General features: G+C 62.2%; 105 protein-coding genes and 1 riboswitch (2 of these 106 running past the window's edge). Of the genes, 50 read left to right on the top strand and 55 right to left on the bottom strand.

Annotation, left to right across the window (positions count from 1 at the left end):
* On the bottom strand, positions 1–225 hold the start of the coding sequence (locus tag FFM53_RS34160) for a sensor histidine kinase (RefSeq protein ID WP_138334300.1). It extends 1,659 nt beyond the left edge of the window; 225 of the gene's 1,884 nt are visible here — the first part of the coding sequence; it begins with the start codon at positions 223–225; its stop codon lies off the left edge, out of view.
* A 362-nt stretch (positions 226–587) separates the two neighbouring features.
* Between FFM53_RS34160 and FFM53_RS34155 the strand changes: the two genes are divergently transcribed.
* The 3 genes from FFM53_RS34155 (at position 588) to FFM53_RS34145 (ending at position 2,440) form a co-directional block, all read left to right on the top strand.
* Positions 588–1,055, top strand: coding sequence for a universal stress protein (locus FFM53_RS34155; protein ID WP_138389911.1), 468 nt, complete (start codon positions 588–590; stop codon positions 1,053–1,055).
* A 144-nt stretch (positions 1,056–1,199) separates the two neighbouring features.
* The gene (locus FFM53_RS34150; RefSeq protein ID WP_138389912.1) at positions 1,200–2,114 is read left to right on the top strand and encodes a DnaJ C-terminal domain-containing protein; all 915 of its coding nucleotides are present in this window, start codon (positions 1,200–1,202) and stop codon (positions 2,112–2,114) included.
* A gap of 2 nt (positions 2,115–2,116) precedes the next feature.
* Complete coding sequence (locus FFM53_RS34145; RefSeq protein ID WP_138389913.1) at positions 2,117–2,440, top strand: chaperone modulator CbpM; 324 nt, start codon at positions 2,117–2,119, stop codon at positions 2,438–2,440.
* 13 nt (positions 2,441–2,453) lie between these two features.
* Here FFM53_RS34145 and FFM53_RS34140 read toward each other — a convergent pair whose 3' ends face one another.
* Genes FFM53_RS34140 through FFM53_RS34130 form a run of 3 tightly spaced genes read right to left on the bottom strand, consistent with a single transcriptional unit; the run spans position 2,454 to position 4,626 of the window.
* On the bottom strand, positions 2,454–3,383 hold the full coding sequence (locus FFM53_RS34140) for a phosphatidate cytidylyltransferase (protein WP_011649719.1): 930 nt from the start codon (positions 3,381–3,383) through the stop codon (positions 2,454–2,456).
* A complete protein-coding gene (locus FFM53_RS34135; RefSeq protein WP_138389914.1) occupies positions 3,380–4,000 on the bottom strand; it encodes a lysophospholipid acyltransferase family protein in 621 nt (206 codons plus the stop codon). The genes FFM53_RS34140 and FFM53_RS34135 overlap by 4 nt, the downstream gene beginning before the upstream one ends.
* Entirely contained in the window at positions 3,997–4,626 is a 630-nt protein-coding gene (locus FFM53_RS34130) for a CDP-alcohol phosphatidyltransferase family protein (protein ID WP_173883710.1), read from the bottom strand. The genes FFM53_RS34135 and FFM53_RS34130 overlap by 4 nt, the downstream gene beginning before the upstream one ends.
* Before the next feature lie 216 nt (positions 4,627–4,842).
* Here FFM53_RS34130 and FFM53_RS34125 point away from each other — a divergent pair, with 216 nt between their 5' ends.
* Genes FFM53_RS34125 through FFM53_RS34100 form a run of 6 tightly spaced genes read left to right on the top strand, consistent with a single transcriptional unit; the run spans position 4,843 to position 12,074 of the window.
* Positions 4,843–5,829, top strand: a complete 987-nt coding sequence (locus tag FFM53_RS34125) for a BMP family protein (protein WP_138389915.1) — start codon at positions 4,843–4,845, stop codon at positions 5,827–5,829.
* 8 nt (positions 5,830–5,837) lie between these two features.
* Positions 5,838–7,250 carry an amidase gene (locus FFM53_RS34120; RefSeq protein WP_138389916.1) on the top strand — a complete coding sequence of 471 codons (1,413 nt, stop codon included), beginning with the start codon at positions 5,838–5,840 and terminating at the stop codon, positions 7,248–7,250.
* A complete protein-coding gene (locus tag FFM53_RS34115) occupies positions 7,247–8,779 on the top strand; it encodes an ABC transporter ATP-binding protein (RefSeq protein ID WP_138389917.1) in 1,533 nt (510 codons plus the stop codon). The genes FFM53_RS34120 and FFM53_RS34115 overlap by 4 nt, the downstream gene beginning before the upstream one ends.
* Complete coding sequence (locus FFM53_RS34110) at positions 8,769–9,818, top strand: ABC transporter permease (RefSeq protein ID WP_138389918.1); 1,050 nt, start codon at positions 8,769–8,771, stop codon at positions 9,816–9,818. Before FFM53_RS34115 ends, FFM53_RS34110 begins: the two co-directional genes overlap by 11 nt.
* A complete protein-coding gene (locus FFM53_RS34105; RefSeq protein ID WP_138389919.1) occupies positions 9,815–10,759 on the top strand; it encodes an ABC transporter permease in 945 nt (314 codons plus the stop codon). The genes FFM53_RS34110 and FFM53_RS34105 overlap by 4 nt, the downstream gene beginning before the upstream one ends.
* A gap of 25 nt (positions 10,760–10,784) precedes the next feature.
* A complete protein-coding gene (locus FFM53_RS34100; RefSeq protein ID WP_138389920.1) occupies positions 10,785–12,074 on the top strand; it encodes an amidohydrolase family protein in 1,290 nt (429 codons plus the stop codon).
* 62 nt (positions 12,075–12,136) lie between these two features.
* Here the strand turns inward: FFM53_RS34100 and FFM53_RS34095 are convergent, their stop codons facing one another.
* Both FFM53_RS34095 and FFM53_RS34090 read right to left on the bottom strand, forming a co-directional pair.
* The gene (locus FFM53_RS34095) at positions 12,137–12,835 is read right to left on the bottom strand and encodes a ribonuclease activity regulator RraA (RefSeq protein ID WP_138389921.1); all 699 of its coding nucleotides are present in this window, start codon (positions 12,833–12,835) and stop codon (positions 12,137–12,139) included.
* A gap of 27 nt (positions 12,836–12,862) precedes the next feature.
* Positions 12,863–13,648, bottom strand: a complete 786-nt coding sequence (locus tag FFM53_RS34090) for an SDR family oxidoreductase (RefSeq protein ID WP_138389922.1) — start codon at positions 13,646–13,648, stop codon at positions 12,863–12,865.
* Positions 13,649–13,745: 97 nt separating this feature from the next.
* Here FFM53_RS34090 and FFM53_RS34085 point away from each other — a divergent pair, with 97 nt between their 5' ends.
* Entirely contained in the window at positions 13,746–14,618 is an 873-nt protein-coding gene (locus FFM53_RS34085) for a LysR family transcriptional regulator (RefSeq protein WP_138389923.1), read from the top strand.
* 6 nt (positions 14,619–14,624) lie between these two features.
* Here the strand turns inward: FFM53_RS34085 and msrA are convergent, their stop codons facing one another.
* Positions 14,625–15,134: a peptide-methionine (S)-S-oxide reductase MsrA gene (msrA, locus tag FFM53_RS34080; RefSeq protein ID WP_138334093.1), complete on the bottom strand. Its 510-nt coding sequence runs from the start codon at positions 15,132–15,134 to the stop codon at positions 14,625–14,627.
* A 187-nt stretch (positions 15,135–15,321) separates the two neighbouring features.
* On the opposite strand from msrA, the gene FFM53_RS34075 reads away from it, so the two are divergent.
* Genes FFM53_RS34075 through FFM53_RS34060 form a run of 4 tightly spaced genes read left to right on the top strand, consistent with a single transcriptional unit; the run spans position 15,322 to position 19,285 of the window.
* Positions 15,322–16,467, top strand: coding sequence for an extracellular solute-binding protein (locus FFM53_RS34075; RefSeq protein WP_138389924.1), 1,146 nt, complete (start codon positions 15,322–15,324; stop codon positions 16,465–16,467).
* Positions 16,467–17,357 carry an ABC transporter permease gene (locus FFM53_RS34070; RefSeq protein WP_138334090.1) on the top strand — a complete coding sequence of 297 codons (891 nt, stop codon included), beginning with the start codon at positions 16,467–16,469 and terminating at the stop codon, positions 17,355–17,357. Before FFM53_RS34075 ends, FFM53_RS34070 begins: the two co-directional genes overlap by 1 nt.
* Positions 17,354–18,181 carry an ABC transporter permease gene (locus FFM53_RS34065; protein ID WP_138334088.1) on the top strand — a complete coding sequence of 276 codons (828 nt, stop codon included), beginning with the start codon at positions 17,354–17,356 and terminating at the stop codon, positions 18,179–18,181. Before FFM53_RS34070 ends, FFM53_RS34065 begins: the two co-directional genes overlap by 4 nt.
* A 24-nt stretch (positions 18,182–18,205) precedes the next feature.
* Positions 18,206–19,285, top strand: a complete 1,080-nt coding sequence (locus FFM53_RS34060) for an ABC transporter ATP-binding protein (protein WP_138389925.1) — start codon at positions 18,206–18,208, stop codon at positions 19,283–19,285.
* Positions 19,286–19,304: 19 nt separating this feature from the next.
* On the opposite strand, the gene FFM53_RS34055 is transcribed toward FFM53_RS34060, so the two are convergent.
* The 22 genes from FFM53_RS34055 to FFM53_RS33950 all read right to left on the bottom strand — a co-directional run bounded on the left by FFM53_RS34055 (position 19,305) and on the right by FFM53_RS33950 (position 42,466).
* Complete coding sequence (locus FFM53_RS34055; protein WP_138389926.1) at positions 19,305–20,138, bottom strand: inositol monophosphatase family protein; 834 nt, start codon at positions 20,136–20,138, stop codon at positions 19,305–19,307.
* 105 nt (positions 20,139–20,243) lie between these two features.
* On the bottom strand, positions 20,244–21,137 hold the full coding sequence (locus tag FFM53_RS34050; RefSeq protein WP_138389927.1) for a ribokinase: 894 nt from the start codon (positions 21,135–21,137) through the stop codon (positions 20,244–20,246).
* A 23-nt stretch (positions 21,138–21,160) separates the two neighbouring features.
* Positions 21,161–21,808: a TenA family protein gene (locus FFM53_RS34045; protein ID WP_138389928.1), complete on the bottom strand. Its 648-nt coding sequence runs from the start codon at positions 21,806–21,808 to the stop codon at positions 21,161–21,163.
* A gap of 2 nt (positions 21,809–21,810) precedes the next feature.
* Positions 21,811–22,653, bottom strand: coding sequence for a BtpA/SgcQ family protein (locus FFM53_RS34040; protein WP_138389929.1), 843 nt, complete (start codon positions 22,651–22,653; stop codon positions 21,811–21,813).
* A 35-nt stretch (positions 22,654–22,688) separates the two neighbouring features.
* Positions 22,689–23,462: a glutamine amidotransferase gene (locus tag FFM53_RS34035; protein WP_138389930.1), complete on the bottom strand. Its 774-nt coding sequence runs from the start codon at positions 23,460–23,462 to the stop codon at positions 22,689–22,691.
* A gap of 118 nt (positions 23,463–23,580) precedes the next feature.
* The gene (locus tag FFM53_RS34030; protein WP_138389931.1) at positions 23,581–24,660 is read right to left on the bottom strand and encodes a phosphotriesterase family protein; all 1,080 of its coding nucleotides are present in this window, start codon (positions 24,658–24,660) and stop codon (positions 23,581–23,583) included.
* Positions 24,661–24,664: 4 nt separating this feature from the next.
* Complete coding sequence (locus FFM53_RS34025) at positions 24,665–25,669, bottom strand: ABC transporter permease (protein WP_138389932.1); 1,005 nt, start codon at positions 25,667–25,669, stop codon at positions 24,665–24,667.
* A complete protein-coding gene (locus FFM53_RS34020) occupies positions 25,666–26,487 on the bottom strand; it encodes an ATP-binding cassette domain-containing protein (RefSeq protein WP_138389933.1) in 822 nt (273 codons plus the stop codon). Before FFM53_RS34020 ends, FFM53_RS34025 begins: the two co-directional genes overlap by 4 nt.
* Positions 26,484–27,437, bottom strand: coding sequence for an ABC transporter substrate-binding protein (locus tag FFM53_RS34015; RefSeq protein ID WP_138389934.1), 954 nt, complete (start codon positions 27,435–27,437; stop codon positions 26,484–26,486). The genes FFM53_RS34020 and FFM53_RS34015 overlap by 4 nt, the downstream gene beginning before the upstream one ends.
* Before the next feature lie 38 nt (positions 27,438–27,475).
* Positions 27,476–28,498, bottom strand: coding sequence for a LacI family DNA-binding transcriptional regulator (locus tag FFM53_RS34010; RefSeq protein ID WP_138334066.1), 1,023 nt, complete (start codon positions 28,496–28,498; stop codon positions 27,476–27,478).
* Between the two features lie 131 nt (positions 28,499–28,629).
* Positions 28,630–29,499, bottom strand: a complete 870-nt coding sequence (locus FFM53_RS34005; protein ID WP_138389935.1) for an ABC transporter permease — start codon at positions 29,497–29,499, stop codon at positions 28,630–28,632.
* 11 nt (positions 29,500–29,510) lie between these two features.
* Positions 29,511–30,440, bottom strand: coding sequence for an ABC transporter permease (locus FFM53_RS34000; protein WP_138334063.1), 930 nt, complete (start codon positions 30,438–30,440; stop codon positions 29,511–29,513).
* A 3-nt stretch (positions 30,441–30,443) separates the two neighbouring features.
* Positions 30,444–31,445, bottom strand: coding sequence for an ABC transporter ATP-binding protein (locus tag FFM53_RS33995; protein WP_138389936.1), 1,002 nt, complete (start codon positions 31,443–31,445; stop codon positions 30,444–30,446).
* Positions 31,436–32,443 (bottom strand): ABC transporter ATP-binding protein, encoded by a 1,008-nt coding sequence (locus FFM53_RS33990; protein WP_138389937.1) that lies wholly within the window; start codon positions 32,441–32,443, stop codon positions 31,436–31,438. Before FFM53_RS33990 ends, FFM53_RS33995 begins: the two co-directional genes overlap by 10 nt.
* A 189-nt stretch (positions 32,444–32,632) precedes the next feature.
* Positions 32,633–34,267, bottom strand: coding sequence for an ABC transporter substrate-binding protein (locus FFM53_RS33985; protein WP_138389938.1), 1,635 nt, complete (start codon positions 34,265–34,267; stop codon positions 32,633–32,635).
* Between the two features lie 34 nt (positions 34,268–34,301).
* The gene (pehA, locus tag FFM53_RS33980; protein ID WP_138389939.1) at positions 34,302–35,846 is read right to left on the bottom strand and encodes a phosphoric/sulfuric ester hydrolase PehA; all 1,545 of its coding nucleotides are present in this window, start codon (positions 35,844–35,846) and stop codon (positions 34,302–34,304) included.
* 305 nt (positions 35,847–36,151) lie between these two features.
* Positions 36,152–37,228: an ABC transporter ATP-binding protein gene (locus FFM53_RS33975; RefSeq protein WP_138389940.1), complete on the bottom strand. Its 1,077-nt coding sequence runs from the start codon at positions 37,226–37,228 to the stop codon at positions 36,152–36,154.
* Positions 37,229–37,289: 61 nt separating this feature from the next.
* Positions 37,290–38,177 (bottom strand): carbohydrate ABC transporter permease, encoded by an 888-nt coding sequence (locus tag FFM53_RS33970; RefSeq protein ID WP_018496164.1) that lies wholly within the window; start codon positions 38,175–38,177, stop codon positions 37,290–37,292.
* Positions 38,178–38,180: 3 nt separating this feature from the next.
* Positions 38,181–39,089, bottom strand: a complete 909-nt coding sequence (locus FFM53_RS33965) for a carbohydrate ABC transporter permease (protein ID WP_018484161.1) — start codon at positions 39,087–39,089, stop codon at positions 38,181–38,183.
* A gap of 66 nt (positions 39,090–39,155) precedes the next feature.
* Entirely contained in the window at positions 39,156–40,418 is a 1,263-nt protein-coding gene (locus FFM53_RS33960; protein ID WP_026238778.1) for an ABC transporter substrate-binding protein, read from the bottom strand.
* Positions 40,419–40,520: 102 nt separating this feature from the next.
* A complete protein-coding gene (locus FFM53_RS33955) occupies positions 40,521–41,420 on the bottom strand; it encodes a sugar phosphate isomerase/epimerase family protein (protein WP_138389941.1) in 900 nt (299 codons plus the stop codon).
* Positions 41,421–41,431: 11 nt separating this feature from the next.
* The gene (locus tag FFM53_RS33950; RefSeq protein WP_138389942.1) at positions 41,432–42,466 is read right to left on the bottom strand and encodes a Gfo/Idh/MocA family protein; all 1,035 of its coding nucleotides are present in this window, start codon (positions 42,464–42,466) and stop codon (positions 41,432–41,434) included.
* A 215-nt stretch (positions 42,467–42,681) separates the two neighbouring features.
* Between FFM53_RS33950 and FFM53_RS33945 the strand changes: the two genes are divergently transcribed.
* Together FFM53_RS33945 and FFM53_RS33940 are read left to right on the top strand one after the other, a co-directional pair.
* Complete coding sequence (locus FFM53_RS33945; protein ID WP_138389943.1) at positions 42,682–43,725, top strand: substrate-binding domain-containing protein; 1,044 nt, start codon at positions 42,682–42,684, stop codon at positions 43,723–43,725.
* 41 nt (positions 43,726–43,766) lie between these two features.
* Positions 43,767–44,024, top strand: coding sequence for a type II toxin-antitoxin system Phd/YefM family antitoxin (locus FFM53_RS33940; protein WP_138389944.1), 258 nt, complete (start codon positions 43,767–43,769; stop codon positions 44,022–44,024).
* Between the two features lie 45 nt (positions 44,025–44,069).
* Here the strand turns inward: FFM53_RS33940 and FFM53_RS33935 are convergent, their stop codons facing one another.
* Positions 44,070–45,404, bottom strand: coding sequence for an LLM class flavin-dependent oxidoreductase (locus FFM53_RS33935; RefSeq protein ID WP_138389945.1), 1,335 nt, complete (start codon positions 45,402–45,404; stop codon positions 44,070–44,072).
* A 321-nt stretch (positions 45,405–45,725) separates the two neighbouring features.
* On the opposite strand from FFM53_RS33935, the gene FFM53_RS33930 reads away from it, so the two are divergent.
* On the top strand, positions 45,726–46,943 hold the full coding sequence (locus tag FFM53_RS33930; protein ID WP_138389946.1) for an SfnB family sulfur acquisition oxidoreductase: 1,218 nt from the start codon (positions 45,726–45,728) through the stop codon (positions 46,941–46,943).
* Between the two features lie 79 nt (positions 46,944–47,022).
* Here FFM53_RS33930 and FFM53_RS33925 read toward each other — a convergent pair whose 3' ends face one another.
* On the bottom strand, positions 47,023–48,231 hold the full coding sequence (locus FFM53_RS33925; RefSeq protein ID WP_138389947.1) for an acyl-CoA dehydrogenase family protein: 1,209 nt from the start codon (positions 48,229–48,231) through the stop codon (positions 47,023–47,025).
* Between the two features lie 78 nt (positions 48,232–48,309).
* The gene (locus FFM53_RS33920) at positions 48,310–49,356 is read right to left on the bottom strand and encodes a substrate-binding domain-containing protein (protein WP_138389948.1); all 1,047 of its coding nucleotides are present in this window, start codon (positions 49,354–49,356) and stop codon (positions 48,310–48,312) included.
* A 236-nt stretch (positions 49,357–49,592) separates the two neighbouring features.
* Here FFM53_RS33920 and FFM53_RS33915 point away from each other — a divergent pair, with 236 nt between their 5' ends.
* From FFM53_RS33915 to FFM53_RS33865, 11 genes are all read left to right on the top strand, one after another.
* Entirely contained in the window at positions 49,593–51,077 is a 1,485-nt protein-coding gene (locus FFM53_RS33915; protein ID WP_138389949.1) for a sugar ABC transporter ATP-binding protein, read from the top strand.
* Complete coding sequence (locus tag FFM53_RS33910; protein ID WP_138389950.1) at positions 51,074–52,135, top strand: ABC transporter permease; 1,062 nt, start codon at positions 51,074–51,076, stop codon at positions 52,133–52,135. Before FFM53_RS33915 ends, FFM53_RS33910 begins: the two co-directional genes overlap by 4 nt.
* A 16-nt stretch (positions 52,136–52,151) precedes the next feature.
* On the top strand, positions 52,152–53,549 hold the full coding sequence (locus tag FFM53_RS33905; protein ID WP_138389951.1) for an LLM class flavin-dependent oxidoreductase: 1,398 nt from the start codon (positions 52,152–52,154) through the stop codon (positions 53,547–53,549).
* Between the two features lie 141 nt (positions 53,550–53,690).
* Positions 53,691–55,313: an ABC transporter substrate-binding protein gene (locus FFM53_RS33900; RefSeq protein WP_138389952.1), complete on the top strand. Its 1,623-nt coding sequence runs from the start codon at positions 53,691–53,693 to the stop codon at positions 55,311–55,313.
* A 40-nt stretch (positions 55,314–55,353) separates the two neighbouring features.
* Entirely contained in the window at positions 55,354–56,343 is a 990-nt protein-coding gene (locus FFM53_RS33895) for an ABC transporter permease (RefSeq protein ID WP_138389953.1), read from the top strand.
* On the top strand, positions 56,340–57,173 hold the full coding sequence (locus FFM53_RS33890) for an ABC transporter permease (RefSeq protein ID WP_138389954.1): 834 nt from the start codon (positions 56,340–56,342) through the stop codon (positions 57,171–57,173). Before FFM53_RS33895 ends, FFM53_RS33890 begins: the two co-directional genes overlap by 4 nt.
* Positions 57,170–57,964 (top strand): ABC transporter ATP-binding protein, encoded by a 795-nt coding sequence (locus tag FFM53_RS33885; RefSeq protein ID WP_138389955.1) that lies wholly within the window; start codon positions 57,170–57,172, stop codon positions 57,962–57,964. The genes FFM53_RS33890 and FFM53_RS33885 overlap by 4 nt, the downstream gene beginning before the upstream one ends.
* Complete coding sequence (locus tag FFM53_RS33880; RefSeq protein WP_138389956.1) at positions 57,961–58,743, top strand: ABC transporter ATP-binding protein; 783 nt, start codon at positions 57,961–57,963, stop codon at positions 58,741–58,743. Before FFM53_RS33885 ends, FFM53_RS33880 begins: the two co-directional genes overlap by 4 nt.
* Before the next feature lie 11 nt (positions 58,744–58,754).
* A complete protein-coding gene (locus FFM53_RS33875; RefSeq protein WP_138389957.1) occupies positions 58,755–59,849 on the top strand; it encodes a pyridoxal-phosphate-dependent aminotransferase family protein in 1,095 nt (364 codons plus the stop codon).
* A 168-nt stretch (positions 59,850–60,017) separates the two neighbouring features.
* Positions 60,018–60,881, top strand: a complete 864-nt coding sequence (locus FFM53_RS33870) for a glycerophosphodiester phosphodiesterase (protein WP_173883709.1) — start codon at positions 60,018–60,020, stop codon at positions 60,879–60,881.
* Positions 60,882–61,011: 130 nt separating this feature from the next.
* Positions 61,012–62,667 carry a GGDEF domain-containing protein gene (locus FFM53_RS33865; protein WP_138390068.1) on the top strand — a complete coding sequence of 552 codons (1,656 nt, stop codon included), beginning with the start codon at positions 61,012–61,014 and terminating at the stop codon, positions 62,665–62,667.
* A 49-nt stretch (positions 62,668–62,716) separates the two neighbouring features.
* On the opposite strand, the gene FFM53_RS33860 is transcribed toward FFM53_RS33865, so the two are convergent.
* From FFM53_RS33860 to FFM53_RS33830, 7 genes are all read right to left on the bottom strand, one after another.
* Positions 62,717–63,526, bottom strand: coding sequence for an inositol monophosphatase family protein (locus FFM53_RS33860; protein ID WP_138389959.1), 810 nt, complete (start codon positions 63,524–63,526; stop codon positions 62,717–62,719).
* On the bottom strand, positions 63,526–64,530 hold the full coding sequence (locus FFM53_RS33855; protein WP_138389960.1) for a LacI family DNA-binding transcriptional regulator: 1,005 nt from the start codon (positions 64,528–64,530) through the stop codon (positions 63,526–63,528). The genes FFM53_RS33860 and FFM53_RS33855 overlap by 1 nt, the downstream gene beginning before the upstream one ends.
* Entirely contained in the window at positions 64,514–65,293 is a 780-nt protein-coding gene (locus FFM53_RS33850; RefSeq protein WP_138389961.1) for a glycerophosphodiester phosphodiesterase, read from the bottom strand. The genes FFM53_RS33855 and FFM53_RS33850 overlap by 17 nt, the downstream gene beginning before the upstream one ends.
* Positions 65,293–66,348: an ABC transporter ATP-binding protein gene (locus tag FFM53_RS33845; protein WP_138334010.1), complete on the bottom strand. Its 1,056-nt coding sequence runs from the start codon at positions 66,346–66,348 to the stop codon at positions 65,293–65,295. The genes FFM53_RS33850 and FFM53_RS33845 overlap by 1 nt, the downstream gene beginning before the upstream one ends.
* A complete protein-coding gene (locus FFM53_RS33840; protein WP_138389962.1) occupies positions 66,348–67,190 on the bottom strand; it encodes a carbohydrate ABC transporter permease in 843 nt (280 codons plus the stop codon). The genes FFM53_RS33845 and FFM53_RS33840 overlap by 1 nt, the downstream gene beginning before the upstream one ends.
* A 2-nt stretch (positions 67,191–67,192) precedes the next feature.
* The gene (locus FFM53_RS33835) at positions 67,193–68,494 is read right to left on the bottom strand and encodes a carbohydrate ABC transporter permease (protein ID WP_138389963.1); all 1,302 of its coding nucleotides are present in this window, start codon (positions 68,492–68,494) and stop codon (positions 67,193–67,195) included.
* A gap of 65 nt (positions 68,495–68,559) precedes the next feature.
* The gene (locus tag FFM53_RS33830) at positions 68,560–69,906 is read right to left on the bottom strand and encodes an extracellular solute-binding protein (protein ID WP_138389964.1); all 1,347 of its coding nucleotides are present in this window, start codon (positions 69,904–69,906) and stop codon (positions 68,560–68,562) included.
* A gap of 247 nt (positions 69,907–70,153) precedes the next feature.
* Here FFM53_RS33830 and FFM53_RS33825 point away from each other — a divergent pair, with 247 nt between their 5' ends.
* Together FFM53_RS33825 and FFM53_RS33820 are read left to right on the top strand one after the other, a co-directional pair.
* Complete coding sequence (locus FFM53_RS33825) at positions 70,154–70,612, top strand: YbaK/EbsC family protein (protein ID WP_138389965.1); 459 nt, start codon at positions 70,154–70,156, stop codon at positions 70,610–70,612.
* Between the two features lie 84 nt (positions 70,613–70,696).
* Positions 70,697–71,692: a Tim44 domain-containing protein gene (locus FFM53_RS33820; protein WP_138389966.1), complete on the top strand. Its 996-nt coding sequence runs from the start codon at positions 70,697–70,699 to the stop codon at positions 71,690–71,692.
* A 27-nt stretch (positions 71,693–71,719) separates the two neighbouring features.
* Here FFM53_RS33820 and FFM53_RS33815 read toward each other — a convergent pair whose 3' ends face one another.
* A complete protein-coding gene (locus FFM53_RS33815; RefSeq protein ID WP_138389967.1) occupies positions 71,720–72,751 on the bottom strand; it encodes a hydroxyacid dehydrogenase in 1,032 nt (343 codons plus the stop codon).
* Positions 72,752–73,027: 276 nt separating this feature from the next.
* Between FFM53_RS33815 and FFM53_RS33810 the strand changes: the two genes are divergently transcribed.
* From FFM53_RS33810 to cydX, 7 genes are all read left to right on the top strand, one after another.
* A complete protein-coding gene (locus FFM53_RS33810) occupies positions 73,028–73,627 on the top strand; it encodes a HupE/UreJ family protein (protein WP_138389968.1) in 600 nt (199 codons plus the stop codon).
* Between the two features lie 295 nt (positions 73,628–73,922).
* The gene (locus tag FFM53_RS33805) at positions 73,923–74,501 is read left to right on the top strand and encodes a GbsR/MarR family transcriptional regulator (protein WP_024320112.1); all 579 of its coding nucleotides are present in this window, start codon (positions 73,923–73,925) and stop codon (positions 74,499–74,501) included.
* Positions 74,502–74,505: 4 nt separating this feature from the next.
* The gene (gene cydD, locus FFM53_RS33800) at positions 74,506–76,251 is read left to right on the top strand and encodes a thiol reductant ABC exporter subunit CydD (RefSeq protein ID WP_138389969.1); all 1,746 of its coding nucleotides are present in this window, start codon (positions 74,506–74,508) and stop codon (positions 76,249–76,251) included.
* The gene (locus FFM53_RS33795; protein WP_138389970.1) at positions 76,248–77,939 is read left to right on the top strand and encodes an amino acid ABC transporter ATP-binding/permease protein; all 1,692 of its coding nucleotides are present in this window, start codon (positions 76,248–76,250) and stop codon (positions 77,937–77,939) included. The genes cydD and FFM53_RS33795 overlap by 4 nt, the downstream gene beginning before the upstream one ends.
* Before the next feature lie 77 nt (positions 77,940–78,016).
* A complete protein-coding gene (locus tag FFM53_RS33790) occupies positions 78,017–79,597 on the top strand; it encodes a cytochrome ubiquinol oxidase subunit I (protein WP_138389971.1) in 1,581 nt (526 codons plus the stop codon).
* 6 nt (positions 79,598–79,603) lie between these two features.
* Positions 79,604–80,758 carry a cytochrome d ubiquinol oxidase subunit II gene (gene cydB / locus FFM53_RS33785; RefSeq protein ID WP_138389972.1) on the top strand — a complete coding sequence of 385 codons (1,155 nt, stop codon included), beginning with the start codon at positions 79,604–79,606 and terminating at the stop codon, positions 80,756–80,758.
* 100 nt (positions 80,759–80,858) lie between these two features.
* Entirely contained in the window at positions 80,859–80,981 is a 123-nt protein-coding gene (gene cydX / locus FFM53_RS33780) for a cytochrome bd-I oxidase subunit CydX (protein WP_017957645.1), read from the top strand.
* A 43-nt stretch (positions 80,982–81,024) separates the two neighbouring features.
* On the opposite strand, the gene FFM53_RS33775 is transcribed toward cydX, so the two are convergent.
* The 5 genes from FFM53_RS33775 to FFM53_RS33755 all read right to left on the bottom strand — a co-directional run bounded on the left by FFM53_RS33775 (position 81,025) and on the right by FFM53_RS33755 (position 87,232).
* Positions 81,025–83,028: an aldo/keto reductase gene (locus FFM53_RS33775; RefSeq protein WP_138389973.1), complete on the bottom strand. Its 2,004-nt coding sequence runs from the start codon at positions 83,026–83,028 to the stop codon at positions 81,025–81,027.
* Positions 83,029–83,067: 39 nt separating this feature from the next.
* Positions 83,068–84,150 (bottom strand): ABC transporter ATP-binding protein, encoded by a 1,083-nt coding sequence (locus FFM53_RS33770; protein WP_138333986.1) that lies wholly within the window; start codon positions 84,148–84,150, stop codon positions 83,068–83,070.
* A 24-nt stretch (positions 84,151–84,174) separates the two neighbouring features.
* Positions 84,175–85,011 (bottom strand): carbohydrate ABC transporter permease, encoded by an 837-nt coding sequence (locus FFM53_RS33765; RefSeq protein WP_138333984.1) that lies wholly within the window; start codon positions 85,009–85,011, stop codon positions 84,175–84,177.
* Positions 85,008–85,868 carry a carbohydrate ABC transporter permease gene (locus tag FFM53_RS33760; protein ID WP_138389974.1) on the bottom strand — a complete coding sequence of 287 codons (861 nt, stop codon included), beginning with the start codon at positions 85,866–85,868 and terminating at the stop codon, positions 85,008–85,010. Before FFM53_RS33760 ends, FFM53_RS33765 begins: the two co-directional genes overlap by 4 nt.
* A gap of 89 nt (positions 85,869–85,957) precedes the next feature.
* A complete protein-coding gene (locus tag FFM53_RS33755; protein WP_138333980.1) occupies positions 85,958–87,232 on the bottom strand; it encodes an extracellular solute-binding protein in 1,275 nt (424 codons plus the stop codon).
* Between the two features lie 86 nt (positions 87,233–87,318).
* On the opposite strand from FFM53_RS33755, the gene FFM53_RS33750 reads away from it, so the two are divergent.
* The 8 genes from FFM53_RS33750 (at position 87,319) to atzF (ending at position 98,244) form a co-directional block, all read left to right on the top strand.
* Entirely contained in the window at positions 87,319–88,236 is a 918-nt protein-coding gene (locus FFM53_RS33750; RefSeq protein ID WP_138389975.1) for a helix-turn-helix domain-containing protein, read from the top strand.
* A gap of 209 nt (positions 88,237–88,445) precedes the next feature.
* Positions 88,446–88,554, top strand: a riboswitch (guanidine-I (ykkC/yxkD leader).
* A gap of 74 nt (positions 88,555–88,628) precedes the next feature.
* A complete protein-coding gene (locus FFM53_RS33745) occupies positions 88,629–89,702 on the top strand; it encodes a putative urea ABC transporter substrate-binding protein (protein WP_138333976.1) in 1,074 nt (357 codons plus the stop codon).
* Positions 89,703–89,767: 65 nt separating this feature from the next.
* Complete coding sequence (locus FFM53_RS33740) at positions 89,768–90,586, top strand: ABC transporter permease (RefSeq protein ID WP_138389976.1); 819 nt, start codon at positions 89,768–89,770, stop codon at positions 90,584–90,586.
* Positions 90,583–91,413: an ABC transporter ATP-binding protein gene (locus FFM53_RS33735; protein WP_138333972.1), complete on the top strand. Its 831-nt coding sequence runs from the start codon at positions 90,583–90,585 to the stop codon at positions 91,411–91,413. The genes FFM53_RS33740 and FFM53_RS33735 overlap by 4 nt, the downstream gene beginning before the upstream one ends.
* On the top strand, positions 91,410–92,231 hold the full coding sequence (locus FFM53_RS33730) for an urea amidolyase associated protein UAAP1 (RefSeq protein ID WP_138389977.1): 822 nt from the start codon (positions 91,410–91,412) through the stop codon (positions 92,229–92,231). Before FFM53_RS33735 ends, FFM53_RS33730 begins: the two co-directional genes overlap by 4 nt.
* Before the next feature lie 12 nt (positions 92,232–92,243).
* Positions 92,244–92,894 carry an urea amidolyase associated protein UAAP2 gene (locus FFM53_RS33725; protein ID WP_138333968.1) on the top strand — a complete coding sequence of 217 codons (651 nt, stop codon included), beginning with the start codon at positions 92,244–92,246 and terminating at the stop codon, positions 92,892–92,894.
* A 3-nt stretch (positions 92,895–92,897) separates the two neighbouring features.
* Complete coding sequence (gene uca / locus FFM53_RS33720) at positions 92,898–96,437, top strand: urea carboxylase (protein ID WP_138389978.1); 3,540 nt, start codon at positions 92,898–92,900, stop codon at positions 96,435–96,437.
* Between the two features lies 1 nt (position 96,438).
* Entirely contained in the window at positions 96,439–98,244 is a 1,806-nt protein-coding gene (atzF, locus tag FFM53_RS33715) for an allophanate hydrolase (protein WP_138333964.1), read from the top strand.
* A 98-nt stretch (positions 98,245–98,342) separates the two neighbouring features.
* Here the strand turns inward: atzF and FFM53_RS33710 are convergent, their stop codons facing one another.
* The 4 genes from FFM53_RS33710 to FFM53_RS33695 form a co-directional block, all read right to left on the bottom strand.
* Positions 98,343–98,753: a VOC family protein gene (locus FFM53_RS33710; protein WP_138389979.1), complete on the bottom strand. Its 411-nt coding sequence runs from the start codon at positions 98,751–98,753 to the stop codon at positions 98,343–98,345.
* 18 nt (positions 98,754–98,771) lie between these two features.
* Complete coding sequence (locus tag FFM53_RS33705; RefSeq protein ID WP_138333960.1) at positions 98,772–99,869, bottom strand: Gfo/Idh/MocA family protein; 1,098 nt, start codon at positions 99,867–99,869, stop codon at positions 98,772–98,774.
* Between the two features lie 10 nt (positions 99,870–99,879).
* Complete coding sequence (locus FFM53_RS33700) at positions 99,880–100,890, bottom strand: Gfo/Idh/MocA family protein (RefSeq protein WP_138389980.1); 1,011 nt, start codon at positions 100,888–100,890, stop codon at positions 99,880–99,882.
* Positions 100,891–101,041: 151 nt separating this feature from the next.
* Positions 101,042–101,260 (bottom strand): hypothetical protein, encoded by a 219-nt coding sequence (locus tag FFM53_RS33695; RefSeq protein ID WP_138389981.1) that lies wholly within the window; start codon positions 101,258–101,260, stop codon positions 101,042–101,044.
* Between FFM53_RS33695 and FFM53_RS33690 the strand changes: the two genes are divergently transcribed.
* The gene (locus tag FFM53_RS33690) at positions 101,259–102,419 is read left to right on the top strand and encodes a fumarylacetoacetate hydrolase family protein (protein WP_138389982.1); all 1,161 of its coding nucleotides are present in this window, start codon (positions 101,259–101,261) and stop codon (positions 102,417–102,419) included. The two genes, FFM53_RS33695 and FFM53_RS33690, sit on opposite strands and share 2 nt — an antisense overlap.
* Before the next feature lies 1 nt (position 102,420).
* Here FFM53_RS33690 and scpA read toward each other — a convergent pair whose 3' ends face one another.
* Positions 102,421–104,559 carry a methylmalonyl-CoA mutase gene (gene scpA / locus FFM53_RS33685; RefSeq protein WP_138389983.1) on the bottom strand — a complete coding sequence of 713 codons (2,139 nt, stop codon included), beginning with the start codon at positions 104,557–104,559 and terminating at the stop codon, positions 102,421–102,423.
* Between the two features lie 233 nt (positions 104,560–104,792).
* Here scpA and FFM53_RS33680 point away from each other — a divergent pair, with 233 nt between their 5' ends.
* Positions 104,793–106,151, top strand: a complete 1,359-nt coding sequence (locus tag FFM53_RS33680; RefSeq protein ID WP_138389984.1) for an LLM class flavin-dependent oxidoreductase — start codon at positions 104,793–104,795, stop codon at positions 106,149–106,151.
* Between the two features lies 1 nt (position 106,152).
* Here FFM53_RS33680 and FFM53_RS33675 read toward each other — a convergent pair whose 3' ends face one another.
* The 5 genes from FFM53_RS33675 to FFM53_RS33655 all read right to left on the bottom strand — a co-directional run bounded on the left by FFM53_RS33675 (position 106,153) and on the right by FFM53_RS33655 (position 111,032).
* Positions 106,153–106,806: a methionine ABC transporter permease gene (locus FFM53_RS33675; RefSeq protein WP_138389985.1), complete on the bottom strand. Its 654-nt coding sequence runs from the start codon at positions 106,804–106,806 to the stop codon at positions 106,153–106,155.
* Complete coding sequence (locus FFM53_RS33670; RefSeq protein ID WP_138333948.1) at positions 106,787–107,875, bottom strand: methionine ABC transporter ATP-binding protein; 1,089 nt, start codon at positions 107,873–107,875, stop codon at positions 106,787–106,789. The genes FFM53_RS33675 and FFM53_RS33670 overlap by 20 nt, the downstream gene beginning before the upstream one ends.
* 89 nt (positions 107,876–107,964) lie before the next feature.
* A complete protein-coding gene (locus FFM53_RS33665; RefSeq protein ID WP_138333947.1) occupies positions 107,965–108,804 on the bottom strand; it encodes a MetQ/NlpA family lipoprotein in 840 nt (279 codons plus the stop codon).
* A 244-nt stretch (positions 108,805–109,048) separates the two neighbouring features.
* Complete coding sequence (msuE, locus tag FFM53_RS33660; RefSeq protein ID WP_138389986.1) at positions 109,049–109,609, bottom strand: FMN reductase; 561 nt, start codon at positions 109,607–109,609, stop codon at positions 109,049–109,051.
* Positions 109,610–109,829: 220 nt separating this feature from the next.
* Positions 109,830–111,032 (bottom strand): MFS transporter, encoded by a 1,203-nt coding sequence (locus FFM53_RS33655; RefSeq protein WP_138389987.1) that lies wholly within the window; start codon positions 111,030–111,032, stop codon positions 109,830–109,832.
* A gap of 358 nt (positions 111,033–111,390) precedes the next feature.
* Between FFM53_RS33655 and FFM53_RS33650 the strand changes: the two genes are divergently transcribed.
* The 3 genes from FFM53_RS33650 to repB form a co-directional block, all read left to right on the top strand.
* A complete protein-coding gene (locus FFM53_RS33650; protein ID WP_062941828.1) occupies positions 111,391–111,849 on the top strand; it encodes a helix-turn-helix domain-containing protein in 459 nt (152 codons plus the stop codon).
* A gap of 571 nt (positions 111,850–112,420) precedes the next feature.
* On the top strand, positions 112,421–113,635 hold the full coding sequence (gene repA / locus FFM53_RS33645) for a plasmid partitioning protein RepA (protein WP_062941826.1): 1,215 nt from the start codon (positions 112,421–112,423) through the stop codon (positions 113,633–113,635).
* A gap of 42 nt (positions 113,636–113,677) precedes the next feature.
* Positions 113,678–113,949, top strand: the start of a protein-coding gene (repB, locus tag FFM53_RS33640; RefSeq protein WP_138389988.1) for a plasmid partitioning protein RepB. The gene runs 781 nt beyond the window's last position; only the first 272 of its 1,053 coding nucleotides appear in the window; its start codon is at positions 113,678–113,680; its stop codon lies off the right edge, out of view.

The following is a 113,949-nucleotide window of genomic DNA, read 5'->3' as shown; positions in this document are numbered from 1 at the left end:
GCCAGTGGTTACCTCCAGCAGTCGATTTCTCGCCGATTCACCGACAATCACTGGTGCGGGGGTTCTTTCATCCAGCGGGTAAAGGATGAGCACGCGCGGAACCCGCTCCACAATCGCCGCCGAGGCGACATTCGCGGCCAAAACCATCGCGAGCAACAGAAGGCAAGGAAATCCGGATGGAATTCCAACGGTCTGGCCGGACCGAACTTTAGGAGCAGGAACCATACTGAACTCCTCCTCATCACCATCCAAAAAGCCGAAATACACTAACAGGTTAATCAGGCAGCGTCACCGTGGGCAACTCTGGAAGGAGTACCATCTGATGGTGGCGGCGGCTCGCTTAGCGTGCCAGGCGGGACCGGGGTTTCCTGAGCATGGCGTGCCCTCTTGGGTCGGGGTGTTGACTGCGCTGAAGCCTTGAGTTTCAGGCGCTTCTGCGACGATTTCGGCCGGAGGTTCGTTCCGAGCAGCTGGCTGTTTCGTGCGCGCTGCCGTTGCGGCACTTTTTCTTGATATTCGTCAATGCCGGGACGGTCGACACCGGTATGATCGGTGCTATCATTCGCATTCGAGGATATGGATTTCAAATGTATCGGACGATCATCTGCGGCATCGGCATGGGTCCCCGCCAGACGGCCAGCCGCCTTTTGCGCCGGGCTGCAGCGCTGATGGACGAAGGCGGAAGCATCGTCGTCATGCACGTCATCGAGAATATCCCCCGCCATCACCTGACGGAGCTTCCCGAGGAATTCGAAACGACCGCCATCATCGACGCCGAAAAGAAACTTGCATCGCTCTGCAAGGAGCTGGGAATTCCGGCGATGATCGAGGTTCGCATCGGCGTTGCCGCCTCCCTGCTCGTCTCCGTCGCAAGCGAGAAATCGGCCGATCTTATCCTGGTTTCATTCCATGTGACCGATATCACCGACTACGTCTTCTCCTCGATCGTCGACAAGGTCGTGCGCCATGCCGGGTGCTCGGTTCTTATCGATCGGCGCCCCGATCGCGCACAGGAAGGCTCGGCGTCCGCAGCGGAAGACGCGGCGTTGTTCTAAGCTCCACAGAGCTTGCGAGACAGCGGGCGCTTTGTCTGATTGACGTCGATCAGAGCGGCCGGCCTCCCCTCCCCGGCGGCGGCCCGACAACCTATATCATTGCCAAGCCAACCAGCAGTATTCGCTGCCCGACCGGAGACATGTATGAGCCAGGATCCCTACGAGCTTCTGGGCGTGAAACGCGATGCGACGCAAAAGGATATTCAAAGCGCGTTCCGCAAGCTCGCCAAGAAACTTCACCCCGACCTTAACCCCGGCGACAAAAAAGCTGAGGAACGGTTCAAGCAAATTTCATCGGCCTACGAGATCTTGAGCGATGAGGAAAAACGCGGACGCTTTGACCGCGGCGAGATCGATATAACGGGCGCCGAGCGGGCGCAACGCAACTATTACCGCGACTACGCGTCGAAGAGCGGGCCTGGCGATCCCTACCACAACAGCGCCGGCTTTGCCGATTTCAGCGATGCCGACGATATCTTCGCCAGCTTCTTTTCACGTCGTTCCGGCGGCGGCCAGACCCGTGGTCGTGGCCGTGACCGGCAATTTTCCATGGAGGTCGACTTTCTCGAGGCCGTCAACGGCACCAGGACGGAGGTCAAGATGCCGAATGGTCCGGCGCTCGACGTACAGATCCCGCCGGGGACGCGCGACGGCCAGACCTTGCGACTGCGCGGCAAGGGCGAGCCGGGCATCGGCGGTGGGCCGGTGGGCGATGCCCTGATCGAAATCCGTGTGCGCCCGCACCGCTTCTTTACGCGTGACGGCGACGATATCCGCCTGGAACTGCCGATCTCCCTTAGTGAAGCCGTGCTTGGTGGCAAGGTTCGCGTGCCGACGCCATCGGGAGCGGTCAATCTGACGCTGCCGCCTCATTCGAACACGGGCAAGGTCCTGCGTCTCAAGAGCAAAGGTGTTTCAAAACGCGGCGGCGGACACGGCGACGTCTACATCTCGCTGAAGATCGTGCTGCCCGACGCCCCGGATGAGCGGCTGACGGCCTTGATGAAGGAATGGGCGACGGCAAACTCCTGCGATCCGAGAAAGAACATGGAGGCTTGATCATGGATGATCTCGAATTCCGTCTTTACTTGAAAATCGACATCGTTCAGCTCGACCTCTGGATCGAACAGGGTTGGCTGATCCCGGAGATATCAGGCGGCCAGAGGCAATTTCGCGACGCCGACGTCGCACGCGCCCGGCTGATCCTGGACCTCATGGGAAACATGGGTGTCAACGAAGCCGGCGTCGATATCGTCATGGAGCTGGTCGACGAGTTGCACGGCCTGCGGGGAACGATGGGCAGGCTGATGACCGCCATCGGCAAGCAGGAGCGGGATGTTCAGCGCCGGCTGTTCGAGAGCCTCGAGGAGATCGACCGGTTTTAGCCAGAACCAGCTTCTACGTGGTGAACCAATAGCGGACGATGTGGAAGAATAGTGGTGCGGCGAAGGTGATGGAGTCCAGGCGGTCGAGCACGCCGCCATGGCCCTCGATCACATAGCCCCAGTCCTTGGCATTGAGATCGCGCTTGATGGCCGAGAGCACGAAGCCGCCGAAGAAGCCCGCGACGACGATGACCGTGCTGATGGCAGCGGCCTGCAGCGGTGAAAACGGTGTCAGGCGATAAAGCAGCGTTCCCACGAGGATGGCCGAGGCGCCGCCTCCGACCAGCCCTTCGATCGTCTTCGACGGACTGATATTCGGCGAGAAACGGTGCTTTCCGAGGAGCTTGCCCCAGACATACTGGAAGACGTCGCTGAGCTGTACGACCACGACCAGATAGACGAGAAGAAGTGCGGACGGTGTGCCGGTCTCCAGCATGAGGAGTGCTGGAGCGTGGCTGATCGAATAGACCGTCAGCATCAATCCCCATTGCACCCTGGCGCTGCGGGCGAGGAATTCGTTGACGTCACCCGTCAAGGTCGCCACCGCCGGCAGGATCAGGAAGGCATAGACCGGGATGAAGATCGCAAACAGGCCGTACCATTCCGTTCCGAGCAGCACGTAATGCAGCGGCAGCACAACGAAGAAGGACAGGAAAAGCGCCAGGTGATCGCCACGCCGCGATGGTGTCAGCGTCCAGAATTCGCGAAGCGCCATAAAGGACAGGAATGCGAACAGGATGACGGTGGCCGTATCGCCGAGCAGGATCGCGCCGCCGAAGACGGCGACCATGATCCACCAGGAGCGGATACGGGCGTTGAGGTTCTGAACGGTGGCGACGGAGCCGGGTTCTGTCGCGCGTCGCTGCAGGATGAAACCGATGGCGGAGGCGACGGCAAGCAGGCCGAGGATAGCGGCCAGCACGAGAGAGAACATACTGGTCATGCCGTGTGCCCCCCATCCGCGAGTTCGATGACAGCGGCACGGGCGCGCGCCAGGAATTCAGCCTTTTCCTCGCCCGGTTCGACGCGCAGCGGTTTGCCGAAGCGCGCCGTGCAGGTGATCGGCACGATCAGCATGCTTCCCTTCGGCAGGATGCGCTGCAGGTTGTCGAGATGGATCGGCACGAGATCGACGTCCGGAAAACGGCAGGCGAGGCGATAGATGCCGCTGCGAAACGGGGCGATCTCATCGGTGGCGCTTCTCGTTCCCTCAGGAAAAATCAGGATCGAACGGCCTTCCTCGAGCAGGCGCTCGAGAGGCTCCAGCGGGTTGCTGTCCGGCGGAGGCTTGCGGTCTATCAGGACGGCGCGTAGGCCTTTCTCCGCGATGAAGCGGCGAAAGGCGTTGGTTCCCCAATAATCTCGTGCGGCGACCGGATGGGTCAGCCGGCGCACCGACCACGGCAGGGCAGCCATGACGGCGACGGTATCGACATGGCTGTTGTGATTGGCGAAATAGATGCGGCGGCGGGGATCGGGCGCGCAGCCCCGCCATTCGCTTCGGGCGCCGACCAGGATACGGACGAACAGCACGAGAAGGCGACGGATGAGCGCGATCATAGTCTCTCCAGGGAACGGGCAAGCGTTATCGTGCGTGTGATGCAGGTGACAAGGCTGCCGGCGGCGATGACCGCGCATGCCAGGATCAGCGACCAGTGGCTGCCTAATAACAGCGTCTCGACGCTCTGGGCGAGGAGGCCCGCCGTCAGCACCGCCATGCGGCGCTGCTTGGCCATGATACCGCTGAAGTCCTGGGGAAGACCGACCGATCCCCCGAAGACCCTGATATAGGCGGTGAGTGCGGCGAGCAGCGCAGCGAGCCAGCCGAGCCAGCCAAAGCCGCAGGCATAGCCAGCCGCGACGAGAAACAGGCTGTCGGCGACCCGGTCGGGAAATTCATTGTAGAGCGGCCCGCTCTTGGTTTTCTTGCCGCCTTCGATCGCGACCATTCCGTCCAGCAGATTGCAGACGAGCCGCAGTTGCACCGAGATCGCGGCGCAAACCATGGCAATCGGATGTGTTGTGAAAACGATGAGGGCTGCGCCTATACCCGCGAATACGACCGACAAAAGCGAAATGCCGTTCGGTGTCGCGCCGCTCCGCGCCAGCCACGCGCTGAGGCCGATGGCCCAGGACGACGACCGGCTCGCGATCGGTCGCCGCGAGGCGCCCTCTTCTTCCCCCATTTCATGTCCCCCAACCCCGATGATCCTTGCATATCCTGCCGACGTCGTCACGCCAAGATGTAACACCTTGTAAATCCAGCCCATCGCCTCCGCGCTTCGGCGAGCCAGCGGCGAGTATGGGTCGAACAGCCTGATTTTTAAGCCTGTTTGCTGCTTGACACATTTTTGGGCGCTACTATGATTTTTGAACCAAATGGTAAAAAAGGGGAACAATCAATGACCAAAGATATCCTGATTACACGCCGGGCAGTGATCGCGTCCGGCATTGCGCTTGGGGTCAGCGGCTTTGCCCCGCTGGCAAGGGCGGCTGCGCCGCTGAAGGTTGCCGGCATTCATGCGTCGCCGGTCGAAAATGCTTGGAACTCTTGTCTGCACAAGGCCCTGCAGGACGCGGCCAAGGAAGGCGTCATCGAATATGTCTTCTCCGAAGGAGTCTCCGGCACCGATTATCCGCGCGCCATGCGCGAATATGCCGAACAGGGCAACAAGCTGATCATCGGCGAGGCCTATGCGGTGGAGAAAGAGGCCCGGCAGGTCGCGGCCGACTATCCCGACACCGCTTTCGTTCTGGGTTCGAGCGGCGAGCAGGCCGGCGACAATTTCGGCGTCTTCGGCACCTGGAACCATGACGGCGCCTATCTCGCCGGCATGCTGGCGGGCAAGATGACCAAGTCGAATGTCGTCGGCTCGGTCGGCGCCATCCCGATCCCCGAGGTCAACATGCTGATCAATGCATTCGCAGCCGGCGTCAAGGCGGTCAACCCGGATGCAAAACACCTCGTCTCGTTCATCGGCACCTTCTTCGATCCGCCGAAGGCCCGCGAAGCCGGTCTTGCTCAGATCGACGCCGGCGCCGACATCCTGTTCGGCGAGCGCATCGGCACGGCCGATGCCGCCAAGGAACGCAACATCAAGTCGGTCGGCTCGCTGATCGACTATACGCCACGTTATCCGGATACGGTGTTTGCCAACGCCATGTGGTATTTCCGCCCGATCCTGGACGCTGCGATCGCCGATGTCGCTGCCGGAAAGCCTGTTGGACGGAACTACACGTCCTACGGCCTGATGAAGGAAGGCGGCAGCGACATCGTCTTCGTAAAGGGCGTGGCGCCTGCTGAAGCCGAGGCTGCGATGGAGGCCAAGCGGGCGGAGATCAAGGCCGGCACCTTCGAAGTTCCGAAGATGATGGACGAGCCGAAGTAATTCGGCTGATGCGTGGCGATGCGACGGATCTGGCGGCAGCGATCAGGCATGACAGCCTGAGCGCTGCGGAGGCGATGGAGGCTTCTCTTGAGGCAGCCGTGCTGCAGGAGCCGCTCGGCGCGATCGCCTATCTCGATGCCGTCATGGGCCGAGCCTCGGCGGAGGCCCGCGACAGCGAGCGACGGAACGAGCCCGATTGCTTTTCCATCAGGCCTTTCGCCGGTGTGCCGACCTTGGCGAAGGATCTTGGCGGCCCTTTTGCCGGGCTGCCGGTAACGGCAGGCTCCCGTCTCTTCGAAAGAAAAGGCGGCGAAGCGGACTCCGATCTGGCTGCCCGTTTCCGCGACGCCGGCTTTTGCCTGTTCGGCCTGACGACGAGCCCGGAATTTGGTCTGTCGCTCGCCAGCGAACCGGCGATCGGACCGATCTGTCGCAACCCACTCGATCCGGCACGAACCGCGGGCGGCTCTTCCGGCGGTGCGGCGGCAGCGGTTGCCGCCGGTATCGTCGCGATTGCGCATGCGACCGACGCCGGCGGCTCGATCCGTGTGCCGGCCGCCTGCTGTGGCCTCGTCGGACTGAAGCCGACGCGCGGCGCCACTCCCGGCGGGCCATCCTTCGGCAACCACTTGGCCGGTATCGCCAGCGAACTCGCGGTCTGCCGTTCCGTCCGGGATACGGCGCTGATTTTCGACGAGCTGAGCGGCAATTCACGAGGTCCCTTTGCGGATCCCTCCCCTGCCCATATTGACAACGGCTGTCTGCGGATCGGCCTGTTGACCGATACCGGGTCGATCTATCCAACTGAAGGTGAGCGGCTCGCAGCCATCGGGGATGCGGCTCGAGCCCTCGAGAGCGACGGGCACGAGATCGTTCCGCTGAGTTGGACCGAGTTCGAATGCAGTGTCGCCGCCAGCCGCCGCGCCTTCGCGGATATCGTCTCCGTCAACCTTGCAGCACTCATAAAGGCGGCGGCGCTTGATGAAAGCAGGGCCGAGCCTCTGACGCAGGCTTTCGCGGCGCGCGGACGAGCGCTGTCGGCCACCATGCTTTGGAACACGCTGAGCGAGGCCGTCCTGGTGAGCGGTAACCTTTGGGCGCTGTTCGACAGGGTCGATTGCATCCTGATGCCGCTGCTGTCTTCCGCGCCTCTTGTGATCGGCTCCTTTCCGTCCGATCATGCCGACACGGATCTGCATCTCGAGCGGATGACGGCATTTGCGCCGCTTGCCTGCCTCGCCAATATTTCGGGTTTTCCTGCTTTGACACTGCCTTTCGGACAGGATGAGCATGCCATGCCGCTGCCGGTGCAGATCATGGCGCCGATGGGTCACGAGCCGCGTCTGCTGTCGCTTGCCGCACGCCTGGAGGCCGAGGGGCGGTGGCAGCACCGTTTTCCCGTCGTAGGACTGCCGTCATGACCGCGCCTGTGCTGGAGATAGCAGGCGTCAGCAAGCGCTTCGGCGCCAATCTTGCCAATGACGATATTTCCATGACCCTTGCCAAGGGTGAGGTCGTCGCTCTGCTCGGCGAAAACGGTGCCGGCAAGACCACGCTGATGAGCATCCTTTTCGGCCACTACATGCCGGATGCTGGCCGAATCCTGATCGAGGGCACGGAGGTGCCGCGGGGCAAGCCGCGTGCGGCAATCCGCGCCGGCGTCGGCATGGTGCATCAGCATTTCTCGCTCGCGCCCAATCTGACCGTTCTCGAAAATGTCATGACCGGCACGGAAAAACTGTGGTCCTGGCGCTCGGGAACGTCAGCGGCGCGGAAGAAGCTCTTGGCAATTTCCGAGCGCTTCGGCCTCAAGGTCGATCCGGATGCCCGCCTTGGCGACCTGTCGGTCGGCGAGCAGCAGCGCGTCGAGATCCTGAAGGCGCTCTATAACGATGCCCGCATACTGATCCTCGACGAGCCCACGGCGGTGCTGACCAATATCGAGGCCGAACGGCTGTTCACGACGCTGAGGGAAATGGCCCGCCAGGGCCTGTCGCTGATCTTCATCTCCCACAAGCTCGACGAGGTGATGGCCGCGGCCGACCGCATCGTGGTCTTACGCGGCGGTAGGATGGTCGCCGAACGCAAGGCGTCGGAAACCAGCAAGGCGGAACTCGCCGAATTGATGGTCGGGCGCCGTGTGACCCGGCCCGTGCGCGAGCCGTCGACACCCGGTGCCGTTGCCCTCGAAGCGGCCGATGTGACGGTGCGCACCGGCGGCATTGATCGGCTGAAGTCGATCAGCTTCCGGCTGCATCAAGGAGAGATCCTCGGCATCATCGGCGTTTCGGGCAATGGCCAGGCGACATTGGCGCATCTTCTCTCCGGTATGCTGGCGCGCAGCGCCGGCGACCTGCTGCTGTTCGGCGAAGCCGTCGGCAATCTCGGCGTCGCCGATGTCGTCGACGCCGGCATCGGCCGCATTCCCGAGGACCGCAACGAGGAGGGTGTGATCGGCGAAATGGCGATCTGGGAAAACGCCGTGCTGGAGCGCATCGCCTCGCCGGCCTTTTCGCGCCATGGCCTCGTCAACCGCAAGGCGGGCATGGCCTTCGCCAGGGAGATCATCGACGGGTTCGATGTCCGCGGCGGCGGGCCGGCCATCCGCACCCGCCTGCTCTCCGGCGGCAATATGCAGAAGCTCATTCTCGGCCGCAACCTGCATCGGCGGCCGCGCATCCTGATCGCGGCGCAGCCCGCGCGTGGTCTCGACGAAGGGGCCGTGGCCGCTGTCCACGCCCGCCTGCTCGAAGCTCGTCGGCAGGGTACTGCCGTGCTGCTGATCTCGGAAGACCTCGACGAGGTGATCGCACTTGCCGATCGCATACAGGCGATCGTCGGCGGCCGCCTGTCCCCGCCCGTCGCGGCCGAAAGCGCCGATGCCCGCAGGCTGGGGCTGATGATGGCCGGTGAATGGCAAGAGACCCCAGAGGCCGATCATGCGATTTGAGCGCCGCGAGCACCGCCCTCTTTACCTGCTGATCGTCACGCCCGTCATCGCGGTCATCGCCGCGCTGGCGCTGGCGGGTATCCTGATCGCTATTGCCGGCGCGCCTGTTCTCGATGCCTATTGGCGCATCTTGACCGGTGCCTTTGGCTCGCGGCTGTCGGCCACCGAAACGCTGACGCGGGCAACGCCGCTGATGCTGACCGGGCTTGCCGCCGCCGTCGCTTTCCGGGCACGGCTCTGGAATATCGGCGCCGAGGGTCAGTTCTATCTCGGCGCCATCGCCGTTGCCGCGGCAAGCTCGAAACTGCTTGGCAATCTTCCCGCACCTATCCTCATTCCGCTGCTGCTGCTGGTCGGTGCCATTGCCGGCATGGTGCTGATCCTGATCCCGCTCTGGCTCAGGCTGCGCTTCTCGGTCGATGAAGTCGTCACCAGCCTGCTCCTGAACTTCATCGCCGTGCTCTTCGTCTCGATGCTGATCGATGGCGTTCTCAAGGATCCGCTCGCCTTCGGCTGGCCGCAGTCGCAATCGGTCAGCGATCATGCCATGCTGCCGAAGCTGATTGCCCGCTCGCGCCTGCATATCGGCTTTGTGATCGCAATCGCTTTGGCCGTCATCGTCCATTTCATCCAGTCCCGCACCGTGTTCGGCATGCAGTCGCGCGCCGCAGGCCTCAATCCCGGCGGCGCGGTCTTCGCGGGCGTCCCGCTCGGCAAAACGCTGGTGAAAGTCGCCTGTCTCTCGGGCGGGCTTGCAGGGTTGGCGGGAGCGATCGAGGTGATGGGGGTCAAGGGTTATGTGACGACCGACCTGTCGCCGGGTTTCGGCTATGCCGGCATCGTTGTCGCCATGCTCGCCAACCTCAATCCGCTCGGCGTCGTCTTCGCCGCCATTTTCACGGCCACCATGTTCGTGGGTGCGGACGGCATGAGTCGCGGCCTCGGCATCCCGACCTATATCGCCGATGTCACGGTGGCGCTGTCGCTGCTAACGATGCTGATCGCATTGTTCTTCACCCAATACAGGATCCGGCGATGATGCAACTGTTCGACATCATCGCTTCCGCCGGGCTCTGGGCGGCAATCCTGCGGATCGCCACGCCGCTGATTTTCGGCACGCTCGGCGCTCTGCTCTGCGAACGGGCGGGTGTGCTCAATCTCGGCATCGAAGGCATCATGACCTTCGGCGCAATGATCGGCTGGCTTTCGGTCTATCACGGCGCCGATCTCTGGACTGGCCTGCTGATTGCAGCGGTGGCCGGCGGCGTCTTCGGCCTGTTGCATGCGTCGCTGACGGTGACGCTCGGCCTCTCCCAGCATGTCTCCGGTCTCGGCGTCACGCTGTTTGCCTCCAGCTTCAGCTATTATGTCTTCCGGCTGATCGTGCCGCTTGCCAATACTCCGCCCACCATCGTGCCGTTCCAACCGATCGCCATTCCGGGTCTTTCGACGCTGCCTTTTATCGGGCCGGCCTTCTTCACGCAGACGGCGCCGACCTATCTTGCCATCCTTATCGCCCTGCTGATGGCTTACATCATCTTCCGCACGCCCGTCGGCCTTGCGATCCGCATGACCGGCGAGAACCCGCATGCGGCCGAAGCCCAGGGCGTCAATCCGATGAAGGTGCGCTATGGCGCGGTGATTGCCGGAAGCGCGCTGATGGGAATGGGCGGCGCTTTCCTGACATTGTCGGCGTTCAACAGCTTCTTCCCGACCATGGTACAGGGACGCGGCTGGATCTGCATCGCGCTCGTCGTCTTCGCCTCCTGGCGGCCGGGACGCGCGCTTTTCGGCGCGCTGCTCTTTGCCTTCTTCGACGCCTTTCAGCTTCGGCTGCAAACCGCGCTAAGCGGGCTTGTGCCCTATCAGCTCTTTTTGATGACGCCCTATATCCTTTCCATTGCCGCCCTTGCCGTCATGGCCCGCCGCGCCCGCGTTCCACAGGCGTTGATGCAGCCCTATCGCCGCGGCGAACGCTGAACCACTTCTGTCCAATGAGGCTCCGATGTTCGATCTGATCGTCAGAAATGCAAATCTCCCCGATGGCCGAAAGGGGATCGATATCGGCATCCAGGGCGGCAAGATCATCGCTGTCGAGCCTAATCTCCAGGCGCAGGCGCAAGAAGAGATCGACGCGACCGGCCGGCTGGTCAGCCCGCCCTTCGTCGATCCGCATTTCCACATGGACGCCACCCTGTCGCTCGGCTTGCCGCGCATGAACGTATCCGGCACCCTGCTCGAGGGTATTGCGCTCTGGGGGGAGTTGCGCCCGATCGTGACGAAGGATGAACTGGTCGATCGTGCGCTGCGCTATTGCGATCTGGCGGTCACGCAGGGTCTGCTCTTCATCCGCAGCCATGTCGATACCAGCGATCCGAGGCTTGTAACCGTCGAGGCGATGATCGAGGTGCGCGAGAAGGTCGCGCCCTATATCGATCTGCAGCTGGTCGCCTTCCCCCAGGATGGTTATTACCGCTCGCCGGGCGCAATCGATGCGCTCAACCGCGCCCTCGATATGGGTGTCGACATCGTCGGCGGCATTCCGCATTTCGAACGGACGATGGGTGAAGGTACGGCGTCGGTCGAAGCGCTCTGCCGCATCGCCGCCGATCGCGGCCTGCCGGTCGATATCCATTGCGACGAAACCGACGATCCACTCTCGCGCCATATCGAAACGCTGGCTGCGGAAACCATCCGCTTCGGCTTGCAGGGGCGCGTCGCCGGCTCGCATCTGACCTCGATGCATTCGATGGACAACTATTATGTCTCCAAACTCATTCCGCTGATGGCGGAGGCCGAGATCAACGTCATCCCCAATCCGCTGATCAACATCATGCTGCAGGGCCGGCACGACACCTATCCGAAACGCCGCGGCATGACCCGCGTGCGCGAATTGATGGATGCCGGGCTCAACGTTTCCTTCGGGCACGACTGCGTCATGGACCCCTGGTATTCGATGGGATCGGGCGACATGCTGGAGGTCGGTCATATGGCAATCCATGTCGCGCAGATGGCCGGCATCGAGGACAAGAAGAGGATCTTCGACGCGTTGACCGTCAATTCGGCGAAGACGATGGGACTTGCAGGCTACGGCCTGGAAAAGGGATGCAACGCCGACCTCGTCATCCTCCAGGCGAGCGACATGCTGGAAGCGCTGCGGCTGAAGCCGAACCGACTGGCGGTGATCCGCCGCGGCAAGATCATCGCGCGCTCGGCGCCGCGCATCGGTGAGCTTTTCCTGGACGGGCGCCCGGCACGGATCGACGGCGGCCTGGATTACGTGCCTCGTTATTGAGATAGGGCGAAAGCAAAAGGGCCGCGAAGCCGCGGCCCTCCTCAATCCGCCTGGCCCGGAGCCTATTTCTTCGAGGCCTCGTAGAGCGCCTTGGTTTCGGCGTTCATCGGGTAGAGGCCGGGCAGCGACACGCCTTCATCGATCCTGGTCATGATCCAGGCTTCCATGCGCTCCTGTTCCGGCGCTTCCGCCAGCACGACGTCGAGCAGATCGGCCGGGATCAGCACGGCGCCGTCCTGGTCGACGACGATGATATCATCCGGAAAGACCGCAACGCCGCCGCAGCCGATCGGCTGCTGCCAGGCGACGAAGGTGAGGCCGGCGACCGATGGGGGTGCTGCGACGCCGCGGCACCAGACCGGCAGGTTGGTGTCGAGCACGCCGGCTAGGTCGCGTACGACGCCGTCGGTGACGAGGGCTGCAACGCCTCTCTTCTGCATGCGGGCGCAGAGGATATCGCCGAAGATGCCGGCATCGGTAACGCCCATCGCATCGACGACGGCAACACAGCCCTCCGGCATCGCCTCGATCGCGGCGCGCGTCGAGATCGGCGAGGCCCAGGATGCCGGCGTCGCCAGATCTTCGCGGGCCGGAACGAAGCGCAGGGTGAAAGCCGGGCCGACGATGCGCGGCTGGCCGGGCTTCAGCGGAACGGCGCCGCGGATCCAGACGTTCCGCAGGCCCTTCTTCAGAAGAACGGTCGTCAGGGTCGCCGTCGAGACGGTCTTGAGGGTTGCTATCGCTTCAGCGCTGAGGGCCATCGGTGTTCGGTTCCAATTCGGTTTCTGTCAGATGCTCTGGATCATGCCGCCATCGACGCGGATCACCGATCCGGTGAGATAGGAGGCCGGCTCGCTCGCCAGGAAGGTGACGACATTGCCATATTCTTCCGGCCGGCCATAGCGACCGAGCGGAATACTGCCGGTGCTCTCAATGACGACGTCATCGAGGGAGCGGTTTTCGCGTTTGGCCTTCTGCTCGTCGAGGAAGGTGATGCGGCCGGTGGCGATCCGGCCCGGCAGGACGATGTTGACGGTGATGCCGTCGCGTCCGACCTCGCGCGCCAGTGTTTTCGACCAGCCGACCAGCGACAGACGCAGCGCGTTGGAGATACCGAGATTGGGGATCGGCGCAACTACGCCCGATGAGGTCGAGGTGACGATGCGTCCCCATTTGCGCGCGCGCATCTGAGGCAGCACACGATCGGTAACGGCGATGACGGAGAGCACCATGCTTTGGAAATACTGATTCCAAACCGCCGGATCCTGGCCGGATACAGTGGTCGGCGGTGGGCCACCGGTATTGTTGACGAGGATATCGACCGGTCCGAACTGGCGCTCGATTGCAGCGACATGCGCATCGATCGAACCGAGATCGGAAAGGTCCCATTGCAGCGCCAGCGCCTTGCCGCCTTCGGATTCAACCGCAGCCGCGGTCTTCTCAGCGGCGGCGAGATCGATATCCGCCGCGGCAATTCTGGCGCCTTCGCGCGCAAGCTTGGCGGCAATCGCGCTGCCCAGTCCGCCGCCGGCGCCAAGCACCAGGGCCGTCTTGTCCTTCAGGCCGAAATCCATTTCATCCATCTCCTCATAGGGTCTGGCCATCTTTCGGAGCAATGGATCGTAAATAAAATATGGCTTCTGCTTCGTTCAAGAGATAGAAAAACTATCGATGGACACACGTTTTCTCGAAACCTTCATTGTCGTTGCCGAGCGGCACTCTCTGGCGGAGGCCGCCCAGCGGCTGAACCTCACGCCCGCAGCTGTTGCCCAGCGTATCCGCGCATTGGAGGCCGAGCTCGGGGTGCGGCTGCTGGTGCGCTCCGGCCGCGTGATGCGGCCGACGGAAGCCGGTTTTGCCATTCTCGAACGTTGCCGGGATCTGGTGCGCGATACACGCGACCTGAAGGCGATGGCCGGCACCGCGACGATTTCGGGTGAGATGCGGATCGGGGCGATCAATACGGCGCTGACCGGTCTCGTTCCCGGCATTCTCCACCGCCTTGCGCAGGACTATCCGCTGATCGAAATCTTCCTCAAGCCTGGCGCGTCGATGGACCTCTATGCCGAGGTTCTGAACGGCACGCTGGACGCCGCCTTCATCATCGAGCCGCGATTTCCGATGCAGAAGACGCTGACTTTCAACAAGCTGCGCCAGGAACCCCTGGTGCTGATCGCTCCGCGGGACTGTGAGGGAGCGGATCCGCTCGAACTGTTGACGGCCCTGCCCTTCATTCGCTACGACCGCAACCAGTGGGGTGGTCACATCGCCGATGAATATCTGCTCGAGATCGGCATCCATCCGGTCGAGCGTTATGAGCTTGACGCGCTGGAGGCGATCGCGGTGATGGTAGACCGCGGTCTCGGAATCTCGATCGTGCCGGATTGGGCGCCGCCCTGGCCGGCGGGATTAGATATCGTCAAGCTGCCCCTGCCCCGCTCGTCCGCTATGCGCACCGTCGGCATCGTGGTGACGCGATCTTCGCCGAGGACAAACCTCGTCGCCGCGCTTCTGGAAACCAGCCGCGCGGCGATGGGAGCTTGATCAATTTCAGGCGATCTTCTGGCGGACCGGCAGTTTCCAGCCGGGTCGGACGAAATGGCAGGTATAGCCGTTCGGAATCCGCTCCAGATAATCCTGGTGCTCGGGCTCGGCCTCCCAGAAATCGCTGACCGGCACGACTTCGGTGACGACCTTGCCGGGCCACAGGCCGGATGCATCGACATCGGCGATCGTGTCCCTGGCGACGCGCTCCTGCTCAGGGGTGACATAGAAGATTGCCGAGCGGTAGCTCAAGCCGACGTCGTTGCCCTGGCGGTTGCGCGTGCTCGGGTCGTGGATCTGGAAGAAGAATTCGAGGATTTCCCGATAGCTGATCCTTGCGGGGTCGAAGATGATCTCGATCGCCTCGGCATGGGTTCCGTGGTTGCGGTAGGTGGCATTCGGCACATCGCCGCCGCTATAGCCGACGCGGGTCGAAATCACGCCGTTATATCGGCGGATCAGATCCTGCATGCCCCAGAAGCAACCACCGGCGAGGACTGCACGTTCTTCGGTCATTGGATATCTCCTTTTCCGCAAGAGATAGTGTCTCCTGCCGCCGATTTCCACACGGTGCAAAGAGCACAGCTGTGCAATTTCCCTGCCGAGACCCCCGATCCTGTCATGTCGATGTTACGCGCCGGCGCTAGCAAGGCCTTGGACAATCCTGCGGAGGCTGAGCCTCGACACCTGATGGAGACGGGTTATGAATAGACGCGAATTTCTGATCACATCGTCGGCTGCAGCCGGTCTGCTGGCGCTTCCGCGTTTCGCATCGGCTGCGGCCGGCACGATCGATCTCTACAGCGGTTCGGATGCCAACATCGTCGACCTCTGGAACAACGTCATCCGCCCGGCCTTCGAAAAGGCGCATCCGGGTGTTGCCCTGAAGGTGACCGATGCCGGCGATAATAATGGCCTGCGCGCCATCGCCGACCGTGCGCTCGCGGCGCTGAAGACGAAGACCGATCCGCAGGCCGACCTTTTCGAACAATTCGATCCCCGCCTGCCATCCGGCGGCATCGATGCCGGGCTCTGGGTCAAGTTCTCCGCCGAGAACATCGAGGGCTACGATCATATCAACCCGCTTGCCTTCGATACCCCCTACTCCCTTCCCTATCGCGGTTCGCAGGTGCTTCTCGCCTATGACACGACCAAGCTTGATCCGAAGGATGCGCCGAAGAGCTGGGATCAGCTCACTGCCTGGATCAAGGCCAATCCGGGCCAGTTCATCTACAACCGTCCTGACAAGGGCGGTTCGGGCGGAAACTTCGTCCGCCGCGCGATCCATGAGGCCAATGGCCGCGATCCGAAGAAGTTCAAGGTCGACAATTTCACCACCGACTTTGCCACTGAGACGCTGACGCCGGCCTTGAAGATCCTCAACGACCTCGCGCCTGCGCTCTATGACAAGGGCGCCTATACGGCCGGCAACACCCAGTCGATCCAGTTGCTCGCCCAGGGCGTCGTCACCATGGTGCCGGTCTGGTCGGACCAGGTGCTGCAGGCGATCTCCCAGGGTGTGCTGCCTGATACGACCGGCCTCGTGCAGCTTACCGATCTTGCCCTTTGCGGCGGCTTCTCCAGCATCACCGTGTTCTCGAACGGCGCCAACAAGGATGCGGCCCTCAAGCTTGCCGCATTCATGCTGACGAAGGAAATGCAGGAAGCGATCATCACCGAGATCGGCGGCTTCCCGGCTATTTCCTGGGACCACATTTCCGACGATCTTCGCAAGAAATATGCCGACGTCATTCCCTCGACCATCCCGACTTTCCCGGGTGGCGATTGGGAAAAGGCGATCGCCGACGGCTGGTACCGCAACGTTGCTCCGGGCATCAGCCGCACCTGATGTCCACTGACACTGCGCCGGCGGTTCTGCGCCGTCACCGGTCCATCAACAGGGGGAGTTCCATCGGGCTCCTCCTCGTTGCCCTACCGGTCCTCCTGCTCGCATGGCTGATCGTCTTTCCGATCTTTTCGGCTGTCGTCGGCACGATCTTCGTTCGGGGCCCCGACGGCGCGACGGAATTCTCGCTTGCCTCCTATCGCTTCTTCTTCACCGATGGCTACAGCCTCGGCAATCTGTGGCTGACGCTCTGGACCACCGCCGTCTGCGGTATTCTGCTTCTGGCGATTGGCCTTCCGATCGCGCTATACCTCCGCTTCTCGCAAGGGCGACTTGCCGCCTATGTGCAGGCTCTTGCGATCTTCCCGATGTTCGTGCCGTCGATCATTCTCGCCTATGCGCTGATCAGGACGATCGGGCCGAACGGCACCGTCGACCTGCTGCTGAACGCCGTCAGCCTGCCCAAGCTGCGCACGCCCTATCTGACGCCGTGGGGACCGGTCATCGGCCTCGTCTGGGACAATCTTCCCCTGACGGTGCTGATGCTGACGGCGGGGCTTTCCTCCGTTTCGAACAGCGCGATCGAAGCCGCCCGCGATGTCGGCGCAAGGCCGCTTCGGGTCTTCGTCTCGATCATCCTGCCGCGCATGGGGAACTCGCTGCTGGTGACTGCTTCCTTTGCGGTGCTTGGCATCTTCTCCGCCTTCACCCTGCCCTATGTGCTCGGCTCCGCATCGCCGGAGATGATGGGGCCGTTCATGCAGCGCACCTTCGCCGACATGAACGACCCACTGAACGCCATGACCCAGGCCGTCATCACATTCGGCTTCTGCCTGGTCTTCGGTATCTTCTATATCAGGTCGATCGCCCGCAACCGCGAGGCCCAGCCATGAGTGCCGGTAGATCGGGTACGGATCTTCGCTTCGACTGGATCGGCATGCTCTTCGCGTGCCTGCTGACGTTGTTCATCGCGCTGCCGCTGATCGTCGTCGGAACGTGGGCTTTCACCGAGGTCTGGCGTTATCCATCGGTGATCCCGCAGCAGTTCGGCCTGCGTTTCTGGGGCCAGACGCTGGCGCGTCCGGATGTCTGGGAAGCGCTCTTCCTCAGCCTGCGGCTGACGACGACGGTGACCATTCTTTCCGCCGTCATCTGCCTTCCCGCGGCTTACGCCTTCGCCCGCATGCGCTTTCCCGGCAGGAACATCCTGTTCCTGTCGTTCCTCGCATCGCATGCCTTCCCGAAATTCGGCCTGCTCGTCGCCATTGCCGGCATCTTCCTACAGCTCGGCCTGATCAGCACTTTCTGGGGCGTCGTGCTGATCCAGCTTGTCGGCACGCTGATGCTGATGATCTGGATCCCGGTCGCAGCCTTCCAGAATGTCGACCGGCGCATGGAAGAGGCGGCGCGCGATGCGGGTGCCACGCCGCTGCGCGTCTTCTGGTCGATCACCCTGCCGCAGGCCGGACCCACGATCGCTGCCGCACTGCTTTTGACCTTCGTCGGCACCTTCTACGAGACGGAAGGTGCCTGGCTGATCGGCGCGCCTCAGGTCCGCACCATGCCGGTGCTGATGATCAGCTTCATCAACAATCAGATCGTCGTGCAATACGGCGCCGTGCTGTCAGTCATGTTGTGGGTGCCGTCCTTCATCGCGCTGATGTTTGCCCGCCGCGTGATCGGCACCGGCGCCTTTGCAAGAGGTTTTGGCGCGTGAGGTCAATTCAGGGAAGGGTTTGAGATGGCACATCTTTCGATCGAGGGCGTTTCGAAGCTGTTCGGGACCGCCTTTGCCGTTCGCGACTTCTCGCTCGAAGTCGGAGACGGCGAGCTCGTCTGCCTGCTCGGCCCATCCGGTTCCGGCAAGTCGACGCTTCTCAGGATGATCGGCGGCTTCGAGCGCCCAAGCGGCGGAACGATCCGCATCGACGCGAAGGATGTGACGGTGCTGCCGCCCGAGCGGCGCCCGACCGGCATGGTGTTCCAGAGCCATGCGCTCTGGACGCACATGGACGTCTTCAACAATATCGCCTTCGGCCTGAAGCTCCGCCGGCTGCCGAAAGCGGAAATCCGGCAACGCGTCGAGGATGCTTTGGCCCTGGTCGGCCTCGCCGATTACGGGCGGCGGATGACGACGCAACTCTCCGGCGGTCAGCAGCAGCGCGTCGCGCTTGCCCGCTCGCTCGTGCTTGAGCCGAAGATCCTTCTGCTCGACGAGCCCTTCGCCAGCCTCGACCAGCATCTGCGCGAAAGGCTGCGGGAGGAAGTGCGCGATATCCAGCAGCGCCTTGGCATCACCACGCTCTTCGTCACCCACGGCCAGGACGAGGCCCTAGCGCTCGCCGACCGGATCGTCGTCATGCGCGACGGAGGCACCGAACAGATCGCGCCGCCGAGCACCATCTACCGGCAGCCGCAGACGGCTTTCGTCGCCGGGTTCATCGGCTCGATGAATTTTGTCCAGAGCCGCGTTAGAAACGGCGTCTGTGAGCATCCGCTGTTCCCGCTTCCGGTTCCCGTCGAGGATGGGCCGGTGACGCTGGCCGCCCGCCCGGAAGCGCTGACCATCCGTCCCTCGGAGCGGGTCGATGCCGCGACAGTCCATCGCATCGTCGATTTCGGCACCCACAAGACGGTCGATGTCGATCTTGCCGACGGCAGCCGCCTGAAGGCGATGGTCGCGCCGGACGATCGCATCCGGGCCGGGATGAGGGTCGAGCCGCATTTCGCCGGCTTTTTCGTCTTCCGCGACAACGAGCTCGTCCATCAGTCGATGCCGGCAAAGGGCGATGTGGAGATCGAAGAGCTCCTGCGGGTTTAGACGGTAGGAATGCGCCGGTTCACGCCTTGCTCTGGAAGCCTTCCAGCAGCCAGGGATGCAGCGCCTTGCTGGCGGCCAGGATATCGCTCTTTCCGACAACCTTAGCGCCGGAAAAACGGGTGACGATGCCGCCCGCCTCTTCGACCATCAGCGCCGAGGCGCCGAAATCATGGATCGCGAGCCCGTCTTCGAAGAATCCGTCCAGCCGGCCGCAGGCGACATAGGCAATCGACAGTGCCGCCGAGCCGAGGCGGCGCACACCTGCCGTGTTCGCCATCAGGCGTTTGATGGCCTCGAAATAGGTCTCTTCCGCAACCGCCGTGACCTGGCCGGGGATCGGCAGCCCGGCACCGACAAGCACATTCTCGATGTCACCGACATCGGCGCAGCGGATACGTTCGCCGTTCAGATAGGCGCCGCCACCGATCTCGACACTGAACAGCTCGTCCTGCATGGCGTCATAGACGACGCCCATGACGAGCCTGCCGCTTTCGACGATCGAGATCGTCATGCCGAAATGCGGAATGCCCCAGGCGTAATTGGTCGTGCCGTCGATCGGGTCGATGTAGATGATCGGAGTGTCCGGACCCGCCGTGCGGTTGCCGACGGCTTCCTCGCCCTGGATGGCATAGTCCGGGAAGGCCTTCGCCATCTCGTCGACGATGATCCGCTCGACGGCGACATCGATTTCGGTCTGATAATCGCGCGGCGCCTTGGCGAGCATTTCTGCCGACGTTCGCCGCCGCAGCGAGCCGCGGGCAGTTTCGCCCGCCTTCAATACTGTTTCGGCAAGCACGACGAGACGGGACGAGGCGGTCGGGGAAAGACGCGCGGAAATCTGGGAAGATGTCATGAGAAAAGTCCGGATGCTGCTGATATGGACGGAGTGAATCGCGAGGAGCCCATCCCTTCGCAGAGGCCGATGATGATTTTATGAAGCGCGCTCATACCGAGCGGATTATCTCAGGATCGCTTCAAGCTCGGAAATGGTCGGAAACGCCTTTCTTGTTCCATGTCTTGAGACGGTGACGGCCGCGGCTGCAACTGCGTGTTCGATGGCTAACCTGTCCAGCCGCTGTCCGCGCAGCGCGCAGGATGCAAGTGCTGCGGCCATGAACGTATCGCCTGCGCCCGTTGTATCCACAACATCGCAGATCTGGGCGGGCACTTCGATGCTATCGTGCCGGTTCACGAGCGTCGCGCCGTCGCCGCCCAGCGTCAGGACGATTTCGCGCAGCCCGCGGCTCAACAGATATTCGGCTGCATCCCTGCCCGTCGCTCCCGTCAGGGCCTGCGCCTCACCCTTGTTGAGGAAGGCGACGTCGATCAACCCCCAAAGATCGGAGAAATAGGAGCGCACCGGCGAGGGATTGAACGCGGTGATCATGCCGATCTCTCTTGCATGCTCCAGGATATCGCGGGTCGTCTGGTCGGACAGATTGCCCTGCAGCATCATGAAATCGCCGCGACCGGCCGTCGACAGGATCCGCCTGACATGAGACAGGGACAGGCTCTGCGCCGATTCCGTCGTCGTGACGATGGCATTCTCACCGCCTGGCAGCCGGAAGATGATCGAGACATCGCTCGACGCCCCTTCCATTTCGATCAGTTCGCTCCGAAGCGGCTCGTCCGCGAGGTAATGGCGTATCATATCGGCCCTCGCATCCCTGCCGACGGGCGCCACCAGCGTTGTCGGCACGCCGCAGCGGGCCATGACGACCGCCTGGTTCGTGCCCTTGCCGCCGAGATCGCTTCCGCCGGCATTGCCGAGGATGGAAGCGCCGATGACGGGAAGTTCGGAGACGGCGATGGTTTCGTCGATGGCGACGTTACCGACTATGTAGGCGCGCATGCATCCGCTTTCGCAAGGTGAAGCTAAAGATAAGACGCATCGTGAAAATCGATCTCGAGCTGCATCGCCCGGCCGAAGATCGCGCTGAGCCGCGCTTTTTCATCCTCTTCCAGCGTTTCTCCTGCCATGTCGAGTTCATTCTTCAACCATTGCGCCTGGGCGGCAAAATTCGGATCGACATGCAGGTCGACCCATTCCTTCAAGAGCGGATTGCTGATCGGGCGGTTAGCTGCTTCCTTCGACCAAGTCCAGTACATCCACTCGGCCGCAAACATCGCCGCGACCGTATCGAGGAAGCCGCCCTGGCGGGCGATTTCCAACATGCCGGCGCGAAAGGCCTCGACCTCGGCGATGCCGGTGTCGAAGGACGAGGGATCGATGCCGCAGCTGGCGAAGGTGCGCTCGAAATAGGTGATCTGCTCGTTGGCAAGCGCGTCGAGAACCGCGATTAGCCAGCGCTTCTGCGTCATCGTCTTGGCGGTCGCCGCCGCATAGGCAAAGATCGAAATGGCGCTGTCGACGAAGGCGCCTTCATAGACGAGATAACGCTCGAACGCCTCCTTGCTCAGCCTGTCATTTTTCACGTCCTCGACGAAGCGGTGGTTCAGCATCGCGCCAAGGACAGCGTCGTTCTCGCGCAGGATGCGGGCCGAAAGGCTCTCTGCCGCCATGCTCAGCCCTCCAGTCCCGGTTCGGCCGCCGCCCGGAAGGCGCGCACGCGCTCGACGTCGACCGGGTTCCACCAGACGCCGCCGTGCTTCAGCGAAGACGCAACGATGACGCCATTGGTGCGGCTCAGAATATCGACGATATTGTCCTTGTTGACGCCGGAGCCGACGAGCAGCGGCAGGTGTGTCGCCGCGCCGATTTCCTCGATCTCCTCCATCGTTGCCGAATTGCCGGTCCGCTGGCCGGTAGCGATGACGCCGTCGGCATCGAAGAAGGCGAGGTCGCGTGTCAGCTCCTGGATCGAGCGGTCGGCGACGATAGCGTGGCTGCCATGCTTGACGTGGCTGTCGGCAAAGACCTTGATATGCTCGGCCCTGAGCAGCGAGCGATAGCGCATGGCTTCGGCGGCCCTGCCCTCCATGAAACCTTCATTGGCGACATAGGCATTGGCCCACTGATTGACGCGGATGAATTTGGCCCCGCCTGCCATGGCGATGGCGAAGGCCGGGATCGGCGCATTGGCCAGCACGTTGACGCCAAGCGGAATGCCGGCTGCGCGCGCGATCCGATCGGTGACGACGGACATGAACCCCGTCGTCTCGGGGCCGATATCCTCGGGCTTCGAAAACGGCACATCGCCGTGATTTTCGATGATCAGCCCGTGCAGGCCGCCTTCCACGCAGGCTTCGGCGTCGCGCATGCACGCGTCGTAAATCGTATCCATCGCAGCCCCCCGGTAGCGCGGCGCACCCGGAAAGGCGGGGCAATGGATCATGCCGATCAAAACCTTGTCCCTGCCGAAGATATCCCTGATGGCGTTGGACGGCCTGTCCGAAATTTCCTGCATGTCATTCCCTTTCCAATTCCCGCCGCGTGCTGAAATCATGCCTGCTTTTCGGTGAGCCAGCCGAGGATGTTCTTCCAGAGCCGGTCATAACCTTCCCATTCGCAGAAAGCGGGCGAGAGCCAGTGCGGGCCGATATCCGACGTCCAGGCCGCCGTCCGCCCAGTGCCATGCGTACCGACGACGAGCAACGGATGGCCGCCCTGATCCTCGGGCAGACGTGCGACGATCTCGACGTCGGCCCGGTCGCGCACTTCAACCTCGTTGACGCCGAGAAGCACCGGCCATGCACCTTCGAGACCCCGCATCGTCGGATGCTCCGGCTTCACCACCTCGGCAACAGTTCCCTCGGGGATCTCGACGCGGTCGTCATAAGGCAGGCACGTGACGGGCAGCGTGTCTTCGACGGGGGTGCGACGCCAGCGCGCCTTGCCGTCGATGCCCTGGAAGGAGAAATAGCCGCCGACCATCAACAGGCCGCCACCCTTTTCCACCCATGCCTTCAGAAGCTTCAGCCGGTTCGGCACGGTGCGCGAATGCAGCCACACATCCGGCGGCAGCAGCAGCGAATTGGCACCGATATCGGAGAGGATGATGGCGTCATAGACGTCGAGCCCCGCCATATCGAAGGGGAATTTCTCCACTGCCTCGTGCGCCGGCATGTAGGTGAGCTCGAAGGCGCTGCCGGCGAGCGCCTTCACCAGCGGTTCGGCGCCGAGATGGAAGGTGACGCTGCCGAACTGGTCGAAGCCTTTGTAGTGCGTGGCGGAGCTGACCCAGCTCTCGCCGACAAGGAGGATTTTCTTGGTCATGGTCTGCGGTTACCTGTGATCGATTGAATTGATGGAGCTAAAGCACGTCGCGCAAAAGTGTGAAGCGGTTTTGCGATAACGACATGCGTAAAAACAAAGACCTAAAGCGCGACGCGCTTTAGCCCCCGGCATGAAAGACGCGGCGCGGATTGCTGCGCATCATCTCGTCGAGAACCGTCCTGTCGAGGCCGTGCCGCTGAAGACGGGGAAGAAAATGGCGAAGGATATAGGCGTAGCCATTGCCGCCGTAATGCGTCAGCATCATCTTCAGAAAGACGTCGTGCGACAGAAGAATCCGGTCGAGATATCCGGTCTCGACAAGACGCACGATCGCGCGCGCCGCCTCCTCGTCGCTCGGGCACTGCACCTGCTGGTCGGCATAGAAGAAGTCCATGCCGATCATGTCGTATTCGATGAATGCGCCACGCTCCGCCAGCTCGCTCTGATAGGCAATGTCGTCATGCGATGGATTCATGTGGCAAAGCACGGTGTGGCGGAGATCCGCCCCCTCTTGCGCCACCACGTCGAGCACGCGGTGGCCGAGGCGGAACCAACCCGGCAGATGCACCATCAGGGGAAGCCCGGTCAGCACTTGCGCCCGGGCAGCGCCGCGCAGCGATTTTTCTTCCTCGGCGGTGAAATCCGAGGAGACGCCGATCTCGCCGATCAGGCCGATCCTGACGCCGGTGCCGTCGACGCCTTCCCTGGCCTCGCGGACGATCTCTAATGCGATGTCATCGACGCTCATTGCCGCGACGCCTTCCGGATGTGAGGATCCGAGGTAATAACCGGCCCCCATCACGATGTTGAGGCCGGACGCTTCGGAGATGCGCCGGAGCGCCAGCGGATCACGGCCGATGCCCTTGCAGGTCGGTTCCACCACGGTGCGCCCGCCCGCCGTGGCGAAGTCCTTGAGTTCGGCCACCGCCAGATGTTCGTCGTCGAGCGTGATATTGTGCTTGTTGACGAAGGGATCCTGCCTGAGTTCGCCGAGGATCTCCATGCAGACGAAGCTTTCGGCGAGATATTGCCGTTCCGGCGTCTTCGGCGCATGCCACCAGCAGCGGCAGTCGTTGAGGATATGCTCGTGCATCAGCGTCACGCCGAGTGCATCCGCCGAAACGGGGCCGGTAACGGTCATCACCTTGCCGGAGTGGACATGCGCTTCGGACAGGCTATCTGCTGTCTGTTCGCTCATCGCTTCATCCTTTCCTGCCCAGCCGGAAATGGAAATTGGCCGTGAAGATGCGCGTGTTCAGCCAGATGGCGACGAGGATGATGGCGCCGGTGACGATCTGGGTGAAGAACGGCGATATGTGCATCAGGATCAGGCCATTGCCGATGACGGCGATGGTCAGCGTGCCGAGCACGGTGCCGAGGATGGTGCCGCGTCCGCCCATCAGCGACGTTCCGCCGAGCACGACGGCGGCGATTACCTGCAGCTCGAAACCGACGGCGGCATTGGACGAACCGGAGCCGAGGCGAGCGGCAATCAGCAGGCCGGCGACGGCGCAGGCGACGCCGGAGATGATATAGACCGAGGCGATGATCCATTTGGCGGGCATGCCGACACGCCGCGCCGCCTCCGCATTGGAGCCGACCGCTACGACCTGCCGGCCATATTTGGTCGCGGTGATGACGACGTAACCGAGAATGGCGATGACGACGGCAATGACCGCCGGGATCGGGAAGCTGAGGATTTCGCCCCGACCGAGCGCGAAGAAGCCCGGTGCATCCTTGATCGGGATGGAATAGCCCTGGGTCAGATAGAGCGCCAGGCCGCGCAGGATCGAGAGGCCGGCGAGCGTGACGATAAAGGCCGGAATCCCCTGATAGGCGGTAAACCAGCCCTGAACCAGCCCCATGAAGCCGCCGAGCACGAGCATGCCGATGACGACCGACGGCCAGGGAACACCCATCGCCATGACGATCGCCGCGACCGCATTGACGAGGGCGACCTGCGAGCCGACCGACAGATCGATGCCGCCGGTGATGATGACGAAGGTCATGGCGATGGCGACAATCAGGATGGGAGCAGCCTGGCGCACGATGTTCAGGATATTGCCGAGCGTGAAGAAGGTTTCGCTGCCGATCGAGAAGAAGATCATGCAGGCCAGGAAGAAAATGGCGATCGACAGGACCTGTGCGTGTTCACCGAAGAAATCGGCGACGCGCGAGCCGTGGCCGCGTTCCGTATAAGCCGTCATTGTCTGGCTCCTTCACCGACGATCAGCCTGACGAGATCCTCGAGGTTGGTGCTGCCGATCTGCCGCTCGGCCACCTTCGTGCCCTCGTACATCACCGCGATGCGGTCGCAGACCCGGAAGAGGTCCTGCAGCCGGTGGGTGATGAGGATCACCGAAACGCCGTTCGCCTTGACGCGGTTGATCAGGGCCAGCACCGCTTCGACCTCCGCGACTGCAAGTGCTGACGTCGGCTCGTCCATGATCAGCACCTTCGGCTTGAACGAGGCGGCGCGCGCAATGGCGATCGCCTGGCGCTGCCCGCCGGAGAGCTGAGCGACCTTGCCGGTCAGCCTCGGGATGCGGATCTCAAGCGAATCCAGCATCTTGCGCGCTTCGGCCAACATCGTCCTGGTGTCGAGAAACGGCCCGCGGCTGAGTTCACGGCCGAGAAAGAGATTGCCGACGACATCGATATGATCGCAGAGACTGAGATCCTGGAACACCATTTCGATGTTACGCCCACGCGCATCCGCGGGGCCGGAGAAACGAACCTCTTCGCCTTCCATGGTGATTGTGCCGGCATCGGGAATGTAGGTTCCCGAGATGATTTTCGTCAGTGTCGATTTGCCGGCGGCGTTATCGCCGACGAGGCCCAGGCATTCGCCGGGGAAGATGTCGAGATCGACGCCGCGCAGGGCCTGGTGCGAGCCGAACGACTTGCGGATGCCGCGTAGCGAGATGCGCGGGTCGGATCGGGTGCCGCCGGAAGTTCCGGTTCCGGAGGGTGCGAGCCCTCCGGAAGCGGCGGCAGCGATGTCACGCTGTCCGCTTTCGATCATTTGAAGACGGCCCGGTACGGCTCGACATTCTCCTTGGTGACGATGGTGATCGGCACCGAGATCGTCTTGGTGACGGCTTCGCCGGCCGAGGCCTTGACGAGTGCGTCGACGGCGGCACCGCCCATTGCGGCCGGATCCTGCTGGACGACGGCGACGACGAAGCCGGCATCGATGCCGGCAATGGCTTCGGCAGTCAGATCCCAGCCGAACACCTTGATCTTATCCTGCTTGCCCTGGCTCTGGACGGCGGCGATCGCCCCCATCAAGGCCGGCTCGCCGGTGGCGTAGATCGCGGTCAGGTCAGGATTGGCGGTGATCAGGTTTTCAGCCGCCGCAAGGGCGTTGTCCTGGATGTTCTGCCCATCGACGACGCCGGCCATTTCAATGCCGTCGACGCCTTTCAGGGTCTTTTCAAAGCCCTCCTGGCGGATGTTCTGGATGAACGAGTTCAGCGCGCCGACAACGCCGAGCTTGGCTTTGCCGCCCATGTTCGCCTTGACGTAGTCGAGGAAGTATTTGCCCATATCGGCGCCGGCCGCGGCATTGTCGACGCCGATCTGTGCCTTCTGCGGGCCATCAGGCAGGATGGCATCGATGGCGACGACGGGAATGCCGGCATCGGCCGCCTGCTTGACCGCCGGCATGATACCATTGACGTCGATCGCCACGACCGCAAGGCCGGAGACCTTTTCCTGGACATAGGTTTCGATGGCGCTGTTCTGCGCCGTCGTCTCGTTGTTGGCGTTGAAGATCACCAGCTTGACGCCGGCGGCATCGGCCGCCTTCTGGGCGCCCTCATTCATCTGGTTGAAGAAAAGTGCCTGCTGGTTGATCTGCACCAGCGCGACGGTCTTCTTTTCCTGCGCCGCGGCGCTGGACAGGCCGATGAAGGTCAATGCCGTGAAGCCGGCGGCGGCGATCATCGTTCGTCTTGTCAAATTCAGTGTCATGTTCTCATCCTCTTTTGGTTTTTTGACGTTGCTGATTATTATTTCGCAGGCGGCGCAACGGAGTTCCGCACCACGATTTCGACAGGCAGGAGTTCTTCCGAGGCGGATGGTTTCCACTCGTGCCAATTGGTTTCCAGTAGCAGCTCCAGCGACCGCCGGCCGATCTGGCGCACCGGCTGACGGATGGCCGTCAGCGGCGGCGCAAAGAGATGAAGCGGACCGACATCGTCGAAGCCGATGACCGAGATGTCAGCAGGGATCGAGACGCCTTGGCTTCTGAAGACCTCGACCAGCCCGATGGCGATCTCGTCGGAGCTGGCGAAGATCGCCGTCGCCTTTCGGTTTCCGGAGAGATAGTCGAGCGCAGCCGCACGGCCGTATTCTATCGTATATTCGCCGGCATAACGATCGGCCCGGGCCTCGTCGCCATGCTGTTCCCTGAGCGCCTTCAGCAGGCCGTCATAACGCCTGCGGGCACTGATCATGCGCTCGTCGCCGCCGATGAACAGGACATGGCGATGGCCTTGTTCGGCCAGATGCTGGCCGGCGAGATAACCGCCCTGCTCATTGTCGCAGAACAGCTTCGGCGCCTTCGAATTGGGAATGTCCTCGTCGACGATGATGACCTTGCCGCTGCCGTTGATCAGCGCGGCAAGCGCGCCGTCGTCGGGATGGTTGGTGACGAAAATCAGGCCGTCGACGTGATTGCGCTCGATGAGCTGCAGATATTCGATCTCGCGTCCCGGCCGGTTGAGGGTGGCGTGCAATGAGACGGCGAGCTTCTTTTCATCGGCCGCCTGCTCGACGGCGGCGACGAGCGTTGCGAAGAAGGGATTGGCGATATCGGGCACGACGAGGCCGATCGTGTCCGAGCGGCCCCTGCTCAACCGGCGCGCATGCGGGTTCGGCCGGTAGTTCAGCGTCTTGATCGCATCCTCGATGCGCTTCTTGGTCTGAAAGGGAAGATCGAGACTTCCGTTGACGAAACGCGACACGGTGGTGACCGAGACGCTGGCAGCGGCGGCAACATCCTTCAGACTTGGCGTCGTTCCTCTGGCCATTGATGGACCTATTGTAAAGCGGTTTAGTAAAGCGCTTTACAAGACAATATCGATTGCTCGCCGTTGTCAACAGCGATGAATGTGCAGGATCTGTTTTTTTGCGAGACGATCGAAGCTCGACCGGCAGGATGTCAGCCGATCGTCGGGTCGAGCTTGTCGCGCAGCCAGTCTCCGGTGATGCTGATCGACAGCGTCGTCAGCATGATGACGAAGGACGGCGCCAGCATGATCCAGGGCGCGCGGGTCAGATATTCGCGTCCGTAGCCGACCATGTTACCGAGGCTGCTCATCGGCGGCTGCACGCCGAGGCCGAGGAAGGAAAGGCTGCTTTCCATCAGGATGATCTCTGGGAAAGTCAGCGTCATCGAGACGATCAGCGTCGAGGCGATGTTCGGCAGGATATGCTTGAGATAGACATGGGCCGGCTTGGCGCCGAGCTGCGTGACGGCGGCGGCATAACCCTGGCCGCTGGCGGCGATGGCAAGGCCGCGCGCAATGCGCGCATAGCGTTCCCAGCCGTAAAAACCCATCAGGCAGATGAGCAGCGGCAGCGAACTGCCGAAGAAGGCGAGCACGGCAAGTGCCATGATCAGGAAGGGCATGGCCGCCTGGAAATCGGCAAGCATGACGACGAGCTGCTCGACGACGCCACGGAAATAAGCGGCGAGAAAGCCAAGCGTCGTGCCGACGAAGGCCGAGATCAGCGTTGCCCCGAAAGCGATCAGCAGCGAGATGCGGATCGACACGATGAGGCGGGAGAGAACATCGCGGCCGAGTTCGTCGGTTCCGAGCCAATGCGCGGCATTGCCTGGCAGTGACAGCCGGTTCTTCAGGTCGAAGGCGGTGATATTGTAGGGCCGGATCCAGTCGGCCGCCAGCGCGATCAGGATCACGACGGCGATCCAGGCAAAACCGATCATTACGAAAACGGGCACACCGCGCTTCTTCGTTGCGCGCACTTCGTGGATGACGGTCGCCGGTTGAGCAGAGATATTTGTCATGGTTCCGCTCCTTAATGCCTTGCCTGGTTGCTGCGCAGACGCGGGTCGAGATAGCCGTAAAGGATATCGACGACGAAATTCGAAAACACCATGGTCGCTGCCACCAGCAACAGGATGCACTGGACGACGGCGAGATCGCGGTTTGAGACGGCGACGACGAGAAGCCGGCCGACGCCTGGCCAGGAGAACAGCGATTCCACCACGACGGCGCCGGCGATCAGCGTGCCGACCATGAAGCCGGCGATCGTCACGATCGGGATCGCCGCATTCGGCAGCGCATGGCGCCAGACGACGTTTCGCCAGGCAGTGCCCTTGGCGCTGGCGGTGCGGATATAGGGCTGGCCAAGCACCTCGATCATCGCGCTTCGGGCAAAGCGGGCAAGAATGCCGGCACCGCCGATGCTCATGGTGATGATCGGCAAAATGGCATGCATCCAGCTGTCCTGGCCGCCCGATGGCAGCAGGCCGAGCGTGACGGAGAAGATCAGCACCAGCACGAGGCCGAGCACGAAGCTCGGCATGGTGAAGCCGACCACCGCGCTCGCCATGACGGCGCGGTCGGTCGAGCTGTCGCGGTGGAGGGCGGCGTAGACGCCGGCCGGAATGCCGATCACCAGCTTAAGGATGAGGGCCGGGATCGTCAGCTCCAGCGTTGCCGGAATGCGGTCGAGCACGAGCTGGATCGCCGATTGGCCGTCGCGCATCGAGATACCGAGATCCCCGCGGGCGATCGCCCCGAAATAACGCAGATACTGCACCCAGATCGGCTGATCGAGACCCCAGGCGGTGCGGAAGGCGCGGATTGCCTCCGGCGGCGCTTCCGGACCCATGATCGTCAAGGCCGGGTCGCCGGAAAGACGCAGGACGACGAAGGCGAAGGTGACCACCAGCACGATGGTCATCAGTGCGCGGAACGCTCTTATCAGGAAGAAACGGATCATGGCTCAGCTCTCCATGAGCGTTGATGCGGGTGCGGGCGCAACGAGGTGGCAGGCAGCTCTCCGGCCCGCCTCGACGGTGACGAGTTCAGGCGTCTCGATGCGACAGCGCTCGACCGCATGGCCGCAGCGGGGATGAAAGGCGCAGCCGGCAGGCCGGGCAGCGGGGTTCGGCGGTTCTCCCTGCAGGATGATACGGTCGCGCAGCGCCGTGCCGGGAACCGGAACGCTGGAGACCAGTGCCTGCGTATAGGGATGCAACGGGCTGCGGAAAATATCCTCCGAAGCTGCTTCCTCGACGATCCGGCCGAGATACATCACCGCGACTCGATCGGCGATGTTGCGTACGACCTTCAGGTCATGGCTGATGAAGGCCATGGCGATGCCGCGCTTTTCCTGCAGGTCGCGCAACAGGTTGATCACCTGCGCCTGGATGGAGACGTCGAGAGCCGAGACCGGTTCGTCGCAGACCAGAAGCTCCGGATTGGTGGCGATGGCGCGCGCTATGACGACGCGCTGGCGCTGGCCGCCCGAAAGCTCGTGCGGATAACGCTCCGCCTGATCGCGGCGAAGACCGACGGCGACGAGCAGTTCGTCGACACGTTCGCGCCGCCCCTCCTGGCTTCCGACGGCATGGATGGCAAGCGGTTCGCCGATCTGAGCGCCGATCGAGATACGCCGGTCAAGGGCTGCCAGCGGATCCTGGAAGACGAGCTGCATGCGCGCCCTCAGGCTACGCCAGCGCGGCGTTCTGAGTGCCGGCATCGCCTCGCCGTCGAAGCGGACGCTGCCTTCGGTCGGAGTTTCGAGCCCGAGCAGTAGCCGGCCCACTGTCGATTTTCCTGAGCCGGATTCACCGACGATGCCGAGCGTCGTCTTCGGTGCGACCGACAGCGAAACGCCGTCGACCGCCCGGACATGGCTCGGCTTTCCGAAGGCGCCGCGGCGCATCGTATAGGTCTTGACGAGGTCGGTCGCTTCGATCAGCTGATGTTCGCTCATGCCCATGCCACTCCCTGCTGGACCTTCATGAGGTTCGGCTTCGATGCGGTGGCGCCGTCACTGAGCGGATGGAAGCAGGCGGTTGCGCGGTCGTCGTCAAGTGCGACGAGCGGCGGCACCTTGTTATGACAGAGTTCCGAGGCATGGCCGCAACGCGGCGCGAAGGCACAGCCGCCGGGCATGCGGCCGGGTTGCGGCACGGTGCCTGGGATTGGTACCAGCTGGTCGCGGCCGGCATCGATACGCGGAATGGCATCGAATAGCCCGCGCGTATAGGGATGGCGCGGCGACCGGAACAGTGATTCCGTCGGGCATTTCTCGACGATGTTGCCGGCATACATGACGCAGACGCGCTCGCAGATCTGCGACACCGCACCGAGATCATGACTGATGAAGACGATCGCCATGCCGGTTTCCTCGCGGATCGAAATCAGCAGATCGAGGATCTGCGCCTGGATCGTCGCGTCCAGCGCCGTCGTCGGCTCATCGGCGATCAGCAGATCAGGATTGCCGGCGAGCGCCATGGCGATCATCAGCCGCTGGTTCTGGCCACCGGAAAATTCATGCGGAAAATTGTCGAAACGGCGCACGGCGTCGGGAATGCCGACCATTTCCATCAGGCGGACGGCCTCGTTGCGGGCGGCCCTGCCGGTCAGGCTCCGATGCAACTCGACGGCCTCGGCGATCTGCCGGCCGGCACGGATGACCGGGTTGAGCGAGCTCGACGGATCCTGGAAGATCATCGCGATGCGGCCGCCGCGAATGCTTTCGAGCTTCGTGCGCGACGCGCCGATCAGCTGATCGCTGCCGAGACGCACGCTGCCTGAGACGGAAGCCTTTCCAGGCAGGAGCCCGAGTGCCGCCAGCCAGGTGACCGACTTGCCGCAGCCGGATTCGCCGACGAGACCCACCGCCTCTCCCTTCTCGATCGCCAGATCGACGCCGTGCAGGACTTCGACACCGCTGAAAGCGACCTTCAAATTGGAAATTTCGACCAATGGCATTTCGCCTCTCCTTCTTGCATTCCCGCCAGCCGCCAGATCCGAATGAGAGCATGATGTCGTCCGAAAACCGCTCACACTTTTCCGCATCATGCTCGTGCCCGTCGGGCTTGCCTGGTTTCCGGATAGCCGGTGCACCAAATGGCAGCGAGCCGGAGTTTCCCCCGGCTCGCTGATGTCGTCAGCTCTTGATCAGGACCAGTTGCCCTGGCGGAAGTCCATGGCGAAGGCCGATGCGGCCTTCCAATTGATCGACTTCGACTTGGCGGTGAAGACGGCGTTCTGGTGGAGAACGGTATAGGCGGGGTCTTCGCGCTCGCAGATCTGCAGCATGCGGGCGAAAGCGTCATGACGCTTGGCGCGATCGGTGCTGGTCTCGAGGAAGGTCGACAGCGTGTTCATTTCGGCGTTGGTCCACTCGCCGACCTGTTGCTGCTGGCCGTTCGGACCGTGCTGGGCGACGATCGAGGAAACCGGATCGGGGAAGCTTGCGGAGTTCGACCAGTCGCGAACGGCGCGCGTCGGCGTCTTTTCGAGGATCTGCTGCCAGTTTTCCTTCATCTCGATCTGCACGTTGAGGCCGACCTGCGCCCACATTTCGACGAGGATCTGCGCCGTCGGCGTCTGGTTGGTATAGTAGTTGTTCAGCAGGCGATACGGGATCGGATCGCCCTTGTAATTGGCTTCCTTGAGGAGCTGGCGGGCGAGATCAGGATTGTATTCCGGCACGGTCCAATCCTTGACCAGCATGTCGCCATAGAAATCCCACTGCAGGCCGGCCGGAACGCGGGTGCGGCCTGCCCAGAGCGAGTCGACGATCGCCTGGCGGTCGATGGCATGCGTGAAGGCGCGGCGCACCAGCGGATTGCCGAGCTGGGCATGGGTCTTGTCGAATACAGTCAGGCGGTGGTTGGTGATGATGCCGCCCTGGACTTCGAAGGCAGCGTTCTTTTCAATGCCTTCAATCTGGTCCGGCGGGATGTCGCTGGCGAGGTGATATTCGCCGGACAGCAGGCCATTGACGCGCGAGGCGACTTCCGGAACTTCGACGAAGCGGATTTGCTTCACCGGAGGACGGCCGCCCCAATACTCGTCATGCGCTTCGTAGATCAGGTAGGTATCCGGCTTGAATTCGGCGACGCGGTAGGGACCGGTGGTGATCGGTGCGCGGGCCCAGTCGAGATAGCTTTTGGCTTCGTCCCAGGCGCGGCGGTTGGCGATGGCGCTGGCGGCAACGGAGATGCGGCCTTCCATCGTCACGTCAGGCGAACCGTTGACGAAGCGGACGGTGTATTTGTCGACGATTTCGACGCCGAGCAGGGCCGGCCAGATACGGCGGGCGACGGCCGGAATTTCGACCGGCAGTTCCTTGCTTTCGCGGCCGAGCGGGTTCTTTTCGGTGACGAAGATCGTCTTGCCGGTGCTCGGCTGCGTATCGCCGAACATGCGTTCCTTGCTGAAGGAGAACGCGACGTCTTCGGCCGTCATCTCGTCGCCATTGTGGAATTTGACGCCTTGGCGCAGTTTCAGCTCGACGGTCTTGTCGTCGATACGGCGCCATTCGGTGGCGAGTGACGGAACGGCCGAGAGGTTGCCGAGCCAGTCGAGGCCGATCAGGCTTTCCCAGAGCGACGAATTGAAGATGCGCTGGCCGACATTCGACTGTTCGCGCAGCGTATCCAGCGTGTTCGAGTTCGAGATCTTCTGGACGGCGATGGTGATGGAAGGACGGTTGTCGGCCTGGGCGATGGAAAAACGCGGCAGGATCAGCGAGCTGGCGACGCCGGTGGCAAGGCCGAGAGCACCGCGACGGGTGAAGGTGACCATGGGAATATCTCCTTGGGTTCTCTGATGGTTCGGATCAATGGCTGCGTTCGCTCAGGCCCTCGGGGCCGGAGCGATAATGGGTCAGGGTTCTGTCGGCATGTTTCAGGCGCCAGGAGAGCGCCTTCTGCGCATAGTCCCGCACGAGCGCGGCATAGGCCGGATCGTCGGCGAGATTGGTGAATTCGTTCGGATCGTGCCGCAGATCGAAGAACAGTGGCGGCAGCGCTGCGAAATGAACGTATTTGTATCGCTCGTCCTGGATGACGCAGAGGCTGCAATCATTCATGCCGAGGCCGAGGAAACTCTGCGGCTCGGAATAGTAGACGTCGCGGAAGTCGTATTCGTAGTGCAATTCGGTGCGCCAATCCTGCGGCCGGCCCTCGCTCAGGAAGGGCAGCAGCGACAGGCCGTCACAGGCGTGCGGTATCTTTCCGCCGAGCCAGTCGAGTATGGTCGGCATGACGTCGATGCTCTCGGTGAAGCCGCTTTCGATCGCCCCTGCGCGTGTGCTTTCTCCGGCGTCCTTGATGACGAGCGGAATGCGGAAGCTCGGATCGTTGTAGCCGATCTTGCCGAGCAGGTGATGATCGCCGAGTTGCTCGCCGTGGTCGCTGGTGAAGATGATCAGCGTATCGTCCCACTGTCCGGTCTCGTCGAGATAGTTAAAGACCCGGCCAAGGCAATCGTCGACCTCGGTGATCAGGCCGCAATAGGTCGCCCGCATCTGGCGCAGTTCCGCTTCGTCGAGCGTTGCGCCCGACCCTTCGGCGCCCTGGAAGAAGGAGCCGCGGCGGATGCTGTCGACATAGAATTTCATCAGCGGATGTTGTGCAGCTTCGATATCCGGGTTAGCCGCGCGGATCGGCGCCGGCATGTCTTCCGGCCGGTACATGGCATGATAGGGAGCAGAGGCGACGAAGGGCGGATGCGGCCGGTAATAACCGAGATGCAGGAAGAAGGGCTTGCCGTCACGGCCCTTGAGATAGGTCAGCGCCCGCTCGGTGAAGAAGGTCGAGTCCGAAAATTCTTTCGGGATGCGTGATGGACGGTCGGTGGCGCCGGCAACGGCATCCTCGCCCTCTGGCAGCCAGATATCAGGGCGATGCTCCGGCAGATCGAAGCCGTTCTGTGCCACCCAGCCGAAATAACCCTCCATATTGGGCTCGAAGGCGCCGACCGGATGGAAGCCATCCATCAGGTCGCCAAGCACCCTGAAGCGCGGATCGTTCGGCGAAGTGGTGCGCGGATCCGGCACCGTCGTCGTATAGCCGATCAGCGCCGGATCGTAGCCGACGCCGCGCAACGCCTTGCCGAGGTTGAGATGGCGTTGGTCGAGCGGCACCGTGTTCTGCACGGCACGATGGTTCATCAGATAGAGGCCGGTGAGCAGGCTCGCACGGGCCGGGCCGCAGGGAACGCAGGTCGTCACGTGGTTCCTGAAGGTCACGCCCTCGCGACAGAGCCGGTCGAGATTGGGCGTCTTCAGGAAATCGATTTTCCCGTCGGCACGCAGAACGTGCGGAACGAAATCGGCTCGCCATTGGTCAACGACGATGAGTAGAACGTTTTTCTTTCGCATGGAGCCCCCACTTGTGCGGGGCTGTTTGAACCGCGATTATTGCAGCGCGATGACCACTTTTTCAAAGTTCCATGACATTGAACGGATCGTGGCTTTCTTCGCTTTTATTCCAGAAGCGTCATGAAATTGTAACATACACGACACACTCATGGCCCGCGCCTGATCTGATCTGATCGCGGCACGCACCGTCAGTTTGCAGTTCTTTGAGACCCGGCGGCATGCTTCCCGCGGCAGATCAAGGAGGCGGGCAACGTCTCCTACGATCAGACGACGGCCGCTCTGCCCGATCGGTTGCTCCACTGAGCCTATACCAAGCGGTCCGTCGACGCGTCGAAGAGATGGATCTGACCCGGATCGACCGACAGCCCGATCATGTCTCCTGCCTTGACCCTGTCGCGTCGCGTCTCGACGATCGTCAGCTCCGGCTGGGTGGCCGCGACGATGAAGGTCGAGGAGCCGGTCGATTCGACGAAGGCGATCGGCACGTCGAAACTGCCATGCCCGGGCTCGACGACGCCGATATGTTCCGGACGGATGCCGGCGATGAGCTTACGTCCGGGCTCGATGGCACGGGTGATCGCAAGCGTCTGCTTCATCGCGCCGAAGTCCAGGATCAGGCTCTTGCCGTCTTCCGCGGCAATCGCGGGAATGAAATTCATGGCCGGCGAGCCAATGAAACCGGCAACGAACCGGTTTGCCGGCCGGTCGTAGAGGTCGAGCGGCGCGCCCTGCTGTTCGATGACGCCATCGCGCATCACCACCACATGGTCGGCCATCGTCATCGCTTCGATCTGGTCATGGGTGACATACACCGAGGTGGCGCCCAGCCGGTCGTGCAGGGCGCGGATTTCCTTGCGCATCGAGACACGGAGCGCTGCATCAAGGTTGGAAAGCGGCTCGTCGAACAGGAAGGCCTGGGGGTTGCGGATAATGGCGCGGCCCATGGCTACACGCTGCCGTTGGCCTCCCGAAAGCTGGCGCGGATAACGGTCGAGCAGCCGGGAAAGACCGGTGATGACAGCGACTTCCTCGGCTTTCTGCTTTGCCTCAGCCTTGGGGACGCCGTGCATTTTCAGCGAATAGGTCAGGTTCTGTTCCACCGTCATATGCGGATACAGGGCGTAACTCTGAAAAACCATGGCGATATTGCGCGACCGCGGCGGCACGTCGTTCATCACCTCGCCGGCAATCTTCAGTGTGCCGCCGGTAATTTTTTCCAGCCCGGCAAGCGAGCGGAGCAATGTGGACTTGCCGCATCCGGACGGGCCGACTAGCGCGACGAACGTGCCCTTGGGAATTGAAAGGTTGACATTCTTAAGCGCGTGAAAGGCGCCGTAGTGCTTCTCGATGCCCAAGAGTTCGATCTGGATGTCCTGGCTCATGCCGAAAACCTTGCTGGTCCCCAACCGGGACCGATGAGATGGCCAAGGGTGAAAAATGTCGTCATTTGACTGCTCCGGCGGCGATGCCGCGCGTTAGCGTGCGCTGGAAAATCAAGAAGAAGATCACGGTCGGTATTATACCCAGGAAAGCCGCCGAGGCCTGCAGCACCGGGTCCGACATATTCTGACCGCGGGTGAGGCCCATGGCGACCGAGACCGTCTGGTTGTTATTGGACACCAGCATGACGAGCGGGATCAAGAATTCGTTCCAAGTCCAGATGAAAAAGAAGGTTCCCAGGACCATGAGTGTCGGCCGCAGTACTGGGACGACTACGAACCAGAGCGTTTTCCAGTGGGTCGAACCATCCATCTCGGCCGCTTCGAGGATTTCCTTGGGAAAGGTACTCAGCACGGTCGATAGCAGGTAAGTCCCGAAAGCGCTTTGCAGGACCGCGAAAATGATGATCACGGAAAGCTGCGTATCGTAGAGACCGCTCGCTTTCGCCATGTAGTATAGTGGGTAAATGATCGACTCCTGCGGCACCATAATGCCCAGAAGAAAGACCACCAAAATCACGCGCGAACCCGGCACCTTGCCGACCCCAATCGCATATGCGTTGAACAGGCTTATCAGCACCCCCAACACTGACACAGCGAAACTGATCACCACGCTGTTGAGCAGCTTGCGGCTGAAATCAGACACCGTCCAGAATTTCTCGATCGCCGTGAGATCGATCGACCGGGGAATCGATAGCGGTCCGCCAACCGCGTATTCGGCACTGGCCTTGACGGCGTTGAGCAGAGCAAGGAAAAAGGGAAAGAGCGTAAAGGCGAGGAGTAGAATAAGGATGGCCAGCACCACCCACCGCATGGGATCGCGTCGCGCGCGATCGGCTGCCGCCGTCGCCTTTGTCTTGGTCGTAACATCGCTGAGAACTGAGTAAGCCATGATCTACTCCTTCGACTCCTGCTGGCTCTGGAAGCGTAGGAAAATGACAGCCAACGCAATCGTCAGAGTCGTTTGCACGACCGCGATGGCTGCGGCATAGCCGACGCGCTGTGTTGTGAAGAAGTGGTAGTAAGTCAGATAGGATGGCACGAGGGTGGCATTGTCGGGGCCGCCGGCGGTGATGACAAAGATTGGCGCAAAGACTTTAAGCGCTGCGATCAGCGTGGTCAGCACAACGACGAAAATCTCCGGCGCCAGAAGTGGAATGGTGATCGTCACAAACCGGCTCCACCAGTTTGCCCCATCGAGCTCCGCAGCCTCGTAGAGAGAAGGGTCGATACGCGAAAGACCGGCCATGAAAACCACCAGACAGTAGCCGACCTGTATCCAGACAATGACGAGCGAGACGGCAGCAAGCGCGAATGTTGCATCGCCGATCCAGTTCTGTGCGAGATTATCAAGGCCGATGGCCTTTAGCGTGATGTTGATGACACCGACGGGATTCAGAATCCAGCCCCAGAGGACGCCCGCGACCGTTACGGGCAGAATCTGCGGTAAGTAGAAGCCGGCCCTGAAAAAGCTCGATACCCATTCCCCGAATTGGTCCCTGACATAGTCGAACAGCAGAGCGGCCAACACCAGGCCGATGCACACCGGTATCACGGTCATCGAAACGATGAACAGCAGCGTGTGATACATCGATCCCCAGAACTGATCATCCGTCAGCAGGCGATGATAGTTCTGCAGGCCGACCGGTCGTGGCGTGCCGACGCCTTTCCATGCCGTGAAGCTCAGCCCGAGATTAGCAAGCTGCGGTATGAGCACGATTAGAATGAAGCCGATCGTCCCTGGAATGAGATAGAGGCTATAGCTTCGTGAACCGTCGCTCGATCGCTGGCTGGATATGGCCATATCATTCTTCCTTCAGCCTCCCATGCTGGGCTGCGCCTTGGGCGCAGCCCAGCGTTCAAGATCGCGCTACTGATTTTCCTGCGTGTCGTCGTAGACCTGCTTGATCTGTTCGACGAACTGCTCCGCAGTAAGACTGCCCTGGAAAAGACCGGTGTCTTTCTGGTTGAGCACGTCGTAGTAGCCGGGAACCGGCCAGTCAGGATAGAAACCGAGGCCGCTTTTGTCGGAGATCTGCTTGAAAACCGCTGCGGCGTTCTTACCGATGGGGTTGGTGATGACGGAAAGATCAGCGGCGATCGGCACGCCGCCGGCATTGCCGAGTTCGGCTTGGTATTTCGGCGACAAGGTCAGGCTGATCCACTCGGCGGCGAGATCGGGATTCTTGCTACCCTTGGGAACGACCCAGAGATTGCCTGTCGAGCCGACCGAATATTTCGGCGTCGGAATGACGAACTGACCCCACTTGAAGTCCTTGATGGTCGAGGCGAAGGTGCCGAGATTCCAGGTGCCCGAGACGTACATCGGCGCCTTGCCGGAGGTGAAGAGCAGAGCCGCGTCCGGGTCCTTCATGCCCGTGGAGTCCTTGTTGATGTAGCCCTTTTTGACCCAGTCGAGCAATGTCTGCGCCGCATAGAGGTAGGGCGCGCCGTCGAGGGGAGCCTTCAAACCCTGATAATTCTGGACCCAGGCGTCATCGGCCTTGGTATAGGCTAGAGAGGCTAGCAAGTGCTGACCACTGGTGTCGATGGCGCCGAGCGCGAGAGGCGTGAGACCCTTCTGCTTGAAGGCTTCCATGTCAGCGACCCACTCTTCGAGCGTCGTCGGCGGCTTGAGGCCTGCCTTTTCGAACATGTCAATATTGTAGAAGCACGAAACATATTCGCCGAAGACCGAAACGCCCCAAACAGGGCCAGAGCCATAGATGCCCTTTTCGTCATAACGGCTAAGGACAAGATCGCCTTCGTTAAGGATCTTGTCCCAGCCTTCCTTCTTCACATAGTCATCCAGATTGGTCAGCAATCCCTGGCTTGCAACCAAGCCAGCGGTCGCATTGCCCTTGTTGTACTCGAGCACGTCGGGGGCTTGATCGGAATTGAGGATCATGCCGCCTGAGGCCTGCAACTGCTGAAAGGTCTTCTGCTCGAAGCTGACGGTGATGTCCGGATGTTTCGCCTTGAACTCCTCGAGCGCTTTCGTCCAGACAATGCCCTGAGCCGTGGTCGGCTCCTCGAACCACCAAATCTTGAAGGTCTTCTGTTCGGCATGGCCGACCGAAGTCATCAGCATCGCCGTGCCGAGTGCTAGCGCAAGTCTTGCAATTCTTTTCATGCTTTCCTCCCAAAAAAGCGGCTGCGCCGCGAAAAGACCCAAGTTAGTCAGTCATGGAGCCGCCGGGCCTCCCAGCCCGGTGGCAATAGCTTAGGTGGTCGATCAGGGGTCAACAACGAAATCTCCACCCCGGCACGTCTTCAGATAGTTGAGCCCGTGAACCTGACCAGTCATCTCAAGCGCATCGCGATAGACCGGGTCATGCCAGCCTTCGATGTCGATCGAGCCGGACCAGCCGGCAAGGCGCAGCTCGGAAATGATGTCGGTCCAGTTGCTGTCGCCGAAGCCCGGCGTGCGCATGAAGACAAACTTCTCCTTGCCGAAGATACCGTGTTCCTTAATGACCTCCCAGCGGATGGTCGCATCCTTGCCGTGGACATGAAAGAATTTGTGCGCCCACTTGCGGATCTGCGGCAAAGGATCGATCAGATAGACCATCTGATGGCACGGCTCCCACTCCAGCCCGATATTATCGTCAGGCGTCTCGTTGAACATCAGTTCCCAGGCATCCGGATTATGCGCGATATTCCAGTCGCCGGTCGCCCAGTTGCCGTCCATGGCGCAATTCTCGAAAGCAATCTTGACGCCCTTGTCGGCCGCCCGCTTGGCAAGCTCGCTCCAGATCTGCTTGTAGCGAGGCAGGCTGTCTGTCAGCGGCTTGCCGCGGATGCGGCCGGTGAAGCCGGCAACGCAGGTGGCGCCGAAGTGATGGGCATTGTCGATACAATGCTTCCAGCCCTCCAGCGTCTCGAGGTCGATTGCGGTCTCTTCCAGCGGATTGCCGAACATGCCGAGCGTCGAGATGGTGATGTCGCGGTCGCCGATCGCATCGAGGCAGCGCTTGCCGAGTTCGGCAAGATCCTGGCCCTTGGTCGTCTGCCAGAAGAAGGGCTCGAAGCTTTCGAAGCCCATGCCGGCGATCTCGCCGATGCGGGTAGCGGCATCGCCCTTGTTGCCGCTGACCATGGTGCCGATTCGAATGGATTTTGCAGGGTTGCTCACGTCACGTCTTCCTATGCTGAAATTTCGACGCGCCTGCCCGTCTTGGCGCTTTCGATCGCGCCGAAGACCATGGCAAGGCTTCTGATATTGTCGGAATTGACCGTCTCGGGCCGTTTGCCGGTGCCGATCGCCGCGATGAAGTCGGCGATGACGCTGGCGTGGCCATGGGTTTCCTCGTCATGTTCCGGACCGGGAACGTTTACGGCAGCGGTACCATGCAAAAGGCCGGGCTCTTCGCCGGCAACAGTCGCCTTGAAACTCTCCTCGCCATCCCAGGTGAGCATCCCCTTCGAGCCGACGAGACGCCACTGGCTTTCCCAGCTAGTCCGCTCGCCCTCAGCGCACCAGGAGCCGCGGTAGGTGAAGACGATGTCGTCGGAAAATTCGAAGATGGCGTTGGCTGCAGCGCCGTGCCGGTACCACGAACCCTTCGGATTGCGCTCGACGCAATAGACGGCAAGCGGCTTTCTGTCGGCGACGTAGCGCGCCGCGTCGAAAGTGTGGATCGCCATGTCGAGAAGCAGGACGTTGTCCATTTCTTCGCGGAAGCCGCCGAAATGCGGCGCCAGGAAGAAGTCGCAATGGATGCCGGTGAGTTCGCCGATCGCGCCGCTGTCGACGAAGCGACGCAAGCGCCTGACGCCTGATATGAAGCGGCGGTTCTGGATGACGGCGTGGATGCGGCCAGTCTCGGCGGCAAGGTCGATCAGCGCGGCGCCCTCGGCAAGCGAGGCCGCCATCGGCTTTTCGCTGAGCACATGGCAGCCGGCCTTGAGTGCGGTGGAAACGACGTCGTAGCGCGCGGCCGGAATGACGATGTCGAAGACCAGGTCGGCCTTCGTGGCGGCGATGACGTCGGACAGGTCCGAACCGATGACGGCGCCATCAAGGCCGAACTCCGTGGCAAGCTTTTCGGCCGTCTCCCGGCTCAGGTCGACAAGGCCGACAATGGTGATGGAGTCGGCCAGCAGAGGGTTGGAAGCGATGGCTCGCAACCAACCTTTGGACATAGCTCCGCACCCGCACAGAATGGCACTGAATTTCACGATTTCCTCCAGGGGAACGGTGCCAACTCTCCTCGTGACACGCACTCCGTAAACGTTTACGACTGTATGCGGAAACATTTTGCGGTGTCAATAGACGCCAAATGGGAAATTACGGGCCCAGATCCGGACGGATCTGAATTATAGAAACGGAGCATGATGTCGTCCGAAAACCGCGCACACTTTTCGGCATCATGCTCCCGGGAAAATCGTCAGCGATGAAGGGGATTCGCCAGCTTGCCGAACACTTGAATATCTCGATCGGCACGGTCTCCCGCGCGCTGAACGGCAAGCCCGATGTCAATGAGGAAACCCGCCGGCGGGTGCTGGCGGCGGCCGAGGAACTCGGCTACGTCGCCAACCAGTCTGGGCGGAGCCTGAGGCAGGGAGAGACGAAGGTCATCGGGTTGATGATCGAATCCAGCAAGGAGACGGTCGAGAATGCCGACAACTTCTTCCTCGGCGTCACCAGCGGCCTGCAGAGCGTCTTTGCCCGCCACAAGCTCGACCTCATCATGTTGCCCTGCCCGAGCGACGAGGACCCGCACGAATATCTGAAGCGGATGGTGGCGCGGCGCATCGTCGATGCGATGATCATCTCGGACACGCAGCGCGTCGACCGGCGCATCGACTTTCTGTCGCGGGCGAAGATTCCCTTCGTCGCGCTAGGCCGTAGCCTTTCGGCCAGCAATTTTCCATGGATCGATCTCGATTTCGAGGGCGTGGCCGAGCATGCCGTCGAGCGGTTGATCGCGCTGGGACATCGCCGGATTGCGATCACTGCGCCGTCGAGTGAGGCCAATCTCGGCTATCTCTTTATCGAAAGCTATTGCCGCGCGCTCGAGCGGCACGATATTCCCTTCGACCCCTCGCTCGTCATCCGCGTCAAGTCGAGCGAACAGGGCGGCTATCAGGCGGCTCATGAGCTGCTGCTGCTCGAAGAGCGGCCGACGGCGGTGATCCTGATCTACGAGCTGATGGCGATCGGCCTTTATCGCCGTCTGATGGAATCGGGCGTCATGCCCGGCCGCGACCTTGCGGTGATCGGCTTCCGCGACGCTCCGCGCGCACGGTTTCTGCAGCCGTCGCTGAGCTGCTTCCGCATCTCGCTCTACGATCTCGGCGTCGATCTGGGCCGGATGCTTCTCGCCAACATGCCGGCTTATCGAGATTTCTATCCGAACGAGGGCCGCAACATCGTCTGGCCCCTCGAACTGATGCCCGGCGAAAGCGATGCGTTCGATGTTGGGGCCATGGTCTGAAGGTGGCAGGTTGGATATAGTCCCGGCTTGATGGAGAGTGGATGGTTTCGATGAAAATGTCCTTCATGACCGGCGCAGCCTTCAACCGGAATCCGAGCAAGGCGAAGAAGGAAGCGAGCGAGCGGCCGGTGGTGATCACTGATCGCGGCGAAGCAGCCTATGTCCTTGTCAGCTATGCCGAATTTCAGATGAACTGGACGCCGAAGACGCTGTTTGAGGCATTGCGCGATCCCTCCGTTGATGAGAGGGAATTGGAACACGCGCAGCTGGGCTTCGACAACAGGACCGTCGAATTCTGAAGGCTACTTGTATCGTCTTGCCGCGCGGGGACTGCCCGCAGCATCCTACGCACCGGCCGGAAAAAACCGGTTCTCCGGCCGCGGCAATCCGAGATGTTCGCGCAGCGTCGTGCCTTCGTATTCGCTACGGAACAGGCAGCGGCGCTGCAGTTCGGGAACCAGCCGTTCGGTGACGTCGAGGAGCCCCTGGGGCAGATAGGGGAAGACGACGTTGAAGCCGTCCGAACCCTCCTCCTCCAGCCACCGCTCCATCTCGTCGGCGATGCTTGCCGGCGTGCCGACGAAGGCGAGGCCAGCATAACCGCCGTAGCGCTGTGCCAGCTGCCGCACCGTCAGATTTTCTTCGGCGGCAAGCTTCAGCACCTGGGCGCGGCCGGTCTTGCTGGCATTGGTGTCGGGAATGTCTGATGGTAGCGGCGCGTCGGGATCGAAGCCGGACGCGTCATGGCCGAGCGCGATCGAAAGCGAAGCGATGCCGCTGTCGTAATGCACCAGACTGTCGAGCGTGGCGCGTTTGGCTCGTGCCTCGTCGATGCTGTCGCCGACGATGATAAAGGCGGCGGGCAGGATCTTTAGATGGTCACGGTTGCGGCCGATGGCTTCCATGCGACCTTTGATATCGGCATAGAGCGCCCTGCCCGCGGCAAGATCGCGCGGCGAACAGAAGACCATCTCGGCGGTCTCAGCGGCAAGCTGGCGGCCGGGGTCCGACTGGCCGGCCTGGACGATGACAGGCCAGCCCTGCGGCGGCCGGGCGATATTGAGCGGCCCGCGCACGCTCAGTTCCTCGCCCTTGTGGTTCAGCACATGCATCTTTTCCGGATCGAAGAACAGGCCGCTTTCCCGGTCGCGGATGAAAGCATCGTCGGCGAAGCTGTCCCAAAGCCCGGTCACGACATCGTAGAATTCCCGGGCGCGATGATAACGCTCGCCATGCTCCACATGTTCGTCGAGGCCGAAATTGAGCGCGGCGTCGGGATTGGACGTCGTGACGATGTTCCAGCCAGCGCGGCCGCCGCTGATATGATCGAGCGAGGCGAAACGCCGGGCGATGTGATAGGGCTCGTCGAAAGTGGTGGAAGCGGTGGCGACAAGGCCGATACGCTCCGTCACCGCTGCCAGCGCCGAGAGCAGCGTGAAGGGCTCGAAGGAGGTCACAGTGTGGCTGCGCCTCAGCGCCTCGACCGGCATGTTGAGCACGGCAAGATGATCGGCCATGAAGAAGGCGTCGAATTTCGCCCGCTCCAACGCCTGCGCGAAAGACTTCAGATGGGCGAAATTGAAGTTGGCGTCGGGATAAGAACCGGGATAGCGCCAGGCGCCGGTATGCAGGCTGACGGGACGCATGAAGGCGCCGAGGCGCAACTGCCGTGGGGTCATGACTTTCCTCATGGATCGGGCAAGGCGGCCGCCTGCCCCGCATTGGGCGTTCTGTCTGAAGCCGCTGCAGCGACGCATCGGATATCGGTTACGTAGGAACTCGACGAATTCAAATCGAGGCCGGCTCCGCTAATTTCTGGTAGCGATTTCGGCGCTTTTTCAGCCACGTTTTCGCAGAACCGCCCGACTGAGACACTAATCGCGGCAGCCAGAAGCCGATAAGCAAACACTTTTCATTTTCCATCGCATCTATAGAATTTGTGCTCTTATGTCGGCGCTTAATTTCTTTCACCGATAGGCTCGTCAGAATTGGAGACATCGATGAACACCGTGCTGAGGCAAGCAGATCAGATCCGGCCCGTAGCCGACCGTATCGGCAGCGATGATGAGGCGATCGCCACCGCCCGCAGGCTGGCGGCGCAATTTGCCGCAGGCGCCGCCGAGCGCGACGCCGACCGGATCCTGCCGTTTGGCGAACTCGATCTTCTCGCCCAGTCCGGCCTTCTGGCGATCACCGTGCCGGCGCAATATGGCGGGCTCGACGTCTCCAACGCCGTGCTTGCCGAGATCACCGCGATCCTCTCTGAGGCGGACGGTTCGATCGGCCAGATCCCGCAGAACCATTTCTATATCCTCGAAGCGCTCAGGACCGACGGCAGCGAGGAGCAGCAGCGCTATTTCTTCGGCCGCGTGCTGGCCGGCGACCGTTTCGGCAATGCGCTATCCGAGCGCGGCACCAAGACGGTCGGCCACTACAATACGCGCATCACCCGCGACGGTCCGGGTTATCGGATCAACGGCCGTAAATTCTATTCGACCGGCGTCCTCTTCGCCGACTGGATCACCATTTTCGCACTCGATCCGGAGAATCGGCTGACCATGGCCTTCGTGCCGAAGGGCACCGAAGGCGTCGAGATCGTCGACGACTGGGACGGCTTCGGCCAGCGCACCACCGGCAGCGGCACGACGATCCTCGACAATGTCTATGTCAGCGCCGATTCCGTGGTTTTCCATCACAAGGGCTTCGAGCGGCCGACGACGATCGGCTCCGTCGGTCAGATCATCCATGCCGGCGTCGATCTCGGTATCGCACGGGCGGCCTTTGCCGAAACGCTGGAGTTCGTCAGGACGAAATCGCGCCCCTGGATGGACAGCGGCCTTGAGCGAGCCTCAGACGATCCGCTGACGATCGCCAAGGTCGGCCAGATCGCCATCCGCCTGGAAGCTGCAACAGCTCTCGTGGAGCGCGCCGGGCACAAGGTCGATGCCGCACAGGTCGAGACGACGGAGGAAAAGGTGATCGCGGCCACGCTGGCCGTTGCTGCGGCGAAGGTGCTGACGACCGAAGTGGCGCTCGAGGCCTCGAACACGCTTTTCGAGCTTGCCGGCACCTCGTCGGTACAAACAGGCCTCAACCTCGACCGCCACTGGCGCAATGCCCGCACCCATACGCTGCACGATCCCGTGCGTTGGAAATATCACGTCGTCGGCAACTACCATTTGAACGGCGTAACGCCGCCGAAGAACGGCGCGCTCTGAAATCTCCCCGTCTTCCAACCGAAAACCCCACCGCCGGTGCCGGCAGTGGGGTTTTTGCTTTCGATGAAAGATGGCCGCCTCAGCTATAGAGGCTGACCTCCGGTATCTTGTCGTTCAGCACGAATTCACCGACTTCCTTCGCCTTGTAGAAGACGGGATCGTGCAGCGTATGGGTGCGGACATTGCGCCAGAACCGGTCGAAACGGTATTTGTCGGCCGTCGAGCGCGCGCCCGTCAGCTCGAAGACGCGCGAGGTGATGTCGAGCGAGACATGGGTGGCGTGGACCTTGGCGGCATAGGCTTCCGCTGCTGCCTCGCCGCGCTCACGCGCGGTGACGTCGCGGCCGCGGGCAAGGCCCGCCTGCACGGCGGCTGCCGCATTGTCGGCAAGGGCCGCCGAGGCCTTCAGCGCGGCGGTGAATTCGCCGACGCGTTCGAGGATATAAGGATCATCCGCCGCCCGCTCGACACCCGAGGTGATCCATGGCCGGGTCGTGTTGCGGACGTAATCGACGGCCGCCTGCAGCGCGCCTTCCGCGGTGCCGAGATAAAAGTTGACGAAGACCAGCTGGATGAACGGCGTATTGAAGGTCGAAAGCACCGGTGGCGCCACATCGGGTGCAGCCGGCGCGCCGACGAAATCTTCCTCGTAAACGGGGAAATCATGAAATTCGACGCTGCCGCTGTCGGACAGGCGCTGGCCTATATTGTCCCAGTCGTCATTGGCGACGTAACCTTGACGATTGGTCGGCACGGCGAAGCCGGCGATCTTGTCGTCGAGCGCCGCATTGGCATTGATATAGTCGGAGACCCGCGCCGCCGTGGAGAAGGACTTGCGTCCGTTCAACACATAACCGTTGCCGCGACGGGTGAGCACCAGTCCGGGATCGCGCGGATTGACCGCCGCGCCCCAATAGAGGTTCTTCGCTACCGTCTCGTTGCCCAGCGCATGGGCGCGTGCGGGGTCGAGCGCCCAATAGATGTACTGGCTGTTAACATAGTGGTAGCCGAGCAGCTGGCCGATCGAGCTTTCGCCGCGGGCGAGGATACGCACCAGTTTCAGCCCGTCGACCCAATCGAGGCCGCCGCCGCCGATTTGCGTGGGATGCAGCGCATTGAGCAGCCCGGCATTCTTCAATTTGACGATCTCGGCGAGCGGCGGACGGCCTTCGCGGTCGAGGTCTGCGGCACGCCGCGACAGGTCGGCAGAGATCTCCTCGGCACGGGCAAAGAGGTCTTCGCGCGTCGGGTTGCGGCTGGCGGCGAAGATGACATTGGATTGGCTCATGGGCGGAACTCCAATTCTCCAAAAAGATGATCCGGCGGGAGCCGCACGCTTCCGCCGGAAGGATCGAAGTGCGAGCTCTCAGAACAGCTTGTCCGGGATCCAGCTGGCGGTCGCCGCATCGCTCGTGCTGAAGGCCGGGATCTTTTCGGCCAGTTCCTCGATCGTCTTGACGCCGGCCGCACGCAGGCTCTCCTGCGTCAGAAGCGTCGGCTTCACGGTAATTTGGTGGGGAACCGTCTGCCCGGCGATTTTGAGTGCGGCGGCGCGAATGGAGACGGCGCCGACGACGGCAGGATTGGTCGCGACGGTTGCGACCCAAGGGCTGCCTTCCTCGGTGATTTCCTGGATATCGGCCGTCGAAACATCGGCCGAATAGATCTTGAGCTTGCTTGCTATGCCGAGATCATTGGCGGCGAGCTTCACGCCGCGGGCGAATTCGTCATAGGGGGCGAAGATGACCGATATATCGGGATTGGCAGTGAGCACGGCCTTCGCTTGATCGGCAGTCGAAGTCGCCGTCGTGTCGCTGACATTGCCGAAGCGAGCCTTTTCGATCACGCCTTTATTGTCCGACTTGAACTTGTCCCAGACCTCGTTGCGGCGGTCGAGCGGCGCAAAGCCCGCGACATAGACATAGCCGGCGTTGAAGCTGTTGCCGTTGTCCTTCACCACCTGTTCGAGCGCCAGTGACGCGAGTTCGTGATCGCTCTGCTCCACCTGCGGAATCTTGGGGTTGTTGAGGTTGACGTCGAAGGCCACGACCTTGATGCCCTTGTCGAGCGCCTGCTGCACGACGTCGCCGAGCGATTCCGGTAGGCCGTGATCGATGACGATGCCGGAGACGCCGAGATTGATCGCCTGGAGGATCTGTTCGCGCTGCTCGGCGGCATCCTGCCGGCCGGGGAAGATGCGCAGGTCGATATCCAGCGCCTTGGCCTGGGCTTCAGCCCCTGCCTGGTAGGCCTGGAAGAAATCGCCGGCCGAGATGTAGCTGATCAGCGCTACTTTGACGCCGCCCTTGTCGAAAGGGGCAGGAGCACCGGACAGACCGTCGGCTTTTGCGCCTTGAATGAAAATGAACGGAATGACGGCGGCAGACAGTGCGAGCCGTGCGAGGGATTTCATCGTCGCGTTCCTTCTAGCAAATCGGGGGCGTCGTCTGACAGGTCTGGAAGCCCCTGCGACGCGTCGGATTATTAGATATAATCTCTATGTTTTTAGTAGAGTAAATGATCCGATTTTATGGGCTGTGGGAGATTCTTTGTTTCCCGAGGGCAGTTCGCCGGGGAAAGCCGTGCCTGGAGTTCGACCGCCCGGACAGGGCACACTCCGGCTTCGATTGCAGTCCCGGACCTTTATCGATGCCGCTTCTTCACATTGAAAATATCACCCGCAGTTTCGGGTCGACGCGGGCGCTTTCCGGCGCTGATTTTTCTATGGAACGCGGCGAGATCGTGGCGCTGATGGGCGCAAACGGCGCAGGCAAATCGACGCTGGTCAAGATTCTTTCCGGCGTGCTTCCGGCCGATGGCGGCATGGTCAGCCTCGATGGCCGCGCCTTTGCGCCGCGTAGCCCGGCCGAAGCGGCAAGGGCCGGTGTCGTCACGGTGCATCAGTCGACGGATCTCGTCGGCGCGGCCGGTCTGACTGTTGCCGATGCCCTGCTGCTCAACCGATTTGCCGATCGCAGCACACCCTTCTTCGTCTCGCGCGCCGGCATCCGCCGTGCCGCCCAGACAATGCTCGATGCCGCCGGCTTCACCCTGCCGCTGGACCGTGATTTCGGCGACCTCGCCAGCGCCGATCGGCAACTGGTGGCGATCGCCCGGGCGCTTGCCAACCGCGCCGACCTCCTCATCCTCGATGAGCCGACGGCAAGCCTTTCCGGAGAGGAAAGCCGCCGCCTCTTCGATATTCTGCTGAGGCTTCGCAAGCGCGGACTGGCGATCCTCTATATCTCGCACCGCACCGCCGATCTCGAAGCCATAGCCGACCGCGCGCTCGTCATGCGCGGTGGCCGCGTCGTCGGTACCTTCGCGCGGCCGATCGATTTTTCGAGCGCCATCGAGACGATGATCGGCCGCAGACTGGATGCGGCCCGGCCGGATGCGCGGCCCGCGACCGGACCAGTGATTTTCGAGATGCGCGATATCAGTCTGCTCTCTGGGGCCGCCTCCTTCGATCTGTCATTGCATGAGGGCGAGGTGGTGGCGGTGACCGGTGTGCTCGGCGCCGGCAAGAGCCGGTTGCTCCAGGCGATCTTCGGGGTGACGGCGCTTGCCGGCGGCACGATGTTCCTCGGTGGCCGGCCCTACCGGCCGAAAGGTCCGGCCGAAGCGATTGCATCAGGCGTGGCGATGGCGGCCGAAGACCGTCATCGTTCCTCGCTGATGCCACCGGCATGGCCCGGCCATTCGCTGTCGGCGACGATCAGCCTGCCGCATCTTGGCAAATGGTATCCGCACGGTTTCCTTGTCGGCGGCCGTGAGCGCCGCGAGGCCGAGCAGGCAATCACCCGTCTCGGCATCAAGGCCGCGGGTCCGCTCGCCTCGGTCTGGTCGCTGTCCGGCGGCAACCAGCAGAAGGCGGTGATCGCCCGCTGGGAGGCAGAACCAAGCCGGCTGCTGCTGCTCGACGAACCTTTCCAGGGCGTCGACGTCGGCGCCCGGCATGACATCATCCGGGCAATCCGCGCCCGCACCGACCGGGCGACGCTGATCGCGACCTCCGATCCTGAGGAGGCCTATGAGGTCGCCGACCGCATCCTCGTCATCGACCGCCACGTGCTGAGGCCCGCGGCAGACGGGGCCGCTCTTGCCTCCGCTATCCAGGGAATATCCGCATGACGACGATCGACGACGACACTCTTCCACAGGCAAGCGTCCGGCCGAGGGCATCGCCGCAAGCCGATAACGGCCGTCTCGCCGCCCTCGGTGCGTTCCTGCGGGCGGGCGCGGTGTTCATCCTGCTGGCGCTGCTCATCGTCGGCTTCACCATTGCCCAACCCGCCTTCATCAATATCGCCAATCTGATGAGCATCCTGCAGGCGGTGTCCGTCGTCGCCATTCTCGGCGCCGGCGTCACCGTCACGCTGGCTGTCGGCGGTTTCGACCTGTCGATCGGCGCGGTCGCCGCATCCAGCGTGATGGCGGCGAGCTACGCGATGATCGTCTGGGGCCTTGATGCCTATGCGACGGTGCCGCTGGTGCTCGCCTTCGGCGCTCTGGTCGGTCTCGTCAACGCCTTCCTCATCGTCCGCTTGAAGGTGCCGGATCTCCTGGCGACGCTGGCGATGATGTTTTTGCTTTCCGGCCTGCAACTGATCCCGACCGCCGGCCGGTCGATTTCGGCCGGCCTCACCCTGCCCGACGGATCGAAGGCGGCTGGCGCCTACGATCCGGCCTTTTTGCTGATCGGCCGCTACAGCATCCTCGGCACTCTGCCCGTTTCCGTCGTGCTGATGGCGGCGGTCGCCATCGGGCTCTTCATCCTCACCGAGCGCACCCGCATCGGTCGGCTGCTGTTTGCGACCGGCGGCAACGAGGTCGCCACCCGGCTTGCCGGCGCGTCGACGGTGCGGCTGAAGACGCTCGCCTATGTCCTATCGGGCACGCTGGCATCGCTCGGCGGCATTGTCATCGCCGCCCGCGTCGGGCGCGGCGACCTTTCCTCCGGCGGTTCGCTGCTGATGGATTCGGTCGCTGCCGCGTTGATCGGCTTTGCCGTCTTCAACCTGCGCCGCCCAAACGTGCTCGGCACCATTGCCGGCGCCGTCTTCGTCGGTGTGCTGCTCAATGGCCTCACCATGCTGAACGCCCCTTATTACACACAGGATTTCGTCAAGGGCGCCGTGCTCGTCGGCGCGTTGGCGTTGACCTACGGCCTCGGCCGCAGCAATCCCTAATTCCAAGGAAGAAAACATGACCCGCGAAATCAGGCTGAACGCCTTCGACATGAATTGCGTCGGACACCAGTCGCCGGGGCTCTGGCGCCATCCGCGCGACAAGTCCTCAACCTACAAGGATCTCGACTACTGGGTGCATCTGGCAAAGACGCTGGAGCGAGGCAGGTTCGACGGGCTGTTCATCGCCGACGTGCTCGGCGTCTACGATGTGCTGAACGGCAATGTCGATGCTGCACTTCGCCATTCGGCGCAGGTGCCGGTCAATGATCCGCTGCAGCTGATCCCCACCATGGCCTACGAGACCGAGCACCTCGGCTTCGGCCTGACGGCGTCGCTTTCCTTCGAGCATCCCTACACCTTCGCCCGCCGCATCTCGACACTCGACCATCTGACCAAAGGGCGTGTCGGCTGGAATATCGTCACCTCCTACCTGAACAGCGGCGCGCTCAATATCGGCCAGCCGGCGCAGACGAAGCATGATGACCGATACGACCTCGCCGAGGAATATCTCGAGGTCTGCTACAAGCTCTGGGAGGGAAGCTGGGAGGACGGCGCGGTCGTCCGCGACCGGGAAACCGGCATCTTCACCCATCCAGAAAAAGTCCACCCGATCCGCCATTCCGGCAAGCATTTCAACGTGCCCGGCATTCACTTGAGCGAACCCTCGCCGCAGCGCACGCCGGTGCTCTACCAGGCCGGCGCTTCCAGCCGCGGCAAGGATTTCGCCGCCGCCCATGCCGAGTGCATCTTCGTCGCGTCGCCATCGAAAGCCGTGCTGAAGCGCTACGTCGCCAATGTCCGCGAGGCGGCCGAACGCGTCGGCCGCAACCCGCGCGAAATCCTTGCCTTCAACCTGCAGACCGTGATCCTCGGCGAGACCGATGCCGAAGCACAGCGGAAGTTCAACGAATACCGCAAATACGCCTCCTTCGAGGGTGCGCTGACGCTGATCTCCGGCTGGACCGGCATCGATTTCGGGCAGTTCGGGCCGGACGAGGTGCTGCGCCACCGCCATACCAATGCAGTGCAATCGGCTGTCGAGACCTTCACGACAATCGATCCCACCAAGGAATGGACGGTGCGCGAAATGGCCGATTGGGTCGGCATCGGCGGTTTCGGCCCTGTTTTCGTCGGCTCGCCGCAGACGGTCGCCGATCTGATGCAGGAATGGATCGAGGACACCGATGTGGATGGCTTCAACCTCGCCTATGCCGTGACGCCCGAGAGTTTCGAGGATGCCGTCGATCTGCTGGTGCCGGAACTGCAAAAGCGCGGCGTCTACAAGACCGACTACGCCAAGGGAACGTTGCGGGAAAAGCTTGGGGGAGCGGGGCCGCGGCTTGTCGCGCCGCATCCGGGTGCTGCCTATCGTAATCTGGCGGGAGAACCGGTCAGGCTTGCCGCCGGCGGCTGACCGGCAGTGATTGCTCGGGCGAATTGCGCACAGGGCAGAAAAATATCTCGCCCGGCTTGCGCATTTGAATCTAATATCCGTCGCAATGATCTTTTCGCTTCGAATATAGTCTGGCGAATTGTTCACCGACCAGGAGGGGTCATGACCGTACCATCTATCTCCAGGCGCACGCTGATGAAGGGCACTGCCCTGCTGCTTGCCTCGACGGCGCTCGCCCGGCAGGCGCTTGCGCAGACCGCGCAGACCACCCCGGGCGGCGGCGGCCGGCTGATCGTTGCGGCCGATTCTGAGCCGAAGAACCTCAATCCCGCCATCGTCGCCTCGAACGGCGTCTTCTTCGTCGCAAGCAAGGTGATCGAGCCGCTCGCCGAAGCGTCGTTCGACGGCAAGGATGGGCTTTCGCCGCGGCTTGCCACCTCCTGGGAGGGCTCGGATGACGGCCTCTCCGTCACCTTCAAGCTGCGCGATGGCGTCACCTGGCATGACGGCAAGCCGTTTACCTCGGTCGATGTCGCCTTCTCGGCGCTCAACGTCTGGAAGCCGCTGCAGAATCTTGGCCGCCTGGTCTTCACCAATCTCGAAGCCGTCGATACACCCGACGATTACACCGCCATCTTCCGCTTCTCCAAGCCGACGCCGTTCCAGCTGATCCGCAACGCCCTGCCTGTTGTCACTAGCGTCGTCGCCAAGCACATTTTCGACGGCACCGACATCGCCACCAACCCTGCCAACAACACGCTGATCGGCACCGGTCCCTTCAAGTTCGCCGAACACAAACCCGGCGAATATTACCGGCTGACGCGCAACGAGAATTACTGGGACAAGGAGCAGCCGAAACTCGACGAGATCATCTTCCGCGTGCTGCCCGATCGCGAAGCAGCGGGTTCGGCGCTCGAAGCCGAGGAAATCCAGCTTGCCGCCTTCTCGGCTGTGCCGCTCGCCGATCTCGACCGCATCTCCAAGGTCGATGGCATCAAGGTGATTTCCAAGGGTTATGAGGCCTTGACCTACCAGCTCGTCGTCGAGATCAATCATCGCCGCAAGGAGCTTGCCGACCTCAGGGTGCGGCAGGCGATCGCGCAGGCGATCGACAAGAAATTCGTGGTCGACACGATCTTCCTCGGTTATGCCGCCGCCTCGACCGGCCCGGTGCCGAAGAATGCGCCGGAGTTCTATACACCCGATGTAGCGACCTATGCCTTCGACCCAGCGGCCGCCAACGACATTCTCGACAAGGCAGGATACAAGCAAGGACCGGATGGTAACCGCTTTACGCTGAAACTGCGCCCCGCGCCCTATTTCAACGAGACCCGGCAGTTCGGCGATTACCTTCGCCAGGCGCTCGCGGTGATCGGCATCAATGCGGAAATCGTCAATGCCGATGCGGCTTCGCACCAGAAGGCAGTCTATACCGACCACGACTTCGATCTCGCCGTCGGTCCGCCGGTCTTTCGCGGTGATCCGGCGATCTCCACCACCATTCTCGTCCAGTCCGGGACGCCAGCCGGCGTGCCCTTCTCCAATCAGGGCGGCTACGTCAATCCGGAGCTCGACAAGATCATCAAACAGGCCTCCGAGACCGTCGACACGGCGTCGCGCACCGATCTCTATCGCAAGTTCCAGCAGCTCGTCGCAGCCGATCTGCCGCTGATCAACGTCGCGGAATGGGGTTTCATCACCGTCGCGCGCGACAGCGTGCTCAACGTTGCGGATAATCCGCGTTGGGCTGTCTCGAACTGGGGCGATACGGCGCTGCAATCGTGATAGGATGGTCGGCAATTCTCTTCCAGAGGCCCTGTCCGGCGTGAGGCGTGCAATCATCCTCCTGAGGCGCAGGGCGATCAGCAGCATTCCGGTGCTGCTGATCGTGGTGATCTTCACCTTTTTTCTGCTTGAATCCGCCTCGGGCGATGCCGTCGACGCCTATCTCGGCTCGATCGGCGGCGGCGATGCCGCACTTAGGCAGTCGCTGCGCGAGAGCTACGGCCTCGACCAATCGATGTTCGCTCGCCTCTGGCTTTATCTTTCCTCGCTGGCGCGCTTCGATCTCGGCTGGTCGGTGGCCTTCGGCCGCCCGGTCGGTGCGCTCATTGCCGAACGCCTGCCCAATACGCTACTCCTGATGGGCAGCGCCACCGCACTTTCCTTCGGCCTCGGCTCGGCGCTCGGCATTCTTGCCGGGGCGCGGCCGGGCAGCCTGCGTGACCGGCTGCTGTCGATCGGCTCGCTGATCGTCTATGCCATTCCGAGTTTCTGGCTCGGCCTGGTCCTGAGCATCGCTTTCTCTGTGAAGCTGCGCTGGTTTCCGATCGCCGGCGTTGAGACGATCGCTTCGGGAAAGACAGGATTTTCGCGCGCACTCGATATCGCCGATCATCTGGTTCTGCCGGTGAGCGCACTCGCCTTGATCTATCTCGCCTTGTTTCTGCGGGTGATGCGTAGCGGCATGGCCGAGGCCTGGAAGCTCGATTTCGTGCTCTTCGCCCGCGCCAAGGGTCTGTCGCGCAGCCGGATCGTGCTGCGCCATGTCGCGCGCAACGCGCTGTTACCGCTCGTCACCATGCTCGGACTGCAATCGGCGGCCATGCTCGGCGGCAGCGTGGTGATCGAGAGCATCTTTGCGATCCCGGGCTTCGGGCGCCTGGCGCAAGAGGCGGTCAACGGCCGTGACGCGCCGTTGTTGATGGGCATCATCGTCACCAGCGCCGTCCTGGTCATCTCGGTCAATTTCCTCGTCGATCTCGTCTATGCCGCACTCGACCCGCGCATCGGCGCTTCGGAGGGCGGCGTATGAGCTGGCTGCGGCGACTGTTGCGCACGCCGGAAGGTGTGGCCGGACTTGCGATCCTTCTCGTCCTGCTTTCGGCCGGGCTGCTCGCTCCCGTTATTTCGCCGGGCGATCCGCTGAAAATTGCCGGCCGTGCCCTGCTGGCGCCGTTCACCGATCCGGCTTTTCCGCTCGGCACCGACCGTCTCGGCCGCGACGTGCTGGCGGGCCTGCTCTATGGTGCCAGGACCTCGCTTGCCGTTGGCCTGGCGGCGGCGTTTGCGGCCATGGTGCTTGGGCTCAGCGTCGGACTTGCGGCCGGTTTTGCCGGCGGGCTCGTCGACGAGGCGCTGATGCGGGTGGTTGACGCCTTCCAGATCGTGCCCGCTTTCCTGCTCGCCCTTGCTCTCGTCAGCACCATCGGCGTGTCGACGCTCATTGTCGTCCTTGCCATCGCACTCGGCACCTGGGCCGATCCGGCGCGGGTGACGAGAGCGCAGGTGCTTGCGATCCGCGAGCAGGATTATGTCGCCTCGGCCAGGGTGATCGGCATGCATCCGGCCGAGATCGCTTTCCGGGAAATCCTGCCGAATGCATTGCCACCGGTGCTGGCGCTTTCGGCCACCATCGTCGCCGGTGCGATCCTCACCGAGGCAGCGCTTTCTTTTCTTGGTCTCGGCAATCCCAATATCGCCACCTGGGGTTCGATGATCGCAGAGGGCCGCAGCGTGTTGCGTTCGGCATCCTATCTCTCGGTCATACCGGGTGCGGCACTCGCCGTGACCGTGCTCGGCGTCCATCTCTTCAGCGAGGGGCTGGGCAAGGCGCTTGGCGACAATGGCGTGAGGGCGGCATGAGCGGGATTTTTTTGAGCCTGCGACAGCTTTCGGTCACCTATGGGCGCGGCAGCAGTGGTGCGGCCGCGCTCGACGATATCGACCTTGATATCGTCGCCGGCGAAATGCTGGCGATCATCGGCGAAAGCGGTTCCGGCAAGAGCACGCTTGCCCGCGCGCTTACCGGTCTGCTGCCGGAGGGAGCGACAGTCCGCGGCGAGATACTCTGGCCCGGCCTTGGCCATCCGCCCCGCGCAGGCCGCGATTTCGGCTTCGTCTTCCAGGATCCGGGCTCCAGCCTCAATCCCGTTTTGACGATCGGCGAGCAGATCGCCGAGGGCGCCAGGCGCCATCTCGGCCTCAGCTGGAAACAGGCCTATGTCAGGGCCGAAGAATTGCTTGAGCGGGTGAGAATACCGCAGCCCGACAAGGCGATGCGGGCCTTTCCGCATCAGCTCTCCGGCGGCCAGCGCCAGCGCGTGGCGATCGCCGCAGCCATTGCCGCTAGACCTGCGCTGCTGATCGCCGACGAGGCGACCAGCGCGCTCGATGTCGTCGTCCAGGCCGAGATCGTCCGCCTGCTCGACGGGCTGGTGCGCGAGGACGGCATGACGCTGCTCTTCATCACCCACGACATCGCACTGGCCTCCGGCTTCGTCGACCGCATCGCCGTCTTCCGCAATGCGAGGCTGGTCGAGGCAGGTCCCGTCCGTTCGGTGCTTTCGGCGCCCAGGAGCGACTATACCGCCGCCCTGATCGCCAGCCATCGAGACCTCGCGACGCCGCCGCTGATCGTGGAGGTGCGGTCATGAACGACAGGCTGCTTTCCATCGAAAACCTGTCGAAAGGTTTTTCGTCTGCGGGACGCCGGATTGCCGCTCTCGATAATGTGTCGCTCACCATCGCGGCGGGGGAAACGCTCGGTCTCGTCGGCGCCTCCGGCAGTGGAAAATCGACGCTATCGCGCATCCTGCTGCGGCTTGTTGCTGCCGATGCCGGCTCGATTCGCTTCGAGGGAGAGGATTGGCTCGCGCTGAATGGTGCGCCTTTGCGGCGCCGGCGGGCGCGTATGCAGATGGTGTTTCAGGATCCGCTCGCCGCCTTCAATCCGGTGGCGAGCGTCGGTGCAGTGCTCGACGATCCGCTTCGCATCCATGGCGTCGTCGCGAAAGATCGACGTCCTGGCGAGATCGCCAAGCTGCTGGAGCGTGTCGGCCTCACCGCAGATCATGCCGCCCGTCCGGTGCGGGCACTCTCCGGCGGCCAGCGGCAGCGTGTGGCGATTGCGCGGGCGATCGCGACACGGCCCTCGTTGCTGGTGCTCGATGAGGCGGTCTCGGCGCTCGATGTGACCGTGCGTGGCAGGATCTTGGAGCTTCTGGTCGATCTGCAGAAAGAACAGGGCGTTGCCTGTCTGTTCATTTCGCACGATCTTGCTGTGGTGCGCGCCGTCTCCCACCGCATCGCCGTTATGGATGGCGGACGGATCGTCGAGACCGGACCGGCAGCGGCGGTCGTTGCCGCGCCGCAATCCGATGCCGCCCGCGCGCTCGTTGCCGCCGTCCCTCGTCTCGTGACCGATCCCTGCTGAAGGAAGTGTCCATGTCCGATCCTGGTTGGAATCCCCTGCACGGTGTCCCCTCCTACCCCGCAGAGCGCTTCGCTGCCCTTGCCGACAGGATCGGCGGCATATTGCGCAGCCGCAACGACATCCTGCTCGTGCAGGCCGAGGCGGTGGTGGCGCTGGAGGCGGCGGCCGTCAGTCTTGCGCGTCCCGGCCTGACAGCACTCAATATCATCACCAGCCCCTATGGCGGCTGGTTCGGGCAATGGCTGCGGCGGGGCGGTGCGACGGTCGCCGATATTGTCGCCGAGCCAGGCCTGCCGGTCGAGATCGAGGCGGTGGCAAAAGCGCTCGACGCCGGTCCCCGGATCGATGTGCTTGCCTTGGTTCACGCGGAATCGGCGAGCGGCATTCTGAACCCCCTGCCCGAGATACTGGCGCTTGCGCAGGCACGCGGCATCGTCACTGTTGTCGACGCAGTCGCCTCGGTTGGTGGCCATGAACTTAACGTTGACGATCTCGGCATCGACATCGCGGTGATCGGGCCACAGAAGGCGCTCGGCGGCCCGGCCGGCGTGTCCGCACTTTCCGTCAGCGGCGGCGCCTGGGATCTGATCCTCAGAGACGGCGCCCCGCGCGATTCGATCTTGTCTTTGGCCGATCTGAAGAGCTGGATCGACGGCGGCCGCCGTAGCCTGCCGGGAACACCGGCGCCGCTGGAATTCTTCGCGCTGGAGACGGCGCTCGACCGCATCGAGGCCGAAGGCCTGGAGAATGTCGTCGCTCGCCACGCGCTGGCGGCATCGGCGACACGGGCAGGGCTTGCCGCACTCGGAGCCTCGGCCTGGGTACCGGCAGCAAAGGCTTCGAACCTGGTGACGGCGGTGCCGGTGCCGGAGGCGCTGGCGCCTGCCGCGCTGATCGCAACCGCCGGGCAGCTCGGGGTCGAGCTGAGCGAAGGCGTCGGAACCGCGCCGGCCCGTCTCGTGCGGCTGAACCACACTGGTCCGCGCGCCGCATTCCAGACGGTGCTCTCGAATGTCGTGGCGTATGGTGCGGCCCTCAGGCAGGCCGGCCATGCCGCGGATATCGCAGCCGCTTCGGAGGCGATGTCGGCGGCCTATAGCCGCTGATAGGATGTTCTCAGAGCCGGGAAGGCCTGTCGGCGACCACAAGGCCGCCAGCCCGACTTAAGCCCGGCCTGACGAAAACTTCCCGGCACCCCGACGAAAGCCCTATTCGGCCCTTGATAATCACGGCTCGTCAAGGCAGGAGAGTGGCATCGCGGAGACTTGATGCAGATGACGAGATTGCTGGATGCGCAGGGCTTGGAGATTTCGCATGAGGGGCATCGTACCCGCCTGAAATGGCACCGGTTGCGCAAGCAGTGTGCCGATCCGCTGTTTTCCGCCGAGGTGATGGCGGAAGGCTTTGCGGCGGGCGCCTCGATGGAGCTCGATCTGCGCGTGCGCGCCGACGGCGGTTTCGTCGTGCTGCACGACAAGGAACTCGAAGGCGAGACGACAGGACATGGACCGGTCGCCGAAAAGAGCGTCAGTGACCTCAGGGATATCAGGATGCAAGAGGGCGACCGGCCGCTGATCCTCAGCGAGGATCTGGCTGCCATGATGCAATCGACGCATCCAGCCGCATTGCTGCAATTCGACATGAAGGACGACTTTGAAGCGATCGGCGCCAGGGGCGTCGCGCATCTGGCCGCGCATTTTAGGGATATCGCCGCCTCGGTGATTGTCAGCGGCGACAGTCTCGACCTCATCGTCGCGGTCAAGGAGAAACTTCCCGATCTCCTGCGCGGCATCGATCCGACTGACAAGCTCTACGGCATCAGGAAGGCCAGCGGCTGGAAGGCGGTCGAGACGGAACTGCGCGCTGACCTGCGCGGCCCGACCGAGCCGGACACGATCTATCTGCACTGGCCGCTGATCCTTGATGCGGCCAATGCGGGGCTGGATATGATCGCGCTCTGCCAGGACGAAGGCAAACGCGTCGATGCCTGGACCTTCACCCTGAAGGATCCGGAGGCCGGTTTCAGCGAAGAGGAATGGCGAGGCTTTTCGGCGCTGATGGCCCTGAAGCCGGATCAGATCACCACCGACGAGGCACCGGCGACAGAACGCGCCTGGCGCCGCCGCATGGCGGATTAACCGGCGGACATTGGAGCATAATGCCGAAAGGTATGAGAAGCTTTCGATACCCTGGTTCTGGGTTTGTCGCCTGTTTTTTTGCAGTTTGCATCATTTTAAACTTCTGATGCTATCCATATCCAGCAGACAAATGTTGGTGTCCGATATGCAAGTTGTTGATACTAAAGCAATTGCGCAACAAGCACATTCCAGCTTGCAGGAAGCGTGGCATCTTGGGTGCACGGGCCGGTCGGTTGAGGCACTCACACTGGCCGGCGAAATTCTTGCCGATGCCAAGGCGCGGGGCGACGATCGGCTCGCCGCTCAATGCGACACCGACATTGCCTGGTACTGTTTTCAAATCGGCAAGGCCGAACTTGGACTGACGCATGTCCGCCGGGCGGTAGACTTCTGGAAATCAAACGAGGAACCCAAACAGGAATCCTGCGCCCGGGCCTATTCCGGATGGTTGCTCTTGGAACTGGGCCTGCCCGAGGAAGCGATCGAAGAAGCCACCCGCGCGCTGGATCTGGCCGACAAGACCGCAGACTTGAAAGCGCAAAGCCTGGCGACCAACGTCATTGGAATTATCTTCTGGTACAACAAGCAGCCCGACCGGGCCATTTTGATGAGTGAGAGGTCCGTCGAACTCGCCAGATCGATCGGCAACAAGACCTACGAATGCTGGTGGCTCATCAATCTCGGCGGCGCTCATTCGGAAGGCGGATATATCGCGGAGGCGCTCGGCCAGCCGGGGGAAGGACGCCAGATGCTGGTGAGAGCGCTGGAACTGACCGAACAGGCGCTCGACATCGCAACCGAGACCGGCGATAGCTGGGCTGCTCGCATCTGTCTCGGCAATAAAGCCGAATTCCACAGCCACCTGGGCGAACATGACAAGGCGCTCCAGTGCATGGTCCGCTACCGGCTATTTCAAGAGAACAGCTATGTCAGGGACAGGCAGCAATATCTCTACACCTTGGGCCAGATCTACAACAATTCCGGAAAATTCGCGGAAGCCCTGTCGCCGCTGCTCGAGGCGGTGGAGCTGATCGACGACGGCGGCAGTTTCGATTCCTGTATCCAGATCTATCTCTATCTGTCGCAGGCCTATGAGGGGCTGGGACAGTTCGATCCGGCGCTGGCGGCCCATAAGAAATATCACCAAGCCTATTTGCGCAATAGCGCCGAAAGAACCCAGCAGCGCGCACGTCTTGCCGAAATCTACTATGAAACCAGGCGGTTCAAGGAAGTTGCCGAAACGGAGACGAAGCGCGCAGAAACGCTGGAGGCCTCCTATCAGAAATTGCAGGAGCAAACCGATATCCTTGCCAGTGCCGTCTATCTGGACACGCTGACCGGGCTCTATAACCGCAAATATCTCGACAGCCGCTTTAAGGAGCTGACGTCTGAGAAGCGTCCATATTCCATCGCGATGCTGGATGTCGACCACTTCAAGTCGATCAACGACAACTTCTCTCACATGATCGGCGACCGGGTCCTGAGTACCATTGGAGCCATATTGCGCAGCCAGTTGCGAATTACCGATCAGGCAGTTCGCTTTGGCGGCGAGGAATTCGTCGTCCTGCTCGCCGGCGCCCCCCGAGGCGCCGCCGATGTCTGCGAAAAGCTGCGTTCGGCCATTGAACAGTGGGACTGGTTCGAGATCTGCAACGGGCTGCACGTCACGATCAGCATCGGTGTTGCCGGTACCCTGTCTGCCAAGTCTCCGAACGAGATTTTGGCGATCGCCGATCAGAATCTCTACACAGCGAAGAAGAGCGGCCGCAATCGCGTTGTTGGGTAACGCTCGCAGTTTCGCCAATCAGGCGGATCGCGTCTCTGGGAAGGTGTATCTATAGCCCCTCGATGTCGAGGATGAACGCGAATTCGCCGGCAAGCCCCGGCGAGTAAGAGATGACGGGTCCGCCCTGCGCAAGCAGCCTGTCGACCGGCGGCATCGCCACCACAGCGCCGGCCTCTTCGGCAATCAGCGCGCCGGCGAGCATGTCCCAGGCATTGAGGTGGCGTTCGTAATAGAGATCGGCGGCACCCTCGGCGACGCGAACGAGGTCGATGGCGGCAGCACCCATGCGGCGATAATCCATGCCGCGTTCGTGGAGCCGCCGCGAGAGCGCGAGGTAATCGTCGAAGCTCGTCTTGCGGGAATGGCCGAGAATGACAAGCGCATTGGCCGGATCGACGGTCGCAGCCGCATGCACCGGAAGACCGTCCTTGAAGGCGCCGCCGCCGCGGACGGCGTGAAAGACTTTGTCTCCGGCGGCGTCGTAGACCACGCCGATCTCCACCTTGCCGCCGACGACGAAGGCGATCGAGACGCCCCAGTGCCGGAAGCCTCTGATGTAGTTGGTCGTGCCGTCGATCGGATCGACAACCCAGGTGCCGCCCTCGCCCGATCGTCCGCCGCTTTCTTCGCCCATGAAAGTATCATCCGGAAAGCGCGAGAGCAGGCCGTCGCTGATCGCCTGCTCGGCCCTCCTGTCGGCGATGGTGACGAAATCCTGCAATCCCTTGTTCTCGACGGCAAGCGAGCCGGGGGCAGAGTCGTGCCGAAACCGGGCCGTTTCCCGCCCGACCTCGAGGGCAACGATGATCGCGACCTCCGCCCGTGCGCGGATGGCGGCGGTGTCGAAAGCGGTATTCATCAGGCAGTCCTTCTTCTGATCAGTGTCACCGGTGTGAATTCGACACGCGCCGTCAGGTCCGGCTCGACGATGCGGCTCATCAGCAGGTCGACCGTCTTTTCGGCCTGGACGTCGCAGGGTTGGCGGATGGTCGTGAGATCGTAGGCGGTCCAGCTCGCCTGAGGAATGTCGTCATGGCCGATGATGGAGAGCGGTGGCGTATCATCGCGGCCGCGGCCCTGCATGACGCGGTCGATGACGCCGCAGGCCATGTAGTCGTTGGCGCAAAACAGCCCGTCTATGCCGGATGCGGCAAGTTCGGCTGCAGCATCGTAGCCGCTCCGGTAGTCGTTGATTCTGACCTGCAGAAACTGCGCCTCGACGCCGAGCTGCTTGCAGCGTGCAATGAAGGCCTCGCTGCGCCGCCGCGCCGTATAGGATATGGCAGGGGCGGCCATCACGGCGGGTTTTCGCGCGCCACTGTCGATCAGGTGGGTGGCGGCGAGATGGCCGGCCATGCGGTCGTCGGAGATGATGCGGTCGACGAAGGGAATGTCATTGCCCTTGTTGATCAGCACGATCGGCACACCCTCAGCCGCACACTGCTCGCAGATCTCGGTCGGCGGGGCATCCGAGGTGACGATGACGCCTGAGACGGCGTAATGCAGCAGCTGGCCGATGACCGTCGAAGTATCCGCCTCCGGCGAGGTCGGCAGCAGGATGGGGCGGAAATTGCGGGCGAGCAGCATTCTTGCCAGATGCTCGATCTGCAGCGTGCGGAACGGATTGTCGAGGCCGGCGGCGACGACGCCGACGAGATCGGAGCGTTTGTTGGTCAGGCTTCGGGCAAGATAGTTGACCCGGTAGCCAAGTTCCTTGGCCGCCTGATAGACCTTCTCGCGCGTCTTCGGCGAGACGCTGGCATCCGGCGTGAAGGCGCGCGACACGGCGGCGCGCGAGACGCCGGCCACGCGCGCCACGTCGAAGGAGGTTGCCTTACGCGGTCCCTTATCCCTGTCTGCCAACTGCTTTTTCCTTAGCCGCAGGCGGCCGCATCAGATCGGGCAGATCCGTGCAGATGCCGAGAACCGGAAGCTTCATGAGGTCATCGAGAACAGCCGGCCGTTCCTCGTGCCAGAGCACGATCTCGCGGCCAGCATCGAAGGCACGGCGCATCAGCGCGTCGGTCACCAGATCCTGCGGACGTTCGCCTGCCCTCTCCCAGCATAGATGCACGATATCGGCGCCGGCCTCGTCGGCGAGCGCGTGCGGATCGTGGCCGACCCGGATCAGCACCGAAAGCGGGAAATCGCAGGCCGCGTCGCTAAGTTCGCGCACCTGTGCCGTGTCGAAGGAGCCGAGACAGGCGAAACGCTGGTTCATCTCGGCAAGGTGCTGCCAGCAGCGCATGCCGGTCCCAGGCGCCTTCAGTTCGACATAGAGGCCGGTCCCGGTCTCGCGGCCGAGTGCGGCCACCTCCGAAAAACTCGGCACGTCGACGCCGTCGAGGCCGGCAAGCTCCGCCGCCGTCATCTCGGAAATGCGGCGGTCGATGCCGAAGACGCGCTCGAGGTGATCGTCATGCGAGACGACGACCACGCCGTCCTTGGTCAGCTGCGTGTCGAGTTCCCACATTTCCGCGCCGAGTTCGGCGGCGCGGCGGAAGGCGGCGATGGTATTTTCGCGTTCATGGCCGCTGGCGCCGCGATGGCCGATGCAAAAGGGAAGCCGGCCCTTGGCCGTTGGCCAGCCGTAACGCTCAAAAAATGCCGAGAAATCGCGGGTCATCAGAGCCTCCTGCCATTTTCGTCGAAGACGAATATGCCGCGGCTGTCGATCGCCCAGCGGACGTCGTCGCCCACATGGATATCGCTGCGCACCGGCTGGATCGAGCGCAGCAGCGGTCCGCCGGCAAGAGCCACGTCGTAGAGGTTCTCGCGACCCTGTGTTTCAGCAAAGGTGACCTTGCCCGGCACGGCGATGTCGCCTGCCGGCGTAAAATGCTCCGGCCGGACGCCGAGCATCAGCTTCGTGCCCTCGGCGGCGCCGACAGAATCCGGCAGCGGCACGCGGATCTCGCTTTGCGGGATGATGAAGGCGCCCTTGTCCACGACGCCGCGCAGGAAGGTGATCGGCGGATTGCCGAGAAAGCCGGCGACGAAAGCGGTCTTCGGATCATTGTACATTTCGGCAGGCGTGGCGATCTGAACGATCTCGCCTTCCTTCATGATGGCGATGCGGTCGCACATGCTCATCGCCTCGACCTGATCGTGGGTGACGAGAATGGCGGTGATGCCGGTCTCGCGCTGCAGGCGGCGGATTTCCGAGCGCATTTCGAGGCGCAGCTTGGCGTCGAGATTGGCGAGCGGCTCGTCGAGCAGCAGCACATCGGGCTTGCGGATCAGCGCGCGGGCCAGCGCCACGCGCTGCTGCTGGCCGCCGGAAAGCTCGGCCGGCCTGCGGCCCATCAGGTTGCCGATCTGAACGAGGGCGGCGATGCGGTCGACTTCCTTGCGGATTTCGGCGGCCGGCATGCCCTTCACCTTCAGCGGAAAGCCGATGTTCTCGGTAACCGTCATGTGCGGATAGAGTGCATAGGACTGGAAGACCACTCCGACATTGCGGGCCTGGCTCGGCAGGTCGGTGACGTCGCGGTCGCCGAAGAGGATGCGCCCGCCGCTCGGCCGGTGGATGCCGCAGACAGAAAACAGCGTCGTCGACTTGCCGCAGCCGGAAGGGCCGAGCAGCGCCAGCATCTCGCCGTTGCCGACTTCGAGCGTCATGTTCTCGATGACCTTGGTGGAGCCGAAGCTCTTCGAAAAATTGTCGAGGAGGATGCGCATCAGCCTTTGCTCCCGCCGCCGTAGATGTTCATGAGGTATTTGTTGAAGAGCGCGTAAGCGATCAGCACCGGAACGAGATAGAAGACGCCGACCGCTTTGAACATGTTGAAATCATAGTTGTTGTCGTCGGCGAGGAAGCCCGCGAGATAGACCGAAAGCACCTGCACTTGGTTGCCCGGCGCCAGCACCTGCGGCAGGATGAACTCGCCCCATCCGGAGAGGAAAGAAAACAGGCCAAGCGCCATAATGCCGGGCTTGACCTGCGGCAGCACGAGGCTGCGCCAGACCCGGAAACGCGAGGCGCCGTCGACGACGCCGGCCATTTCGATTTCCCACGGGACGGTGTCGTAGAAGCCCTTCATCAGCCAGATGCCGAGCGGCAGGTCGATCGCCGCCTTCACCAGGATGACGCCGAGCAGCGAATTGTAGAGGCCGATCATTTGCAGCACGATGAAGATTGCGATGATCAGCGTCACAGAGGGGAAGGCATGTAGCACCATGACGCCAGCAAGGAAGAAGCCGCGCGCCGGCACGTTCAGCCGTGACAAAACATAGCCGGCCATCGACGAGACGATAAGTACGAGGCTGGTGGTGCAGGCCGCAAAGAGCAGCGTATTCACAGTCACCTGCCAGATGTTCGCCTTGCCCTCTGTCGTCTGCCACAGGAAGCGCCAGTGATTGATTGTCAAGCCCGAAGGCAGCAGCGCGTCCGCCTGCTTCACCGTCACGGTGTCGAGGAAGAGATAGAGATACATGAGTAGCAGCGGCAGGCTGACGATCGTCAACGCCGTTATGACAGGCCAGTTGCGGTAATTTGCCGAGGGCTGCGATCGTTCGGCCATGGTCAATCCTCGATCAAGGGCTTGGCGACTAGCGTGCCGTAACTGAAGACGCGCAGATAGAGGAGCGACAGCATCACGCCGATGACGACGAGCACCAATGCCATGGCGGCGCCCAACCCATATTCCAGATTGCCGGCATAATTCCTCAGTGCAGTGTGATAGGCCGACAGCGCCCAGACCTCAGTCGCATTGCCCGGTCCGCCATTGGTCGCTAGCAGGATTTCATTGAAGGAGGCAAGCAGCGACAGCGTCTGATAGCAGGTGACGAAAAGGATCGGCCAGCGCATCTGCGGTAGGATGATGTAGCGGATCTGCTGCCAGCGGGAGGCGCCGTCGACCTCGCTCGCATAGAACTGGCTTTTCGGAATGGCCTTCATCGCCGAGGAGAACACCAGCATGCCCATCGAGGCGCCGATGAAGCCGTTGATCAGCACGACGAACAACCAGGCGTTATAGGCGTTGTCGAGAAGATAGTTCTTCGGCGGATAGCCGAACTTGCCCATCAGGATAGAGATGAATCCGCTGTCCCAGGCGAGCCACTTCCACAGCATGACGTAGATGACGACGGGCGTGATGCGCGGCAGGAGCCAGATGCCGCGAAAGATCGAGGCCGGCGTCGGCGGCATGTAATGGGTCAGGATGGCGAGCAACAGCGCATAACCGACATTGAAGAGCATCAGCACCAGCGCGACGTAGAGCACGGTATTGAAAAGCACACGCGCCATGTCGGGTGAGGTGGCCATGCGTGAGAAATTGTCGGTCGTCCAGGTCCAGCCGGTATAGGTGACCCTGGCGACGGTTTCCTTCTGTTCCGGCGTCAGCTTGAACCCCAGACTGTCCAGCGCCGAAAAGAGCTGCTCCTTGCTGTCGAAACGGGTGTTGAGGACGGAGCGGTTGAACTGTTCGGAGATCTGCTTGACCTCGCGTGTCGAAGGTCGCTCGGCAAGATCCTTGATCATGCGCTCGACGTCGCGGCGTGTCGGAAAGACCTCACCTGTATGTTTGGCGCGCAATTCCGCGGCAATCCCCGGCGCAAGCCCGAGGCCCTCGACGGCCTTGAGGCCTGCGTCGTCGATCGTGTAGCGCGGTTCGGCCATCTCGGCAGCGATGTCTGGCATCGCCGATTTCAGCGCGATCAGGGAATTGGGCGCGATCTGGTAGACACCGCCGGAAATGCCGGTCGCCGTCGTCATGTTGGTCATCGAGAAGACCGCCGTCAGAACCACCGGCATCAGGAAGAAAAGAACGATCATGATCGCCGCAGGCGCGATCATCACCAGTCCGAGCGTTCTGGACGATTTCATGGAAGCCCCCTCATCGCGGACCGACCGGGCAGCGGGTTACCGCCGCCCGGAAGAGTGCTTCGACCTTAGCGGATGACGATCTTGTCGCCGAGCGTGCTCTTCAGCTCGCTCTCTGCATCACCGACCGCGGCGTCTACGGTCTTGGCGCCGGTCCAGGATGCTTCAAGGTTCTTCCACATGATGTTCCAATATTTGCCGAAATCGGAATTGTTCGGCATCGCATTGGCATGCGGCAGCAGGCGCTCGGTGGCTTCGCGGGTCCAGCGGTCGGCCGAATAGAATTCGACGGTGGATTCCGACTTGGAGATGCCGAGATGGGCCGATTTGACTGCATGCAGCGCGTTGATGCGTGGCTCGGAGGCGATCTTGACCAACTGGGCGGCGATCTCGGTGTCTTCCTGGTCGTGACCTGCGGTCAGCAGGTAGACGAGCGGATGGGTCAGCGTGTTGGCCTTGCCGCCTTCGCCGGCGGGGATCAGCGTGAAGATCACGTTGCCGAAGAAGTCCTTCAGGCCTTCCTGGTTGACGAGGCGAGCATAGTGCCAGGTGCCGCCGTCCCAGATGCCGGCCTTGCCGGTGGCGACTTCCTTCCACCACTGGTCGCCCGGCATGCCGATGTGGTTCTTCTTGGTAACACCGCTCTTCACGGCATCGGCGAAGAACTGATAGGTACGGGTCATCGCGGCCTTGTCGAAAACGAGCTTGCCGCCCTCTTCCATCGTGCCGCCGAAGCTGGTGTAGAACTGCCAGTAATCAGGGCCGTTGCTGGTGCGCGGATAGAAACCATAGCCGGCCTGGACGAGGCCCTTGTCCTGCATCTTCTTGGCGTCTTCGAGCAGGTTCTTCATGGTGTATTTGCCGTCCTGGACGCTCTGCGGCAGCGCATCCAGATCGGCGTCGCTGTAGCCGATCGCCTTCATGTAAGGCTTCCAGAAGAACATCGGACGGGATTCGGCGTCCTGCGGGATACCGTAGACGGTGCCGTTATAGGACGCGATCTGCAACAGGTTTTCATAGATGTCGCTGAGCGGCCAAGAGTCGAGATCGACATAATCCTCGATCGGTACGATCAGCCCGGCCTGCGACCAGGGTGCTATGTCTTCATGGCCGCTGACGACGATATTCGGAGCGGTCTTGGCTTCGGCGGCAAGGGTCAGCGCCTGCTTGAAGTCCTCCCAGGCCGAATAAGGCTTCTTCTCGACGGTGATCTTCAGGTCTTCGCCCTTGAGAGCGGCTTCACGCTGCAGCTGCTGGGCTGCGATCTCGATGGCGTCGAGGCGATAGACGTCGTTCGGGCCGGTGCCGCCGGCCCAGACGCTGATGTGAACGTCCTTGGCGAGTGCAATTGCAGAGGTCGACGCCAGGATGGCGGCTGCGACGGCAAGGGATTTCAGTGTCGGCAAAATAGTCATCTTCTTCGTCTCCCTAGAAGAGCAGTGTGAGGCCTCTTGACGGGTCAGCACTGCTGATGATGACCGTTCCGAAACCCCACGAAAACGTGGCGTATCCCGCTCTAGGGGTTGAACGTAACGGCCGAATGACAAAATTGAGCACGTGTGCAAAATTATTATGACGATGTCCGCGCGACTTGCAAGCGGCGGTTTTCGGCAGGCGTCTTTTACGCTTCAAATTGCGTATTTCCTGGGCTAGCATCACGTCATGAGCCTTGAATCTGTCCGCGCCTTCCTCAGCGCCCACGCACCCGATATCGAAATCATCGAAACCGCCGAGAGCTCCTCGACGGTTGCGCTTGCCGCCGAAGCCCATGGCGTCGAGCCGGCCCAGATCGCCAAGACGATTTGCCTGCGCGTCGGCGAGCAGATGATGCTGGTCGTAGCCGGCGGCACGGCGCGGCTCGACAATCGCAAGTTCAAGGACACGTTTGGAGCCAAGGGGCGCATGCTCGATGCCGAAGAGGTCGTGGCGGTCACCAGCCATCCGATCGGCGGCGTCTGCCCCTTCGGCCTGCCCTCGCCGCTGCCCATCTATTGCGATATCTCGCTGAAACGCTTCGATGAAGTCGTGCCGGCCGCCGGCTCGACCAACTCGGCCGTACGCATCGAAACCGGACGGCTGGCTGAGCTGACTGGCGCCAACTGGGTCGATGTCTGCCAGTAACGCATCCGGAGAGCTTCACACTCGGGAAAGAGTACCTATATTAGCTCTCGATATGCCGTGATTGTGCATGACAGGAGATCAGGAATGCCGAGTGCCGTTTCGCGTTTTGCCAAGATCGCGGCCATTGCCGCACTGACGAGCGCTACCGTTTTTGCTTCCCTTGACGATGCAGAAGCGCGCCGCGCCGGCAGCGGCGGTTTCGGAAGCCGCGGCACGCGCACCTTCCAGGCTCCGCCGGTCACCAGCACCGCACCTGGGGCCACAGCACCGATCGAAAGGTCGATGACGCCGCGTTCGCAGACCACGGCACCTGCCACCGCGCAGCAGCCTCTCGGCGCCCAGCGCCCTGGCTTGTTCGGCGGTTTCGGCCGTTCGATGATCGGCGGCCTGATTGCCGGCGGCCTTCTCGGCATGCTGCTCGGTCACGGTTTCGGCGGCGGCTTCGGCTTGCTCGGCATGCTGTTGCAGATCGCGCTGATCGGCGGCGCCGTCATGCTCGCCATGCGTTATTTCGCCAACCGCCGCCAGCCTTCCTACGGCGTCGGAGGCCAGAGCCGGTCCTATAACATGTCGCCCACGAATAATTCGTCGTTCCAGATCCCGACGATCGGTTCGGGGGGCGGTTTCGGCGGGCAGTCGCGCGGCAATCGGCCGAGCGACGAGATCGGGCTGGCGCAAGCCGATCTCGATCAGTTCGAGGAACTGCTGACCCAAGTGCAGACCGCTTACGGCGCCGAGGATTACGGCACCTTGCGCCGGCTGACGACGCCCGAGGCGATGTCCTATCTTGCCGAGGAGCTTGGCGAAAACGCCACCAACGGTGTGCGCAACAGCGTCTCGGACGTCAAGCTGCTGCAGGGGGATATTGCCGAGGCCTGGCGCGAAGACGGCCAGGAATATGCGACGCTCGCCATGCGCTATTCCTCGATCGACGCGATGGTTGAACGCGACAGCGGCCGCGTCGTTTCCGGCGACGACCGCCGTCCGAGCGAAAGCACCGAGGTTTGGACCTTCGTGCGCAAGTCTGGCGCCGATTGGAAGCTTGCGGCGATCCAGGGTGCCGAGCAGCGCGCCGCCTAAAGCGACGCGTCACGTCGGCATTCTGTTCTAATTCACCGCCACCGGTTTGGAACGCATGCGGGAGACCGTCTCGCGTTCCGCCCGCTTGCAGCGCATCGGCGGCAGGCCGCGATCCATCAGGTCCATGTCTTCGAGCACCATGTAGCCCATCTTCTTGAAGGCGCTGTCGAGCGCGCCGGCCCGGTGGGCCGAGCGGATGAAGCCTTTCAGGCTCCGCACCGGATGATCGGCCGGCAGCGGCTCCTCAGGATAGACGTCGCTGGCCGCGACGATGTGGCCTGACGAGACGGCCGCCATCAGCGCATCGAAATCGACGACATCGGCGCGGCTGAGCAGGATGAAGGCCGCGCCCCTGCGCATGCTGGCGAAGGCCCCAGCGCCGAGAAATCTTCTGTTCTCGCTGGTGACGGCCGCGACGACGAAGACGAAATCACTCTTCGTCAGGACATCCTCGAGGCTCGCCGGCTCGACGCCGTTTTCCTCGAGGATCGATTGTGGCAGCCAGGGATCGAACACCCTGATCCGGGCCCTGAAGCCGGACAGCAGCCTCCGCAGCGCCTTGCCGAGATCGCCGAAGCCGACGATGCCGATCTCGGAGCCGGCGATCAGCCGCGCACTTGCATTCCCCTCCCCTCCCCAGAGTTCGTTGCCTTGGCGAAAAGCGACATCCGCATCGACGATGCCGCGCGCCAAGGCCAGCGCGAAACCGAGACCGATTTCGGCGACCGGCTCGGCAAAGACCTGGCCTGTGGTCACCACATGGATGCCGCGCTCAAAGAGCACCTCATAGGGCATGTTGTTGAGAAGATTGCTTTCGACATTGAGGATCGAACGCAAGGCCGGCATTCTGGCCAGCGTTTCCGCCGAAAGTGGCGGTTGGCCGATGATGTAACGCGCCTTGCCGAGGACTTCGTCGCCGAGACCGGCGATATTCTCGGGATCTGCCTCGACGATCTCATATTTCGCCTGCAACTCGGCGCGCGCCTTGTCGCTGAAAATCAGATCGAGCGTGCGCGGCTCGGGCGCGCTGATCGCCAGCGGCCGTTCGGTATTCGTCATGGCGTCTCCTCCATCACGGCGGTCTGCGCCGTCTCTGCCGGACGATTGATAGCCTCTGTGGGGGACCGTTTCCAGTTCGATCTTGAGTCGCTGGGGCGCTGGGAGGCGCTATCGAAAGCGGCATCTGCCTATCAGATAAGCAATTGAATTGGCTTGTTATTTCATGGCATTTTCGTTGACGGCGCGAATTCTTTGAACTAGCGTGATGCACGCGACTTGGAACCATGCCTGTGTTCGGCGGCCGCAGGATATTCGAAAACTCACGAGGAATGAGCAATGAAATCAGCACTCAAGAGCGGTCTGCTTGCCTTGGCTGCCGCAGCGCTTCCAGCCGTCGCCTATGCCCATCCCGCCATCGGCGAAGCTGCCGGCTTCAGCCATGGCTTTGCCCATCCGATCTCTGGCCTCGATCATGTCCTCGCCATGGTGATGGTCGGTGTTTTCGCATTTCAGCTCGGTGGCCGCGCCACCTGGCTCGTGCCTACGACCTTCGTTCTGGTGATGGCACTCGGCGGTGCGCTCGGCGTTGCTGGGATCAATGTTCCCTTCGTTGAAATTGGCATCGCGCTTTCCGTCGTCGTCCTCGGCGCCGTCGTTGCGCTCAATGTCAAGGCGCCGCTCGCCGCAGCACTCGGCATGATCGGCCTCTTCGCCATCTTCCACGGTCATGCACATGGCGCCGAAATGCCGGAAAATGCCGCCGGTGCCGCCTATGCCGCCGGTTTCATGGTCGCGACCGCACTGTTGCACGTCGCCGGCCTCGTCCTTGGTTATCTCATCTGCCGCGCCGGTGAACGTCATGGCCTTTTCGTGACGCGCACGGCCGGCGGCATTGCGACGATTGCCGGTGTCGGCATCCTGACCGGCTTGATCTAAGCCGGGCCGCATTCCTGAGACCTGGGCGGCAGCGGTTGCAGGCCCTAACCTCTTAATCCGACAGAACGCCCGGCATGCGTAGCGCATCGCCGGGCGTTTCTGCGTCATCGCTGCAAAGTGCTGTGGACTTGACCCAAGTCAAATCCAGCCACGTCGCACCCGGCTATATCTAGCCCACGATCAAGAACGGACATCCAAATTGACGCAGGGCTGCCTTGCCGATTGCCGGCGAGACGCGAAAGTCAGTATAGTGATTTCAGAAATTTCTGAAATCACAGATGCAACGGAAACGACCATGAACCTTCCGCCTCTCGTCCAGTCCTTCGTTCTCCACTTCGGCGAAATGGGCTCGCGCTGGGGGATCAACCGCACGGTTGGCCAGATCTATGCCCTGCTCTTCGTCTCGCCCGCGCCGGTCTGCGCCGAGGAGATCGCCGAGTCGCTCGGCATCTCGCGCTCCAATGTGTCGATGAGCCTGCGCGAATTGCAGGCCTGGAACCTTGTTATCCTGAAACACAAGCCGGACGATCGCCGCGATTTCTTCACCACCCCGGACGATGTTTGGCACATATTGAGGACGCTTGCCGAGGAGCGAAAGAAGCGCGAAGTCGATCCGACGCTGTCGGTTCTGCGAGAGATCCTAATGCAGCGGCCGGCCAGCGACGCCGAGCGGCATGCGCAGCAACGCATGAGCGAGATGCACACGCTGATCGAGCAGCTGACGCATTGGTATGAAGACGTAAAACAACTTGAAACAGAAAGGCTCGCAACGTTACTCTCGCTGGGCGCGAAAGTGACCAAGCTTCTGGAGGCTAAAGACCGGGTCGTTTCGCTCGGCCGCAGCCGCCGGCCAAATCCTGCGAACAAGAGTTAGCGCCATGGGCACTGCTTTCTTCGACGCGAAGGACGGACAAGAGGCCGAGCCGTTGCTGGACGGCGATACAGTCTCGCCTGTCACCCGCCCAGATGATGCGAAAGGCGGACTGCGCAGAGCGGCGATACTGCAGGCGCTGGCCGCTGCCGTCTGGATCCCGCAGGCCGCATTGCTCGCCGTCTCGGTCGGCCGGATCGCCGATGGCGGCGGATTGCGTGACGTTCTCTGGCCAGCCCTCGGCATCCTCGCCCTCGGATTTGCAAGAAGCTGTCTCGACGCGGCCGGCGGCCGCCTGGCTTTTCAAGCCGCCCGTGCCGAACTCAGCCGCAGGCGCCAGATCGCCGTCGCGGCAATATCCATGTCATCGCCGGTCGATCGCGGCCGGCCTGCCTCCGGCAAAGCCGCAAGTGTCATTGGCGAACAGGCCGAACTGATCGTGCCTTATCTCGCCCGTTTCCAGCCGGCGCGGATGAAGGCGAGCCTCGTGCCGCTCGTCATCCTTGCCTTCATCCTTCCGGTCTCCTGGATCGCCGCTCTGGTTCTGCTGTTCGCCGCGCCGCTGATCCCGATTTTCATGGCGCTGATCGGCTGGCGTGCTCAGGCGGCCAGCGAAAGGCAACTCGTCGCGACCGGCGGCCTCAATGGCTTCTTGCTCGATCGGCTGCGCGGACTGGCGACAATACGTGCGCTCGACGCAGTCGATGCAACGGCGCTACGCCTGCGGTCGGAGGCGGAGTCGCTGCGTACGCGCACCATGGCGGTGCTGAAGATCGCCTTTCTGTCGTCGGCGGTGCTCGAGCTTTTCGCCGCACTCGGCGTGGCGATGATTGCCGTCTATGTCGGCTTCAGCCTGCTCGGCGAAATTCGCTTCGGCACTTGGGTAGGCCGACTCGACCTGACCGAGGGAATGTTCATCCTGCTGCTTGCACCGGCCTTCTTCGAACCGCTGCGCGAACTCTCGGCCGTCTGGCATGACCGGGCGGCCGGCGAAGCGGCGCTGAAAGCCCTGGACTCACTCGCTGCCGGCGGGCTGTCCATCCAAGGAGCAGCCGACGTTGCGCCAGCGGTATCTGCCGTCGTCGAAGCGCCGGCCATCCGACTTGAGGATGTTGATTTCCGCTACAACGCCGCCGAGCCGTTGATCCTTGACGGTCTCAACCTCGATATCGCGGCCGGCGAACATCTGGCGCTTCTCGGCGCCAGCGGTTCCGGCAAGTCGACGCTTCTTTCGCTGATCTCAGGACTGGCGCCTTGCACCGGCGGCCGCATCATCATCGACGGCATCGAACTTGCGGATGACACCGCAGCTGCCTTGCGCGCCAGCATGGCATGGATCGGTCAGAGACCGCATATTTTCGCGGGCACCATCGCCGGCAATATCGCGCTCGGCAGGCCCGGTATTCTGCGCGGCGACGTGACGGATGCGCTCGACGCCGCCAGGCTCGGAAAAGTCGCCGCCGCTTATGGCAACCGGCCGCTCGGCGAAGGCGGGATCGGGCTTTCCGGCGGCGAGGCGCTGCGGCTGGCGATCGCGCGGGCGGCCTGCAATCCGCATCTCCGGATCATCCTGGCCGACGAGCCGACCGCGCATCTCGACGCCGCCACCGCCGCCGAGGTTACCGAGAGCCTGCTTTCGCTCTCCAGGGGCCGCACCCTTATTGTTGCGACCCACGATCCGCTGCTTGCCGCCCGCATGCATCGCGCCATGCGCGTCGATGCCGACATCGTTATGAGGGAGGCCGCCGAATGAACGGATCTGCTGCAGACCTCAAGCCGATCCTGCGCCTGTTCCTTGCCGAGCGCCGGCGTGCGCTGCTGCTCGGCGCAGCACTTTCGGCGGCGACGGTGACCGCCGGCATCGCCCTGCTCGGCCTGTCCGGCTGGTTCATCACCGCCACCTCACTCGCCGGCCTTTCGGCCGCTGCCGCCGTCACCTTCGACGTCTTTGCGCCGTCCGCCGGCATCCGCCTGCTCGCCATCGTCCGTACGGCCGCGCGCTATGGCGAAAGGCTTGCGACCCATGACGCAACGCTCGGCGTGCTCGCCGCCTTGCGCGAAAGGCTGTTTCGCGGCTTTGCCGAACCGGGTGCTGCCCGTGCGCTGGCGCACCGTCCCGCACGGCTGCTCTTCCGGCTGACGGCCGATATCGATGCGCTCGATTCCCTCTACCTGCGCATCCTCGTGCCGGCTGCGGTGGCGATCGGTGCAGCACTGGCGGCAAGCGTGGTGCTGGGGCTGATGCATCCCGTGTTCGGCCTGTGCTTCGGCCTTTTTCTCGCCAGTGCCGGCCTCGGCCTGCCTGTCATCGCCGGGCGGGCGGCGCGCAAACATGCCCGCAGACGCGCCCATGGCATCGAGGCGCTGCGGTCGCGAACGATCGATCTCGTCGCCGGCCAGACCGATCTGCTGATGGTCGGCCGGCTTGCCGCGCAGAGGGAGGCGATTGCCGCGGCGGACCATTACGCCGCCCGCGCCGACAATCGGCTGAACCGCGTCGAAACCGTCCTGACATTCGGCTTCGGCCTCGCCTCGACCTTGCTGCTGACGGCTTCGCTGCTCGCCGTCGCAGCACTTGCGGAAACGAAGGCGATCACCGCCCCTGTCGCCGCACTCGGCCTGCTCGTCGCCTTTGCGGCAGTCGAACCCTTCGCAGCGCTGCGCCGTGGCGCCCTGGAACTCGGCCGGACGCTGCTTGCGGCAAGGCGCATCGCGCCGCGGCTTGCCGTCGCGGCGGCACCCGAACCATTGGCGGCGCCGTTGCCGGGATACGCCTTTTCGCTGGTGAAAGTGTCAGCCTTCCATGAAAACTCCGCCGTGCCGGCGCTCGAGGATATTGAACTAGCGCTTCAACAGGGTGAACGACTGGCCGTCATCGGCAGCAGCGGCGCCGGCAAGTCGAGCCTGCTTGCCCTGCTTTCCGGCGAATTACCGGCAAGGACGGGAAGCGTTACCGCGATGACAGCAACCCTGCTGACGCAACGAACGGAGCTCTTCGAGGACAGCCTGCGCGGCAACCTGCTTCTTGCAAACCCGGATGCGAACGAGGCCCGTCTTCGCGAAGCGCTCGCCGCCGCCGGCCTGCTTGCCGATATCGAGGCCATGCAGCGGGGGATCGATACGCCGCTTGGCGAAGGCGGGCTCGGCCTCTCGGGCGGCCAATCGCGCCGGCTGGCGCTTGCCCGGCTCTTCCTGCGCGACACGCCACTCTGGCTGCTCGATGAGCCGACAGAGGGTCTCGACGGCGTCACCGCCCGCGACGTGCTCTGCCGGCTGTCGGTAATGGCGGCGGGCCGCTCACTGGTGATTGCCACGCATATCCGCCGGGAGGCGGCGATCGCAGACCGCATCGCCGTCATCAACGGCGGTCGCATCACAGAAATTTCGCGCCGCGGAGAGGCGGCGTTCGAAAAGGCGCTCGACCGGCTTCGGCCGGACTAGAGCAAGATTGCATACCCTCACGCGCCAGCCGGTGCTGAGGAACGCCTTGTACCCCGTGGGACCGTGGGAGAAAGACAATGGAACTAGATATCGTCGCGTTATCGCGCTTCCAATTCGCACTGACGGCGCTTTACCACTTCCTGTTCGTGCCCTTGACGCTCGGCTTGTCCGTGCTCTTGGCGATCATGGAAACCGTCTATGTCATGACCGGCCGGCAGATCTGGCGGCAGATGACCAAATTCTGGGGCACGCTGTTCGGCATCAACTTCGTGCTCGGCGTCGCCACCGGCATCGTCATGGAATTCCAGTTCGGCATGAACTGGAGCTATTACAGCTATTATGTCGGCGACATCTTCGGCGCGCCGCTGGCGATCGAAGGTCTGATGGCCTTCTTCCTGGAGGCGACCTTCGTCGGGCTGTTCTTCTTCGGCTGGGACAAGCTGTCGAAGGTCGGCCATCTCGTCGCCACCTGGGCGGTGGCACTCGGCTCGAATTTTTCCGCGCTCTGGATCCTGATCGCCAATGGCTGGATGCAGAACCCGGTGGGATCGGCGCTCAATCCGCAGACGATGCGCATGGAGATCACAAGCTTCTTCGACGTGGTCTTCAATCCGGTGGCCCAGGCGAAATTCGTCCACACTGTGTCGGCCGGTTACGTCTGCGCCTCGATCTTCGTGCTCGGCGTTTCCGCCTGGTATATCCTCAAGGGCCGGCATATCGAGCTTGCGAAGCGCTCGATGACGGTCGCGGCCTCCTTCGGCCTCGCCTCGGCACTCTCCGTCGTCGTGCTCGGCGACGAAAGCGGTTATCTCGCGACCGAGAACCAGAAGATGAAGCTCGCGGCAATCGAGGGCATGTGGAAGACGGAACCCGCTCCGGCGGCCTTCACCGCCTTCGGTTTCCCCGACCAGGAGGCGCGCGAGACGCATTTTGCCGTACACATTCCCTGGGTCATGGGTCTGATCGGCACGCGGTCGCTGACGACCGAAATCCCCGGCATCGACAAGCTCGAACAGCAGGCCGAAACCCGGATCCGCGACGGTATCAAGGCTTACGACGCGCTGATGCAGATCCGCGCAGTACCGGCACAGGGTCAGGTTGCGCAGGAAGTGCGCACCTCCTTCGAGGATCTCGGCCATGATCTCGGTTACGCTCTTCTTCTGAAGCGCTATGTCGACGATCCGCGCCAGGCGACCGAGGAGCAGATCGTTCAGGCTGCGCGTGATACCATCCCGCACGTGCCGACGCTCTTCTGGTCCTTCCGCATAATGGTCGGCCTCGGTATCTTCTTCATCCTGCTGACCGCCACCTTCTTCTGGCTGTCGGCGCGCCGCCATCTCGACAAATATCCGCTGCTTCTCAGAATTGCCGTGCTGGCGATCCCCCTGCCCTGGGTTGCCATCGAACTCGGCTGGGTCGTCGCCGAGTTCGGCCGCCAGCCCTGGGTGATCGAAGGCGTGCTGCCGACGGCAGCCGCCGTCTCCAGCCTCGGCGCCGGCACTGTGCTTCTGACCATTATCGGTTTTGGCGCACTTTATACCGTTCTGATCGTCATCGAGATGGGCCTGATGATCAAGGCGATCAAGCAAGGACCGGAGCCGGACGACGAGCCGGAAGCGATTCTGATTTCCGAAACCCTCGTCCCGGCCGCGGAGTGACTTGCCATGATCCTTCACCAACTCATCGACTATGAAACCCTGCGTCTCATCTGGTGGCTACTGCTCGGCGTCCTGCTGATCGCCTTTGCGACGACGGGCGGCTTCGATCTCGGCGTCGGCACGCTTTTGCCTTTCGTCGCCCGGACCGATACGGAACGGCGCGTGGCGATCAACACCGTCGGCGCCACCTGGGAGGGTAATCAGGTCTGGCTGATCCTCGGCGGCGGCGCCATCTTCGCCGCCTGGCCGCCGCTTTATGCGGTCTCCTTCTCGGGCTTCTATCTGGCGATGTTCGCGATCCTCTTCGCGCTCATCCTGCGTCCGGTCGGCTTCAAATACCGGTCGAAGCGGGAAAGCGCCAGTTGGCGGAGCGGCTGGGACTGGGCGCTGTTCGTCGGCGGTTTCGTGCCGTCGCTGATCTTCGGCGTTGCCGTCGGCAATGTGCTGCAGGGCGTGCCCTTCCGTTTTGCCGACGATATGCGGATCTTCTACGAGGGCTCGTTCTTCGCCCTGCTCAACCCCTATGCGCTGCTCTGCGGCCTGCTTTCCCTAGCCATGCTGACGATGCATGGTGCGGCATGGCTGGTGTTGAAGTCGAGTGGCCCGGTGGCCGAACGTGCCAGACGTTATGGCAGCATCGCCGCCCTTGCCGTTATTCTGCTTTTCGCACTCGGCGGTCTCTTCCTGTGGATCGGCGTCGGTGGCTATCGCATCACCAGCGATATCAGCCCGATCGGCCCCTCCAATCCGCTGTTGAAGACCGTGGCGCTGGAGAAAGGCGCGTGGCTTACCAATTATGCCGCCCATTCGTGGATGATCATCGCGCCGGTCCTCGGCTTCGTCGGCGCGGCACTGGCCTTCATTGCCATGCGGGCAAGGCGCGAGGTCATGACGCTGCTCTTCAGCAAGGTCGCGATCTTTGGCATCATCTCGACAGTCGGCCTATCGATGTTCCCGTTCATCCTGCCCTCCTCGCTCGATCCGCGATCGAGCCTGACGGTCTGGGATGCATCCTCCAGCCACATGACGCTGTTCATCATGCTGGTCGTGACGGTGATCTTCCTGCCGATCATCTTCGCCTACACAGCCTGGGTCTACAAGGTTCTGTGGGGCAAGGTCGATGAGAAGTCCATCACCGATGAAAATAGCCACGCTTACTAGAGCGACTCAGTAGAACCGCTCTAACCTTTTGTTTTTACGCAATTCCGGACGGGAAACCGCTTCGCACTTTTCCTGGAATTGCTCTGAGGGAGACCAAACGATGTGGTATTTTGCATGGATCCTCGGCCTACCGCTGGCCGCAGCCTTCGCCGTCCTCAACGCCATGTGGTATGAGCTGATGGACGACGCGGCCAGGAAGAAAGCTTCCGAGCCGCGCAAGTAGAAAAGCAAAGGGCGCGGTTCAAACCGCGCCCTTTGCTGTTGCTTCAGCCTTCCAGCCACTTCACCTGATCGGGTGTGAGCTTGATGTCGAGCGCCGAGAGACTGTCTTCCAACTCGGCGACGGTGCGCGGCCCGATCAGTGGAATGACCGGAAAAGGCTGGGCGATCACATAGGCGAGTGCGATGTGGATCGGATTGCGGCCGAGTTTGTTGGCAAGCTCGATAGCGCGGTCGCGGCGTCCGAAGTTGCGCTCGGAATACCAAACCCGGACGATCTCCTCGTCGTCCCGCTTGTCGCGGCCGGCGCGGTCGGTAAAGAAGCCGCGGCCCTGGCTCGACCAGGCGAAGTTCGGGATCTGCTTCTCGTTCAGCCATTTCTTCCAGTCGTCATCGGAAGCGGCAACGCAGCCGGCCCAGATCGGATCGAGCATCTCGGCGAGCGAGAAGTTGTTGGAAAGTGCTGCCGGCGCCGTCTTGCCGGTCTTTTCGGCATAGGCGATCGCCTCGTCGAAGCGCGCCCGCGTCCAGTTCGAGCCACCGAATATGCCGCGGATGCGTCCGCGTTTGACCTCGGTATCCATGGCATCGACGAACTCGCCGACGGGCACGCTGGTATTGTCGCGATGCATGAAATAGATGTCGACATAGTCGGTCTTCAGCCGGGCAAGCGACTGGTCGAGCTGCTTTGCGATCATATCGGGATAGCAGAGCGGCGAATGGGCGCCCTTGCCGATCAGCACGATCTCCTCGCGAGCCACCTTGCGGCTCGTGTGCCAGTCGCCGAAGATCGCCTCCGTCTTGCCGCCGCCATAGACATAGGCCGTGTCGAAGGCGTTGCCGCCGGCTTCGTAAAAGGCGTCGAGCGTCAGCGAGGCGGAGGCAAAATTCGGGAAGAACTCGAAGCCCAGCGTCACCACCGAGGCGGGCTTGGAAATGCCGGGAATCTGACGCTGCGGAACGCTGTTGCCGCGCGCGACCGTGCCGCCGGCAATGTTTACCGTGCGCTTGCTGGCTTTTTCCACGCCGTATTCAAGACCGACCGAGGCGCGCCACTGGTCGAGTACACGCAGGTTTCCGATCGAATCCGCCCAGCTCATGCCGGGAGAGCTGAATTCGGCCTTGCCGGCGCGGATGGCATCGCCGGCCGCATCCGCCTCGAAGGAATAGAGCCAGCGGTCTTCCCTGAGTTCGACGGTTTCCTGTTTACCGCCCTTGAAGATCTCGATCTTGCCGACGCCGCCCTTGTGACCGGAGGCGAACCAGAAGTCCTGAACCTCGATCCGGCCTTCCGAGCCGATGATGCGCAGCACATTGTCCTGCTGCGCCATGATCGAGCAGGAGACTTCGGCGATGATTTCGTTCGGGAACTTGAGGACGGCAGATGCCCATTCATCGACGCCGCTTTGGCCGAGATGGGCGACGCCCGAGACCTTCTCCGGTTCGAGGAAGGCCTTGCCCTCCGCGGCGCCTGATATCAGTCTGGCCATCGAGACCGGATAACCGCCGACATCGAGAATGCCGCCACCGGCGGTGTCGTTGGCGAAAAGCCGGTGTTCCGGCTTATAGCTGCCCATGTTGAAGCCGAAGCTCGAGCGGATGATGCGAACGGTGCCGACGGCGCCGCTTTTGACGAGTTCGACCAGCTTCTCCGTCTGCGGATGTACGCGGTACATGAAAGCTTCCCCGGCAAAGACGCCGGCTTTTTTCGCCTCGTAGTAAACCGCTTCGGCATCGTAGGCCGACAGCGCGATCGGCTTTTCCACCAGGATGTGCTTGCCGGCACGTGCCGCTTTGATCGCCCATTCGGCATGGCCTGTGTGCGGGACGGCGATATAGATCGCATCGATCTCCTTATCGGAGAGCAACGCCTCGTAACCATCGACGATGCGGGCGCCGGGGAAATTTTCGGCAAGACCCGGCTTTGCAGGATTGCGGGTGGCGATCGCCACCAGTCTGCCGGTGCGCGAATGAGCGACGCCGTCTGCAAAGGTGCGGGCGATGGTGCCGGGGCCGATGATGCCCCAGCGGATCGGTTGATCTGAAGTCATGGAAAATCCTCTTTCGTCTTTCTGTCCTGGGATTTTAGTTCAGCGAAGCCGCTTGCCGGCGCCGTCGAAAAGGAATGAGCGGTTGGCGGGAAGGCCGACTGTCAGCGTGTCGCGATTGCCGGCGACGCGCGATTCCGGCCGCTCGATGATCAGTTGCTCGGGACCAATGGTGGCGTAGATGTAACTGGTGTTGCCGAGGTGTTCGGCGACGTCGATGGTGACGGTGAGGTCGGCATCGCCCGTGCCCGCATCGACGAAATGTTCGGGACGGATGCCGAGCGTCACTTTTGCGCCGGCTTCGATGGGATCGGCGACCGGCAGCGTCAGGCGGGTATTGGCGTCACTTTCCAGCGCGATCACCGCCCTGCCCGGCTGCGTTTCAACCACCACGGCGTTCAAGAAATTCATCTTCGGCGAGCCGACGAAGCCGGCGACGAACTGATTGGCGGGATCATCGTATAGGTCGAGCGGCGCGCCGATCTGCTCGATATTGCCGGCGCGCAGCACGACGATCCGGTCGGCGAGCGTCATCGCTTCCGTCTGGTCGTGGGTGACGTAGATCATCGTCGTGCCGAGCTTCTTGTGCAGCCTGGAGATTTCGACGCGCATTTGCACGCGCAGTTCGGCGTCGAGGTTCGACAAAGGTTCGTCGAACAGGAAGACCTGTGGTTCGCGGACGATGGCGCGGCCGATCGCGACGCGCTGGCGCTGACCGCCGGAAAGCTGCTTCGGCCGGCGCTTCATCAGCTCGGTGATCTGCAGGATCTCTGCGACATGGCGCACGCGCCGCTCGGTGTCGGCCTTCGGATTGCCGTTCATGCGCAGGCCGAAGCTCAAATTTTCCTCGACGGTCAGGTGCGGATAAAGCGCGTAGGACTGGAAGACCATGGCGATGCCGCGATCGGCCGGCTCGACGTCGTTGACGACCCTGCCGCCGATCTGAAGCTCGCCTGACGTAATGTCCTCGAGGCCGGCGATCATCCTGAGCAGCGTGGACTTGCCGCAGCCGGACGGGCCGACGAAGACGACGAATTCGCCGTCCTTCACCTCCAGATTGGCGCCGTGGATGATCTCAAAGCCGCCGAAGCGCTTGACGATGTTGCTGAGTGAAAGCTCTGCCATGCAGCCTCCCGATTATTTGCCCGATTATTTGATTGCGCCGGCCGCGATGCCGGCGATGAAATGGCGTTGAAGAGCCACGAAGATGACCAGGATCGGCGCCGTCAGGAGCACCGCGCCGGCCATGATGCCGCCCCAGGAGACCTTGGTGAGGCCGATCAGCGTTCCGAGCGCCACCGGCGCCGTCATCATTCCCGGTCTGGAATTGATCAGCAGCGGCCAGAGGTAGTTGTTCCAGGAGGCAAGGAAGAGGATGATCGCCAGTGCGGCCATGGTCGGGCGCGCCAGCGGCAGGGCGATGCGCAGGAAGATCTGCCATTCCTTGACGCCCTCGACGCGGGCGGCATCGAAAAGCTCGCCCGGCATCATCGAGAAGGACTGCCGCATGAACAGAACGCCGAGCGAATTGAACAGCGGCGGCACGATCAGAGCCACCCAGGTGTTTGCCAGTTTGAACTCGCGCGCCACCATGATGAATTGCGGGATGACGACCACGGAGAAGGGAAGCGTGATGGTGCCGAGGATGATGGCGATGACGATGGAGCGGCCGACGAAACGGTAACGTGCCAGCGCCCAGCCCGCCATCGAGGTCAGCAGTACCGACAGGACCGTATAGATGAGCGCGACGCCGATGGAGATCACCATGGCACCGATGAAATCGGTATCGGCCTGCAGGTTCTTGAAATTCTCGACGAAATTGGTCGATGGCCAAAGCACGATGTCAGGGCTGAAGATGCCGTTATCGGGCATTGTCGAGAAGACGAACATCATCCAGAGCGGAAACAGCCAGATTATCGCAAGCGGCGCCAGTGCGGCATGTAACGCGATCTGGCGCAGCAGAAGGGATTGAGATTTGGATTTCATTTCGGATCCCTCCCGACCCAGAGATTGAGAAGCGAGATCGCTACGGCAAGGGCAGCCATGGTATAGGCGATCGCCGAGGCATAGCCGAAGTTCAGCGAGGTGAAGCCCTGGCGATAAAGCAGCAGGCCGAGCGTCTCCGTGCCGCCGCCGGGACCGCCGCGATTGGTGATGAGGAAGGGCTCGGCGAAGAGCTGCATGGTGCCGATCACCGAGAGCACCACGCAGAAGAGGATGATCGGTTTCAGGAGCGGCAGGGTGATATGAAAGAATTGCTGGATCTTGCTCACCCGGTCGAGTGTCGCTGCCTCGTAGACATCGTCGGGAATCGACTGCAGGCCGGCGAGGATGATGATGGCGTTGTAGCCCGCCCAGCGCCATGTGACGGCAAGGATGATCAGCGCCATGGCGGCATTGGCATTGTCGAACCAGGAGACCGGGCTGAGACCGACGGCCGAGATCAGCTTGTTGATGATCCCGAAATCGAGGCTGAACATCAGCCGAAACACCGCGGCATAGGCGACCTCGCCGACGACCACAGGGGCGAAGAAGGCGAAACGGAAGAGCGGGCGCGCTTTCAGGAGCGGCGAATTGAGCATGACGGCCATAACGGTCGCAAGCGCGATCATGACAGGCACCTGGATCACCAGGATGATCAGCGTGTTGTAGAGGGCATTATAGAAGGCCGGGTCGTAGAAGAGCCGGCCCCAGTTGGCCTGGAAACTATATTTCCACGCGTTGATGCGGGTGTTCTGAAAGGAAATCAGGAACGAATTGATGATCGGCCAGACCCAGAAGGTGGCAAAGACCAGCAGATATGGGGCGAGGAACGCATAGGCGCTCCGGGTTCTGAACGGCATCGAGCCTTCTCCTCACAAAACCAATGAATGGTCGCCCGCCTCGCGCGGCGGGGAAAAAGCCGGGCGCGTCAAGCGCCCGGCTTCGTCATTCACTGCGCGATCGGAAGGCCGGTCGCCGAAGCGATCTGGTTGGCGGCATCGTCGAGAGCCGCCTTCGCATCGGGATAGCCGCCGGAGAAGAACTTCGTCTGCGCCGCCTTGAAGATGGCTTCGGCATCGCTCTGGAAGGCGGTGCCGCGGCTCGGCACGATCTTCGGCAGCGTCGCGAGGATATCAGCCCAGACCTTCTGACCGCCCCAATAGGGCTGTGCTTCGTTGACGAAGGGATCTTGAACGGCCGAGAGCAAAGATGGCACCAGACCGAATTCCTTCAGCATCGTTACCTGACCCTCGTTCGTGCCGAGGGCGTAGTTGACGAATTTCCAGGCCGCGTCCTTGTTTGCGGAGGTCGCGGAAATAGCGAGCGACGAACCGCCGAGATTGGCGGCATGCGGGCCATCGGCCGTCAGGCTCGGCATCTTGTAGACGCCCCACTTGCCCTTGAGATCGGGCGAGGTCGAACGCAGGGTGCCTTCATACCAGCCGCCATACAGCTGGCTTGCGGCCTTGCCGGCGGTATTGGCCTGGATCTTTTCGTCCCAATTGGCCGCCGTCAGCGTGCCGGCATCCTTCATTTCCTTCACCTTTTGCAGTGAGGAAACGCAGGCCGGCTGGTTGATGGTAATGGACTGGCCGTCGGTCGAGTAGTAGCCGCAGCCCTGCTCGTTGGCGATCATGCGAAACCATTCGCTGTCGCCATTGAAGTCCGCCTGCGCCATGACGACGCCGGGGTTGGCGGCGGAAATCTTCTTGCCGGCGGCAATAAAATCATCCCAGGTGTTGATCGTGCTCGGATCGACGCCGGCCTTTTCGTAGAGGTCGCGGCGATAGAAGACGGCGACAGGGCCGGAATCCCACGGCATGGCATAGGCGACGTCTCCGACTTCAAGCTCGGTGCGCTTGAATTCGGGGAATTTCGCCTGAATGTCGGGCGTGTAACCGAGCTCCTTCAGATTGGCGAAGCAATCGGGAAAACGGCTCCAGAAGATTTCAGCTTCGAAATTCTCGATGCTGACGATGTCGGGCAAGCCGTCGCCGCCGGCGGCGCAGGCCGCGAGCGTCTTATCGAAGACCTGGGCGTTGCCAAGGTCCTCGACGGTGATCTTGATATCGGGAAACTGTTTGTTGAAGCCTGGAAGCGTGGACTTCAATGCCGACGCGGCGACATTCCAGCTCCAGATGGTGAGATTGGCCGACTGCGCGTATGCGGAGCCGGAAGCAAGCACTGCGACAGCTGCGGTCGCAGCGAGAAGTTTGAAGCGCATTGAAAATCCTCCCTTTTCAATTGCCGATCTTTCACGAACGCGGTTAGACTATCTGTAAGGGAGCGGGTGTCTCCTAAAAAGGGAACATGAATTTGGCGGAAAGTAAGGTCGGCACACGTGCAATCTACCAGCCCGGCGCGAGCAGCATCGAGGGTTTGCCGACAGCGCTGCAGATGTTTCATGCCCATCCGCCCGTCATGGCCATGCCGCACTGGCATGCGCAGGTCGAAGTCAACTACGTGATGCGCGGCACCGTGCACTACCGGATGAGCGATCACGAATTCCGGCTGAACGCGGGCGAAATGTGCCTCTTCTGGGGTGGTCAGCCGCATCAGATGGACGAATCCTCAGACGATTCGCTCTATGCCGGCGCCCATCTGCCGCTCGTCTATTTCTTCCGGCTGCGCCTGCCGATCAGCGTTTCCAGCCGGCTTATGAAGGGTGAGACGCTGCTGACCTCGGCAACGGATGCCGCCGACAACGAAAACTTCACCCGCTGGTTCCGCTATGCCAATTCCGGCGATCCCGCCAAGGCCCAGCACGCCGTCGACGAGCTGCTGCTACGCATCGAGCGCATCGCGCTCGAACCCTATTCCATGACGTCGCAGGCGACCATCAATCTCGAGGGCGATCACCCGCATCCGCATTCCTCACGCAGCGTCGCGCGCATGTGCGATTTCATCGCCGCCAATTTCCTGCACGACATCGATTCGGTCGATATCGCCCGCGCCGCCGACCTGCATCCGAAATATGCGATGAACCTGTTCAAGCGATCGACCGGCATGACGCTCAGCAAATATGTGACGCTGCTACGGCTGTCGCGCGCCCAGGCGATGCTGATGAGCGAAGGCGCCAACGTGCTGCAGGTGGCGATGGACAGCGGCTTCGGCTCGATCAGCGCCTTCAACAAATCCTTCCGCCACATCGCCGGCATGTCGCCGTCGAATTTCCGCCGCGATATCCGGCTGGTGACGACGATCCCCTCCGGGACCTTTCGGAACTAGCTTAGATAGAGTCGCAAACGCGGCGTTCTGCGTGGTCTGCCTGCTTTTTTCACTGGGCAAAAAAGAACCAACGCCTAAGGTGGCGGCAGAATACGCACATTTTCTGTGCAAGTGCATGCACTATTGCATTTGTCAGAGAATTGATGCCATCGCACCCTCAATAAAATCAATGATTTATAATTTGGCACGCACTTTGCTTTGATAGTTGCAGAGTTGGTGGCTAGGGTTCCGGCGTCGCAAGGCGTGGCTGGTCCGAGAGCTACCACCGGCAGGGGAGACATCCCGCCGGGTGCACGGCGGGACAAAAGCCCGGGAGACCTCGTAAGCCAAGGGATTGGCGGCACGATGGTCATTGCCGATCCCTTTTGAAGAAAAGCAAAAGGGGAATTTCAATGCAGACTTTTTCGAAGATTCTATCGATTACCGCACTGACGGCGTCCCTGGCGCTGGGACTCGGCTCCATCGCCAAGGCCGAACAGAAGACTGACTTCAAGGTCGCCTGGTCGATCTATGTCGGCTGGATGCCCTGGGGTTATGCTGCTGATCACGGCATCGTCAAGAAATGGGCCGACAAATACGGCATCAAGATCGAGGTCACCCAGTTCAACGACTACGTCGAATCGATGAACCAATATACCGCCGGCGCCTTCGATGCCGTGACCCTCACCAACATGGACGGCCTGTCGATCCCGGCTGCCGGCGGCGTCGATACGACAGCGGTCATCGTCGGTGACTTCTCGAACGGCAACGATGCCGTCATCCTCAAGGACAAGGCGAGCCTTGCCGACATCAAGGGCCAGAACGTCAATCTCGTCGAATTTTCCGTCTCGCATTATCTGTTGGCTCGCGCGCTCGAGAGCATCAAACTGACTGAGCGCGACGTGAAAGTGGTCAACACCTCCGACGCCGATATGGTCGCCGCCTACAAGACGGCTGACGTGACCGCGGTCGTCACCTGGAACCCGCTGGTCTCGACCATCCTCGAGGATCCCACGGCCAAGAAGGTCTTCGACAGCTCGCAGGTGCCGGGCGAGATCATCGACCTGATGGTCGCCAATTCAGGCGTGCTGAAGGACAATCCGAATTTCGGCAAGGCGCTCGCCGGCATCTGGTATGAAACCGCAGCACTGCTGACTGCGGACAGTGCCGACGGCAAGGCTGCGCGCGAGGCGATGGGCCAGGCATCAGGCACCGATCTCAAGGGCTTCGAATCCCAGCTTGCCGCCACCAAGCTGTTTGCCAAGCCGGCCGATGCCGTTGCCTTCACTGCCTCGGGCAGCCTGCCGAAAACAATGGATCTTGTCCGCAACTTCCTGTTCGAAAAAGGCCTGCTCGGCAATGGCGCGCCGTCGGCCGACGTCATCGGCATCGAAATGCCTGATGGCAAGGTCCTCGGCGACAGCGGCAACGTCAAGCTGCGCTTCACTGAGACCTACATGAAGGCCGCCGCCGACGGTTCGCTCTGAGCCATGTCAAAGCAGCGGTGCGGCGTTGACCGCACCGCCTACCCTTCATCAGCGGAGCTATCCCTATGCGCTGGATCAACACGAGGCCGAGCCGGGGCGCGCAGCTTGCCTTGACGCTGCTGCCCTTCGTGCTGCTGATCGTTGCCTACACTTTCGGCTCGGCGGCACGGCTGGCGGAAAACGCCAACGACAAACTGCTGCCCGGTCTTGCCGGTTTTGCCGATGCGATCGATCGCCTGGCCTTCATCGCCGATCCGCGCACCGGACAATACCTGCTCTGGTCCGATACGGGTGCGAGCCTGATCCGGCTGTTGGCCGGCCTCGGTATCTCGACAGTCACCGCGCTCATCATCGGCATGCTGATCGGCATGCTGCCGTATCTCCGGGCGCTGCTCTCGCCCTTCGTCGCCGTTATCTCGATGGTGCCGCCGCTGGCGCTGCTGCCGATCCTTTTTATTGCCATGGGGCTTGGCGAAGCCTCGAAGATCGCGCTCATCGTCATCGGCGTTGCGCCGACGATGATCCGCGACCTTGCGCTGAAGGCGCTGGAACTGCCGCGCGAACAGATCGTCAAGGCTGAAACGCTCGGCGGCTCTTCCTGGCAGATCGGTCTTCGTGTCGTGCTGCCGCAGATCCTGCCGCGGCTGATCACCTGCCTCAGGCTTCAGCTCGGTCCTGCCTGGCTGTTCCTGATCGCCGCCGAAGCGATCTCGTCGGATTCCGGCCTCGGATACCGCATCTTCCTCGTCCGCCGCTATCTCTCGATGGACGTCATCTTTCCCTATGTCGTCTGGATCACGCTGCTCGCCGTGATCATGAATTATATCCTCGATCGCATCCGCATCGCCGTCTTCCCCTGGTCTGAGCTGGAGAAGCAGGCATGAGCGAGTTGGTGATCGAAAAGGTCTGGAAAGAGTATGGCGACCAGATCGTACTCGAAGATGTGTCGCTGACCGTCGCTTCGCGCGCCTTCGTCGCGCTTGTCGGCCCGTCCGGCTGCGGCAAGTCGACGTTCCTGCGCATGTTGCTCGGCCAGGAGCGGCCAACGCGAGGGACGATCCTGCTCGACGGCGAAGCTCTGCCACAGGAGCCAGGGCCGGATCGTGGTGTCGTCTTCCAGCGCTACTCCGTGTTCCCGCATCTGACAGTGCTCGGCAATGTGCTGCTTGGGCGGGAACTCGCAGCGTCTCGCTATAAAGCCAAGCTTTTCGGCGCTGCCCGTCGCAACGCCGTCGACGAAGCGCGGCGACTGATCGGCGAGGTCGGCCTATCCGGTGCCGAGGGCAAATATCCGGCGCAACTGTCAGGCGGCATGCAGCAGCGCCTGGCTTTGGCGCAGGCCCTGATCATGAAGCCGAAGGTGCTGCTGCTCGACGAGCCTTTCGGCGCGCTCGATCCCGGCATTCGTGCCGAGATCCACACATTGATGAAGCGGCTCTGGCACGAAACGCAGATGACCGTCGTCATGGTGACGCACGACATGCGGGAGGCCTTCACGCTGGCAACGCGCGTCGTCGCCTTCGAGCGCAAGCGCGACCGCCCGGAGGAAAAGGAGCGCTACGGCGCGACGATCACTAAGGACATTTCCATCTGGCCGCCCAGGCTTGCCGGCGCGCCCTCCATCTTCAGCCCCGACCGGGACGGCCCGGTCATTTCTCTGGGCCTTCGCCGGGACGACCCGGCTTCCAGTCCGTCAGGAGAAAAACCATGATGCATGTCAGACGTTCGCCCGAAGAAATTGCCGCCAACCGGCAGCGCTACGAGGAACACCAGAAGAAGGGGCTGGAATTTGCCCCAAAGGCCCTGCCGGCGCCGAGCCCCCTTCCCGCCCCCGCAATCGATGCGGCTGCGATCATCCATCAGGAAACCATCCCCGGCGGCTGGTACTGGTCGACCGCGCTGAAGCGCGGCGAGGCTCTCCGCATTGATCAGGGTGAAGGCGGATCGACCGTGGCGCTCGTCGCCTGGAACGCCGCTGACACGAGTGAACGGCTCAATCTCGTCGATACGGTCAAGGTGCAGTGGACAACCGCCCTCGGCAAGGGCCGCGTTATCTTCTCGGACATGGGCCGAGTGATGTTTTCGCTGATCGAGGATAGCTCCGGCGCTCACGACTGCCTGATGGGCGGCTCGACCGCAGCTTCGAACGCTGCAAAATATCCTGGCGTCAAGAGCCGCAACACCCGCGACAATCTCGTGCTCGTCGCCGGCAAGCTTGGTCTCACCAGGCGCGATATTCCCGCAATTCTCAATCTCTTCGCTCCCGTCCGCGTCGACGATGACGGTGGCTTCCACTGGCGCGGCAAACTCTCCAACAGCGGCGACTATGCCGAACTGCGCGCCGAAATGGACATGATCGTCGGCTTTTCCAATTGTCCGCATCCGCTCGATCCCGACCCGGTCTATGCTCCGAAGCCGGTGATCGTCACGCGCTTTCGCGCCCCCGCCCCCGCAATCGACGACCTCTCGCGCACGGCGACCGCCGAAGCCCTTCGCGGCTTCGAGAACAACGCCTCGATGCTGGCCTGAGGGAGGATGACGATGACCGATTTCATCAAGACTTCAGCTTCGCGCAGCCTGGAAAATGCCGTGCAGGAACATTTCATCCCGGCCGAAGCGCCGTGGTCCGGCATCGTGCGCAAGGGTCAGACCATCCGCATCGAGGACAGCTACGGCCAACAGGCGATCGACACGCTGTTTTATCGCGCCGATGACTTTGCCGAGCGGTATTCCAACCAGGATACGATGCGGGCGCAAGGTGGCGCCTATATCGGCACCGGCACGAAGATCATCTCGAACGAAGGCAACGTCATGCTGGTCATGACGGCCGACAGCTGCGGCCGCCACGATACATCAGCCGGCGCTTGCTCCTGCGAGAGCAACACGGTGCGCTTTGGCCACGGCACCAAATACCTGCATGCCTGCCGCGACAATTTCGTGATCGAGGTGACCAAACACGGCATGAGCAAGCGCGATATCGTGCCAAACATCAATTTCTTCATGAACGTGCCGATCAAGCCGAACGGCGAGATGACCATTGTCGACGGCATTTCCGCGCCCGGCGACTATGTCGAGCTGGTGGCGGAGATGGACGTGCTCTGCGTCGTCTCCAACTGCCCGCAGATCAACAATCCCTGCAACGGCTTCGATCCGACGCCGATCCGGGTGCTGATCTGGGACGGTGAGGACTGATCGATGTTCACCAAGGTTCTTATCGCCAATCGCGGCGAGATCGCCGTCCGCGTCATCCGCACATTGAAGAGGATGGGCATTGCCTCGGTCGCCGTCTATTCCGATGCCGATCGCTTCTCGAAGCCGGCGCTGACCGCTGATGAGGCCGTCCGCCTCGGCCCGGCGCCTGCTTCCGAAAGTTATCTTGACGTCGATGCCGTCATTGCTGCCTGCAAGGCGACGGGCGCTGAGGCCGTGCATCCAGGCTACGGCTTCCTCTCGGAGAATATCGGTTTTGCCGAGCGGCTCGCCGCTGAAGGCATCGCCTTCATCGGCCCGCGGCCGGAGCATCTATCGGCCTTCGGCCTGAAGCATACGGCGCGCGAATTGGCGAAAGCGAGCGGCGTGCCGCTGCTGCCCGGAACCGATCTCTTGCAGAGTGTTGACGAGGCGCTTTCGGCTGCCGAGACCGTCGGTTATCCCGTCATGTTGAAAAGCACAGCCGGCGGCGGCGGCATCGGCATGCAGCTCTGCGCCGATGCGGCCGGCCTCAAGGCTTCCTTCGAAAGCGTGCAGCGGACCGCGCGCGCCAGCTTCGGGGATGCGCGCGTTTACATCGAGCGTTTCGTTGCTGAAGCGCGCCATGTCGAGGTGCAGATCTTCGGCGACGGCAAGGGCGGAGTGATTGCGCTCGGCGAACGTGACTGCTCGCTGCAGCGGCGGAACCAGAAGGTCGTCGAGGAGACGCCTGCGCCTGGCCTTTCCGCGGAGACAAGGGCGCGCCTGCACAAGGCGGCGGTCGATTTGGGAAGCTCGGTCTCCTATGAATCGGCCGGCACTGTCGAATTCATCTATGACCCCCAGCGCGAGGAATTCTATTTCCTCGAGGTCAATACCCGCCTTCAGGTCGAGCACCCCGTCACGGAAGCCGTCTTCGGCATCGACCTCGTCGAATGGATGATCCGGCAGGCGGCCGGCGAGGACGTGCTCTCGGGTGCTAAGGCCCTGACGCCGAAGGGTGCGGCGATCGAGATGCGGATCTATGCCGAGATGCCGCATGCCGATTTTCGCCCGAGTGCCGGCCTTTTGACCGAAGTCATTTTTCCGGAAAGCGCCCGCGTCGACGGCTGGATCGAGACGGGAACCGAGGTGACGCCCTTCTACGATCCGATGCTTGCCAAGCTGATCGTGGCGGCGGAAGACCGGCCGGCGGCGATCGAGATGCTGAAGGCAGCACTCGCCGAAACGTCGATATCAGGCATCGAGACCAATCTCGATTATTTGAGAACGATCGCCGCTTCCGAATTGCTTGCCGGCGCCAAGGTGGCAACGACGGCGCTGCGCGACTTCGCCTTCATTCCGGATGTCGTCGAGGTTCTCGCGCCTGGCGCGCAGTCAAGCATTCAGGAACTGCCGGGCCGGCTCGGCCTCTGGCATGTCGGCGTGCCGCCGAGCGGGCCGATGGACGAGCGCTCCTTCCGCCATGCCAACCGGTTGGTCGGCAATGCCGACGTGACGGCTGCGCTCGAATTGACGGTTTCCGGCCCGACATTGCGGTTTTATGCCGACCAGACGATCGCGCTTGCCGGCGCCCGGATGGCGATGACATGCGACGGCGTAAAATTGCCGCATGACACCCCGGTATTGATCCGTGCCGGTCAGGTTCTGTCGATCGGTACGATCGAAGGACCGGGACAACGCGCCTATCTCGCCGTCGCCGGTGGTTTTGCCGCTCCCGTTGTGCTCGGCTCGCGGGCGACTTTCGGTCTTGGTCAGTTCGGCGGCAACGCCACCGGCACCCTGAAGACAGGGCATGTGCTGCACTTTGCCCGCCAAGTACCGGCCGAACCGGTGAGACCAGCGACGGAGGCAGCCGTCTTGACGCGCGAATGGGATGTCGGCGTCGTCTATGGCCCGCACGGGGCTCCCGATTTCTTTCAGGATGGGGATATCGAGACGCTGTTTTCGACGGCTTACGAGGTGCATTTCAACAGCGCCCGCACCGGCGTTCGCCTCATCGGTCCCGCCCCGGTTTGGGCACGTAGCGACGGCGGTGAGGCGGGGCTGCACCCCTCCAACCTGCACGATAATGCCTATGCGATCGGGGCGATCGATTTCACCGGCGATATGCCGATCATTCTCGGCCCCGACGGTCCGAGCCTTGGCGGCTTCGTTTGCCCTGCAGTGATCGCCCGCGACGAACAGTGGAAGATGGGCCAGTTTAAGCCCGGCGACCGTATCCGTTTTCATGCAGTAGTGCGGCCGGAGGACCCCGTCGCTGGCCCCGCGGTGCGGCGGGTCGTGGAAGAGACGGGCTCGCCGATCGTCGGCATTAGCGACGACGGCCCGGTTTCCGTCGTCTATCGCCGCCAGGGCGATGATAATCTGCTCGTCGAATATGGGCCGATGACACTGGATATCGCGCTGCGGCTGCGGGTGCATCTGCTGATGCAGGCCGTTGTCGAGGCCCGCCTGCCCGGCGTCGTCGACCTCACCCCCGGTATCCGCTCGCTGCAGATCCATTATGACGGCACGCAGCTGACGCGCCGGCGCCTGCTGGGACTGCTTTCCGAGATCGAGGCGACGCTTCCGGCAGCCCAGGAGGTCACGGTGCCGAGCCGCATCGTGCATCTGCCGCTTTCCTGGAATGATCCGGATGCGGAGCTTGCGATGCGCAAATATCAGGAGCTGGTACGCCCGAATGCGCCCTGGTGCCCGTCGAATATCGAGTTCATCCGCCGCATCAACGGCCTTCCCGACGAACAGGCCGTTCGCGATATCGTCTTCGATGCCAGCTATCTGGTGCTCGGTCTCGGCGATGTCTATCTTGGCGCGCCGGTTGCGACCCCTGTTGATCCACGCCATCGCCTCGTGACGACGAAGTATAATCCCGCCCGCACCTGGACGCCTGAGAACGCCGTCGGCATCGGCGGCGCCTATATGTGCATCTACGGCATGGAAGGACCGGGCGGCTACCAGCTCTTCGGCCGCACCATCCAGGTCTGGAACACATGGCGGGAGACACCGGCCTTCGCCAGGGGCAAGCCCTGGCTGCTGAACTTCTTTGACCAGATCCGTTTCTTCCCTGTTAGTAATCAGGAGTTGACGGAGGCGCGCGCCGCCTTCCCGCACGGCGGCTATCCGATCCGGATCGAGGAGACGGAATTCTCCTATGCTGCCTATGAGAGAGAATTGCAGGCGAACGCAGCGTCGATCGGTCGCTTCAAGGCAACGCAGCAGGCCGCCTTCGATACTGAGCGCCAGCGCTGGAAGGAAGCCGGGCTCGACAGCTTCGTCACCGATGAAGGCACGGGCGAAAGTCCGGATGGGGATATTCCCGACGGCTGCTTCGGTGTTGCCAGCGCCGTGCCCGGCAATATCTGGAAATTGCTGGTCGAGCCGGGTGCCTCGGTTGCGGCCGGCGATACACTCGCCATCATCGAATCGATGAAGATGGAAATCAACGTCACCGCCCATGCGGCAGGCCGCGTCCGCGACCTGCGTGCCGGGCCGGGAAGAAACGTCAAAGCCGGCGATATCATCGTCGTTCTGGAGGAATGCTGACATGCTGCCGACCATCCTCGATCTCTCAAGCCTTCGCGCCGCCTATCAATCCGGCCTGACGCCGCTCGACGCCATCGAAGAGGTGATCGCCCGCCGCGCCGCCTCGAAAGATCCGGCAATCTTCATCACGCCGGTGCCGGATGAAGAGCTGCGCGCCGCCGCGAAAGCTTTGATGGCACGCGCGCCTGAAGCAAACAGCCTGCCGCTCTGGGGCGTTCCCTTCGCCGTCAAAGACAATATCGATGCCGCCGGCCTGCCGACGACCGCTGCCTGCCCGGCCTATGCGTATCGGCCGGAAGCCGACTCCACCGTCGTTGCCCGGTTGAAGGCGGCTGGCGCCATCATCATCGGCAAGACCAATCTCGACCAATTCGCGACCGGCCTCAACGGCACGCGCTCGCCCTATGGCGCGCCGCGTTCGGTCTTCGATGCAGCCTATATCTCAGGCGGTTCGAGCTCCGGATCATCAGTCGCGGTCGCCTCCGGCCTTGCCGCCTTCGCGCTCGGCACGGATACGGCGGGTTCCGGCCGCGTGCCCGCCGCCTTCAACAATCTGGTCGGCATCAAGCCGACGCCGGGTCTTCTGCCGAATACTGGCGCTATACCGGCCTGCAAGAGCGTCGACTGCATCACGATCTTTGCCGCGACCGTCGGCGACGGCGTCGCGATCCGCAAGGTCGCCGAGGGTTTCGACGCTGCCGATCCTTTCTCCCGTCGCGCCAAACCGGCCAACCTGCCGGTATCGGGGTTGCGTATCGGCGTCCTGACCGACGCCGAGCGGGAGTTCTTCGGCGACAAGGAGGTGGAGGCGCTCTACGACCAGGCGATCGAACGGGCCAAAGCGCTCGGTGCGACCATCGTGCCTTTCGATTACGCGCCATTCCGCGAGGCGGCCGCGCTTCTCTATGACGGGCCGTGGGTCGCCGAACGCCTGGCGGCGGTCGAGACCTTCCTTGCCACCAACGCGGCCGATTTCGACCCGACGGTCAGAGGGATTATCGAGGGCGCCAAGGGTAAGACCGCGGTCGAGGCTTTCAACGGCCGATACCGGCTGGAAGAATTGCGTCGCAAGACCGAGGCCGAATGGGAAAAGGCCGACGTGCTTCTGCTGCCGACCGCACCGACCACTTACACCGTTGCGGATATGCTGGCCAATCCCGTCGTGCTGAACGGTCGCCTCGGCCGCTACACCAATTTCGTCAACCTGCTCGATTGCGCAGCGATCGCCGTTCCGGCCGGCTTCGGAAAAGGTGGCTTACCGGGCGGCGTTACCGTCATCGCACCTGCCTTCACCGACGATGCGCTGGCGCCGCTTGCCGACGCGCTGCACCGCGCAGCAAGCTCCGGCATGGGCATCGACCGGCAGGCTGCGATCCCCGAAGCAAGCCGTGTTGTGCCCGGCGATGACGGTTTTATCGAAATTGCGGTCGTCGGTGCGCATCTGACCGGCATGCCGCTCAATCACGAACTGGCAGGCGCAGGCGGGCGTCTGGTCAAGACCTGCCGCACGGCCGGCGATTATCGCCTCTTCGTCTTACCCAATACCACGCCGCCGAAACCCGGGCTGCTGCGCGAGCCCGGCCACAAGGGTCAGGGACTGGAGGTCGAGGTCTGGGCACTGCCGGCCGATGCTTTCGGCAGGTTCGTCCAGAAGATTCCGGCACCCCTCGGCATCGGTAAGCTGACGCTCGAAGACGGTCCCAGCGTCTCTGGCTTCGTCTGCGAGGCGCATGCGGTGAAAGGTGCCGAGGAAATCACCGCACTTGGCGGCTGGCGCAACTATATCAGCGCCAAGCTGGCGAGCTGAGAGGAGGCCTAACATGGCGGCAAAACTCGTCTGGCGCCTGATCGATCTGCTGCGGGACGGTCTGGCCGCCCGCAGCGAAGCGATCGGCAACACCTGTGTCAGCCCTGGCGGTTCTGAGAGCGTTCGGCAAGTTCGACGATAATGCCGTCGGGATCGCGAACGAAGGCGATCTTGTTCAGCATCTCGGAGTGGACGGCAAAGCGCGGCCGCTCCTTGATCTCGACGCCCGCCAGTTCGAGGCGGACGAAGGTCTCGTCGACATTGTCGAAATGAAAGGTGAGGTGGCGGACGCCGGCCGTATCGTCAGGCACGTCGACTGCTCTCGACGCGCCGCCGGGCGGCGCAAAGACCTCCAGCATGCCGCCGCCTGCATCGAGGAACGCGACTTGCATGCCATTCGCCATCGTCTTGCGCAGCACGAGGCTGAGGCCGAGCAGGCCACAGTAGAAATCGACGGTGCGGTCCATGTCGCTGACCGTCATGCCGACATGCTCGAAGGATTTCAGCATCGGAGAGCCCTTCCCGATTCAGACGGTGGCCGCAGCCCGCCATTCCCCTGCCGGAAGCCAGGAGCGATAGAGCGGATGATCGGCGGCGATCGGCATCGGCGTCGGTTGTCCGGTTCGCTGCGAGAAATAAGCGGCCGTTACCAGTTCCAGCGAATTGCGGGCATCCTGCAGCGTCACCGGTGGGTCGGTGTCTTCGACGATCGCCTTATGGAAGAGCTCGAACTGACGGGTGTAGCCATCCTCGCCAGGCACATAGGCGGCGAGCACTTCGTCGATCCGCGCCTGATGTTCCTCTGTCCCGGCGGTGAACGTCCACGGATCACGGCCCATCGTATAGGGTTCGATGATGCTTTCGGCGACGAGGTCGTTGAAGCAGAAGCGCAACCGCGAGATCTCCTTGCGCGAACCCAACGTCATCGACAGCGTCGCCAGCGAGCCATTCTGCATCTTCACCGAAAGGGCTGCCGTATCCTCGACCTCGATCGGATTGACCAGCGTCGCCCCATAGGAAAACACCTCGGCGCAAGGGCCGTGCACATAGTTCAGCATGTCATGGGCGTGGATGGCGTGGCCGAGAAGGCCACCGCCGAGTTCGCTCGCCCATTTGCCGCGCCACGGCACGGCATAATAATCCGGCCCGCGCCACCAATGGGTTTCGATCGTGGTCAGGAACGGCTTGCCGGCCAGGCCGCGTTCGATCAGCAGCTTCAGCTTCTGCAGGCCGGAACCATAGCGATACTGGAAGATCGGCATCAGCTTCTTGCTGGGGAAGCGGGCAAGGATGCGCCCCATCTCGTCGACCTCGGCGATCGAGCCGAAGAGCGGCTTCTCGCAGATCACGTGCTTGCCAGACTCGATGCCCTTGCGGCACAGTTCGAAATGCGAACTCGGCGGCGTCGAAATGTCGATGATGTCGAGATCGTCGCGGGCAAACAGCGAATCCGCATCCTGCGTGTATTCGGCAATGCCGAACTCCTCGCACAGCGCTCTGCCGCGCTCCTCATCGAGCGAGCAGAGCACGGGAACTTCGAAAAGCTCCTTGTTCCAACCGAAGCCGGCCAGATGCCGCGCAGCGATGCCTGCGCCGATGACGCCGACGCGCAATTTCCTGGTCATGATTTCCTCCTCAGCGAGCGCCGATGCGCGCGGCTTTCGCCTGGGCTTCGAGCGAAAGACGGCAGACTTCAAAAACGTGATCCTGGGTCATCGCCGTCTGTGTGCGGTTGCCGACGTCGGCGGTGAAAGCGTCGAAATAATCGAGTTTTTCGCCGCTGCAATCGATATGGGTCATTTCCTTGCCGTTGACCAGGAAGAGGTGATCCTTGCCCGGCCGGCCGGCGATATCGATATATTTGCGCAGTTCGATATAGCCTTCGGTGCCGAGGATGGTGAGGCGCCCGTCACCCCAGGTCGGCAGCGCCTCCGGCGTGAACCAGTCGACACGGACATAGCCCGCCGCCTTGTCGGAGCGCAGAAGCACCTCGCCGAAATCCTCGAACGCGGGCTTGTCGGGCATGCCGAAATTGCCGATCGAGCTGGCGATGACCTCGCCTGTGGTCGAGCCGGTATAGAACAGGAACTGGTCGACCTGGTGCGAAGCGATATCGACGATGATGCCGCCGAAGGCTTCGGGATCGAAGAACCAGTCCGGCCGGGTCGGCAGTTGCAGCCGGTGTGGACCGACGCCGAGCGTCTGGATCACCTTGCCGATCGCGCCTTCGGCGACGAGCTTGCCGGCCTTGACGGCGGAGCGCACGCAGTGGCGCTCGGAAAAGCAGATCGAGAAGATCTTGCCGGTCTCGGCAACGGTGCGCTTGACCTCCTCGAGTTGGGCGAAGGTCGTCACGCCCGGCTTGTCGGTCATCACATCCTTGCCCGATCTCATCGCGCGGATGGCAAGTCCGGCGCGGTCGCGGGGGATTGCGGAAATGCAGATGACGTCGATCGACGGATCGTCGAACAGCTTTTCCCGATCGATCTGCGGCGCGTCAGGATAGGTCTTCTCAAAGGCCTCGCGCAGTGCCGGCACCGAGGTCTGCGGGCAATAGCCGACCAACTCGCCGCCTGAAGCAAGCAATCCCTTCACGTGATCGAACGTATGCCCATGGTCGATTCCGACGACGGCAAATCTCAACATTGCTGCAATATCCTCCTGGGATTTTCGTGCGGCCGGCCGATGCCAGCCTCCTCCATGTTGGGCAAAACAGATAACGAAAGCCGGCTCCTGTCAAGGCGAGATGGAGGGCAAAATCGTCACGGCCTGTAATTAAATACTTGAAATGCAACAGTTATTTTGTATCTAAATAGTTATTTTGTGGGCTTTTGCAATTGGATTCCAGAGGAAGCCCGCCGCCCGAGCCGATCAGGCGAAAGTCTTTTTCCCCGACGCATCTTGCCCCATCTCCGTGAATGTGATCGATTTCGGCTGCCGCCGGGCTGGAGGGCGGCAACACCCCGCAATGTTTTGAAGAGCGCTCCCCGCTCGCCCGTGACGGAAGATCCACCATGTCTCAACCTCTGCTCGATATCGCCGCTTCGGATGGTCTTTTTGTCGGCCGCGCCTGGAATCCCGACGTTGCCGGGCCAAGCATCGTGACGCTTCGAGAGGGGGAGCTGGTCGACATCACCTCGCGCGAGGCGCCGACACTGAGCGCGCTGCTCGAGCGGCAGGACGCTGCTGGTTTCGTGCGCGCTGCAACCGGCAAGGCGATCGGCTCGTTGCAGGATATCGCCGCCAACAGCACCGGCACGCCGGATGAAGCGCGTCCCTATCTCCTGGCGCCTGTCGACCTGCAGGCAGTGAAAGCCTGCGGCGTTACCTTTGCGCAGTCGATGATCGAGCGCGTCATCGAGGAGAAGGCCGCCGGCAGTCCGGAACGTGCGGCCTCGATCCGCGAGCGTGTCAGCACGCTGATCGGCGGCAGCCTCACCAATCTGAAGGCCGGTTCGCCGGAGGCCGCCAAGGTCAAGCAGGCATTGATCGACGAGGGCATGTGGTCGCAATATCTCGAGGTCGGCATCGGGCCTGATGCCGAAGTCTTCACCAAGGCGCCGGTGCTCTCCTCCGTCGGCTGGGGTGCCGATGTCGGCCTGCATCCGATCTCGACCTGGAACAATCCCGAGCCCGAAGTCGTGCTCGCGGTCAACAGCCGCGGCGAAATCAAGGGTGCGACGCTCGGCAACGACGTCAACCTGCGCGACGTCGAGGGCCGCTCGGCGCTGCTGCTCGGCAAGGCCAAGGATAACAACGCCTCCTGCTCGATCGGTCCTTTCATCCGCCTGTTCGATGCCGGTTACAGCCTGGATGACGTACGCAAGGCCGAACTCGACCTGAAGGTGTCAGGCCAGGACGGTTTCGTGCTGCACGGCAAGAGTTCGATGTCGCAGATCAGCCGCGATCCAACCGATCTCGTCAAACAGACGGTCGGCGCCCATCACCAATATCCTGACGGCTTCATGCTTTTCCTCGGCACGCTGTTTGCGCCGACGCAGGACCGGGACGCGCCGAAGCAAGGCTTCACCCACAAGATTGGCGACGTCGTCGAGATTTCCTCGGCAGGCCTCGGCGCCCTCGTCAACACCGTGCGGCTCTCCACCGAATGCCCGCCCTGGACCTTCGGCATTTCGGCGCTGATGAGCAATCTGGCAAAGCGCGGTCTTCTCTAAATTACTGATTCCGTCGCCTGCCCTGCAGCAGGTCGAGAACGGAGTTTGCCGCCTCGAGAACGTTTGTCCCCGGGCCAAACACGGCTGCGACGCCGTGTTCATGCAGGAATTCATAGTCCTGGCGCGGGATGACACCGCCGCAGACGACAATGATATCCCCACCGCCCTGTTCCCTCAGCCTGTCGATCAACTGCGGTAGCAGCGTCCTGTGACCGGCCGCCAATGACGAGACGCCGACGACATTGACCTTTTCGCTGAGCGCGACGCCGGCGGCTTCCTCCGGTGTCTGGAAAAGGGGACCGGCGAGCACATCGAAGCCGATATCGCCGAAGGCCGAGGCGATCACCTTGGCGCCTCGGTCGTGTCCGTCCTGACCGAGCTTGGCGACCATGATCTTCGGCCGGTGCCCCATCGCTTCCGTCACCTCCGTCATGCGAGTCTTGAGCACGGCGAGTTCCGGCTCATTTTCATACGCCTGGCCATAGACGCCCTTAATCACCACAGGCGTGGCGGCATGATCGCCGAAGGCATCACGCATCGCATCCGATATCTCGCCGACCGTGGCGCGGGCCCGCGCCGCCGCGATGGCGGCTTCCAGCAGGTTGCCCTTGCCGCTCTGTGCGATCTCGGCCAGGGCCGCCAGCGTCTCGCGCACGGCTCCGCCATCGCGCCGCCGCTTGGTTTCCTCGATGCGTCTGATCTGCGCTTTGCGCACCGCGCTATTGTCGATCTCCAGAATGTCGATCGGCTGCTCGTTGTCGAGCCGGTAGCGGTTGACGCCGACGATGACCTCTTCGCCCTTGTCGACGGCTGCCTGGCGGCGTGCGGCCGCTTCCTCGATCAGCCGTTTCGGCAGGCCGTCATTGACGGCCTTCGTCATGCCGCCGAGTGCTTCCACCTCCTCGATCAACGCCCAGGCTTTGTCAGCAAGCTCCTTCGTCAGGCTCTCGACGTAATAGGAGCCCGCCAGCGGATCGACCACCTTGGTGACGCCGGTTTCGTGGCTCAGGATCAACTGCGTGTTGCGGGCGATGCGGGCGGAAAATTCGGTCGGCAGTGCGATCGCCTCGTCGAAGGAATTGGTATGCAGCGACTGGGTGCCGCCGAGCACGGCGGACATCGCTTCGAAAGCGGTGCGGATGATGTTGTTATAGGGGTCCTGTTCCTGCAGCGAGACGCCGGAGGTCTGGCAATGGGTGCGCAGCATCAGCGAGGAAGCCTTCTTCGGCTGGAACTCCTCCATGATGCGGGTCCAAAGCAGGCGGGCGGCGCGAAGTTTGGCCGCCTCCATGAAGAAGTTCATGCCGATCGCGAAGAAGAAGGAGAGCCTTCCAGCGAAATCATCGACATTGAGGCCCTTGGCAATCGCCGCCCTGACATATTCGCGACCGTCGGCCAGCGTGAAGGCAAGTTCTTGCACCAGCGTCGCGCCCGCCTCCTGCATGTGATAGCCCGAGATCGAAATCGAGTTGAATTTCGGCATCTCCCTTGCGGTATACTCGATGATGTCGGCAACGATCCGCATCGATGGTTCCGGTGGATAGATATAGGTGTTGCGGACCATGAACTCCTTGAGGATGTCATTCTGGATGGTGCCAGAAAGGTCGGCTCGTGGAACGCCCTGCTCCTCGCCGGCCACGATGAAGGAGGCAAGGATCGGGATGACGGCGCCGTTCATGGTCATCGACACCGACATTTCGCCGAGTGGAATGCCGTCGAACAGGATCTTCATGTCCTCGACGCTGTCGATTGCCACACCCGCCTTGCCGACATCGCCCTCGACGCGCGGATGATCGCTGTCATAACCGCGGTGGGTGGCAAGATCGAAGGCGACCGACAGGCCCTTCTGGCCGGCGGCGAGATTGCGGCGATAAAAGGCGTTCGATTCTTCTGCCGTGGAGAAGCCGGCATATTGGCGGATCGTCCAAGGCCGGCCGGCATACATCGTCGCGCGGGGGCCGCGGGTGAAAGGCGAAAAGCCGGGAAGCGAACCAAGGTGCCCGGCGCTGTCGAGATCCTCGGCCGTATAGAGCGGCTTGACGGCAATGCCTTCCGGCGTCTGCCAGGTGAGCTTCTCGGGCGAGATGCGCAGTTCCTTTTGCGCAAGTTCCACCCAATCCGACAGCGTCTTCTTCGTCATGCGTTTCCTCCGGCTTTTTTCATCCCCACCCTACCATTTCACAGGCTCCTCGTGCGATAGAGCCCGAACAGGATGATTTTAGGCCGAGCTGGCCCAAAATCTGAATCCTGTTCTACATTATATAGTTAGAGCATGATGTCGTCCGAAAACCGCTCACACTTTTCGGCATCATGCTTTTGGATAATTAATGCGGCAAATCCTTGATTTCTATTGCCGACTTTGGGACCCGCCTCATGAAGACAATGCAGATCTATGCCTTCGACATGAACTGCGTCGGGCACATCAACCACGGTCTGTGGACGCATCCGCGCGACCGCTCAGCGCACTATACCGATCTCGACTACTGGACGGAGTTTGCCAAGACCGCGGAACGCGGCAAGCTGGACGGCATCTTCCTGGCCGACATCGTCGGTGTCTACGATGTCTACAGGGGTAGCCCGTCGCCGGTGATCGAGACGGGCGCGCAGATCCCGGTCAATGATCCGATGATCCCGATTTCGGCGATGGCCTATGTCACGAAACATCTGGGTTTCGGCGTGACCGTCAACACCACCTACGAGCCACCCTTCCTGCTGGCACGGCGCATGTCGACGCTCGATCATCTGACCAAGGGACGGATCGGCTGGAACATCGTCACCGGCTATCTCGATAGTGCCGCCCGCAGCATGGGTTTCGACAAGCTGCCGGAACATGATGCGCGTTACGACGCAGCCGAGGAATATCTCGAGATCCTCTACAAGCTCTGGGAAGGGAGCTGGGACGACGATGCGGTGCTGCGCGACAAGGCGGGCGGCACCTATGCCGATCCCTCCAAAATACGCGCGGTCCGTCACGACGGCAAATATTACCGGATGGAAGGCATCCATCTCTCCGAGCCCTCGCCGCAGCGCACGCCCCTGCTCTTCCAGGCCGGCGCCTCGGCACGCGGGCAGGATTTCGCCGCACGCCACGCCGAATGCGTCTTCATTGCCGGGCCGAATCCCAAGGCGGCCAAGCCGACCGTCGATGCGCTGCGGGCGAAGGCGACGGAATTCGGCCGCGGCGCCGACGCATTGAAGATCCTCAGCCTGATCACCGTCGTCGTCGGGCGGACGGAGAAGGAAGCACGGGACAAGCTGGAGGACTATCGCCGCCATGCGAGCGTCGAGGCTTCGCTTGCGCATTACTCCGCTTCGACAGGCATCGACTTTTCGAAGTATGGATTGGACGACGTCATCGACCAGAGCTCGACCAACGCCAATCAATCGGCACTTGCGGCCATCACGAAACAGGCGCCAAAGCCAGTGACGCTGCGTGTCATCATCGACCAGATGGTGCTCGGCAGCCGGATGAGGCCGATAGTGGGTTCGCCGGAACAGATCGCCGATCATCTCGCGACATGGATAGAAGAGGGTGGCATCGACGGCTTCAATCTGGCGCGAACAGTGGCGCCGGAAAGCCTGCGCGATTTCGTCGACCTGGTGGTGCCGGTGCTGCAGGAGCGCGGCGTCTTCAAGGCGGACTATGCTGCAGGACCCTTGCGGCAGAAGCTTTTCGGCGGCGGGAACGGCAGGTTGCCCGCCGCTCACCCCGCCGCCCAGTTCCGGCGCTGACTTATCGGTGGTCCAGCCCGGCAACCAGCCGGTCGCCAAGCCACTGGATGCCGCAGACGAGCACGATGAGGACGGCCACCACCGCGATCATCACACTGGTTTCGAAACGCTGATAGCCGTAGCGGATGGCGAGATCGCCGAGGCCGCCGGCGCCGATCGCGCCCGCCATGGCCGAGGCGCCGATCAGCGTCACCAGCGTGACGGTGAAACCGGCGACGATGCCTGGCAGCGCTTCAGGCACCAGCACCTCGCGGATGATCGTCCAGCGATTGCCGCCCATGGCGCGCACGGCGTCGATCAGCCCGCGGTCGACCTCGCGCAGCGATACTTCGGCGATACGGGCGTAATAGGGCGTTGCGGCGATGGCGAGCGGCACGATGGCCGCCCAGGTGCCGAGCGCGGTGCCGACGATCAGCCGCGTCAGCGGGATCAGCGCCACCAGCAGGATGATGAAAGGCACTGAGCGAAAGCCGTTGATGACTGCGCCGAGCACGCGATTGATCCAGAGGTTTTCGGCGATGCCACCGCGCGCCGTCGCGACCAGTGCAAGGCCGAGTGGCAGGCCGGCGACGAGCGAGATCAATCCCGAGGCGAGGGTCATCAGGATCGTCTCCCAAAGGGAGCGAATAAGCAGTTCAAGCATGATCGGTGTCATAACCAAGCACCTCCACCCGGGCGGACCGGGCCGTCAGGAATTTTTCGACCTTTCCGGCAAGCGCGGGGTCGCGTGCGGGAACGGCGATGAAGAACCGCGCCACCGGCTGGTTCTGGATATGGTCGATGCCGCCATGGACGAGGCGGAAGCAATGCGGCAATGCCGCCGAGAGTTCGGCAAACAGCGCGCCCTGCGCCTGCGGCCCGGCGAGATCGACGCTGAGAATGACCTCCCTGCCGGCCGTCGCCGACAGCCGACCGGCGATATGTTCAGGAAGCTGCGGGCGGATGCCGCCGAGCAGGCTCCCGGTGATATCAGCCTGCGGATTGGCGAAGACCGACCAGACCTGCCCTTCCTCGACGATCCGCCCGGCATCGATGACCGCGACGCGATCGGCAATGCCGCGGACCACTTCCATCTCGTGGGTGATGAGCAGAATGGTCAGTCCGAGCTTACGGTTGATGTCTTTCAGCAATGCCAGGATCGACCGGGTCGTTTCCGGATCGAGCGCCGATGTCGCCTCGTCGGACAACAGCAGTGCCGGGCGTGCCGCCAGCGCCCGGGCGATGCCGACGCGTTGTTTCTGGCCGCCGGACAGCGATGCGGGATAAGCCTTCGCCTTGTCTGCAAGGCCGACGAGTTCGAGCAGCTCATGCGCTCGTTTCAGGCGCTCGCCCTTTGCAAGACCCTCGATCTTCAGGGGCAGCGCGACGTTTTCCTCGACGGTTTTGGCAGAAAGCAGATTGAAATGCTGAAAGATCATGCCGATGCGGCGGCGCAGCGGCTGCAGGTCCTGTTCTGAAAGTCCGGTGATGTCTCGGCCTTCGATGAGGATCTCGCCGCTATCGGCGCGCTCCAGGCCGTTCAGGCAGCGGATCAGCGTCGATTTGCCGGCGCCGCTGCGGCCGATGATGCCAAGGATCTCGCCTCTCTTCACCGTCAGCGAAATGCCGTCGAGGGCTGCAGTGGTTCCGAACCGTCGCTTCACGTCGGTCAGTCTCACCACCTCTTCGGAAGCCGCCGCTTGAGACTGTGCCTCGATCGCCGTGGTGGAAACAAGGGAATTCATGTGGTTTTCCTTACAAATACTGAAGGCGGTCCGGGCAGAGAACGCCCGGACCGCCTCTCGGCAGGCCTTAACCCCAGCCCTGCCTCGGATCAATAGGCGCTGAGACCCGTTCCCTTATAGACCTTTTCGAACTCGGCCTTCACGGTGTCGTTCTGATAAGAAGAAACAAGCGTCTTGACCCATTCGGCATCCTTGTTGTCGTCCTTGACGGCGATGAAGTTGCGGTACGGATTGTCGGCGATCGGCTCTTGGGCAATGCGTTCGGCCGGCGAAAGACCGCTTTTCAACGCCCAGTCGGTGTTGACGATACCGGCATCCAGATCGTCGATCGAACGGCCGACGATGCCGGCGTCGAGTTCCTTGATCTCGATCTTCTTCGGATTGTCGGTGACGTCGGCGACGGTCGCGAGAATACCGGTGCCGTCCTTCAGTTTGATCAGGCCTTCATTCTGGAGAACGCGCAGCGCACGGCCTTCGTTCGAGGGATCGTTCGGCACGCCGATGACGGCACCTTCCGGGATCTCTGCGACGGACTTGTGTTTCTTGGTGTAAAGGCCGATCGGCCAGACCCCGGTATAACCGACGCGAACGATGTGATAGCCGTGCTGCTGGATCTGGTTGTCGAGATAGGGCTGGTGCTGGAAAGCGTTGGCATCGATTTCGCCGCGCTCCAGCGCTTCATTCGGCTGGGTGTAATCGTTGAAGATGACGGTCTCGATCTTGAGACCTTTCTTGCCCGCCTCGCTCGTGACGACACGCCACACATCCTCATCCTCGCCGGCCATGATGCCGACCTTGATCGACTTGTCCTCGGCAAAGGAAGGGTGGGGTGCTGCAAAGGCGAAGAGCGCGGCAGCGGAAACGACCACGGCGGCAAGAGCCGCGCGGCGCGAAAGGTGGAAGCCGTGAAGATTTTTGTTCTTGGTCATTGTATATCCCGTCTGACTGAATGAGGCCGAACGCCCCGAGCAGGCTGATCATGGCAAATGGGCGGATCGCGAGCGAAGCACGAATGTCTGATGTGGAGGGAGGGCCGGAAAAACTCTTGCCCTGCCATCGATATCGGCAGGATAAATTTCCATCAATTTTGTGGATTAATTGCGGCTCGTGAGCATGTTGCAAAAATGAAAACGGCGCCTCCGTGGCGCCGTTTCAAGCCTATCCCGACGCTCTTCACTCGGCAGCGATAAGTGCCCGACTCCGGCCGGGAAAGAAGGCCTCGAGCTCGCCGATGACTTCCCCGATCCGCTTGGAAAGTGGATCGGATGAGACGCGGTAATCGGTGAAGTCGCGGTCGGATGCATAAACCGCGGTCGGCAGCGTGTGAGACATGAAAAAACCGAAGAGCGGCCGGAGCTGGTGCTCGACCATCAGCGCATGGCGGTCACCGCCGCCGGTCGCAGTGATGATGATTGGCTTGGCGCGCAGCTCATGCGGGTCGATCAGGTCGATCAGATGCTTGAAGAGACCGGGATAGCTGCCCTTGTAGGTCGGCGCTCCGATGACCAGCACATCGGCATTGACGATGTCGTCGATGACTTCCCTGGCGCGACTGTCGAGATCGTCACGGCGCAGCGCCTGGCCAAGCGAGGGGCCGACATCGGTCAGATCGTAGATGGTGTTGTCGAAGCCGTATTTCTCACCGGCGAGACCGGCAACGTTTTCAACAAGTGCAAATGTCTTCGAGGGGCGGTTGAAGCTACCCGCAAGGCCGACCAATTTGTGAGCAGACATGCCATTTCCTTCCAATATCGTGCCGAGACCGACGTCATTATTGGGACGAATATTATCTATAAAAATAGTGGATTAAAGGAATGGTGATCCCTCTTCCCCATAGGAGGAGAAAAATACGTTCGGGCCTATGGGCGAAGGCGACGTGCGAAACTGCATGATGAACCGGGCCGGAGTGTCGGTGACATTCCGGCCCCATCGATTGTCCATAAGCGATGTCGCGTCAAACTGGTTTCTGCTTGGGAATACGCGGCAGGAAGACCGTGAGGAGACCGAGCAGCGGCAGGTAGGAGCAGATGCGGTAGACGAAATCGATGCCATGGGTGTCGGCGAAACTGCCGAGCAGGGCTGCACCAAGCCCCCCTGCCCCGAATGCGAAGCCGAAGAAGACCCCGGCAATCAGCCCGACGCGCCCGGGCACCAGTTCTTGCGCGAAGACGACGATTGCAGAGAAGGCCGAAGCGAAGATCAGGCCGATGACGACGCTGAGCACACCCGTCCAGAAGAGGTTGGCATAGGGAAGCAGGAGCGCGAAGGGAATGACGCCGAGGATCGAGAACCAGATGACGAAACGCGCGTCGAAGCGGTCACCGATCGGCCCGCCGAGGAAGGTGCCGACGGCGACCGAACCGAGGAACAGGAAGAGCATCAGCTGTGCCTGCTGCACGCTGAGGGCAAACTTGTCGATGACATAGAAGGTGAAGTAGCTCGATACGCTGGCCATGTAGACATTCTTCGTTGCCGTCAGCAGCACGAGGATGAGCAGCGCCCAGACGACCCTGTTCTGCGGCAGCGGCAGGGTCCGGCTTATTGCCGGCTTGCTGGCATTCTGGCGCCTGTGGCTGATGTACCAGTTGCCGACCCAACTCAGCACGACCATGCCGACCATGGCGATGGCGGCGAACCATGAGACGCTGTGCTGACCGAGCGGCAGCACGATGAAGGCGGCAAGCAGCGGGCCGATCGCCTGGCCGGCATTGCCACCGACCTGGAAGAAGGATTGCGCGAAACCGTGGCGGCCGCCAGAGGCAAGACGGGCAACACGCGAAGATTCCGGGTGGAAGACCGCCGAGCCGAAGCCGATCAGGCTTGCGGCAACCAGCAGCAGGGTGAAACTGCCGGCATTGCCGAGCAGAATGAGGCCGCAAAAGGTACTCGCCATACCGACCGGCAGCGAATAGGGCATCGGCCAGCGGTCGGTGACGATGCCGACGAGCGGCTGCAGCAGCGAAGCCGTGACCTGGAAAGTCATAGTGAGGAGACCGATCTGCACGAAATCGAGATCGTAGTTCGCCTTGAACAGCGGATAAAGCGAGGCGAGCAGCGACTGCATGATGTCGTTCAGCATGTGGCAGAAGCTGACCGCCATGAGGATAGACATCGTCGTCTTTTCGAAACGAGGCGGGCTCTCGGCAACGGTTGCCATCAATACTTCTCCTGCACAGGCACGGCCGGTGCCATGCCACGTCGCTTTTGTTCGATGGATTTTCGGGCGATCGGGGCTGGGAAGACTCTCGTGCGACGGTCGCTGAACTGCATTTAGCGTAAGCCGGGACGCAATTACAGCCCAGTTTTATCCGTATTGGTACGGCTTTTGTTCGATTTGCGCTTCCGCCGAGTGATTTCTGCGTGATTTCACGTCTTTCCGGGCGAGGGCTTTCATATCACAGTCAGCAGCGATGATCACATATCCAGTGGGCTATGTGAAAACAACCATGGAAAAGCCATGCAGGGGATACTACAGCTGCACCGATTGAAAATGCGATCGAGGCTGAAAACACACGATGAATGTCAAGACAGCGAATGCGATAGACAGCTATGTCGGAGCGCGCATTAGATTGCGCCGGCAGTTGCTCGGGATGAGCCAGGAACGGCTTGCCGAGCAGATCGGCGTGACCTTTCAGCAGGTTCAGAAATACGAGAAGGGCATCAACCGCATCGGCGCGAGCCGGCTGCAGCGGATCGCCGAGGTGCTACACACGTCGCCGAGCTTCTTCTTCGAACAGGAGAATTCCGAGCCGTTGACGCTGCAAGGGCTGGATCTATCCGCGAATATGGACCCGGTCGCTGAATTCCTGCGAACGAAAGAGGGATTGGTGCTCAATCGCGCCTTTCTAAAGATCGCCGACAGCAATATCCGCGAAACGGTCATCGCGCTGGTGAAGGCGATGGCGCAGGCGGAAAGTCGAGGTCTGACATTGGGAGCCTCCGTAGCGGATATCACCCTTCCGCTCGGAGAATAGGCGGGTATCGCAGCGTTGCGCCTGGCGAGCCGACCGGCCAATCAATGGCATTTCCCGAAAGGGTCTGCTTGCGATTTGGCATTTGCCGGATCGCTATCTGAGGGACGGCGCCGAGCTGGGCGCTGAATTCTCCGCCTATCGCCTGGATCTTGCGCTGGGCGCTCTGCTGCAGGACCGCGACAGAAGCGCCGTGTCCCCTCCCCCAGGCAGATATCAGGACGGTTCTCTGCCACGGCGGCACTGAACAGCTACTGACTGTCCAGGTGCTTGCCCATTGCGGACCCATTGCGGACGTACTTCAAAGAGCCGTGCACGCTCGATATCTCGCTTCCGAAGTATCCGATCGGCTATGATGCCGGTTGTGCAGCCTTGCTCTTGCGATTCGGTCAGTGAATGCGCGATTGCCACGCTGGACAGCGGCACCGGGCGGCCTGTTCAAGCCTTTGAAAAAGATTGGACAACCTCGCGGTAGGGTCTTGTTAACCCTATTTGCCTTGCCACCCCTCCAGAATCGGCGCTAAATGCGGTTTCACAGCGCCCAGGGCTTTTAAATCGCATTTTCGAGATTTCCATGAATATGGCACCGCAGATAGAAAAAGCAATTTCTGATGTCGACCAGCTGATTATTGGCCAGGCGCAGGAACTGTCCGATAAGCTGAAGCAGCATCGGCTCGAGATGTTTCCGCCGCGTGCATTGAAGGGTTTGAGGGAATTTCAGCTTGCCGAGGCGGCGCGTTTCCTCGGTGTCACCAGCGGCTATCTTCGCAACCTGTCGCTGGAAGGCAAAGGCGCCCTTCCCCAGGTCACGCCGTCGGGCCGTCGATCCTATACGGCGGAGCAAATGGAAGAGATGCGCAGCTTCCTGGAGCACAATGCCCGCGCCGGAACGCATTATATGCGTCATCGCCGCGGCAACGAACATCTGCAGGTCGTTGCCGTCGTCAACTTCAAAGGTGGCAGCGGCAAGACGACGAGTGCAGCACACCTTGCCCAGCATCTTGCCCTGACGGGTCACCGTGTCCTTGCCGTCGACCTCGATCCGCAGGCCTCTCTCTCCGCCATCCACGGTTTTCAGCCGGAGTTCGACGTCGACGAAAATGAGACGCTCTACGCCGCCATTCGTTATGACGATCAGCGGCGTCCGCTGAGAGAGATCATCCGTCCGACGAATTTCCCGAACCTTCATCTGGTGCCGGGCAATCTCGAACTGATGGAATTCGAGCACGATACGCCGCGCGTCCTTGCTCAGGGCAAGGCGGGCGACTATGGACGCGTCTTCTTCGCGCGGCTGGACGAGGCGCTGTCCTCCGTCGCCGACGATTACGACGTCGTCATCATCGACTGCCCTCCCCAGCTCGGCTTTTTGACCATGAGCGCCATTTGCGGGGCAACGGCAGTTCTGATCACCGTACATCCTCAGATGCTCGACGTCATGTCGATGTGCCAATTCCTGCAGATGCTCGGCGAGGTGCTGAACACGCTGAAAGGTGCCGGCGGCAACATGAACCTCGACTGGTTGCGTTATCTCGTCACCCGCTACGATCCGCAGGACGGGCCGCAGACGCAAATGGTCGCCTTCATGCGTTCGATGTTCAAGAACCATGTGCTCACCAATCCGATGTTGCGCAGCGTCGCGATCTCCGATGCGGCGATGACCAATCAGACGCTTTACGAGGTCGAACGGAACCAGTTTACCCGCGCGACCTATGACCGCGCGATGGAGGCGATGGATTCCGTCAACACCGAGATCGCCGATCTCATCCACAAGGCTTGGGGGCGGAAATGACCAAGAAGTTTACTGCGGTAAACTGGGGCGAGGAGCTGGTTGATGGCGCGTAAGAATCTCCTCTCCGGCCTGATGGACGATTCCAAGAAGTTTACTGCGGTAAACAATGAGGACGAACCACTCCACAGGGACGAGAAGCAGCAGCTCACCTATAAGGGGATCGGCGCTCTCGGTGCCGTGACACGCAGTATCGATGCGCTGGCTGCCAAGGCCGATGCGGCCAAAGCGATCGAGGAGAAGCTGGCGACCGGTGAAACGGTGATTGATCTCGACCCTGCCCTGATCGAAGATTCTTTCGTGACCGACCGCCTGGC

Source organism: Rhizobium indicum (genome assembly GCF_005862305.2).
In the GTDB taxonomy this organism is placed as follows: Bacteria; Pseudomonadota; Alphaproteobacteria; order Rhizobiales; family Rhizobiaceae; genus Rhizobium; species Rhizobium indicum.
The sequence above is the reverse complement of the archived record's forward strand: the minus strand, read 5'-3'. Positions and strand labels throughout refer to the sequence as shown.

Bases quoted from the DNA above. Each gene is read 5' to 3' on its own strand.
- FFM53_RS34155 (WP_138389911.1), top strand. From the start codon at position 588: ATGTATCGGACGATCATCTGCGGCATCGGCATGGGTCCCCGCCAGACG.
- FFM53_RS34150 (WP_138389912.1), top strand. From the start codon at position 1,200: ATGAGCCAGGATCCCTACGAGCTTCTGGGCGTGAAACGCGATGCGACG.
- FFM53_RS34145 (WP_138389913.1), top strand. From the start codon at position 2,117: ATGGATGATCTCGAATTCCGTCTTTACTTGAAAATCGACATCGTTCAG.
- FFM53_RS34140 (WP_011649719.1), bottom strand. From the start codon at position 3,383: ATGACCAGTATGTTCTCTCTCGTGCTGGCCGCTATCCTCGGCCTGCTT.
- FFM53_RS34135 (WP_138389914.1), bottom strand. From the start codon at position 4,000: ATGATCGCGCTCATCCGTCGCCTTCTCGTGCTGTTCGTCCGTATCCTG.
- FFM53_RS34130 (WP_173883710.1), bottom strand. From the start codon at position 4,626: ATGGGGGAAGAAGAGGGCGCCTCGCGGCGACCGATCGCGAGCCGGTCG.
- FFM53_RS34125 (WP_138389915.1), top strand. From the start codon at position 4,843: ATGACCAAAGATATCCTGATTACACGCCGGGCAGTGATCGCGTCCGGC.
- FFM53_RS34120 (WP_138389916.1), top strand. From the start codon at position 5,838: ATGCGTGGCGATGCGACGGATCTGGCGGCAGCGATCAGGCATGACAGC.
- FFM53_RS34115 (WP_138389917.1), top strand. From the start codon at position 7,247: ATGACCGCGCCTGTGCTGGAGATAGCAGGCGTCAGCAAGCGCTTCGGC.
- FFM53_RS34110 (WP_138389918.1), top strand. From the start codon at position 8,769: ATGCGATTTGAGCGCCGCGAGCACCGCCCTCTTTACCTGCTGATCGTC.
- FFM53_RS34105 (WP_138389919.1), top strand. From the start codon at position 9,815: ATGATGCAACTGTTCGACATCATCGCTTCCGCCGGGCTCTGGGCGGCA.
- FFM53_RS34100 (WP_138389920.1), top strand. From the start codon at position 10,785: ATGTTCGATCTGATCGTCAGAAATGCAAATCTCCCCGATGGCCGAAAG.
- FFM53_RS34095 (WP_138389921.1), bottom strand. From the start codon at position 12,835: ATGGCCCTCAGCGCTGAAGCGATAGCAACCCTCAAGACCGTCTCGACG.
- FFM53_RS34090 (WP_138389922.1), bottom strand. From the start codon at position 13,648: ATGGATTTCGGCCTGAAGGACAAGACGGCCCTGGTGCTTGGCGCCGGC.
- FFM53_RS34085 (WP_138389923.1), top strand. From the start codon at position 13,746: ATGGACACACGTTTTCTCGAAACCTTCATTGTCGTTGCCGAGCGGCAC.
- msrA (WP_138334093.1), bottom strand. From the start codon at position 15,134: ATGACCGAAGAACGTGCAGTCCTCGCCGGTGGTTGCTTCTGGGGCATG.
- FFM53_RS34075 (WP_138389924.1), top strand. From the start codon at position 15,322: ATGAATAGACGCGAATTTCTGATCACATCGTCGGCTGCAGCCGGTCTG.
- FFM53_RS34070 (WP_138334090.1), top strand. From the start codon at position 16,467: ATGTCCACTGACACTGCGCCGGCGGTTCTGCGCCGTCACCGGTCCATC.
- FFM53_RS34065 (WP_138334088.1), top strand. From the start codon at position 17,354: ATGAGTGCCGGTAGATCGGGTACGGATCTTCGCTTCGACTGGATCGGC.
- FFM53_RS34060 (WP_138389925.1), top strand. From the start codon at position 18,206: ATGGCACATCTTTCGATCGAGGGCGTTTCGAAGCTGTTCGGGACCGCC.
- FFM53_RS34055 (WP_138389926.1), bottom strand. From the start codon at position 20,138: ATGACATCTTCCCAGATTTCCGCGCGTCTTTCCCCGACCGCCTCGTCC.
- FFM53_RS34050 (WP_138389927.1), bottom strand. From the start codon at position 21,137: ATGCGCGCCTACATAGTCGGTAACGTCGCCATCGACGAAACCATCGCC.
- FFM53_RS34045 (WP_138389928.1), bottom strand. From the start codon at position 21,808: ATGGCGGCAGAGAGCCTTTCGGCCCGCATCCTGCGCGAGAACGACGCT.
- FFM53_RS34040 (WP_138389929.1), bottom strand. From the start codon at position 22,653: ATGCAGGAAATTTCGGACAGGCCGTCCAACGCCATCAGGGATATCTTC.
- FFM53_RS34035 (WP_138389930.1), bottom strand. From the start codon at position 23,462: ATGACCAAGAAAATCCTCCTTGTCGGCGAGAGCTGGGTCAGCTCCGCC.
- FFM53_RS34030 (WP_138389931.1), bottom strand. From the start codon at position 24,660: ATGAGCGAACAGACAGCAGATAGCCTGTCCGAAGCGCATGTCCACTCC.
- FFM53_RS34025 (WP_138389932.1), bottom strand. From the start codon at position 25,669: ATGACGGCTTATACGGAACGCGGCCACGGCTCGCGCGTCGCCGATTTC.
- FFM53_RS34020 (WP_138389933.1), bottom strand. From the start codon at position 26,487: ATGATCGAAAGCGGACAGCGTGACATCGCTGCCGCCGCTTCCGGAGGG.
- FFM53_RS34015 (WP_138389934.1), bottom strand. From the start codon at position 27,437: ATGACACTGAATTTGACAAGACGAACGATGATCGCCGCCGCCGGCTTC.
- FFM53_RS34010 (WP_138334066.1), bottom strand. From the start codon at position 28,498: ATGGCCAGAGGAACGACGCCAAGTCTGAAGGATGTTGCCGCCGCTGCC.
- FFM53_RS34005 (WP_138389935.1), bottom strand. From the start codon at position 29,499: ATGACAAATATCTCTGCTCAACCGGCGACCGTCATCCACGAAGTGCGC.
- FFM53_RS34000 (WP_138334063.1), bottom strand. From the start codon at position 30,440: ATGATCCGTTTCTTCCTGATAAGAGCGTTCCGCGCACTGATGACCATC.
- FFM53_RS33995 (WP_138389936.1), bottom strand. From the start codon at position 31,445: ATGGGCATGAGCGAACATCAGCTGATCGAAGCGACCGACCTCGTCAAG.
- FFM53_RS33990 (WP_138389937.1), bottom strand. From the start codon at position 32,443: ATGCCATTGGTCGAAATTTCCAATTTGAAGGTCGCTTTCAGCGGTGTC.
- FFM53_RS33985 (WP_138389938.1), bottom strand. From the start codon at position 34,267: ATGGTCACCTTCACCCGTCGCGGTGCTCTCGGCCTTGCCACCGGCGTC.
- pehA (WP_138389939.1), bottom strand. From the start codon at position 35,846: ATGCGAAAGAAAAACGTTCTACTCATCGTCGTTGACCAATGGCGAGCC.
- FFM53_RS33975 (WP_138389940.1), bottom strand. From the start codon at position 37,228: ATGAGCCAGGACATCCAGATCGAACTCTTGGGCATCGAGAAGCACTAC.
- FFM53_RS33970 (WP_018496164.1), bottom strand. From the start codon at position 38,177: ATGGCTTACTCAGTTCTCAGCGATGTTACGACCAAGACAAAGGCGACG.
- FFM53_RS33965 (WP_018484161.1), bottom strand. From the start codon at position 39,089: ATGGCCATATCCAGCCAGCGATCGAGCGACGGTTCACGAAGCTATAGC.
- FFM53_RS33960 (WP_026238778.1), bottom strand. From the start codon at position 40,418: ATGAAAAGAATTGCAAGACTTGCGCTAGCACTCGGCACGGCGATGCTG.
- FFM53_RS33945 (WP_138389943.1), top strand. From the start codon at position 42,682: ATGAAGGGGATTCGCCAGCTTGCCGAACACTTGAATATCTCGATCGGC.
- FFM53_RS33940 (WP_138389944.1), top strand. From the start codon at position 43,767: ATGGTTTCGATGAAAATGTCCTTCATGACCGGCGCAGCCTTCAACCGG.
- FFM53_RS33935 (WP_138389945.1), bottom strand. From the start codon at position 45,404: ATGACCCCACGGCAGTTGCGCCTCGGCGCCTTCATGCGTCCCGTCAGC.
- FFM53_RS33930 (WP_138389946.1), top strand. From the start codon at position 45,726: ATGAACACCGTGCTGAGGCAAGCAGATCAGATCCGGCCCGTAGCCGAC.
- FFM53_RS33925 (WP_138389947.1), bottom strand. From the start codon at position 48,231: ATGAGCCAATCCAATGTCATCTTCGCCGCCAGCCGCAACCCGACGCGC.
- FFM53_RS33920 (WP_138389948.1), bottom strand. From the start codon at position 49,356: ATGAAATCCCTCGCACGGCTCGCACTGTCTGCCGCCGTCATTCCGTTC.
- FFM53_RS33915 (WP_138389949.1), top strand. From the start codon at position 49,593: ATGCCGCTTCTTCACATTGAAAATATCACCCGCAGTTTCGGGTCGACG.
- FFM53_RS33910 (WP_138389950.1), top strand. From the start codon at position 51,074: ATGACGACGATCGACGACGACACTCTTCCACAGGCAAGCGTCCGGCCG.
- FFM53_RS33905 (WP_138389951.1), top strand. From the start codon at position 52,152: ATGACCCGCGAAATCAGGCTGAACGCCTTCGACATGAATTGCGTCGGA.
- FFM53_RS33900 (WP_138389952.1), top strand. From the start codon at position 53,691: ATGACCGTACCATCTATCTCCAGGCGCACGCTGATGAAGGGCACTGCC.
- FFM53_RS33890 (WP_138389954.1), top strand. From the start codon at position 56,340: ATGAGCTGGCTGCGGCGACTGTTGCGCACGCCGGAAGGTGTGGCCGGA.
- FFM53_RS33885 (WP_138389955.1), top strand. From the start codon at position 57,170: ATGAGCGGGATTTTTTTGAGCCTGCGACAGCTTTCGGTCACCTATGGG.
- FFM53_RS33880 (WP_138389956.1), top strand. From the start codon at position 57,961: ATGAACGACAGGCTGCTTTCCATCGAAAACCTGTCGAAAGGTTTTTCG.
- FFM53_RS33875 (WP_138389957.1), top strand. From the start codon at position 58,755: ATGTCCGATCCTGGTTGGAATCCCCTGCACGGTGTCCCCTCCTACCCC.
- FFM53_RS33870 (WP_173883709.1), top strand. From the start codon at position 60,018: ATGACGAGATTGCTGGATGCGCAGGGCTTGGAGATTTCGCATGAGGGG.
- FFM53_RS33865 (WP_138390068.1), top strand. From the start codon at position 61,012: ATGTTGGTGTCCGATATGCAAGTTGTTGATACTAAAGCAATTGCGCAA.
- FFM53_RS33860 (WP_138389959.1), bottom strand. From the start codon at position 63,526: ATGAATACCGCTTTCGACACCGCCGCCATCCGCGCACGGGCGGAGGTC.
- FFM53_RS33850 (WP_138389961.1), bottom strand. From the start codon at position 65,293: ATGACCCGCGATTTCTCGGCATTTTTTGAGCGTTACGGCTGGCCAACG.
- FFM53_RS33845 (WP_138334010.1), bottom strand. From the start codon at position 66,348: ATGCGCATCCTCCTCGACAATTTTTCGAAGAGCTTCGGCTCCACCAAG.
- FFM53_RS33840 (WP_138389962.1), bottom strand. From the start codon at position 67,190: ATGGCCGAACGATCGCAGCCCTCGGCAAATTACCGCAACTGGCCTGTC.
- FFM53_RS33835 (WP_138389963.1), bottom strand. From the start codon at position 68,494: ATGAAATCGTCCAGAACGCTCGGACTGGTGATGATCGCGCCTGCGGCG.
- FFM53_RS33830 (WP_138389964.1), bottom strand. From the start codon at position 69,906: ATGACTATTTTGCCGACACTGAAATCCCTTGCCGTCGCAGCCGCCATC.
- FFM53_RS33825 (WP_138389965.1), top strand. From the start codon at position 70,154: ATGAGCCTTGAATCTGTCCGCGCCTTCCTCAGCGCCCACGCACCCGAT.
- FFM53_RS33820 (WP_138389966.1), top strand. From the start codon at position 70,697: ATGCCGAGTGCCGTTTCGCGTTTTGCCAAGATCGCGGCCATTGCCGCA.
- FFM53_RS33815 (WP_138389967.1), bottom strand. From the start codon at position 72,751: ATGACGAATACCGAACGGCCGCTGGCGATCAGCGCGCCCGAGCCGCGC.
- FFM53_RS33810 (WP_138389968.1), top strand. From the start codon at position 73,028: ATGAAATCAGCACTCAAGAGCGGTCTGCTTGCCTTGGCTGCCGCAGCG.
- FFM53_RS33805 (WP_024320112.1), top strand. From the start codon at position 73,923: ATGAACCTTCCGCCTCTCGTCCAGTCCTTCGTTCTCCACTTCGGCGAA.
- cydD (WP_138389969.1), top strand. From the start codon at position 74,506: ATGGGCACTGCTTTCTTCGACGCGAAGGACGGACAAGAGGCCGAGCCG.
- FFM53_RS33795 (WP_138389970.1), top strand. From the start codon at position 76,248: ATGAACGGATCTGCTGCAGACCTCAAGCCGATCCTGCGCCTGTTCCTT.
- FFM53_RS33790 (WP_138389971.1), top strand. From the start codon at position 78,017: ATGGAACTAGATATCGTCGCGTTATCGCGCTTCCAATTCGCACTGACG.
- cydB (WP_138389972.1), top strand. From the start codon at position 79,604: ATGATCCTTCACCAACTCATCGACTATGAAACCCTGCGTCTCATCTGG.
- cydX (WP_017957645.1), top strand. From the start codon at position 80,859: ATGTGGTATTTTGCATGGATCCTCGGCCTACCGCTGGCCGCAGCCTTC.
- FFM53_RS33775 (WP_138389973.1), bottom strand. From the start codon at position 83,028: ATGACTTCAGATCAACCGATCCGCTGGGGCATCATCGGCCCCGGCACC.
- FFM53_RS33770 (WP_138333986.1), bottom strand. From the start codon at position 84,150: ATGGCAGAGCTTTCACTCAGCAACATCGTCAAGCGCTTCGGCGGCTTT.
- FFM53_RS33765 (WP_138333984.1), bottom strand. From the start codon at position 85,011: ATGAAATCCAAATCTCAATCCCTTCTGCTGCGCCAGATCGCGTTACAT.
- FFM53_RS33760 (WP_138389974.1), bottom strand. From the start codon at position 85,868: ATGCCGTTCAGAACCCGGAGCGCCTATGCGTTCCTCGCCCCATATCTG.
- FFM53_RS33755 (WP_138333980.1), bottom strand. From the start codon at position 87,232: ATGCGCTTCAAACTTCTCGCTGCGACCGCAGCTGTCGCAGTGCTTGCT.
- FFM53_RS33750 (WP_138389975.1), top strand. From the start codon at position 87,319: ATGAATTTGGCGGAAAGTAAGGTCGGCACACGTGCAATCTACCAGCCC.
- FFM53_RS33745 (WP_138333976.1), top strand. From the start codon at position 88,629: ATGCAGACTTTTTCGAAGATTCTATCGATTACCGCACTGACGGCGTCC.
- FFM53_RS33740 (WP_138389976.1), top strand. From the start codon at position 89,768: ATGCGCTGGATCAACACGAGGCCGAGCCGGGGCGCGCAGCTTGCCTTG.
- FFM53_RS33735 (WP_138333972.1), top strand. From the start codon at position 90,583: ATGAGCGAGTTGGTGATCGAAAAGGTCTGGAAAGAGTATGGCGACCAG.
- FFM53_RS33730 (WP_138389977.1), top strand. From the start codon at position 91,410: ATGATGCATGTCAGACGTTCGCCCGAAGAAATTGCCGCCAACCGGCAG.
- FFM53_RS33725 (WP_138333968.1), top strand. From the start codon at position 92,244: ATGACCGATTTCATCAAGACTTCAGCTTCGCGCAGCCTGGAAAATGCC.
- uca (WP_138389978.1), top strand. From the start codon at position 92,898: ATGTTCACCAAGGTTCTTATCGCCAATCGCGGCGAGATCGCCGTCCGC.
- atzF (WP_138333964.1), top strand. From the start codon at position 96,439: ATGCTGCCGACCATCCTCGATCTCTCAAGCCTTCGCGCCGCCTATCAA.
- FFM53_RS33710 (WP_138389979.1), bottom strand. From the start codon at position 98,753: ATGCTGAAATCCTTCGAGCATGTCGGCATGACGGTCAGCGACATGGAC.
- FFM53_RS33705 (WP_138333960.1), bottom strand. From the start codon at position 99,869: ATGACCAGGAAATTGCGCGTCGGCGTCATCGGCGCAGGCATCGCTGCG.
- FFM53_RS33700 (WP_138389980.1), bottom strand. From the start codon at position 100,890: ATGTTGAGATTTGCCGTCGTCGGAATCGACCATGGGCATACGTTCGAT.
- FFM53_RS33690 (WP_138389982.1), top strand. From the start codon at position 101,259: ATGTCTCAACCTCTGCTCGATATCGCCGCTTCGGATGGTCTTTTTGTC.
- FFM53_RS33695 (WP_138389981.1), bottom strand. From the start codon at position 101,260: ATGGTGGATCTTCCGTCACGGGCGAGCGGGGAGCGCTCTTCAAAACAT.
- scpA (WP_138389983.1), bottom strand. From the start codon at position 104,559: ATGACGAAGAAGACGCTGTCGGATTGGGTGGAACTTGCGCAAAAGGAA.
- FFM53_RS33680 (WP_138389984.1), top strand. From the start codon at position 104,793: ATGAAGACAATGCAGATCTATGCCTTCGACATGAACTGCGTCGGGCAC.
- FFM53_RS33675 (WP_138389985.1), bottom strand. From the start codon at position 106,806: ATGACACCGATCATGCTTGAACTGCTTATTCGCTCCCTTTGGGAGACG.
- FFM53_RS33670 (WP_138333948.1), bottom strand. From the start codon at position 107,875: ATGAATTCCCTTGTTTCCACCACGGCGATCGAGGCACAGTCTCAAGCG.
- FFM53_RS33665 (WP_138333947.1), bottom strand. From the start codon at position 108,804: ATGACCAAGAACAAAAATCTTCACGGCTTCCACCTTTCGCGCCGCGCG.
- msuE (WP_138389986.1), bottom strand. From the start codon at position 109,609: ATGTCTGCTCACAAATTGGTCGGCCTTGCGGGTAGCTTCAACCGCCCC.
- FFM53_RS33655 (WP_138389987.1), bottom strand. From the start codon at position 111,032: ATGGCAACCGTTGCCGAGAGCCCGCCTCGTTTCGAAAAGACGACGATG.
- FFM53_RS33650 (WP_062941828.1), top strand. From the start codon at position 111,391: ATGAATGTCAAGACAGCGAATGCGATAGACAGCTATGTCGGAGCGCGC.
- repA (WP_062941826.1), top strand. From the start codon at position 112,421: ATGAATATGGCACCGCAGATAGAAAAAGCAATTTCTGATGTCGACCAG.